We start from the raw sequence: 90,115 nt of genomic DNA, 5'->3' as shown, positions 1-90,115 counted from the left end.
CGGGTTGTGGCTCGGGCTCGGGTTGTGGTTGTGGTTGTGGTTGCCAGACAGAATCCGGTAGGGGTTCGGCTGCCTCGAACGGCTGGATCGGTGGCAGGCCGAAATATCGTGGGGTGTAGGGAATCTTCGACGTGGTGTCGGGGAATTCTCCCGTCGGGTTCGACGGGTTCGGTGTCTGTATGTCGGCAGCCTCGTGTGACTGCTCGCCGGAGGTGGAGTGCTCTGGTCGCGGCGTGGTGGCGGCATTCGGCACCCCGGCCCGGGTGTCGGTCGTCTCCGGCAGGTCGGCTCGGAGGTCTCGGCGCAGACCGAGGAACTCGTCGATCTGCTTCTGGAGTTCGATCCGGTGGGCGCGGAACTCGTCCGGCCGCAGGCCCGCTCCTTCCAGCGCGGCTGTCCGGTCCGCGAATTCGTCGGCCTTGCGTGCGAAGACGTCTTCCGCGGCTCGCCGCATCTGCCCGGGACTCATACCTTCCGGATCAAGCCCGAGCCGTCGCAACTTCGGCTCGGGTCCGGAGTTCTGCTCGGGCCGGGCTTCGGGCGTCGGGTTGGACGAGCCCGCGGCCGGTGTGGTTCCGGCGTTGTACTGCTGGAACACGGCGCGCAGGTCGCCGCGCAGGGCCAGCGTGTCGGCGATCTGCCGCTGGATGGCGTCGCGGTGGGCGAAGAATTCGGCCGGACGTAAGCCTTGATCGGCGAGATCGGCTGCGGCGGTCGTCAGTTCGTCGAGGCGGCGTATGACGGCGTCGGTAGAGGCGCGCTCCAGCTCGCGCGGGCTCATGCCGTCGGGATCGACGCCGAGAGAGCGGACGGTATCGCGGGCCGGAGTAAGCGGATCCGGAGCGTGGGGAGTCGGAGGCGGAGCATGCTCGCCCACGCCGTGAGGGGCGACGGAACCGTCACTGCCCGCCTGCACGGGAGTCGGTTCCGGTTGTGTGGCAGCCACTTCGGCTTCCCTATGACCGGCGGAGAGGTTCGATTCGCCAGCCGCTCTACCCGCGCTGGAGTCCGCCACGCCCGCGCGTGATTCGCCACCAAGCCGTGAGCCCTCACCCGCCGCGGCCCGGTTCTCCCCGACGACGCCGCGCGGCTCCGAAACGCCTGAGCGGCCATCGCTTCCCGCAGGCCGCCCGTCGGCTCCGACTGCAGCACGGTCACCACGACTCACCGCATGCGGTGCACTGCCGTCCATGGTTCTCACCGAATCAGAGCTTCGCCGCGCGGGACCGCCTTCGGTTGTGGGCGAATGGTTTCCGATCGGGCGTTCGGCGGAGACATGCGACGCCGCCAGGTCACCCGCACGCGGAGGATTGCTACTTTCGCCACCGCTTTGCGGCCGCGGCACGCTGCCGTCACCGGCACGAGCGGGCGCATGCACGCCGTCTGTCGCACCGCGCACGGCCGAGTTCGCCGCGTTGAACGGACGCCCACCCGGCCCGCCCGCGTTGGGGGAATGGCGGAATCCTTTACTGCCGCCGGTCAATACGCCGTAGGCTCCGCCGCTGGTCAGGATGCGAGGGTCCCAGGTCCAGCCGTTGGCGATGCCGCCGGCACCCCAGGCAGCGAGGCCACCGGCGATACCGGAGCCCGCGCCGACGACCGCGCCTTTGAAGGCGTCGCCGAAACGTCCGCCGGGCAGCGGAATTTTGCCTGCCGCTTTGCCGAGCAGGGAGCCCGCCGGGCCGCCGACGGCCCCTGCCGCAGCCGCGGTGTAGGCCGTGGTGCCGACTCGTTCCCAGTCGATGTCTTTTCGATGGCCCGCGCCTACCTGGTACGCCTGGATCGCCACGTCCTGTCCGGCGCCCAGCACGGTGCTGAATGCCACATGTTTTGCCGCGAATTTGGTGAGCGCCGCGATACCGGTCTTGGCCGCGAAACGCGCAATCGCGCTCACCGCACGTTCCCCGAGCAGCCGGACGGCGACCCGGGTGGCCGCGACCGCGAGCGTTTCGGCGAGCGGGGCGGTGGGCGGGAACAGCCAGGCGGCGGCGATTTCCACGGCCAGCATGCCGAGCGAGGAGATGATCAGGATCTTGGTGTATTCGATCTCGGTGGCCAGGCCGTCGGCGGATTCCGCGACGTAGTCGAGGATTTCGGCGAGGTGCTCCAGCGATTCCGGGCCGTATTCCAGTTTGTCGAGCGCCTTGGTCATGGCTTCGATGCCATCACCCCACGGATAGGCGCCGATCGTCGCTCGCTTCGCGGCGCGCAGATCGGGCAGGAGTTGGCGGAGTTCGGCCGCGGCGGTGCGCCAGTCGCCGCCGATCTCCCACATCTTGTCTTCGTCGCCGTCAGGCCAGTCCGAACCGGCGATCCAGCCGAGCCATTCCAGCTCGCCGGGAATATTGATCGACACCGTGCGGACGCGCTACCGGAAGTCGTTCGCGCTGCGTGTGTCGGTGTGCGCCAACAGGTTCGCGGCGAGGTATTGGCCGTCGGCGTAGGAACCGATCGTCTCGGCAGTGTTGCCGATGCCCTCGGAGAGATTCTTGTGCGCGGCCAGGTAGCCCTGATCGCCGTCGGCGAAGGTGCTGCCGTATCCGTCGCCGCCCCATGCGTTTCCCTTGGCGGACAGCGACTTCTCGAGGGTGCCGAGTATTCCGTCCACCCGGTCGCGCAGGTCCGCCATCCGCCCGGCCGCGCCACGCAGCTGTTCCGGCGTCACACCAACCTTCGGGGCCACCGTGCACCTCTTTCCGTCCTCGATCGGATCTCGACAGTGGCACACGAACAATCGCCGCGAGAACAGACGCGAGCGCGAATTGACATGTCCCTGATGGGGTTTACGTGGGCTCTTGACGAAATCTTTTCAGCGGCACCGGTCTCAGACGGCTCGCAGTTGCCGCGTCAGCAGCCAGAACAGGTCGAGATTGCCCACCAGCTCCGACGGATATGCCTGCAACAGAACTGTTCTCCCGCCTTTGACGCCCCACGCGGCAACCAGCCCCTCGTGCACCGTGATCTCCCGCACCTGGTGCCACAGCACCATCAACTCCCCACCCATCGCGGTACGGGAAAGCCGGAAAGGCCCGAAGTCCAGTCTGTCGCCTGCTTCGAGCCGCGCCCTGGCCCCCGGCAGTTGCGCGGCCACCACCGCGTGCAGCAACGCGGGCCCCCACTGTTCCCGGCCCGTCAGACCAACCGGGATAACCACGTCGTCGCCGTATTCGCTGCCGACTCTGTAACTCAACGACACCTGTTCCGGCACACCACCTTCGGCGATCGTCCCGACGCGTCGCCACACTCGCATGCTGTCGAACCGGAACGCGCGCACTCCGCGCCGGGAGCTGACCACGATGCCGTGCTCGTACCAGTCCAGTCGCGCCCCGTGATTCGACCTGAGCAGGCCCGCCAGCCACGGCACATCCCACAGCATCAGCCGACCACCCAGGACCATCGCCAGCACGGTTCCGAGCACACCCATCAACTCGATGCCCGCCGCGAAGCCGACCATGGCCATCAGCACGCCCATGGTCACCACGACTCCGGCCGTCAGGTATATCCGCGAATCCGGCTGGACCGCACCGTATCCCCGGAAATGCTGCCCGAGTCCCGCTCGTTCCGCGACTTGGCATGATCGCGCCGAGAACTCATTGTTGTCACGCACACCTACCGCAGTAATGCATCCAAGGACGCCGAGTCGAGTAGGCAGCCCGAAAGTGTTTCGTCAATTCGAGGGTTCGTCAGTTCGGTCCGGTGATCCCGCGCCGGACTTCACCGGGACTGTGGGTGACTTTGGACGGGTCCCGGAGGTGCGACGAGTGCAGTTGGTAGGGCACGCTGGTGACCATCACGCCGGGTTCGAACAACAAGCGCGCCTTGAGCCGTAGCGAACTCTGGTTGTGAAGCAGGTTCTCCCACCAATGGCCGACGACGTACTCCGGGATGTAGACGCTGACCACATCGCGTGGGCCGGTTTGGCGGACCCGGTTGATGTAGTCCAGAACGGGACGGGTGATCTCCCGGTAGGGCGATTCGACGACCTTCAGCGGGATGGGGATGCCTTGCCGTTCCCAGTCCCGGACCAGCATCCGGGTGTCCGTGTCGTCGACATTGACGGTGATCGCGGTGAGCGTGTCCGGGCGGGTGGCGCGGGCGAATTGCACAGCGCGCTGGGTGGCCTTGGTCCAGCCGGAGACCAGCACGATGGCATGTACTCGCCCTGGCAGAGTCGGGCTGTCTTCGGGGTCGACGGCCAGTTCGGCGCGCACCTTCGTGTAATGGCGGTGGATGAGGTACATCACTGCTACCAGCACCGGCATGGCGATCACGACCAGGTAAGCGCCGTGAGCGAACTTGGTGATCATGACGACGACCAGGACGACACCGGTGAAGCAGGCGCCAACCGCGTTGATCAGCCTGCTGCGATGGATGCGCAGACGCTCGACCGGGGTTGCCGCACCGCGTAGTTCGCGATTCCAATGCCGCACCATGCCGGCCTGGCACAGCGTGAACGAGGTGAACACTCCAACTATGTACAGCTGGATGAGCCGGGAAGTCTGCCCGTCGAAGGCGTAGATGAGCACGCTCGCGGCGACCGACAGCAGGATGATCCCATTGGAGTAGGCCAGCCGGTCACCGCGGGTGTGCAACTGGCGGGGCATGTACCGGCGTTGGGCCAGAATGGAATTCAGCAGCGGGAAACCGTTGTAAGCGGTATTGGCGGCCAGGATCAGAATGAGCGCCGTAGTGACCATCAGGTAGTAGAACGGGAGGCTGCTGCCGCCGAACACCGCCGCCGCGATCTGGGCGATCACCGTCTTCTGCGCGTCGACATGGCAGTCGCCGGGGAATCCGATGAGATCGCAGGTGTTCTCGGTGACCCGAGTGTGCGAGATCATTGCCAGCGCCGTCACGCCCGAGAACATGAAGATCGCGATCAATCCCATCGCGGTCATGGTGCGAGCCGCATTGAGCGCCTTCGGCTTCCGGAACGCAGGCACCCCATTGGAGATAGCCTCCGCACCCGTCAACGCGGTGCAACCCGACGAGAATGCGCGCAGCGCAAGGAAAGCCACCCCCGCCGAACTCAACCCGACATGTTCGGCATTGATTTCGTAGTGCGCGCTCTCGGCCACCGGCGCGTGTCCGAACACCGCCTGGCTCAAACCGATCGCGACCATCACCATGACGCCGACCACGAACCCGTAGGTCGGCACCGCGAAAGCGCGACCGGATTCACGCACACCGCGCAGATTCATCGCGGTCAACAACACGATGAACCCGATATCGACCAGCACCCGATGCGGATTCAGATCGGGAATCGCGGAGACGATATTGTCCACGCCCGCCGCGATCGACACCGCGACCGTCATCACGTAATCCACCAGCAGTGCCGCCGCGACCACCAAACCCGGTATCGCACCGAGGTTTTCGGCCACCACCTCATACGACCCGCCACCCGACGGATACGCCTGGACCACTTGGCGATACGACACCGCGACCACCGCGAGCAGCAACACCACTCCCCCGGCCACCCACGGTGTCAAATACAGATAGCTGAGCCCACCAAGAGTGAGGATGAGCAGAATCTCCTGGGTCGCGTAGGCGACGGAGGACAGCGGGTCGCTGGCGAAGATCGGAAGCGCCAGTCGTTTCGGAAGCAACGTCTCACCGAGCCGATCGCTACGAAACGGTCGCCCCAAAACCACGCGCTTGGCGATGTCGATCGGTGAAACCACGATAAGTCAGAGTAAGGCGGCCGAAAGCCTGCCGATACGCTCCCGGCCGTAGAGAAACCGTAAAGAATTGCCATATCACCGGCAAGAACCCATAAACCCACTGTGACCTGCGGTTTAACAGATTTAGCGTGGTTTGCTCACCGGCTCACTCCTCGCTCGACTCGGCCAGGATGTCCTTCGCATCCGAGTTGCCGCTCGCTGCCAGCCGCCGCAATTCCTCGACGTCACCACGCTCTTCCGCGAGCTGGACGAGTTCGTCGACCGCGTCCGAGCTGCCCCCAGCCGCAAGCCGCCGCAATTCATCCATATCGCCCCGCTCGACAGCAAGTTCGACGAGCTCGTCGATCGCATCGGAGTCACCGGCCGCGGCCCTGGAACGAAGTTCGGTCAGATCGGAATCAGACATGATATCGAGCCTATCCCCGGGTGAGCTCCCCACCGAGCCACCACACCAATCGCCAAACGTGTGGAGAAGGTTCCAAGCCCAGAGCCGAACCACCAGCGGCACCCGCTGTCGAAGCTGAACCCGAGAGGGCGGCATCGAACCAGATCCCACCGAATGTCGTAGTACTCGAGATTCGTCCATTTCGGAGGTCTGCTGTGCGAACACCGCCCGCGTCGGCACCCACCGCATTGCTGCCGCTGCTCGCGCTGACCATGCTGGGTTGCACTACGTCCGAGCATCCGGCAGTGCCGATAGCCACACTGCCGCTCACTTCGGTCGCCCCGAGCACATCGGACGCCTCCACGATTCCCTCGCCGACCACCAGCGCCACCACCGCCCCACCCGACTTCAGCCACCCCGGAACGGATCTCGCCGAGTGCTTCGACGGCACCTGCACGGTCGCCTTCACCGGAACAGCCACCCTCGCACTCGATATGGCCAAGCTCGGTTACTCGGGAATGGCGCTCACCATAAAATCCCCGGAAGTCATGCAGATCGCACTCTCTCCAGCTTCCGCAGGGCTCGACATGTCCATAGCCGCAGGCAGCACCGCGAAATTCAAGCGCTCCGACAATCCCACGATCACCGTGCAGTGGAAGTCAACCGGCGATACCAGCGGAATCGCCGACCTGTCCTTGTCTCGAGCTTGACCGACACGACGATCGTGCGCGGCGTGGTCACCGCGCACGATCGTTGTTCGCTACCGGAACCGCTACCGGGTGTAGGTGTGTTGTGGTGTCTGCCAAGTGGATTCGTCGTACCACTCGGCGTAGTCCGGGCGGTCATGATCCTTGCGGCCGGCTCGGCTCGGCCACCAGGCGCGGCGGCCTAGGAGGGCGGTCAGGGCCGGGGTGAAGAACATGGCCATGACGAAGGCTGAGATGGCGATGCCTACTGAGATGGCGAAACCCATTTGGGACATGACCGTGCTGCCTGCGAGCATCATCGAGGCGAAGGTGCCTGCGAGGATGACGCCGGCGGCCGCGATGGTGGGGCCGGTGTGGCGCAGGCTCAGCGCGGCGGCGGTGCGGGGGTCGTTGCCCTGCTTGGATTCCTCGCGTAGGCGGGCCACCATGAGGATGTTGTAGTCGGTGCCGAGGGCCACGACGAACATGTACATGATCACCGGCAGCGAGAAGATCAGGCCTGAATTGCCTTGGGCCTTTTGGAAAACCAGCACCGCAGCGCCGAGGGTGGCGGCGAAGCCGAGGCCGACCGACGCCATCAGGTACCAGGGCGCGACGACACTGCGCAATAGCAGCGCCAGCACTACGGCGATGAGGATGGCCGCGACCGGGAAGACCACCTTGTAGTCATGCTCCATGGCCGCCTTGAAGTCGACGAAGACCGAGGTCAAGCCGCCGACGTAGGCGACGGTGCCGGGCGGGGCGGCACGGTGCGCGGTGTCGCGCAGCGGGCCTCGGACAGTATTCAGGGCCGCGTCGGATTCGGGCTGATTCGTCAGTGTCACCTGGAATTCGGCCACCTCACCGCCGGTGGACAGACGCGGCTCGCCGACCTGGCCCACGCCCGGGGTGCCCGACAGCGCGGCGCGGAAAGCGCTCAGTTGCGCCGCATCGACCGGGGCGTCCGACCGCAGGTAGACCAGTGACGGCTGGGTAGCGCCCGCGGGCATGCCCTTGAGCAGTTCCTTACCGTAGATCGAGGATTCGGCCGTGTCGGAGGTGGAGCCGGAGCTCATGTCGAAGGTGGGGTGGAAGCCGAGTCCGGCGATGCTCAGGGCCACCAGTACCGCACCGGAGGCGACGGCGAAGAGGGCGGGTCGCTTCCCGAGACCGCGGCCGAGCGCGGCGAACAGCAGGCCCTTGGGCTCGCGCTGCCACGCCTTGGAAGGCCAGAACACCTTGGTGCCCAACTTGGAGACGATGGCCGGGACCAGGGTCAACCCCGCTAGCGCGGTCACCGCGACGGCAATGGCCAGGGCCGGACCCAGTGCCCGGAACATTCCGAGGGTGGACAGCGTGAGCGCCATGAACGCGATGATCACGGCCCCCGCGGCGGAGGCGATGGCCTCGCCGACCCGGGTCACCGCGCTGATCATGGCGGTCTTGGGATCCTCACCGGCGCGCAGGCGTTCCCGGTAGCGGAACATCAGGAACAGGATGTAATCGGTTCCGACGCCGAACAATACGACGGTCAGCAGCGAACTGACCGAGCTGTCGACCTTCAGGTCGAACGCCTTGGCGACCATGGCGATCAGGCCGCCGACGGTGCTGGAGACCGCGCCGATGGTGATGATCGGCAGCAGCGCGATGACCGGGCTGCGGAAGATGATCAGCAGCAGCACCAGGATCAGCGCGACCGTGGCCACACCGATGATGGCCATGCCCTTCTCGGCGGATTCGGTCTGGTCCAGGGTCTGCGCCGCGGTACCGGTGATACCGGCCTTCAGGTCGGTCCCGTCGACCCTCTTCTTCAGTTCGTCGCGCAGCGTCTTCACCGCGTCGGACTGGAGTTTGTCGCTGGGATCGGTCACCTTGGTCATCTGTACCGCGATGACCTGGATCAGGCGGTTCTCCGACGGCGGCGTGACCTGAATTCCGGTGATGCCCTTGATATTCAGGCTACTGAGGTCGCTGGCGACGGCGGCGAGGGTGGCCGTGTCCGTCGCGGCGAGCGGAGCGCCGTCGTTGCGCTCCAACACGATCAGCGCGGCGGGCGTCGAATCATCGGGAAAAGCTTGCTGTTGCAGCTCCATCGCCTGCACGGATTCGTAATGAGAAGGCAGGAAAGCAGATTGGTCGGTGGTGGGAGTGAGTTTCGGCGCGAGGCCCACCACCGCGATGGTGGCGAGCAGCCAGAGGGCTATCACCTTCCACGGGTGGTTGACGGCAATGCGCCCGAGTAGAGCGAACATTGGGGTTTTCCTTTCCTGGTCGCGGGCCACGGTCGCTGTGGCAGCCCGGGCGGAGTCGCGTGCTTCGTTTCGGGATCACTGTCACCGGTCGCGCTGCCATGGGGCTGACACGCGGCTGACACGGAGTCGGGCCGAGCGTCAGTGAGTGATCAACCGCCGGTGATTCGGGCGGCTACCCCTAGCCTTCGTGTTTCCGCAGGTGAGAACAATGCGAAAGATCGCAACATCGGTTAACCCAGATGTTTACGAACGACTTTCGGCGACAACCGCCCCGGGATCAGCCCTCTTGGGCGGCGGCTGGGCAGGTTGTGCGCGAGATCCGCTGCTACCGTGGCGATTCCACAACCTGCGGCGACCAGGTGGTACTTGGTCAGCCAGTCGCGTGCGGTGTGGCCGATGGTCGGGCGGCCCGGCAGGTCGGACCAGACGCCGAGGAGGGGCTCGCCGCCGGTGGACGGGCTGAGGGTGAGCGGCACATCGGAGTAAGGGTGGGTCTGTTCGGAATCCGGAGTGGTGGTCATCGAGGTTCTCCGTCGCACCCCTGTCCGCGGCGGAACGCGCGACTCTGCTCGATCTATTGCAACGCATAGGCAAGCAGCCCTGAAATCAAGGAGGCGCGCTCAATATCAGTGCGCGGACGAGATCCGGGTGGCTTGTAGGGCGAGGTAGAGTTCGGCGGCTTCGACGGGGTGGGAGAAGCGGCGGCCGGTGAGGTCGGTGATGCGGTTCAGCCTGAAGCGCACCGTGTTTCGATGGCAGTACAGCTGGGACGCCACCGCGGCGGCGTCGGCGCCCAAGGCGAACCAGAGTCGCATGGTCTCGAACAGGACCGAGCGGTCGTGCTCGGGGAGGTCCAGGAGGCGTCCCAGAATTCGTTGCACCAGGCCCGTGGCGACCTCCGGCTCTCCGGCCAGCAGGACCGGGATCAGGGCTTCGTCGTACCAAACGACCTCACCGGTCGCCGAACCGGAAGAGGCGCAAGCCAATTCGGCCTGTCGTACCGCGCGGTGGGCGTCGCCCAGGTGGGTGAAGGCCGAGCTGATGCCGGCGCGGCCATGCAGGCGCTGGGCGATGTGTTCGGCTAGCCGGTCCACGGTGAACCCGTCACGCAGTGCGACCAGTCCGATCTGGGTCCCCGAACGTATCCGCCAGGCCGAACGCACGTCGACGACTCCGAGTGCCTCCCCGATGCCGGGAATCGCCTCCCCGACCGCGGGTTCGAAGCATGCGCTCACGACCACGTAGGTGGCGGCTGCGGGCAGGCGGAGCACTTCGGCGTGGTCGTTGAGGAGTCGACTCGCGGCGTCCCCGCTGAGCAGCCCGTCGAGGGCGGCGTCCCGGGCTTGGGCGTCTCGACGGGTGCGGTCGAGCATCGCGTGCCGGTATCCGGTGGTGATGGCTTCGGAGTATTCGTCGAGCAGATGCCACACCGCGGAGGCTCGTTCCACCAGCGACTGCTGGGCAGACGCCTCGTCGATCACGAAGGTGGGCAGTCGTTCCCACAGCACCCGGGTACCGATCCGGTATGCCCGCAGGACCGCCGAGAGCGGGACGGCCTGGTCGGCGCGACGGCGTCCGATCTCCACCGCGACCGATGCGCCCGTGCCGCGACCGGCGGTGAGGTGCTCGATGATGGCGACCAGGTTCTCCCGGGTGTCCGCCCGCAGCCGTTCCGGTGCCATGGCGTGGGTGCCGTGGTACGCCGGTTCACATTGCTCGATCTCCCCGGCCACCGCATCAACGAGGCCATCGATGTCGTCGGACAACCATCGGGCGATGGCGATCGTGACGTCATCGGGCGGCACGGTGGCGCAGGGCTGCGCATCGGCGGTCATCCCGCGGACACCGGGACGAAGGGCTGCCCTGCGGCCGGTGCACCACGAGCCGGTACGAACAGCACCCGGGCCAGGACCGGGGGCAGATACCAGTTCCAGCGACCGAACAATGAGACCGTCGCGGGCAGCAGCAAGGAACGAATGATGGTGGCGTCCAAGAGGATTCCCAACCCGAGACCGGTGGCCATGATCTTCAGATCGGTGCCCGGACCGATCGACATGGCGGCGAAGGACAGGAACAGGATCAGCGCGGCGCAGGTGACCAGCCGTCCGGTGCGCCCCATGCCTTCGATGACCGCGGTATCGGTGTCGCCGGTGTGTTCGTACTCCTCACGAATGCGGGCCAGGATGAAAACCTCGTAGTCCATGGACAGTCCGAACAGGAACGCGAATACGAGAATCGGAATCCAGACGGTGATCGCCCCCGACCCGGGCAAGCCGTAGATCGGTTGCGAACCGATGCCCGTCTGCCACATCAACACCATGGAACCGATGGCCGCCCCCAGCGAGGCCAGGTTCATCAGCACCGCCTTGAGCGCCAGCAGCGGTGACCGGAAGGCCCGTGCCAGCAAGAGGAAGATCAGTACCGACAGCACCAGCAGCACCCAGCCGAAGTGGTCGTAGACCGCGTGTTGGAAATCGGCGCGCGCTTGGCCCAGCCCGGTCAGGCCCACCACACCGTCGAGCCCGCCGACCTCCTGTCGCACCCGATCCACCACCCGGGTGGTCGCTCCGCTGATGGTCTGCTCGCGTGGAATGGCCACGATCATCGTCACATTCGGCCCGCTCCCCTCCAGCGGACGATTGAGACGCCGATCAGTCGGCTTGGCCGTGACCACCTGCCGGATGCCGTCGACGCGCGCGAGATCGGCCGCGATCCGGTCGGCGGAATCGGTGCGGGCGAGCACTTCGATCGGAGTCAGTGCGCCCGACGGAATACCGTCGCCGGTCAGTCGCTGGTAGAGCGCGTGCTCGGGCCCGCTCCCGGCCAGCGATTCGGCCGAGGCGACACCGAAATCCGCGCGTGCGAACGGAATCGCCAGTCCGATGAGCGCGGCCAGGCCGACCGTCGCGGCCACCACTCGCCTGCGTACGACCAGCGTGGTCCAGCGTCGCCAGCCCGGCCCGGCCGCGCGTTCGTCGCGGCGGCGCGGCCAGTCCAGTCTCGGCCCGACGGTGATCAGGATGGCCGGTGTCAGGGTGAGGGTCGCGGCCACGGTGACCAGCGGGATCAGCGCCCCGCCCAGCCCGACACTGCGGATCCACGGCACCGGCAACACGATCAGCGACAGCAGGCCGATGGCGACGGTCACACCGCTCATGACCACCGCGCGTCCGGAGGTCCGCATTGCCGCGAGGACCGCCGCGCGATTGTCCTTCCCACGCTGTCGCTCCTCACGCCAGCGGGTGACGACGAGCAGGGAGTAATCGATGCCGATTCCCAGCCCCACCAGTGAGATCAGGTACTGCACCACGAAGGACACCTGCCCGACGTAGGTCATGGGCAGCAGGAGCAGCAATGCGGCCGGAATGGAGACCAGCGCGGTGATCAAGGGCAGCACCGCCAGGAAGGACCCGAAGACGAAGGCCAGCACCAGCATTGCCCCTAGGCCCGCGATGCCCAATTCGAGCAGCACCCCGAATCCGATGCCGCTGCCCTTGCTGACCGCGAGGGCGTCGCGGCCGGTGACGCCGAGTGTCCACCCGGCCGGAAGCATGTGCCGCAACGGGTCCAGTTGCTGATCCGGCGGTACTGGAACAGGGGTTCGCGTGGGTGGATAGAAGACGTAGGCCAAGGCGGTACGACCGTCGCCGGTGACGAAGGCATCGGCCGAGGCGGCGGTTGTATTGCCCGCGTGGAAGACCTGCAGCGGGGTGTCGTACATGGTTGCGGTGGACAGCATGTCGAAGACGGCCGAGACGCGCGGTGCGTCGGCGGCGACGGTCTGCCCCTCGGGCACGGTGAGAGTGACGATGAGCGGCGCACTGGCCTCCCCCGCCGTGCCGAACGTCGAGACCAGTGCCTTCCCTGCGGTGTCACCGGGTTGGCCGGGCAGCGCGAAGTCGACCGACAGCCGCCCGGTCGTCGTCTGAGCCAGCCCGCCGCCCACGGCCAGCACCACCAACCACATTCCGATGACGAGCCAAGGCCGCGCCACCACCGCCTCGGCTAACCTGCGCACCGGAGGTCCCCCGTACTCGTCATGAATTACCTTGTGTCCGTTTTCTTCTCAGCTCGTCGGCCACTGCGCGGGAGCGGCGCCGGGGACGTCGACGCCGGGCCGGTCGCTCACGCGCTGCCCGGTGACCGTCGCGATGCCCGGCATCATGCGCGGTTTGGCGGTGCCGACCATCTGGTCGCCGTCGATGCGCACCATGATCATGAGGTTCAGGCGCATGGGCTTTTTGATCAGCTGTCGCCACACGAGGGCGTCGCCGCTCTGTTCGACATCGGTGACCTGGAAGCCTTCGCCGGTCTTGTAGCTGCGGGCGGTGCCGGTGAGCGAACCGTCCGAATGCCGGGTGATCTCGACAATGCCGTCGGCGTTCCCGACGCTCGATTCCATGGCCAGACGCCAAGTGCCGACGGCGTTCATAATGGGGCGCTCCTTTGGTTCAGGACTGTGAGAACTGTTGTGGTTCACCGGAATTCTTCCGAGAAGCTCGACTCGATCTGATCGATCAGCGGCTCGAGGCCATTGCGTGCGGTGAGCCGGTCATCGGTGCGCGCGGTGAGCACCACGCAGTCGTAGCGCCCCTCGCCGTCCTTGTACCAGGCGGGCAGATATCCCCGAACGGTGAAGCGCCGCTTCGGATCTCCCGCAGCGGTGCACAGTTCGGCAATGAGCTCGAGCTTGTCGGCGAGCACATAGACCGTGGCGTGCTCGATCGGACCGGGTGCCATCGGGAACCCGTCGAGCACTTCCCACACCAGGGCGCGTGCGTCCGCAGCGATCGCGGCCTCGATATCGCTGATGAACGCGGTGCGGCTGGGAGCGAACACCGAATACCAGATGCGGCCGTGCTCCGAGCGGTGTGTGAAGGCGGCCGCCCCACCGGGCGTGAGCACCGCGGGATACTCGCCTTCCACCGATTCGGCTGCCAGCGCCTCGATTTCGCGCTCTACCAGGCTGGCGGGCCGCACGATCGAGGACGGCGGCAGCACGCGCGTGGCCGATCGGTCCGGGTTGACGCACACGCCGATGAGGTGCTCTTCGCGGTCGCCCAGGAACATGTGCTGCCCGCCGTCCGCGCCGACCCAGCTGATGCGATAGCTCACTCGCGAGAACAACTGCCGCGCCCGCTCGGAGCGGGCGTAGCCGTAGATCAGCTGGCAATCCGGGCGGGCCTTGGCGGCGTCGATGGTCATATCGAACATGACCGCGAAGTTGCCGCGGCCACTGTATTCGCGTCGCACCGCGGCGCGGCACAGTTCGTAGGTGTGGTTGGCCGGTTCGGGGCGCCCGACCGACGCGCCGACGACGAGGTCACCGTCGAGCGCGATCACCCAGATGTGCTCGTCGGCCGCCAGGATGCGCCGGATCAGCGTGGGATCGGTGCATTCGGCGATCGGGTAGGAGCCGAAGTACACATCGTCATAGAGCTGCGCGATACCCTCGGCGTCCGCCGGTATGGCGAGCCGGAATTCGATGGCGCCGGAACGTGATTCGTGTCCGAGCGTGCTATCGGCGGTCATGCCGGGACCTCACTCTCGGCGAGTTCGGGCAACACGGTCACATGCCAGCCCAGTGGGCGGCGCGGGCTGGGCGCTGTCGCGGGCTCGGTGACCCCGGCCACCACCCGGAACACCACGCCGATCAACGCCTGCGAGCCGCCGAGCAAGACAGTGCGCAAACCCTGCATACGCGTGCCGATCTCGGCGCGTTCGGCAGGGTCGAAGACGTCGGCGTCGGGTGTCAGCAGCAACTCGGACTCGCACAGGAGCGCGGTGGTCGGATGAATTCCGATCCCGGCCGCGGTGGCGGCCAGCCACAGGCGCTGGAAGGCGCGGCCCGCCTCTACAACATCGCGGCGGGACTCGCTCGCGCAGGTGATCGCACCGACCAGCGAGGCGTTTTCGGCCCAGTCACGGCTGAATTGGAGTAGCGCGTCACCTTCCTTGCGCTCGTGCAGGAACCGCGCGACGCGCGGGCGGCGCAGCAGCCGCAGGGCGGTGCGCTCGGGGAAGGTGAGGTCGAGGTTCTCCACCGGCACACCGTCGAGGCGCTCGGGATGGTCTGCGCGGAAATAGAATTCGTCGAAGGCCTCGGTGTGCATGCGGTCCACCAACATCCGGAGCCGATTGCCCACGGCCACACCCTCGCCGTATTCGCGTTTCACCACCGGATCGCCGCTGAGCCACAGGGTCGCGCCGAGGTCCTGGACAACCCGGGTCAAGGCGGCCTGCTCGGCCTCGGTCAATGGGCGACCGGTGTCGCGGCTGCGTTGCGCGAAACGCTTGTCCAGTGCGTCGGCGAGGGCCAGTTCGGTGGCGTCGGGTTCGCAGCCGCCCGGCTCGAGGGTGACGCGGGTGTACACCTCGCTGGAGGGCCCGTCGGGGTCGTATTCGACGCGCACGCCGAATCCGCGTGCGCGGGCCGCCACCACAATGCTCTCGGTGACCACGCCCATGACCACCCGGTGGGCATTGCCGCGGCTGTCCATCAGCGGGTGTGACGCAGTGCGCTCGGGCGCGTGGGCGACGTCGATCACCCTGCCGCACACCAGGAATCGCCATTCCTGGGAGTTGCCTCCCGAGGGTGAGAGCATGGCCGACTCCAGGATCGCGCGCATGTCCTCGTCGAGGTCGATCATCCGATCGGTTGCGGTGATCTCGGAGTGGTACTCGGCGGGCCGCGGGCGGGCCGGGGCGGGCGTGAGTCCGATCCCATGGGGGATCTCGACGCTGCGGCGACCGGATCGCACCTGATGTCCGAGCAGGATCGACCGCACCGCGGTGGCCACCACCGCGCCGCCGTGCATCACTTCCGAAGCCAGTTGCGGCCAGGTCGCCAGCGTCCGGTCCATCTCGATCACCGAGGCCGCGATGCGGTCGGAGATGCCGTCCACGCCGATCATGGTCGCCATGGCGGCCAGCTGCACGTCGAGATCGGCGTTCTCGAGATCTTCGGTGGTGAGCCCGCCGAGGAGTCCGTGCATGATCGGGCGGTCGGGTTCCAGATCGAAGCGCTCGATGTCGAGCACGCCGCGATCACTGGCCTCCATCACCACGGGAATGCCACGGTCCCTTGCTCTTTCGCGCACGAGTAGCTTGACGAAGGGCATATCGCATTCCTCGACGACCAGATCCAGTGCACGGTCACCGCCGAGGAAGAAGTCGATACTGAGGTCGTCGATCCCGTCGTCGTATACCCGCACGTCGAGGTAGGGGTCGAGTTCGGCGATCCGGCGGGCCGCCAGTACGGCCTTGTTCACCCCGAGGTCGGCGACCGGTGCGCCGAGCCGGTTCAGGTTCGACAGGTCGAGCTCGTCGAAGTCGGCCAATTTCAGTGTGCCGCAAGACCGTTCGAGCGCGAGGGTCAGCGCGACCGCGCTGCCCACCGACAGCCCGATGATCCCGACGGCCTTGCCCGCGAGCCGCTTCTGCTCACGGGTGGTGAGTTTGTTGCGGTTGGCGGAGGTTCGGACCTCGATGAACTCGGCCTCGTCGAGAATGTGCACGAGCTGCCTGGTCCAGGGGTAATACACCCACGCGCCGTACTCATCCCGTGGGGTGTCGCCGAGCAGTTCGGCCACCACATCCTCGCGCTCGGCGAGCCGTCCCCGCGCGGGCGTGCGGATCTTGGCGAGATTCTCGAGCTGCGACAGGATTTCGTCGTGGTGTTCGGCAATGGCCCCGCTGCCCTCGAGCACTGCCAGCGCGGCGGCGTCGACGGGATCGGAGAGCCGGAAGATCGTCGGACGGTAACTCACTGGGCCACCTCGTGTTTCGGGCGGGCCAGAATGATCCGGTGCATCGGTGCGTCGATCAACGCGGTGCGTGTCAGGCCCGCACCGGCCAGCCACGCGTCGTAGTCTCGCAGCTCGTAGGTCGTGCCACCGCCGGTGACCAGCATGGACAGCGCGAACAGGGAGGCGAATCTGTCCTGCGGAGAATCGGTTTCCAGGCCTCCGACGAGAATATTGTCGACGATGGCGATCACGCCGTCGGGGCCCACGGCAGCACGGGCCTTCTCCAGCAACGTCGCGGCGCCACTGGGATTCACCAGATGGAAGATATTGGCGAAGACCACCAGGTCCCGATCACGGCCCCAGTCCGCGCCCCAGAAATCCGCGGCCCGGGTGTCGAATCGCTCGGCCACCCCCAGGGTCCGCGCCTGGTCGGCCGCGATGCGCAGGATATTGTCCGCATCGAGGCCGATGGCCGTCGCGGCCTCGAATCGGCGCAGCAGTAACTGGCTGTATATGCCTGAGCCGCAACCGATGTCGAGAATCTCGCGGGGCTCCCCCGAGCCCCAGCCGTCCCGGGACAGCCGATCGGCGAGCTTGTCGACAATGGGCGGCGCCCAGAAGTTGATGCCGGTGACCAGATCCTCGTACTGCTCGGCGGAGATGGCATTGTTGTCGATCTCGCCGTTCCCGCCCGAGACGCCATTGCGCACACTGTGGTCCAGACCGCGCCAGGCCGTCGAGGACACCGCGCGGTTGTAGCCGACCTTGCCGAGCAGGCTGAACATCGAACCACCCGTCAGGCACGCGATGACAGCTTCCTCGGCCGCGTACCGCGATTCGCCTTTCCGCGATTCCGTGCGGGTCACCCAGCCGTAGGCCACCAGGGCCTCCAAGAGCAATCGGACGCTGCGCGGATCCCCCGAAATCGACTCCGCCACCTCATCACTCGACGCGGGACCGGTGCGCAGAGCCTCGAACACCCCCAGCGTGCTCGAGGACTCCAGAATCGCCGGTTCCCATTGTGCGATCAACGCCGAATAAAGCTGATGCGCCGCCTCCACGCACCCTTCACCCGATATCTCCCCCAGATCGACCAGATGCCCGGACGCTATTCGCCGGCGGCCTGGCGGGGCCTCCGTTACTTCAGTCATGCACAACTCCAAATGTCCGAACAAAGATCGCGTATACATTCGACGCACCGCGGGGCGAACGGTCAATGTTCCCTCGCACATCGAAACTCCGTTATTCATTGTTGTGCCGTACAGAATGGCGCGGAGATTATTGATCCTCGACGAGATATCTGATTCGCCCCCCCTGCGAAGTAAGTGACACCAACTGGTGTCACTTTGTGAGAGCACTCTTACATAGACGTGACCTGCATCGCAACACCTGCCGTGGATACGGAAAAGCTCACAACTTGGCAAGGCTCGGTTGTGAGGATGGCCCATCTACATGGAGGGCGCCGCGGAAAGCGGCGAGTAGGCCGCGAACGCCATCACGGCCGCCTGGTCGTCGAGCAGCCAACGCTGAATTCGGTGTCCGGTCTTGGTCGGCGGGATCGACGTATCGGTACGAGAGTTCGACGTCGAGGACGGGAGTCTGCCGATGACTACTACACGCTGGTTGCTGACGTGCGGGGTGGTGGCGGGGCCATTGTTCGTGTCGGCCGTTCTCGTTCAGGCCGCGGCACGGGACGGGTTTCGGATCGGTCATCATCCGCTGAGTTTGTTGAGTTTGGGTGGGCTCGGGTGGATACAGATTGCGAACTTCGGGATCGCGGGGGCGCTGTATGTGGTTGCGGCCGTGGGGGTTCGGCGGGCCGTGCCGGACGCGGGGTGGTTGGCGCGGGCGGTGGCGGGGATCGGGGTTGGGCTGATTGTGGCTGGGGTGTGTGTGACGGATGCGGGGGCGGGGTTTCCGCCTGGGACGCCTGATCGTGCGCCCGAGCGTGTGAGCTGGCATGGGGTGCTGCATGAGGTCGGGTTCGGGGTGACGATCCTGTCGTGGCTGGCGTTGTGTGTGATTTGCGCGCGGCGTGGCCGGGAGCGGCGGGAGTGGGGGATGGTCGGGGGTAGTGCTGGGACGCTGGCGGTGGTGTTGGTGGTGGTTGGGTGGCCGGATATGGGGAGTCTCAGCGTGCGGTTGCTGGTTGCTACCGCGATTCAGTTCGGTTTTGTCGCGGTGGTGCTGTTGCTGTGTCCGAGAATGGGGGTTGGCTTCGACGTCCCGCATGAGTCGCGAATCGATGCGGCACCCGGAAAGGAGTGGTCATGAAGTACATGATTTTGAGTTTTGCCTCGCAGCGGGATTACGACGGGATGGCGGGCGGATCGGAGGAGACGCCGGGGTGGGCGCCGGAGGATGTGGCGGCCATGGTCGGGTTCATGGAGGCGTTCAATAAGGAGTTGGCCGATTCGGGCGAGTTGGTCGAGACGCGGGGGCTGGATGCGCCGGTGCATACGCGGCGGGTCGGTGCGAAGAATGGCTCGGTGTTCGTGACCGATGGGCCCTATGCCGAGACGCAGGAGGTGCTCGCGGGCTATTGGATCGTCGAATGCGAAAGCTTCGACCGGGCCACGGAAATCGCTGGGCGACTGCAGAAGTGCCCGGTGTCCGAGGCTGTCGCGGCCAATGCGTACGCCGATATCCGGCCGATCGTCGGCGGCGCACCCGATCTCGGCTTCTGAGGTGACCGAGCCGGTGGAGGATCTGCTGCGCGAGTGCGCGCCGCAGGTCCTCGCCGCGCTCGTGCGCCGGTATGGACACTTCGATCTCGCCGAGGATGCCGTGCAGGAGGCGCTGCTCGCCGCCGCGACACAGTGGCCGGACGACGGACTTCCCGACAATCCCAAGGCCTGGCTGATCACCGTCGCCGCACGCAAACTCACCGATCTCCTGCGCGCCGAACAAGCCCGCCGCCACCGCGAGGACACCGTGGCCCGCTGGGCCCTGCCCGAGGATTGGCTCACCCCGCCCGCCGACCGCGGCACCGCGAACAGTGACGACACCCTGGTCCTGCTGTTCCTGTGCTGTCACCCGGCGCTGCCGCCGCAATCCCAGGTCGCGCTGACGCTGCGCGCGGTCGGCGGTCTCACCACCGCCGAAATCGCCCGCGCCTTCCTGGTTTCGGAGTCGACCATGACCCGGCGCATCACCCGCGCCAAGGCCACGATCAAACAGAGCGGCCTGCCATTCACCCTGCCCGCACCCGCCGAACGCGCCGACCGTCTCGCCGCGGTACTACACGTGCTGTACCTGATCTTCACCGAAGGCTATGCCGCCACCACCGGCCCGACCCTGTACCGCGTCGAGCTGTCCACCGAGTCGATCCGCTTGGCCCGCATCGTGTTTCACCTACTGCCCGGCGATCCGGAAGTGGCCGGGCTACTCGCACTGATGCTTCTCACCGACGCCCGCCGCCCCGCCCGCACGGCCCCCGACGGCAGCCTGATCCCCTTGGCGGACCAAGACCGCACCCGCTGGAACGCAGCACCGATCTCCGAAGGCATCGCCCTGATCACCGCCGCCTTGCCACACGGCCCCGTCGGCCCCTACCAACTCCAAGCGGCCATTGCCGCCCTGCACGATGAAGCCCCCGACACCGCCCACACCGACTGGCCCCAGATCACACTCCTCTACGAACGCCTCATGACTCTGGCCGACAACCCCATCATCGCCCTCAATCACGCTGTAGCCGTAGCCATGTCGCAAGGCCCCCGCAAAGGCCTCGACCTCGTCGACGACCTGTCCACCGACGACCGACTCACCAACGACCACCGCCTACACGCCGTCCGAGCCCACCTACTCGCCCTCACCGGCGACCACGAAGCAGCCCGCACCGCCTTCCGCACGGCAGCCACCCTCACCACAAGCCTCCCCCAACAGCGCTACCTCCGCGCCCGCGCAGACGACACACACCGCTGAATTCGGTGCGCGGCCTGGGCCTACAGGTAGCCGGAGACGGTCACCGGCCAGATGTGCAACGTTGTAGCGGCCAAGTGCGCAGCTCCTTGGCGGCCAGATGTTCAGCAGAATGGCGGCCAAGTGCGCATGGTCCAGGAACGACTCGGTGACCGCCTCCGCACACTCCCCATCGAAACACTCTGGCGCGCTGCACTATAGGCAATCGATTCGGTGATCGCCACGCGGCCAGAACTTTCATACTGCTCTGAAGTAGGCGGAATTATTGCCTCGGCGATCGCTGAGTGCAACAGTACGATTCCCGATGTCAGTCATCTATCGGTACGACGTCGATCGTGAACATCTCGGAAGGGATCTTCGACCGATAGAGGGTCTCGATTTCCTCGTATGTCATCAGGAGCGGATGCGAGAAACTGATTGCCTCGCTTTGCCGCGTCGAGCCCTGCGGCTCGCCCTCGACGATGAGGTAGACGGGTGAGTACTCGTTTTGCGGATCGACCGGCTGCAGGGTGACCCCGGGTGCGACGCCTTGCTCGTACCAGCGGTAGTACGGGGCCTGTGTGTAGTCGCCCTTATATGCCGCTTCTCCCATGAGGCAGAGCAAGAACTTCTCCATGTCGGGGAAGTTGCGCAACTCTACAACCGGTCGTCGGTCGTTTCTCTCGGCTTGGTCCAGTCGCCAGCCCTCCGCGGTCTCGATCACGTAGTGATGCATGCCTCCGATACCGAGGCGCAGCTCGCCGCGCTCCATGAAAGGAGGAGTGGCCAACCAGAAGCTGTATTCCGGAGTGGCCATCGGGATCGGTGGGCCACCGAGTTGCTTGCCCATCACGCGGACGTATGCCTCCTGCCAGCGGTACCAATCCAGCACGATGCGCCGCGCCGCCGAGGGGAACTTTCCCACGTCTACACGTACTTTCATTACCGTTCGACCCTTCCGCTAGTTCTAGGAGCCGGGCCTCAGGAACCCGCCGGGCTTGAGCAGCTCTTTGACATTGCCGGTGTTGCCAGTCTCGTCAAGGATCCGGTACTGGATTCCATAACCTGTCTCACCGAACCACGGACCAACTACCGACTGTTCGATCTTCCACCCCGGCGGAAGGGGGTTTCCGGTCGTCTCGTAAGCGAAATAGTCCTTGGTCGCGAGAGTGTCAGGTGGCAGGCCGCGGCCTGTCAGAGGAGTTCCCTCGGGCGACAGCCAACCTCCCCATTCCGATCCGTATCGGTCGATCTTCAGACCCGCGGGGAGGTCGACGATTTCCCGGGTGCCGGCAACGGCGTATTCGCCCGTTGCAAGATCTGGATACTTCCAGTTGTCGGGTACGCCGTACTTGGCGGCGTATTCCGCATCGGTCAGCTTCTCCCCGGACGGGTAGAGCTTCGGAGTTTGGGCCAGCGAAACGATCTTCGTGCGCGCGGCCTCAACCCAGGCCTTGATTTTCGCGAGCAATGGCTTGATTCGCTCGAGGAGCGGGCCGACTGTCTCGGTGGTGATTTTCGCGGCCTTGGTCGCGAGGGAACTGATGGCCGCAGCGATCCGGCGGGCCTTCGCGGCGGCGCGGACCGCCAGACCGGAGTTGCCGACTACCTCGGATAGGCCAGCGGTGACAGGGGCCAGCAGAGCGAACGCCGCCTCCCAAAGCAGAGTCTCTACGCCGAATTCGGCGAGTTCGTGGAGGATTGTGGAATGGGCTTCGTCGAGGTGGCCAGCGTATTCGCCGCAGGCTTCGCCGAGCGTTTGGCAGATATCCGCTAGGGCGGTGAGGTCGTCCTTGCGGTCGGTGAATGCTGCCAGCGCGGTGGGGATTTCTTGGGATTCCTGGTTGGCGAGGAGGGCGCTGGCTTCGCCTACCCGCGATGCGAGGAGGCGGAAATCGGTTGCGGCAGTGGTCCAAGCGGATTGGGCGGCGCGCAGCTCGTCCTGGTGCCCGTTGGGCCAGGCGGCGCCGACGGCATCTTCGACTATCGACCAGCCGAAAGGTTCCGGTAATCCGTCGCCCGCTGCCGAGAGCGCCTGGGATACCACGCAGGGGACCAGTCGTGCGGGCGGTCGCAGCGGTTCCGGGACGTCGCGGTAGTCGGCACCCGCTTCGGTGCGTTCGTGATTGTATGCTCCGCCGGTTATCAGGTCCGCGGTGCTGACACAGGCAGCCAGGAGGCGCTCGGAGGCTTGGAGGGCGAGCCCGGTGGCCTCATCGTAGGACTTGGCCCAAGCTTGGCCGATACTGTCACTGCCGGCCATCCCGGAATTAGCGTTGAGCACCCCGAGTAGACCGGTGTGGACATCGGTGGCGTCGGCGGCGATGGAAGCGAAAACCTCAGCGGCGCTGTGGTAGTCGCCTATCTGACACAGGATCAGCGGAACGGTTGGTGTGGGGCTCACGGCCACATCTCCGTATTCGCCGGGCCCACTTTTCCGTATGACTGCTGTGCGGTGTCCAACTTGGCCCGGAGTTCGGTCAGCGCGGTTCGCATCTCGTTGACGGCTCGGACACGCGCGTCGTGGACCTCACGGTGAGCGGTGGCGGACGCTCCGGTCCAGTTCACGTGCAAGTCGTCAACCGCGCGCTCGATCTCGGCGATCGCGTCCTCGATTGTCGACTCGAGAGCGGCGGTGGCATCGACCAGCCGACTCAATCCGACCAGGTCGACTCGGTATCCGGCCACTCACACCACATCCGGAAGGTCGAGGCTCGATCCCGCACCTTGGGTCGCCGCCACCCGGTTTTGGTCGATCACGGTGATCTCGTCGGCTACGCGACGCAGCAGACCGGCATCGGTGCGGAATGAACTGAGGATTTGCTGGGCTCCGTCCTCCCACTCGGCCCAGGGGCTCTCATGGGAGCCTGCCGCGGTACCGGTCCATTCGACGCCGACGAATGCGCGCACCGCACGCATGTGGCTGTCGAGTTTTTCGGTAAGTTCGGTCGCCAGTTGATCGAGGCCGTCGGCAGCGACCCGCAACTCGACCGGACCGGCCTTGATCTCTGCGCTCACGATCAGAAACCCTAGCGGCAATCATTCAGCATCTGCTATTGAGGTGGTTGGCGTCACCGTGAGCATGACTGTGCGCGAGGAGGCATTTCTATGGGCTGTGAGCAGGTGCGATGGAGTGCGGAGGCGAGCCGTCAGGTGCGGTGGTTCGCGGTGGGTGTGGTTGTGGTGGCGCTCGCAGGTGTAGTTGCGGGGTGTACGGGGGCTCCGGACCGGCGCGAGCAGGCGACAACACTGGTTCGGGAGATCGAGGCTATGCCGGGCGTCTCGAGTTTCAGCTCCGGATACAACAATGAGTTCGAACGTGGGGCCAATCTCGATCTACAGGTGTCGATGCCGGATGCCACCGCCGCGCAGATCGAAGCGGTGGTGACGCGGATCAATGACCTGAAAGGCACTGCGTTCGAAGACTTTCGGCAAACCGCCGACTTCCACGTGGGAATGCGACTCGACGTGAGGCGCGGCACGACGCTCGATCCCGCGCAGATCGCGGCGGACGCACAGCGAATCCGGGCCATCGCCGCCGCGGTGCCGAACGCACAGATCGATGCGAACCGCGGAGAGGGCAGACTCGCACTCGACATCCGCGAGGTCGACGACGCCCAGCCGGTACTGACCGCAACCCGCGACGCACTGGCAGCCGAACCCGCCAAGGTCGAGATCATCGCAAAGCAGCAGCCGAATATGTGGGGCGTGTCCTTCCCGTTCACCATCGAGCAGCAGAACCTGATCCTCGCGCAGCTATCCCAGCTGCCGCGCGGCGCGAACCCCTGGACCGTGGATGTCACCGGCGACTACCTCTCGGGACTTTCGGTGAATGTGGGAACCGGAGACTCCTATCGAGAGCTGATCGCGGTGATCGACGTCGCGCACCCCACCCCTGAACACCCACTCTGGCTGCGCTGGGCCGCCCGCGGCGCCGGTGAGATATTCAAGGGCAGTGCCGATATCGGCGGCTGCCGCGGCTACGGCGACTCCAACGGCGAAAAGCACCCCGAGCAGTACCTCACTCCGGATGCCGTCGCCCTGCAGCAGCGCATACGTGCCGAATACGACACCTGCGCACGGTAACTTCCGGGGGCTCGGATGCTCGAGCACGATCAACCAAATATTCGGTTTTCTAATCGGATACGTGCTGCTACCGTCAACTCAACGATTTCGAACGATACCGAGGAAGGGGACGGAATGACCTGGCAGCTACTTGCTCAGCGGCGACTCGACCGTGCCCGCACGCGGCGGGGCCTCGCGGTCGTATCGAACTTCCGGCAGCAGCGTATTCGCGGCGGCTTCCAAAGGGTCTGATAGCAGATCACTTTCAGGGCCGCATCCGCGAATTCGCGTCGGAGCGGCCCTTTTTCGTATGCCGATCCCTCGTAACCCAATTGGTAGAGGTAGCGGTCCCAGATGCCGTCGAGTGCGAGTTCGAATCTCGCCGAGGGAACCTACCCGAACACACCCCGCGCACCTCAGTGCCGAGTAGATGTCAATGGCGACATTCGCGCGGGGGCATATGCCCGTAGCTCAATGGATAGAGCACCTGGCTACGAACCAGGGGGTTGGGAGTTCGAATCTTCCCGGGCATACCAAACTTTCACGATGAGACGTGGTGTAACTGGCAGCATGGCGGGTTCTGATTCCGTCGGTTCAGGTTCGAATCCTGGCGTCTCAGCTCATTATTCGAGTTCGCCGAGCAGCTTCCAGGTACGGAGCTGATCTTTGGGGCCTGCCAGGTCGGTGGTCGTGAGTACGACTTCGGTGGCGCCCGCGTCGTAGTAGCGCTGGATTTCGGCGGCTACGGTCTCCTCGTCGCCGATGATCGCGAGATCGGCGGCTCGTTGCGCGCCTTCGAGTTCGATTACGCGACGGTAGGAGGGGACCTGTTCGTAGAACGCGAGCTGTTGCACCGCCTTGGCGCGCGTGCCCTCGACATCCGCGGTGACGACAGCCGGGACGAAGGCGACGATACGAGGAGCGGTCTCGGACGCCCGCGTGATCTCGGGAACGATGTGATTGCTCAAGGTTTTTGGGCCTGCCAGGTATGGCAGTGTGCCGTCGGCGAGTTCGCCGGATACTCGCAGGGCCTGCGGGCCCATCGCTGCGACCAGAACCGGGACTCGCGGTTGCGCCCCCGCCACGACCGTCGGAAGCGGTGGCGTGGCGGTGAACAGTTCGCCGCTGTAATCGGCGGTCCCGGTGTCCAGCAATTCCCGCAGCACGGTCAGAAACTCACGCAGGCGGGTGATCGGCCGATCGAATGGCACGCCGAAAGCGCTTGCGACAAGCTCCGATCCGACGGCCACACCGAGGTGGTACCGACCGTGCGTCGCCGCCTGCGCGGTCTGCGCCATCGACGAGATCAATAGCGGGTGACGTCCGAGCACCGGAATCGCGGAGGTGCCGACCTGCAGCTCGGGCACCTCCCGGCCGACGATCGCAGCCAGTGTCGGCGAGTCGTAATCCATTCGCTGCCCGAACCACACCGATCGCACGCCCAGCTCCGAGACGAGCCGGGACTGCTGCACGATCTCGTCGACGTAGTTGGTCGTATCCGCTCCGGCAAGGGCCAGTCCGAGTGTCATGTTCTGCGTAACGCCGCGACCTGCCATGTCCTTCCTGATGAGTCGGTATCAAATCACCACGATCACAACACTTTTCAAATCGTGATCGGGCGACCCTGGCTCTTCAGGTGTGCAGGGTGCGGCCGCCGTCCGCGAGGATGCGCTGGCCGGTAATGAAACTCGCATGTCGAGCCACTCCCCCTCGCAACGCTAACACCGAGGGGCACACCGGGAGCCCCAGAAATCGGGGGCATGGCAATCCTCGCCGGTCCAGCTGAGAATGATGCTCGAGGTGGAGGTTTGACCCATGTTCAGGAAGTCCGGCATCTACGCCGATCCGTCCGTTGAACTGACGACCGCCCAAATGCGTTCAGCGCTGATGGGAGCCAGGAAGGCTGCACGCGAAGCTCGCGGATCATTCCGAACGGCGGGCGGCCAATACCGGCGCTACCGAAAGACCGTGGGGGCAACCTACCTGGATTGGACTCGCTGGCACACGGAATACCTTCGCGAGTACCGCCGGGGTTCGGATTGGGTCTCGCCCGACAATCCCGGCGGCACCAGCGGAGCGGCCAGCCTCTCCAGCGGAGGGCTTTGATTCTGGTGGGGCTCAGCGCGTTTCGAGCGCCGTCGTACACGCCTGATCGGCGGCCGATAGGCGGATCTATCGGGACAGCGGCGTTCATCGTTATCATCGAACGGTGACCCTCGATGGTCGACAAATCGCCCAGTTCATCGAGGACGGATTCGTGTGCGTAGAGGCAGCGTTCTCTCGCTCGATCGCTCGACAGTGCCTCGAGATCATGTGGCCGGACACCGGGTGTGATCCGGACAATCCGACAACCTGGGCAAAGCCGATGGTGCGGTTGCCCGGATACGACGCCGAACCATTCCGTCGGGCGGCCCAGATGCCGGTCCTGGAGCAGGCTTTCGACCAGTTGGTCGGTCCCGGCCGGTGGGTGCGCAGGTCCGGGCTCGGCACCATCCCGGTCCGCTTTCCGCATGCCGATCCACCGGTCGACGACTACTGGCACTTCGAGGGCAGCTACATACCCGAGGGCTGGGCGGGCCACTCGTTCACCAACTACCGTTCCCGCGGTCGCGCCTTGCTCATGTTGTTTTTGTTCACCGACGTCACCGAGAGCGACGCACCCACCCGGATCCGAGTCGGCTCCCACTTGGCCGTGCCCGGCCACCTGCTTCCCTACGGCGAGGAAGGCATCGACGCCACCCGGATCGAGGAGACCGGAGTCCTGGAAGCCACCGCCGAATCGCCGCTCGCCTACGCCACCGGCCGCGCGGGCGATGTCTACCTGTGCCATCCGTTCCTGATTCACGCCGCCCAGGCGAACAGCGGTGACGCGCCCCGGTTCATGGCTCAACCCGCACTGGAGGCGACCGCTCCGCTGGAGATCGACCGCGCCGACGGTGCCTACTCGCCCGTCGAACGCGCCATCAGACTGGGGCTCGGCTACTCCGAATGATCCCGGACGAAGTGGGGAGTGCTGCGGATGTCGAGGCGGTAGGCGAGGGCGAGGCGGGCGGCGCCCCACGAGAGGGCCCCGATGAGGATCAGGGAACAGGCGAGGACGATCAGGCAGGCGCCGGTGTAGAGCCAGGCAGGGCGATCGAAGGTTCGTTCGCGTTGCAGCACGGTGATTTCGGCGAGGAACGGGCGGGTGAATTCGGCGGGGGCGGGGACAGCGCGGGCGTCGATCGCCGGATCGTCGGGGAGGCTGATCGGCAGGGCCGTGAGCGTGCGGCCGTCGTGCACGCGCAATACGGTTTTCCAGGTGCCGTAGACCGGGACCGGCACGGTGCTGACATAGTGGCCGGGAGCAACTTCGCGCAGGTGGTCGACCACCAGACCACGACCGGGACTGGCCGAGCCGGTGCCACCTTGCCAGCTCAATATCTGCACCCACTCCGGGTCCGACCCGACCGTGGTGGCGGGCGATATCGTGACGTCGGCGGTCACCATCCGGCCGCCGCTCACGGCGTCAGAATCGGTCAATTGCACTGCGGCCGTGGCATTTTGTGGTACTTCCGTGTGCAGGCCGTTGGCGGTGGCGGCGGCCGTGATCAGCACCGCGCCGACGACGATGCCGCGGCGCAGCGCCGGGCGAGGCAACGCCTCGCCGCGCAGCACCATGCCGAGCAGTACGCCGACGGCCCCGCCCGCCACGCCGACCGGGACCGCCATGGCGAGCGCTTCCGGCCACATTCCGGAGGGCCACGGATCGACGAACATCGCTGCTACCCATAGGTATTCGAGCCACAGCCCAATAGTGGCGACGGCCAGCCCGGTGACCGCACCCCACCACAGGGGTTTGGCGAGCAGCGGCAGCAACCCCATCAGCTCGACAACCACCGCCATGCCGAAGTACAGCGGGAACACATTGTGCGGGTCCCCGAGCACAGGGCCGACCAGGATGGCGATGACCCCGCGCACCAGCAATGCGAAGGTCGTCGCGACCAGTGCGCTGCCGCGGCCGAGGGTGTAGCGAGCCGCGATGAGGGCGACCGTGCCCGCGACCACCATGAGCATCGGGTGGAAGACGAGCCGGAACTGCGGCACCCCGAAATCGAATTCCACTTGGAACACCGAGAGCCCGATCAACAGACCACCGAACGCGAAGGCGCGGCCGAGCCACAGCCACACCCCGTCACTACGGTCCGGATCTGGACGGTCGAGACGGCCCTCGAATTCCAGGAGCAGCACGGCGACCAGCGACAACCCGGCACCGCCGATCAGCATGAGATGCGTCGGCCCCCACAGCGTGACGTCCTGCCCGAACAGCCGATGCCAAATGTCGTCGAGCGGAAACCCGATGAGCGCGTACAAGCCGGCGCCCGCCATCAGCACGCCGCCGACCGGTGCGTACCAATTCCGGGTGATGCGAATGGCGGCCGGGCCCGGCCTCTCCTCCAGTGGCAGCAGGATGGCCAGCATTCCCGCGACGAACAGGAAGAACAGTCCGACCATGATGAAGTAATGCGCCGGATTGGCCAGGGGCCCTGCGTCACGGCCATGTCCGATGTGCAGGCTCACATCCCAGATGAAACCCAGCATGGCCGTGAGGATCGTGGCGATGAAGACGGTCAGTGGCAGCGCCACCCACCCGGGCCGATTGGACCAGCGGCCGAGTCCGTCGGCGACATTCCCCAGCCAGCTGATCCGGTGGGTGCGGTGCAGATATCCGAGCGTGAGCACGGCTGCCGCGATCAGTATGGCCGAGCCGGTCAGCACCGCGACCTGGTCCAATGCGGCGCCGCCGCCCTCCGTGCCGTGCGCGGTCACCATGATGTCAGGGTTCATAGGTCGAACTTTCTCTGGAACTCGCAGTCTCAGTAACCGCGTGCCCAGAAGACCTCGAGGTATGCCTCGGTTCCGGATTTCGTCGGGGTGTCGACCGGCTCAGGTGTGCGGGGTGCGGGCTCGGGGAGTCAATCTGCCTGGGGTGCAGGGATACCCAGCTTGGTGGCGGAGACGTGGCGGTGGGCGATGAGGCGGGCGGCGCTCAGGGCCGCTTCACCGAGGACCGTGAGGACGACTACGCCGTCTACGACGTCCTCTCGGTCGGGGAAGCGCAGCACGTAGTCGACGTCCAGGTCGGCGACCTTTTCAGCGGCGTCGAGGTAGGTTGTCAGGGCCTCGGATACGAAACTCTCATAACCTAATTGGGACAGCCGGAGCGCCACCATGGTCAGGGTGTTCGCGGCGGGCGGCCAGAACGAGTCGTGGTCGATCCAGCCGCGACTCAGCAGCAAGGCTTCGACGGTGGCTCGGGCTCTGCGCCATTCCTCGTCGTCGGCGATGGTCTCGTGCTTCTGCAGGCTGTCCGAGACCACCCCGAGCAGTTTCCACATCGACAGGTCCGGTTCGTCGACCGCGGCGAGCACGTCGCGGATTGCGGCTACCGAGAGCCCGCCCACCTCGAGCAATGCGCGGATCAGGCGTAGGCGGCGCAGGTGAATCTCGTTGTAGCTGGCCTGGTTCGGGCTGGACAGCTCGCCGGCGGTGAGCAGTCCTTCCCGTAGGTAGTACTTGATCGTGGGCACGGGAACCCCACTGAGCTTGCTCAGCTCCGCGATCCGCATTGATCCTCCGTAGTTTTCGCGTACCTCTTGCCGCTCGAACATACTACGGATAGCATCACTATCCGATAGTAGATAGTAATGCTATCCGTTAGAGGAGGGGTCGCATGACCACCCATCAACTCGGCACACTCGCACGCAGAGCCATCCACTGGCACCGGCCGCTGATGATCTTCGCCGCCGCGAACGCGGTGCTCGCCGTGGTCGCGATCGTCGGCATGCTGGTCGGCCATCAGCACATCGCCGGTTCGCTCGCCTGGTTCAAACCGTTCAAATTCGCCATGTCGTTCGTGCTCTACTGCACCGCGTGGGCATGGCTTATTTCCTTGAGCACCAAGGGTTCTCGACTGCTGTGGTGGGCGGGAACGATCGCCGTGGCCACCGGCGCGATCGAGCAAGTGGTGATCGTCCTGCAAGTCGTGCGCGGCACCCGAAGTCACTTCAACAACACCACGCCGTTCAATTCGACGCTGTGGAGCGTCATGACGTTCTCCATCGTCGTGCTGTTCGTCGCCACATTGGCAGTCGGAGTGATGCTGGCATTTCAGCGCCTCGCCGACGCACCGACCACCTGGGCGATCCGGCTCGGTATCGCGTTATCACTCGTCGGCATGGGTGTGGCGTTTCTTATGCCCGGCAGACAATCCGGGGTCAAGGACGTTGCCGGGGCCCACACCGTGGGAGCACCCGACGGCACGCCCGGCATGCCGTTGACGGGATGGAGCACCACCGCGGGCGATCTGCGCATACCGCACTTCGTCGGCATGCATGCCCTGCAACTGCTGCCGCTGTTCGCAGCGGTTCTCACCCTCCTCGCCCCACGTATCCCCTTGCTGCGCAGTACGAGCACTCGATTGGGATTGGTGCTCACCGTCGCGGCCGGTTACGCGGGAACCCTCGCCGTGCTGACCTGGCAGGCCCTGCGCGGCCAGCCGCTGATCCATCCCGACGGCGCGACGCTCATCGCGTTCGCACTGCTGATCACCCTGGTCGCCGCCGGCACCGCCATCACCCTCGCGTCCACACCCGTCGCCACACCGGAGGTAGTTCGATGAGTCAGATATTCTCCCTCGCCTTCACGGTCACCACCCCGTTCTGGGCGCTGATGATCTTTGCCCCACACTGGAAATGGACCAAGCAAATCATCGGCTCGCCGTGGATCGTGCTGGCCCCGTTGACAATCTGGGCCATCCCGGCCCTACCGCACATCGGCCCGCTCTGGCGTGCCGTCACCGGCCCCTCACTGCAGGTACTCACCGATCTCGTCGCCGACCCGGCCGCCGTCACCTACCTGTGGACGCAGATCATCGCCTGGGACCTCTTCATCGGCCGCTGGATCTACCTGGACAGCCGCGAACGCAACATCCACCCGCTGCTCATGGCCCCCATCCTCATCTTCACAATCCTCTTGTCCCCCCTCGGTTTCCCCCTCTACCTCCTACTCCGCCCGATCCTCACCCGCCATCCGCAGAGCGCCGAATCACTGCAGACTGCCTGAGCGTCGGACAAGCGCCCGGCGGCGGGCCTTCGCCTCTGCGCACCAGGTTGTGAGCCTTACGCGTTGGCTGCCACGACGTAGTCGATGACGTGGTGCAGGTCCGGGTAGAGGCGGTGGGCCAGGGTTCGGGATTCGTCGGTGGGTTGCACCAGGTCGGGGATGAGGATGCAGCGCAGGCCCGCGGCGTGGGCGGCGCGCAGGCCGTTGGTGGAATCCTCCAGGGCCAGTGTGTCGTTCACTTCGTATCCGAGGGTCACGACTGCCTTCTGGTACGGCTCCGGGTCCGGTTTTCCGTTGACTACGTCTTGTCTGGTGATCACGGCCTCGAAGCGGTCGGCGAGACCGGCCAGTTGGAGGTGGTGGTCGGCCCGGACTCGGGAGGACGAGGTGGCGATGGCCTTCGGAATGCCTTGGCGCTCCAGTTCATCCAGGAGTGCGAGGGCACCGGGCTTGGTGGTCAGCTTCCCGTCGTCGACCAGTTGACGGAGGTGTATCTCGTGTAGTTCGAAGTACTCCTCCAGCGGGAAATCCGGGCCGTACGCGTCGGTGACCAGTTGGCGGCAGCGGTCCGCGGGAACGCCGATCATGGAGCGGCAGAGGGCTGGGGACATGGTGTAGCCGAATTCGGTACCCGCGCTGATCAGGGATTCCATGGCCAGGCGTTCGGAATCTATGAGGAGGCCGTCCATATCGAAGACGACCGCTCGCACCACCGTCATCGGTTGCTCCCTTCGAATTCCGGTGTCAGCCTGCGGCGAACCGTGGCATCGACGCCGTCACGCATGAGTTCGGCCAACGCGTCACCGACCTGCTGTTGCAGCCGGTCCAACTCCGGCAGCGTGCCGAAAATATCGGTGCGCTGCAAGAAACCGCGCGCGCACCGGTGCGGATCCCGGGAGTCGACCAGGGTCGCCAGCGAGTTCTCCCGCGGGTCGATCAGGTCCATGGCCGCCCCGGCGGGATGACCGAGGGTGAACCAGCGAATCCAGGCGGCGATCAGTAGCGCCGCACCCGGTGTGGGCCGACCGGCTTCGACGTTATCGCGCAGGGCGGCAACAACTCTGGGCACCATCTTGTCCGAGCCATTACGGCCGACCCTGGTCATGTCCTGGCAGATCGCCGGGTTGCGGAAGCGTGCCATCAACTCGTCCACGGTGCGGCGCAATTCGCTGGGCGGCAGGGACAGGGTCGGCCCCTGCTCGCGCAGCATGAATTGCCGGGCGAGCGCACCGAGCGCGGGATCTGTTGCCGCAGCGGCGATATCACGATATCCAGCCAGTGCGCCGAGGTAGGCGAGCAGCATGTGGGTGCCATTGAGCAGGCGGAGCTTGGCCAGTTCGTAGTCGGTGACGTCCTGGACGAAGCGCGCACCCGCCAGGTCCCAGCGCGGGCGTTCGCCGTCGAAGTCCTCGATGGTCCAGGTCATGAACGGTTCGGCGGAGACGGGTGCGCGATCTTCGATGCCGCCCAGCCAGTTTCGCGCGACGGCGGGATCGGCCGGGGTGGCGGGCTGCACGATGCGGTCGACGACACTATTGGGAAATTGGACATTGCGGGCGATCCAGTCGGCGAGGCCGCCGCCGCGCAGGGCCGCGAAGTCGATGACGGCCGCGCGCAGATTCCTGCCGTTCCCGGTCAGGTTGTCGCAACTGAGCACGACCGGCGGGGTGCCGCCGCGACGGCGCACCTCGTCCAACCCGTGCGCGAGCATGCCGATCGGTGAGATCGGTTGTCTCGGATGTTGCAGGTCGTGGCGGACCAGATCGCAGTCGGCATCGAGTCGTCCGGTGACCGGTGAGAGGCAGTAGCCGCTCGCGGTGACGGTCAAGGTGACGATCTTGATCCCCGGGTCGGCAATGCGATTGGGGACCCCGGTGCGATCCGAAGGCGCGTGCACGGCTTCGATAATGGTGCCGACCACCTCGACCCGCGCCCGCCCGGCATCATCGTGCAGGAGCGTGGTGTAGAGATTGTCCTGAGCCCGCAAGGCGTCGACCACCGCGGGACGAGCCATGGCCACCGAGGCGATTCCCCAGCGCCGATCCGACGTGGCGTCGATGGCATGCTGGGTCGCCAACGCCTGATGCGCCCGATGGAACGATCCGCAGCCGAGATGCAGGATCCCCGTCGTCAGGCTGCGCGGCGCGAACCCGGGTCTCGCCACCGAGTCGGGAAGGCGGCCGAGCACCGCCGAGGAGAGCCGTGGAACGGTCGGGGGTGGTGTCACTTCGAGTCGATTGTGCGGTGCGAGCGAAGAATTGGAGAGGACACGCATGCGAATGACTCCGTCTGTCCGAAATGTATTGTCGATCAGAAGCGTCGAATCGGCATTGAGTCAGGCGCACTTCGCACACTAAGCCCGCTCAGCGAGGTTTTGGTGAACAGCCGGTGCGGCAGCGTAAAGATCGACAATCCCCGGTCGAAGCCGGAAAACGTCAAGGAACCGTAAATTCGCACGTCAATCCGGAAGAATTCTCCGAGTAAATCGGACAACATTTTCCAGGAAACGTTAACCGGTGAGCTTGATCACGCGTTCGGATTACGCATTGTGCTCATTTGAATAGATTCTGCCCGATTAGATTCCACATTCACACGGACTGCCGCCGACGGTAGCCGACGACAGTCACTCAGCGTGAATTCACTACCGGCTGAGCAGGCCGGAACGGTCCCCCGAATATAGAACACGTTCTAGTGGAGATCGGACCGGCGGCCCCGGGTCGGCTCAGTGCTCGTGGTCGTCGTCTCCGTGCGGGTGGCCGTGGGCGAGCTCGTCCTCGCTGGCATCGCGAATATCGACGATCTTGACGGCGAAGTGCAGGCGCTGACCGGCCAGCGGATGGTTGGCGTCGATGGTCACCTCATCGCCGTCCACCCCGCGCACCGTGACGATCTGCGACTCCCCGTCCGGGGCCTCGGCATGGAATTCCATCCCGGCCTCGATCTCGTCGATCCCCTCGAACATCTCCCGGTCCACCGTGCTGACCAGCTCGGCCAGGTATTCGCCATACCCGTCCTCGGGCTCGATGACGACCTTCAGCTCGTCCCCGGCGACCTTGCCCTCCAGCGCCTGCTCCAGGCCCGGCACGATGTTGTCCGCGCCATGCAGGTAGACCAGCGGAGCCTCACCGACGGAGGTGTCCAGCACATCACCGTCGTCGTCGGTCAAGGTGTATTCGATGGAGACGACCTTGTCAGCGGCGATCGACATGGCGGTAACCCTTTCGCAGAGGAATGCGGACCGAGCAAATGTATCCGGCGGCCACTCGGGCCGCAGACACGGACTACTCGGAGTCACCGTCCGGGGGCGGTTCGTCGCCGCCGCCTCGGATGGTCCAGAGGAGGCCATCCAGTTCGTCGGGCTTGATGAGGACGTCTCGGGCCTTGGAGCCTTCACTGGGGCCCACCACGCCTCGGGTTTCCATGAGGTCCATGAGGCGGCCCGCCTTGGCGAAGCCGACTCGGAGCTTGCGTTGGAGCATGGAGGTCGAGCCGAATTGGGAGGTGACGACCAGTTCGGTGGCTTGGAGGAGGAGGTCGAGGTCGTCGCCGATATCGGCGTCGATGTCCTTCTTTTCGCCTGCCTTGGCGGCGGTGACGCCCTCTTGGTAGTCGGGTTCGGCTTGGGTCTTGGCGAATTCGACTACCGCGTGGATTTCCTCGTCGGAGATGAACGCGCCCTGCAGGCGGGTGGGCTTGTTCGCGCCCATGGGCAGGAACAGGCCGTCACCCATGCCGATCAGTTTTTCGGCGCCGGGCTGGTCGAGGATGACTCGGGAGTCGGTCAGCGAGGAGGTGGCGAAGGCCAGGCGGGACGGGACATTGGTCTTGATCAGGCCGGTGACGACGTCGACGGACGGGCGCTGGGTGGCCAGGACCAGGTGAATGCCTGCGGCGCGGGCCTTCTGGGTGATGCGGACGATGGCGTCCTCGACGTCGCGGGGGGCGGTCATCATGAGGTCGGCGAGCTCGTCCACGATGGCGAGGATGTAGGGGTACGGGCGGTAGATGCGCTCGCTGCCCAGCGGGGCGGTGATCTGGCCGGACTTCACCTTGCGGTTGAAGTCGTCGATGTGGCGGACCTTGTTGACCTGCATGTCCTGATAGCGCTGCTCCATCTCCTCGACCAGCCAGGCCAGCGCGGCGGCGGCCTTCTTGGGCTGGGTGATGATGGGCGTGATCAGGTGCGGAATGCCTTCGTAGGGCGTGAGTTCCACCATTTTGGGGTCGATGAGGATCATGCGAACCTCTTCGGGGGTGGCCCGGCCCAACAGGGACACCAGCATGGAGTTCACGAAACTCGACTTACCGGAACCGGTGGAACCGGCGACCAGCAAATGCGGCATCTTGGCGAGATTGGCGCAGACGAACTCGCCCTCGATGTTCTTGCCCAGGCCGATCAGCAGCGGGTGATGGTCGGCGCGGGTGGTGGGGGCCTTCAAAACATCGGCCAGGCGGACCAATTCGCGGTCGGCGTTCGGCACCTCGATACCGACGGCCGACTTGCCGGGAATCGGCGCGAGCAGGCGCACATTCTCGGTGGCGACCGCGTACGCGATATTGCGGGCCAGGGCGGTGATCTTCTCGACCTTCACGCCGGGGCCCAGCTCGACCTCGTAGCGGGTGACCGTCGGGCCACGCACGAATCCGGTGACCGCTGCGTCGATCTTGAACTGCACCAGCACCTCGGTGATGGCCTCGATCATGGATTCGTTTGCGGCGCTGCGCTTCTTCGGCGGATCGCCATCGGTGAGCAGGGTCAGCGGCGGCAGCTGGTAGTCGCCGTCCACCTCGCGGTCGGTGACGAACTCCAGTTGTTGCGGCTGCGGCGGCGGGGTCTGATCGACCGCGACGACCTTCGGGGCGACCTTGCGCGCCTTGGGTTTCGGCTTCTCTTCCTTGACGATGTCCTTGGCGTCCTGCAAGGGCGGCTCGCCGATGATCTCGGTGACCGCGTCGGAACCGCCGAACTCGTCGGGCGGATAGTTCTCCGACGGCGACTTGCCGCGCCGACGCCGGGTGCCGCCATTCGCATTGCGGTGCAGCGGGAAGCCGTCCGCGTCATAGTTGGACGGGTCGTAGAGGCCGGGTTCGTCGGAGTAGCTTTCGTATTCGTCGCCGCCGCTGTCGGTGCCGAAGATCTCGCGCAGCGCGTCCGGCACCTCCCGCACCGTGGTGCCGGTGAGCAGCAGAATGCCGAATCCGATGGCCAGCAGGAGCAATGGCACCGCGAGCCAGGCGCTGAGACCGTCGCGCAACGGCCCGCCGACCACATAGCCGACGAATCCGGCGGCATGCGCGCGACCGTGCGCATCGGCCGGAGCACCGGCGGCCAGATGCCACAGGCCCAGCACCGGCAGCCCGGCCAGCAGTCCGCCCAGCACCAGGCGGGGGCGGATCTCCGGCTGCGGTTCGGTGCGCATGAGAATCACCGCGATAGCCACCGCCACGAACGGCAGTGCCGCCGAAACGGATCCGGCCACCGCGCGCACGGCGGTATCCACCCAATGCCCGACCGGCCCGCCCGCCGATAGCCACACCGCAGCGGCGATCACGAACGCGAAACCGACCAGCCCCAGCGCGATTCCGTCACGCCGATGCCCATGCTCGATATCCCCCGCCCGACTGACCGCCCGCGTGGTGGCCCCCAGCCCGCGCGCCAACATATTCCAACCACTACTGACACCCCGCGTGACCACCGCCAGCGGCGCGGTATTAGACCGCCGCCGCGGAGCCGGGCGACGCCGGGCCGCAGCCGGTGCGGCCCGTCCCGCCCCCGCAGTGCGCTTTCGCGCAGCCGTGCGCGGAGCCGCACGCTTCTGGGACCGTGCCGGAGTCTGCCCCCGCGTCGATCCCGCTCGCGAACGTGACGTTGCGGTGGTGCGGGACTTACCTGCCATGATCCCCAGGCTAGCCGCAAACGCCCCATGCGGACCATCCGCAACACACGACCCAGGCATATCAGACATGAGGCGCTCACCACCCCGACCGGCCGAGACGCCCCGATCACGGCCACCGGCGAGAGCGGGTCAGCTGGCTGCGGATACGGGAATCTCGCGGTCGGGGGTGGGGTTTGGGGTGGGGCCGAACATGGCTGCCCATCTGGTCAGGGCGGCGTCGAAGTCGGGGATTTGGGTGGAGGCGGCTCGGTAGCATTCGGCGGCGTCGACATTGCGGCCGAGGCTGCGGAGGGCGGTGTAGCGGACCAGCCAGTTGTAGGTGTGGATGATGCCTACGTGGGCGCTTTCGCGGGTTGCTTCGGCGCGTTCGGCGTGTTCGGCGGCTTGGGCTAGGCGGCCGCCGGTCAGGTGTGCGAGGGCGGCTCGGGCGTGGACTACGGATTCGAAGCGGCCGCTGCCTGCACGGCGGGAGGCACGGAGGGCGGCGTCGAAGAGGCGGGTGCCCAGGTCGGCGTCGCCGTCGCTGATTACCCAGGCGGCCTCGGTGAGGGCCCACATGACGTTGCGGCGGGTGCCGGGATGGGAGTCGCCGACTACGGCGCGGGCGGCGGCGGCCAGGGAGTCGCGGTCGCGTCCGGCGGCTGAATATGCCCGGGCGAGCAGGGAATAGGCCACTCGGACGCATTCGGGGCTGGTGCCGTCGCGATAGTGGCGCAGCGCGGCCGCGAAGTGGGTGGCCGCGCGGACCGGGTCATTGCCGTGCAGGGCGAGGCTGCCCGCGCAGACGTGGCTGGAACCGGCGACCCACGGCTCGGTTTCGGGATCCACCTCGGCCAGTAGGCGTTCGACATTGCGGGCCGCGCGTTGCGGCTCACCGAATTCGGTGACCTGCGCGATGGCCAAGGCAAGGCGGGCGCGCTGGGCGGCCACCGCATTGCGGTCGGCCTCGGCGGCGGCGATGAGTTCTTCGAGGGCCTTCTCGATATCGACGGTGGCGTCGGTGGCCAGCATGGTCTCGGCGACCGTGAGCGCCAGATCGGCGGCCATGGCGCGATGATGCGGCCGTCCTCCGGCCGCCAGCCGGTAGAGCGTGACCAGATTGCGGCGCTCGACATTCAGGAATTCGCGGGTGGATTCCAGATCGGCCAGCCGGGTGCCCGGATGCCCCGTCGGGGCCAGTCGCAGTCGCAGGCCCGGATGCCGCACGCGCAGCACGGTTTTCATGGTGGCGAGGTAGTAGTCGAGCAGTCGGCCCAGGGCGTCCACCTGGGTGTCGACGCCGAATCCGACCGCGTACAGGCGCATCAGGTCGTGGTAGTGGTACCGGCCGCGACCGGTGGTTTCCAGCATGCCGCGATCCACGAGCTCCTCGCACAGATCCTCGGCGACGGGTTCCACCGTGTCCAGGACGGCGGCGGTCGCGGCCAGGGGCAGATCCGGCAGCGCGGCGGCGGCCAACAACCGGAAGGCGCGCGCGGCGGAGGCGGGCAGTTGCTCGTATCCGGCCCGGAATGCCGCGGCCAGCGCCAGGTCACCGACCCGGAAGCGGTCCAGGTCATGGCGTTCGGCGGCGAGCCGGTCCGCCTCGGACACGATGGTCCAGCGCGGCCGTGCCGCGACCCGGGCGGCCACGATCCGCACCGCCATGGGCAGCAGGCCGCACAGTTCGACAATGCGCCGCGTGGCCTCCGGTTCGAGGGCCACGCGCTGTGCGCCGACAATGCGGGCGAACAGTTCGACGGCCTCATCGGTTTCCAGCACGCGCAGGGCGGCCGGGCGCACCCCGGGTAGGGCGGTGAACGGCCGTCGCGCCGTCACCAGCACCGCGCAGCCGGAATCGCCGGGCAGCAGCGGCATGATCTGCGTTGCGTCGCAGGCATTGTCGAGCACCAGCAGCATGCGCAGCCCACTGACCGCCGTGCGGAACTGCGCCGCCCGCTCGGCCAGCCCGACCGGCACCTCGCGCGGCTGCACGCCGAGCGACCGCAGGAAGGCCCCGAGCACGTGTTCCGGCGCGGCGGGATCGGCCCCCGCGCACTGCAGATCGACATACAGCTGCCCGTCCGGGTATTGATCCCGAATCCGGTGTGCCACATGCAAAGCCAGCGCCGTCTTGCCGACCCCGCCCATACCGGAGATGGTGACGATCGGCGCGGGCGTGCCCGAGAGCACCGCGCACAGTTCCTTGACGAGTTCCTGGCGGCCGGTGAAATCGGAAGTGTCCGGCGGCAATTGGGCGGGCTTGGGCGCGATCACCGGAATGGGCGCGGTATCGGCGGCGAGCGCGGGCAGTTCGTCGGCCAGGATCTGCCGGTGCAATTCCAGCAGCGCCGGTCCGGGTTCGATGCCCTGCTCGGACACCAGCAGTCGCCGGATGCGCTGATATTCGTCGAGGGCCTCGGTCCGGCGCCCGGCCCGGTACATGGCGGTCATCATGAGCCCGCGCAGCCGCTCACTGTGCGGGTCCCCGGTGATCAGCGCCTCCAGATCGGCGATGGCGCGCGAATAGTCGCCGCGCTGCACGGTGATATCGATGAGGTCCTCGTGCAGCACCCGGTGCAGTCGCCGCAGCCGGGCCCGTTCGGCGGACGCCCAGGGGCCGGGCACACCGCTGAGCGGGTCGCCGCGCCATAGTCGCATGGCGTCGCGCAGCACCGCGTCGGCGCGATCGAGAACTCCTGCGGCGCGGGCCTCTTCGGCCTCGGCGCGGAGGCGGTCGGCGCGATCGATATCGATATCGATGGGTCCGTCCAGCCGATACCCGCGCGATTCCGAGGCCAGCTGGATCTCACCCGGCCGGGCGGACAGGTGCTTACGCAGCGCCCAGGCATAGTTGCGGAGCGCGCCGACCGCCGAAGCGGGCCGGTCGGTACCCCAGATGCCACCGATCATTTCCTCGACCGACAGGGTGCGTCCGCGCGCCCCGGCGAGCATGACCAGGGCCGCCTGCTGCTTGGGCGGCATGGAGGCAGCCGGAACCCCATCCCATATCAACTCGACCGGTCCGAGAACCGCCAGTTGCCAAGACATTGCGAACCACCTTCATCACACCACGGGTCGCTGCCGATCGCAGCGACTACCGTTCGTCGCACGAAAACTACCGTTCGTCGCGTGATCGTTTCATGATCGAGGTTTGATCTTCCACTCCACCTGGTACGACGGTCCCGGCTGGTGGGATCCTCACACGCTGCGGTCGAGTGCGTACACCGTGTGCACATCCTCCGGATCACCGGTGGCCTCGAGCCGGACCTCATTGCGGCCGAAGGCATGCAACAGCAGCTCGGAGGGCGGACCGGCAAGCACCACGGTGCGCTCCCCCGCCTTGTGCGCGACGGTCTGGCGGCCGTCCGGCGTGGCCAGCGCGACAGTAACCGGTGATTTGCGATATGCCATGCGCGCCAAACCGGTCAGCACCTTCCAGAGCCGGTCCTCATCGGCGGCGGGCAGCACCCGCGGCTCCCAGCCGGGCGTGCCGCGGCGCACGTCCTCGTGGTGGATGAACATCTCGGTGAGGTTCATGAGCGCGTCCACCGGGCGCAGATACCAGGGCGGGCCGCTTTTCACGGTGTCCAGCAGCTGCGGGAAGGGCCGCCGCGCCACCTTGCGCTGCACGTTCTCCAGGTAGGGCTCGAAGGGCTTCAGCATGATGCCGGGAGCGGCGTCGGGGCGGCGTTCGCGAACGATCAAGTGCGCGGCCAGGTCTCGCACGGTCCATTCCCCGCACAGGGTGGCGGCGTCCGGACCGGCGGCCGCCATTGCCTGGACCAGGGCCTGACGTTCCCTTTGCGCCATACTCATATGGGTACCCTAATCGGACATCAGGCCGGATGCATTACCCGAGTCTTAAGGGGAACACCCGGCTGGCGATAAGGCCTCCGATTGATCATGATTGCCATCGTGGTTTCGAAAGAACGAAGGGCAATCTCGTGAAGAAGATCCTCAGCGGCGCGGCCGTGCTGGTCGCGGTCGCCGGCACCCTGCTGGCCGGTACCGCGGCTCCGGCCAGTGCGGACGCTGTCTATAACGGCGCGATCGCCCTGTCCCCGTCCACCGGTCATTACGCCTATTCCACCGACTACGACAGCATGCCGGAGGCAAAGGCCGAGGCGATGCGCGTCTGCGGCTTCAACGACTGCCGAGTCGTCTCCTGGTTCTCCAATGGCTGTGGCGCGATCGCCTATTCGTCGCGCGCGGGCCTCTACACCTACGGCGCGGCCTACTCCCGGACGGAAGCGAAGAATCAGGCGCTGAACAAGAACCGGTCGGGCGCGACCATCATCCACTGGAGCTGCACCACCGGCTACCAGCTCTGATATCTGAATCACCAAGGGGAGACAGTCGTTGAAAACCAAGACGCCATTGCAGCACACCATCTTCCGCGCGGCCGCCGCGCTGGTACTCGCCGGTTCCGCAGTGAGCCTGGTCGCGTGCAGCTCCAGTGACACCAAGTCCGAGAGCGCCGCCACCACCTCGGCCGCGCCCGCGGGCAAATTCGAGGGCAGCATCGATCCGGACACCAATATGACCGGTGTGGCACCGTCCACCACGCCCGCGCCGAACCTGGCCAAGCCGACCGTGGCCGAGTTGAACGAGCGGATCACCAAGGCCTTCGATCCGTCGATCGACGCCAAGACCAAGGTGAGCTGGATCGAGAATGCCGGGCAGGACCCGGAATTGGTGGCCAAGCTGGTCGACGCCGCCAAGAAGAACAATGTCAAGATCGAGATCACCAATGTCCCGGATGCCACGGACGGCAAGATCAAGGCCGAGGCGAAGGTCACCATCGGCGGCACGCCGGTCGAGAATGCCACGGTCTCCTTCATCGCCGAGGGCACGGAGTGGAAGATCGACCACACCTACGCGTGCAGCATCGTGAAGACCGCGAAGCTGGATTCGGCTGCCTGCCAGGACAACTAGCGCCCGCGCGCAGCGAAAAAGAAATCCCCGGCAGCCAGGCTGCCGGGGATTTCTGGTCTGAGACGATCAGACGCCGATGACGGTCGGCACGATCATCGGGCGGCGGCGGTACTTCTCCGCCACCCAGCGACCGACCACGCGGCGCACGCTCTGCGCGATCCGGTGGGTGTCGCTGACGCCCTCGGTGGCCAGGCGCTGCAACTCGGATTCGACGAGTTCCTGGGCTCCGGCCAGCGCGTCCGGGTCGTCGGAGAAGCCGCGACCGACGACTTCCGGTGTGGTGACGGCCTTTCCGGTGGTGGAGTCGACGCCGACCACGATGGAGATGAAGCCGCCCTCGCCCAGGACCAGGCGGTCCGAGAGGGTGGATTCGCCGACATCGCCGACCGACAGGCCGTCCACGTACACCTGGCCGACCGGCACCCGGCCGGTGATCGAGGCAATGCCGTCGACCATATCGACCACGACGCCGTTCTCCGCCAGAATGACCCGCTCCTCCGGCACACCGGTCGCCGCGGCGAGCGCACCATTGGCCCGCAGGTGCCGCCATTCGCCGTGCACCGGCATGGCATTGGTGGGCCGCACCGCGTTGTACAGGTACAGCAGCTCACCGGCCGAAGCATGGCCGGACACATGGACTTTCGCGTTCTGCTGGGTGATGACCGTCGCGCCCACCCGGGCCAGCCCGTTCACCACGGTGAACACGGCGTTCTCATTGCCGGGGATGAGCGAGGAGGCCAACACCACGAGATCGTCCGGACGGATATTGATCTGGCGGTGATCCCCGCGCGCCATGCGCGAGAGCGCCGACAGCGGTTCGCCCTGCGAGCCGGTCGAGATGAGCACCAGCTTGTGCACCGGCAGATTCGCGGCCTGATCGATATCGACGACGAGATTGTCGGGCAGATCCAGGTAGCCGAGGTCCTGCGCGATCTGCATATTGCGGACCATGGACCGGCCGACGAAGCAGACCCGGCGGTCATACCGCTTGGCCACGTCGATGACCTGCTGAATGCGGTGCACATGCGAGGCGAACGACGCCACGATGACACGGCCCTTGGCCTTGCCGATCACATTGTCCAGGACCGGGCCGATCTCACGCTCGGGCGTGACGAAGCCGGGCACCTCGGCATTGGTGGAGTCGACCAGGAACAGGTCCACGCCCTCATCGCCGAGGCGGGAGAAACCGGCCAGGTCGGTGAGGCGGCCGTCGAGAGGCAGCTGGTCGAGCTTGATGTCACCGGTGTGCAGCACCATGCCGGCGGGCGTACGCACCGCGACCGCCAGGGCATCCGGGATGGAGTGGTTGACCGCGAAGTACTCGCAGTCGAACGGGCCGTGCTCCGTGCGGTCGCCCTCGATGACCTCGACCAGCTTGGGCTGCAGCCGGTGCTCGCGGCACTTCGCTGCGACCAGCGCGAGGGTGAACTTCGCACTGACGACCGGGATGTCGCGACGCAAGCGCAGCAGGAACGGCACCGCGCCGATGTGATCCTCGTGACCGTGGGTCAGGATGACGGCCTCGACATCGTCGATGCGATCCTCGATGGGACCGAAGTCCGGCAGGATCAGGTCGACGCCGGGCTGCTGGTCCTCGGGGAACAGCACGCCGCAGTCGATGATGAGCAGCTTGCCGTTGTACTCGAAAACGGTCATATTGCGGCCGATTTCGCCGATGCCGCCGAGCGCGAACACGCGCAGACCGCCCTTGGGGGCGGCGGGCGGGGCACTCAGCGCGAGCGGGTCGCGGCGGATCGGGGCGGAGTTCTCGGGACGGTCATTACGACCGCCGCCCTGACGGCCACGGCCGCCGCCACCACCGCTGCTGCCGCCACCGCGACGCGAACGATCCTGGCGCGAGCGCGCGGGGGCATCGTCCTGCCGGGACTTGGCGGGTTCGGCCTTGGCGGGTTCCGACTTGGGCGCGTCCTGCGCGGCCTTGGCCCGCTCGGCCGAGCCATTGCGGGCGCGAGTCGAGCGCTCGCGGACCGGGGCAGCCGATTCCGCCTGCGCCGCAACCGGTTCCGCCGCGGCCTTCGCTACAGCAGGCTTCTCGACGGCAGGCTTCTCGACGGCCGGGGCCTTCACCACGGGCTTCGGCTCGACGGGCGCACCCGCGGCGCGGCTCGCGGTCCGGCGCGGACGACGCTCCACGGGGCCGCTCACGCGAGCACCCCGGCAGCGCGCAAATCCACTGCCAGTTCGTCGAGTTGTTCGGTGGTCGGCATGAGTTGTGGCAAGCGTGGGTCTCCGGTTTCGATTCCGAGCAGGCGCAGTGCGCCCTTGGTCATGGCAACTCCGCCCAGGCGGGCCATGGCCCGGTTGAGCGGAATCATGCTTACATTGATTTCCCGGGCGCGTCGCACGTCCCCGGCGTTGTACGCCTGATGCAGGGCGCGCAGCCGGTCCGGCACCAGATGTCCGATGACACTGATGAATCCGACGGCCCCGACCGACAGCCAGGGCAGGTTGAGCACGTCGTCGCCGGAGTAGAAGGACAGTCCGGTTTCGGCGATCAGTTCCGCGCCGGCATTCAGGTCGCCCTTGGCGTCCTTGACCGCGACGATGCGCGGATGCTCGGCCAGGCGGCGAATGGTGTCGGTGGCGATCGGCACCACCGAGCGCGGCGGAATGTCGTACAAAGTCACCGGCAGATCGGTCGCATCGGCGATGGCGGTGAAGTGCGCGAGCAGACCGTCCTGTGTGGGACGCGAGTAGTACGGCGTGACCACGAGCAGGCCGTGCGCACCCGCACGCTGGGCATTGCGAGACAGTTCGATGCTGTGCGCGGTGTCGTAGGTGCCGGTACCCGCGATGACGGTGGCACGATCACCGACCGCATCCACGACGGCGCGCAGCAGGTCGAACTTCTCCGATTCGGTGGTGGTGGGCGATTCACCGGTGGTGCCGGAGATGGCGAGCAGGTCGACTCCGCCATCGATCAGGCGGGCGGCGAGAGCCACCCCGGCGTCGACGTCGAGCTTGCCTTCGGCGGTAAAGGGGGTCACCATCGCGACACCTACTGTGCCGGACGCGCGCAGCTCGATTCGCGTCGATTCACCGTTCGTCATAGTTGGAAAGGCTACCGCGTACCCGAAAAGGCATTTGCATCCTTATACCCGAACCGTTGCCCGGTCGATGGCGATTCGGTGCGGATGGCCGATCTTGACGGCAAAACTGTCCTTGAATGACATCACCGGTGACGTCACACTGGTGTCATGGATCTGAACAAGTACACCGCTCAACTGCGGGAAGACCTCATCGCGGCCGCCGCGCTCGGCGATGAGAAGACGCAGGCCACCGCCGCCGCGCTGGCGGCAGCCACCGAGAACTCGGCGCGGCTCGTGTTGCTGGCCGCCCTCTCCGAACTCGCCACCGAAGTGAGCGCCGCCGTCGGCGACCGCACCGTGCACGTCTCCGTCGACGGCACCGATGCGCGTGTGGACGTCCGTAAGACCGCGGGTGTCGAGGACGAGCACCCGACCTTCGAGGAGATGACCGGCGATATCAGCCGCGTCACACTGCGCCTGGTCGAACAGCTCAAGTCCCGCGCGGAGAGTGCGGCCGCCCAGAGCGGCCAGTCACTCAACTCCTGGCTGTCGACCACGGTGCAGGACGCCCTGCGCGACCAGATGAAGCGCGGCGGCCCGGGCCGCTGCGACACCCCCTGAAGTTTGCGGCACCCCCGAAGTTCGCAGCACCCCGGCGGCCCGGGGAGCTTTTTGGCCGGAACCCACACTGTGCGAGCGGATTCCGGCCAAGAGGACGCTGGAGTGACGGGGTCAGTCCGAACGGCGGGGAAGTCAGTCGGTGACGCTGACTTTGCCGTCCGTATCGATTTCCGTGCGGCGGTCGTGATCCGGAGCGTGGGCGAGCACGGTCGCGAGGACGTGGCGGCCGATCGGGAGCACACGGACCGTGACCGATCCGGCATTCGCGGCATCCAATTCCTTTGTGGCCGCGTCGATCACGCGCTTGCGGACCCATTCGGGCACGCCCCCGAAACCGCCGTCGTCGAGTAGCACCACCTCGACTCCGCGGAATCGCGCGCCGCGCGCCGCACCGCTGAGTTCATCGGTGACCAGCTGCGGAGCCCGGAGGCCGTCGCGCAGTTCGGCCTCCAGCAGGCGACATTCCTCACGCTCGAGTGCGCTGAGTTCCGCGCCCTCGGCAATGCGTTCCAGGATCGGCCGGGCGACCCGGTCCAAACGTGCCAGCTGACGGCCTCGTTCGCTTTCGGCGGCGGCCATGGTGGCATCGGCGGCGGCGCGGACCATGGCGTCCTCGCGCAGCAGGCGCAGGGAACGCTGCATGGGACGCATGACGGCTTGGAACACCGAGATGGCGGCCACCGTGCCGACCGGCACCAGCGAGCCGATCACCGTGCGAGCCTGCAAGTGGTCCTCGAGTCCGGCGAGCAGCAGTACGCCCGCGACCCCGGCCACGCCCGCCCAGGCGGTCCGAATTCGCCCGCGCAGCACCAGGACCGCGAAGACATAGGAGGACGCGAAGGCCGACCACACCGATTGCTGGGTGCTCGAATCCGCGGGGCTCATGACCGTCAGCGCCGTCGCCACCGGTGTGGCGACCGCGGCGAACACCGCCACCGGGATCGGCAGCGGATCGACCGGCACGGCCAGCACCACCGCGCCCGCGCTGAGCATGAGACCCATGCTCAAAATGGCTGCCCAGTACGGTGACTCGCCGAAATTGCGGGCCATATAGAGGGCGATGGTCGCCTCGAGAATCAGCAGGAACAGCCAGGCGGCATGGCCGCGCAGGCCGAGGAGATCGCGCAGGCCGAACCGGGAATCCAGTTCCGACATGCGGGTGTCAACGCGTACCATCGCCACCCCAGACCAGCGTGACGGTGGTGCCCTCGCCCGGCAGCGATTCCACGAAGGCGGAACCGCCGGCCAGTTGCCGCATGCGGCCGAGAATGCTCATGGAGATGCCGAGCCGGTCCGCGGACACGGCGGCCAGGTCGAATCCCGCTCCGTCATCGGTGAATACGATGCGGATGCTGCCCGCGCTGACGGTGGCGGTGACGGTGCGGCGCACCTCGCGACCGGGTACGGCGGCATGGCGCAGGCTGTTCTTCACGGCCTCGCCCAGGGCGGCGGCAATCGTGCTCGCCGAGTGCACGGGCATGCGCAGATCGTCGAAGCCGGGCCAGGTGCGGGTCGCGAACCGAATGCTCGGATTGATCTCCTGCACGGAAGCGCGCAGGAACAGCACCGCCGAGCGGGCGTCGAGCAGATCGGGATCGCGGTCGCTGCCGCGGCATTCGTCGAGCTGCTCCAGGGTGCGTTCGGCCTGGCGTTGCAGCACATCCGATTGCGCCCCGGCGCGCGAGGCCTCCAGCAGGGTGGACAGCACGGCATCGTGAATGAGCGCCGCGAATCGGGCGCGTTCCCGATCGCGGGCCTGTGCGGCGGCGGCCGCACCGGCCCGGCGGCTGGCGATGGCCGATTCCCGGTCCACTCTGGCCGCGGCCCCGGTGGCGGCGGTACCGCACCACACGAACAGTGCGGACAAACCCACTGCGCGCAGGAAGTTTTCGGTGATCGTGGCCGGTGAGAACTCGGCCACCGTGTACACGACGGCCAGCGCCGCCGAGGAGGTCGCCACCATGAGATAGGCGACGATCAGCCGGGTCGACCAGGCCAGCACGGCCGCCGTCACCGCCAGCGGCGTCACCCGATACGGCCACACCGTGGTGGCGTCCACGGTGTGCAGCTCCAGCGCAAACGGAATGGTGGCCAGCGCGCCCAGGAAAAGCAGTGCGGCACAACCGGATACCACCCGGATGGCGCGCGTCCCGGCCACCGCCGACACCACCGCCAGCACCGGATAACCGCCGAACGCCAGCAGCGGCGCCAGGATCACCCACCAGGTGGGGGCGAGCTTGGACTGTTCGGCGATCTCCGGCAGTTCGGCGCAGCCGACCAGCACCCCGGCGATACCGACCGAAATGCCGAGCCTGCGCATGATCCGGTCGTAGGCGGCCGTCGCCGGATCCTCCGACGCCACCGCCAGCCCGCCGCGCAGCCGTTGCACGAACTGGCTGACGGCTGGCATGGCACGCTCGGCGCGAGGAGCTGAATCGAGAGCGCTGGACGCGGTCATGCGCGCGGATGCCGCTCGGGAACGGGCAGCCACCCGTCCTCGACAGCCCGCTTGTAGAGATCGGTCTTGGTGGGGGCGGGACGTCCGGCGTCGGCGTACTTCTGCCGGATGCGGCCCAGATAGTCATTGACGGTCTGCTCCGACAGGCCGGTCATGCGCGCCACCCGGGACGCCTTCTCACCAGAGGCGTAGAGCTGCAACACCTGCTGCTGACGCGGGCTGAGCCCGACATTCGACAGTTGCGGATCACCGTCGATGGCGGCCGCCCAATCGGTGGTCACCACCTGTTCGCCCTGCGCGGCCCGCCGCACCGCGGCAACCACGGTGGACGCGTCCTCCGATTTACGAACCACACCCAGCACACCCGCGCGGGCCGCGGCCCGCACCATGAACGGATTGTCCGCGCCGGTGAACACCAGCACCTCGATCCCGCGCTCCCGCAGCGTGTGCACATTGTCTTCCGGTGAGGATCCGTCCGCGAGCCGCAGATCCAACACCACCAAATCCAATTTCGGCCCTGCGGCCAGCAATTCCGCCACCGTGCCCGCGGTGATCACCAACTCCAGATCGGCTTGCGGGGCCAACATGGCCGCAAGTCCGATCGCCACAGATTCGTGGTCTTCGACCAGTCCGATCCGGCGTATCCCCGAGTCAATCGCCTCCACGGCGGCCTTCACCTCTTCCCACTCCCGACACAATTCTCATGCAGTATGACGGTCGGAATGGCTGATATGTCAGCCACCAGAATTCGGGGGGAAAGCGGCTGCTCACATCCGAGGCCCTCGGCGCACCCTCTCAACTGCGGTGATAACCATCGCCGACGCAATGGCCGCAGCCGTGATCAGAGCCGTAATCCCCCACCCGAACCAACCCACCGCAGCCGCACCGAACGCCGTACCCGCACTGCCACCAATGAAGTAGACCAACATGTAAGCGCCATTGAACCGAGCCGGAGCGGCCGAATCGATCGCCAGCACCGTGCTCTGATTCGCAACCTGCGCTGCGAACAGCCCGGCATCGAACAGAGCGAGCGCGACGACCGTCGCGACCACACTCGGCAACGCGACCGCAAGCACCAGTGCGGCAGATCCGGCCAACGCCAGCCCGACGAGAATCACCCGCCGAGCCCCGACCCGATCGGTCCATGCCCCGGCGATCCGAGTCGCGACGATCCCGAGCAACCCGGCCGCCGCATACCAACCGATCCGCTCGGCCGAATACGAGAACGGCGGCTCCGACAGCGCGACCGCCACCCCGGCCCACACCGCACAGAACGCGAAGAACCACAACGCACCTCGCACGGCAGCGAGCCGCAGCGCGGGAAACCGGCGAAACAGGCCGGGCATGGACCGCAGCGTGGCCAGATATCCATTGGCCGATCCCGGCGACACAGCCGGAATCACCAGTGCCGAGGCCACGGCGATCACCGCGCATCCGGCCGCGAGCAACACCACCATCCCCCGCCAGCCGACTGCATCGGTGAGCCAGCCACCGGCAATCCGCCCAGCCAGGATTCCCGCCGAAATCCCCGCGGTCACCACACCCAATACCGTTGCGCGCCGCTGTGGATCGGCCAATCGCCCGGCAAGTGAACTGAGCGCCGCCCCAACCGAAGACGCGGCCCCGACCACCACCATGGCAACCCCCAACAGCCACACCGACCCGCTGGCCGCGCTCGTCACCAGCGCTCCCGCCAACACACCGAACTGCGCGAGCAGCAGCCGCCGCGGCGCGATCCGATCAACGAGCGGAACCAGCAACGCCAGCCCGAGCATGTACCCGAGCGGCCCGCACGCCAACGCGAAACCGACCGCCGACACCGAAGTCCCCAAAGACTCGGCCACGGTAGCGATCCCGGGCTGCAATGGATAAATCGTGGAAGTCCCGAACCCGGCCGCCACCGCCATGAACAAAACCACCGGCGCACCGACTACCGCGTGCGCTCTGACCTGCCTCGTATCAATTGCCATGGTTCCGACGCTATGCACCGAAACCCACTGACACCGGCGGCTTTCCGCCCTGAATAGGAACCCGGCAGCTACCCCATGAGCTGAGCGGCAACCGTCGCCCCGAGCTCCCAGCAACGCTCGATATCAGCCTTGCTCGGCGGCCCTGAAACGATCACCGGTGCCGCGGCCTTCTCCCAACCCAGCCCGGTGCTGATGCTCTCGACACCGCGTTCCGCACCTTCGGTTCCCTGATTCCCGTGCATGTAATACCCGTATGGGCGGCCTTTGGTCGAGTCCAGGCATGGGTAATAGAAGGTGTCGAATGCATGCTTCAAAGCGCCGGACATGTAGCCCAAATTGGCTGGCGTTCCGAGCAAATAGCCATCGGCCTCGAGTACATCGCTCGCGGTCACGCCCAAGGCAGCCCGCCGGACCACCTCGACCCCTTCGATCTCCGGATCAGTAGCCCCGGCCACCACCGCTTCGAACATCTCCTGCATATGGGGTGACGGCGTGTGATGAATGATCAGCAGCTTCGGCACGCAATCGAGGGTAGCGCGCGCATCTCGTCCGGCTCGGCCTTCGGCCATCGCTTTCATTAACCGCACCGGTCAGAAACACGACTCGGGACGCTCGTGCCCGAAGCGCACGGCAGGACGGATATTGCGTGGTGGCGTCGCCTGCCGTACCCGACTGTGGCTCCCCCATCGGGTGCCGTTACCTCTCGTCCCGGCCTGGCTGGAAGGTTGTGGTCCCGTTCCGGGACCAACAACCAAAAACCGAGAGATACAAGCCAAAAGACAAGGGCGCCCGGACGAGAAAGAGATGAAAAACCTCGAGCACAAGACTCGAGACGCCCAACCGGGGCCCCAAGGGCCGGGCAGCGGCGTGTCGCAGCGTGTCGGCCCGGCCTGTTCATCGAGGGGGGACATGAGCCGGGGTTTTGTCCGTTTACACCAGCCTCATGTCCCCCCTCGATGAGTTCCACCCCGCGCGCCGGGCGTGTCGGGCGGACGGTGGGGATATGCCGGGCATTTCGGGCCGCTCGTTGGGGTTGGTCTTTGTTCTTATCTCTATCTTGTCCAGGCGTCCTTGTCTTTTGTCTTGTATCTCTTGTCTTTTCGTCCTTGCCCTTGGTGCCAGCCCCAGCTCACGCCGGGTGCAGGACCAGGACCGTGATCTCACTCGGAGCGAAGACTCGGAGTTGCGGCCCCCAGAAGCCGGTGCCTCGGCTGGTGTAGAGCTGCGTGCGGTCGCCATGCCGGGACAGCCCCGCTACGACGGGCTGCTCCAGGCGGACCAGGTAGTGGAAGGGCCAGATTTGGCCGCCGTGGGTGTGGCCGGAGATTTGGAGGGCCACTCCTGCGGCTACCGCATCGGTGATTTGGCGTGGCTGGTGGGCCAGGAGGATTACGGGGAGGGCTGAATCGACGCCCTCGAGGGCTCCGGAGAGGTTGGGGCCGTGGCCTTCCATGCCTACGCCGGTGGGGTCGTCGATTCCGGCCATGATCAACTGCTCGCCATTGTGGGTGATCAGCTCATGCTGGTTATGCAACGGCTGCCAGCCGATGGACTGCATGTGGTCGATCCAGCCGGGGGCGTCGCCGAAGTATTCGTGGTTGCCGGTGATGTAGAAGCGGCCGAGGGTGGCTTCCACCTTGCCGAGGGGGTCTACCTGGGCGCGGCGTTTGATGACCGAGCCGTCGGCGAGATCGCCTGCGTGGCAGGCGATGTCGGGGTGTTGGGCGTTGACGACGTCGACTACTCGCTCCGACCAGCGGAGGCGGTCGAGGGCGGCGTAGTGGGTGTCGGTGATGACCACCATGCGGAGGCCGTCGAGTCCGGCTCCGAGACCCGGAATCGCCACATCGACTGTGCGGACTCGGGGTACGCGGCGGGCTTCGTAGATGCCCCATGCCACCAGGACGGCCGTGACCGCGAGGACGGTGATCGCGACTGTGTGGGAGCGGGTCGGATTGTCAACGCCCGCAATGATCAAGGCCGATCGGAGGATGACATTGCCCAGGGCGGACCAGCTGAACAGGACCCACATGACGCCGAGTGCGGTGTCTCCCACCATGGATGCGATATCCGACTGCTTCGGGCCGTGGCCGAGGAACATGGCGGCGGGCAGGCCCACGTAGCCCAGGACGGTGATCGCGGTTCCTAGCCAGAAGAGGGTGCTCGTGCCCTCGGTGGGGGCCGCCACCAAGGTCCACCAGGGGAGCAGGAACAGCACGGCCGGGATCGCCAGGGCCAGGAGCAGGCGGGGAACGTATTTCAAGGGGTCATCCTCGCTGACGCGTAGGTGGCGCACGGTGCAGTGCTTCTGAATGAAGAACCGGCGATCTGTCGACGATAGTCCCGGCTGCGGAAGGGGGCGATCCGAGCGGGTGTGGGCGGCGTCCTGGTAGGTTCCCGGCATGCCTCGCGGAGATGAGAAAGCTATCGGACTCGTTCTCGTCACCTATCAGAGCGCGGAGGATCTGCCGCCGTTCCTGGCGACCTTGCCGGGCGCGGTGGAGCCGTACACGGTCGAGGTGGTCGGCGTCGACAATGTCTCGCACGACGGGAGTGCGGACATTGTCGAGGAGTTCGGCGGGCGGGTTATTCGCAATCCCAGGAATGTCGGGCTGTCCGCGGCGATCAACCAGGGTGCGGCCACCACGAACACCGAATGGATTCTGGTCGCCAACCCGGATACCCAGCTCGAGCCGGGGGCGATCGCGGCCCTCGTGGATACCGCGAAAACGGATGATCGGATCGGCATGATCGGTCCGCAGATCCTGCGCTTGGACGGCACTCCGTATCCCACCGGCCGCCATTTCCCCTCCCTCGCGGTCGGCATCGCGCATGCCCTGCTCGGCGGCATCTGGCCCGGAAACCCCGCGACCCGAAGGTATTTCGGCAAAACGGTCACCACGGTCAGCGATGTCGACTGGATCTCCGGCTGCTGCATGCTGTTCCGCCGCGAGGCGTTCGATGCGGTGGGCGGGTTCGACGACCGCTACTTCCTCTACTTCGAGGAAACCAAGATGGCCCTCGACATGCATCGGGCGGGTTACCGGGTAGTCCTCGACCCGACCGTGGAAATCCGCCACCGCGAGGGCGGCAGCATGCGTTCGGCCCCGTACCGCAAGGTCCGCGCCCATCATCGCAGCGCGCTCCGCTTCTACTGCGACTACCACAAGGGTTCGCCGTGGCTGTTGCTCGCGCCCGTGGTCGCGGTCGGACTGGCGGTTCGGGGGCTTCTCGCGGTGGCTCGCACTGCCGTACTGCAGCGCGTGTCCCGTCGCTCCTGAACCGTGTGCGCGGCACGGTGATTCGCTAGGCTCGGGCGCGTGTTCGACTTGCGTTGCTCCCGCTGCGGTATCGATACGGGTGACTTCGTCGGGGGCATGGATCCCGGCGAATGGTATTGCTCGACCTGCCGGGATAACATTCCCGATATCGCATTGAGCACCAGTCGGATCGGCGGGTCGGTGTCGGCCGTTCTCGCGGGCAGTACCGATGAGCCCGACGTGCCGCCACCGCTGTTCCCCCAGTTCGACCACTTGCGGCAGGTCGTCGCGGTCGGTCACCGCGCGGTCGTGAATCACCTTGCCGTGACGGTGTTCTCGGCTGAATTGTTCGACGACGGGTTCCGCGTCCAGCTGCGCATCCAGGTGGAACCGCCACACCCCCAACATGTTCCAGGCGGGTTGACCCCCGACTACGACGACCCCGACGCGCCTCACGGCCGAATGCTTCAACTTCAATCGGGCTTCACCATCGTCGACGACCTCGGCGGCGAATACCAATGCCGCCCCATGCTCGGCGGCACCGTCAACCGCCAGGAGGGCGCACTGCACTGTGCCCCCGCCGTCGACCCCTTCGCGAGGGAACTGCTGATCCACGCCGACAGCCTGCTCTGGCACGACGTATTCCGCCCCGCCCGTGGATTTTTCATCGACAATGGCCCCTGGTTTTTCCGAGTCCCGCTGAACCGGTATTGATCCCCGCCCCGCATGGACCGCGCTACCCTCGAGCAAGGAACAAGGGGAGGTAGCCGGTGTCGCTGAGCCCAACTTCTGATGAAGTGATCGCGATCGGGGGCTGGCATCCCGCCCATGCGTGCGTACTCGCGGTGGGCGGCAATGGAATCTGGGCCGTAGCACTGGTCGACACCAACGGCGACGGCCGCGAAATCGACATCGACTACCTGCTCCGAGACGGTGACGGCCGCTGGCACTCCGGCACCAGCGTCGGCGCGATCTCCGACCAGCCCGGCGCGAACATAGGCGGCAGCCTGGACCTGGAAGGCCCCATCTACTGCTACGGCCGCGCCCAACGCCCCGGCCCCACCGAAGTCGAATTCGACGGCGAACAAATCCAAGTCACCGCCGCCAGCAATGGCTGGTGGGTTTGGGTCCGGCCCGCAGAGGGGTGATCCAAGATCAAGGAGCGATGGTGGTGGGATTTGTCCGAATTTCCCACCACCATCGCTCCCTCGGCGATCAGCTGCGCTGGTGGCGGCGCAGGATTGTGGAGGCTGTGGACGCTGTCAGGGACAGGGCGGCTGTTGCGGCGAAGGCCAGGTGGTAGCCCGAGAGCAGGGACCAGCCGGATTGGGTTGCGCGGGAGAGGATTACCGCGATGACTGCGACGCCGATGGCTCCGCCTACGCGTTGGAGGATGTTCACGAAGGCGGCAGCGTCGGGGAGTTGGTCGGGGCGGACTGCGGCGTAGGCGGCCGAGACCAGAGGCATGCCGGCCAGCGCGGTGGCGACACCGGCCGCGAAGAGGAGCAGTTGCACGAGAACGATATTGGCGTCCGTGCCGAGGAAGGCGAAGGGCAGTACGGCCAGCGCTACTGCCAGATTGCCGCCCACCGCGATGATTCCACCACCGAAGCGGTCGGTGAGTCGGCCGCCCAGCGGGAGGGTGATCGCGCCGCCCGCGCCGTAGGCGATGAGGGAGACGCCGGTGCGGATCAGGCTGTCACCGTGTAGGACCTGGAAGTACAGGGGTAGCAACAGCATCAGGCTGAACATGGAGGCACCGCTGAAGAAGCTCGCCGAATTGGCTGCCGCGAATACCCGGTTGGAGAACATCCGGATATCCAGGAGAGGGCGGGTGCGGGTTCGGCTGCGTGCGATGAATCCTGCCAGTGCGGCCAGGCCGAGCAGGACCGGCAGCCAGACCGTCGGTGCGGTGAACGAGCCGTCGATGCCGATCTCGGACAGGCCGTAGACCACGGCCGATACGCCGCCGCCCGCGAGGATCAGGCTCGGCAGGTCGAGGCCGCCGGTGGCCGCGCCGCCTTGCATGGGCAGATACCGCAAGCCCAGGCCGAAGCCGATCAGGCCGAACGGGATATTGATCAGGAACAGCCACTGCCAGCTCCAATTCGCCAGCATGAGACCGCCGATGGTCGGGCCGAGGGCCGGGGCGCCGACGACGGCGATGCCGACCACGCCCATGACGCGGCCCATGCGTTTAGGTCCGGCGGCTTGGCCGAGGATGGTCTGCCCGGCGGGGATCATCAGTCCGGCGGCCAGGCCTTGCAGGATGCGCATGGCGATCAGCCACCCGGCGGTCGGTGCGAACGCGCACGCCACCGAAGTGATGGTGAATGCCGCCAGCGCGCCGAGCCACACCCGCCCGACGCCGAAGCGGCGGCCGAGCCAGCCGCAGATGGTGAGCGAAACCCCAAGGGCGAGTAGGTATCCGCTGGCCACCCATTGAATCGTGGCGAGCGAGGCATCGAGGTCGGCCCCGATGGTGTGCAGGCCGATATTGACCAGCGAGGTGTCGAGCATCCCCATGATCGCGCCGAAGACCACCACGGCCGCGGTGCGCCAGACATGGGCGGGGATCTTGTCGGATTCGGCGGGGGCGGCAGTTCCCAACTCAGAAACAGTGCTGCCCGCGCCAGGAACGGTGCTGCCCGAACCGGGAGCAATGGTGTCCGTGCGCGCTTGCGTCATCGGACCCCTCCTTCAGTTGTACGTTGAGCTTCTCAATAGTGGACTCTAACAATGATTGAGTCACTCAACAATAGATATAATCCACAGGTGACCGAAGACCGCGAGTACCACCCCAAGGGCCTGCTGCGTTACCCGACCTACGCGCTCGGCAAGCTGCACAAGGCCATGCACGTGCAGCTGGACACGTCGCTGCGCGAACACTGGGTGCTCACCTACCTCGCGGAGAACGGCGACATCACCCAGCAGGAGATGGCCGACGCGCTGGCCATCGACCGCAGCGAGGTGGTCCGGCTGATCGACAGCGTGGAAAAGGCGGGCCTGGTCACCCGCAATCGCGACCCACAGGACCGGCGCAAATACCGGCTGGCCATCACCGCCGCGGGCAATCGACTGCGCGAAGAGACGAACGCCCGTATCCAAGAAGCGACAGAGGCGCTACTCTTCCGGCTCACCCCCGAAGAACAAGCCACGCTGCATCGGCTCTCGCTGAAGGCGCTCGGCTACGACGAGAAGGAACTCTGATGGCGGCCCGGCCGCGACTACCGCGGTTACCCCAGCTCACCCCGCCCGCACACGCTCGGCGAGGCTATTCGCAGCAGGAAATCCTGAACGAACTGCGCCGGCTGATCCTGGAAGGCAATCTGCCGCCGGGCACCGGCATGCCGCTCGGCGAGCTCGCCCGCCAATTCGAGGTCAGCGCGATTCCGGTCCGCGAGTCCCTGCAAACCCTGATCGGCGAGGGCCTGGTCGAACACCGCCCGAACTTCGGCTATCAGGTGACGCTGCTGACCACGGCCGAACTCCGTGAGCTGTACGTGGTGCGCGAACGCCTGGAATCCGCGGCCATGGCGGCGGCCGTGCACAATGCCACCAAGTGGGATCACGATCTCGCCAAGGAGTCGCACGCACGCCTGGAGAAGGCGGTGCTCGAGGAGGACGCGGTCGCCTATCACCGCGAGACTCGCAATTTCCATCTCGCCCTGGTCCGCGCCTCCGGCATGCCGCGCGTGGTGCACATGCTCGAATACGCCTGGAACATCACCGAACCGGTGCAGCCGATGGTGCACGTGACGACCTTGGATCGGGTCGTCCTGCATGCCGATCACAGCAAGCAGCTCGCGGCCTTCCTGGCCCGTGATGCCGAGACGCTATTGGCGGTCTCCGAGCAGCACAGCGCCCGTTTGAACGGCGTACTGTCACACCTGCCGACCGATATCGGCCTGTTCGCGGAGCCCGTGCCCGAGCTGAACGAGCCGGTGCAAGACGCAAATACCGGCGAGTAACAACATATATAGTTTCAGCAATACACGGGCAATACCCGCTCGATAGCGTCTCGCACACCTTGTGTTCCCAATGACGAGAACCCTACGAGATCGGATGTGCGACATGCCCGACACTGTTGCGCCACCGGGCGGTGTGCACACCGCGCCGGTGAGAACCATGCGAATTCGAGTCATCAATCCCAATACGACGGCCTCCATGACCGCCGCCATCGAGGAGGCCGCGCGCGCGGTCGCCGCGCCCGGGACCCTCGTCGAGGGCATCACGCCGACCATGGGCCCGGCTTCCATCGAAAGCCATTACGACGAGGCACTTTCGGTGCCCGGCGTGCTGGCCGAGATCGCGCGCGGTGAGGCCGAGGGCGTGGACGGCTACGTCATCGCCTGCTTCGGTGACCCCGGCCTGGATGCCGCGCGGGAGCTGGCACGCGGGCCGGTGCTCGGTATCGCCGAGGCCGCGATGCATTCCGCCAGTCACCTGGGACGCGGCTTCTCCGTCGTCACCACCCTGTCCCGCACCGCCGGGCGCGCCGCCGATCTGGCGGAGCGCTATGGCATGGATCGCTTCTGCCTCGGCATTCACGCGTGCGAGATTCCGGTGCTGGAACTGGAGGACCCCAAGGCGCGCACGGTGATCGCCGATGCCTGCCGGGACGCCATCCACGCCGACAATTCCGACGCCATCGTGCTCGGCTGCGCGGGCATGGCGGATCTGTGCGAATGGCTGACCGAGGAGATCGGCGTACCGGTCGTCGACGGTGTCGCCGCCGCCACGCTGACCGTGCAATCCCTGATCACCATGGGGCTGCGCAAGTCCGGCCGCGGCGAGTTCGCGGCCCCGCCGCCCAAGCACTACACCGGCCTGCTCGCAGAATTCTCGACCGATGGACAGGAGGCGCATTCGTGACCTTGCCACCCGATGTGTTGGCTGGTATCGAATCCCGTTTGAATGCAGTGGATTCGGAGTTGGCGCGGAACTACCCGGGTGACCGGGCCGGACAGCCGATTCACACCGCATATATCTCCGCCGCGGAGGCCACCGCGGACCTGCCGCACGAATGGGGTGCGGCGGCGGCCGAACTGGCGGAGTTGCACGGCGATCTGCTGACCGGGCTGGCCGGTTCGGAGGTCTTCGACCTGGCTCTGAATACGCTGCGGCAGCGGCCGATTCAGGATCTGCGCCTGGATTTCGAGGACGGTTACGGCACCCGCGGCGATGAGGTCGAGGATCGCGATGCCACCCACGCCGGTGAAGTGCTGGCCAAGCTGCCCGCCGAGGTGATCTCGCGGGGCATTCGCATGAAGGGCCTCACCACCGCCGAATGGCCGCGCGCGGTGCGCACCCTGGAGCGGGTGCTGGAGGGCGCGGGCGGGGTGCCCGCCGGTTTCGTGTTCACGATTCCGAAGATTCGCGCGGCCGAGCAGGCCGATATCGCCGTACTGCTGTGCGAGGCAATCGAATCCGCGCACGGCCTGGCCGCCGGATCGCTGAAGTTCGAATTGCAGATCGAGAGTCCCCAGGCCGTGATCGCCGCCGACGGCACCGCCACCGTCGCGCAGGCCATCCACCGCTCGGCCGGACGCTGCACCGGATTGCATTACGGCACTTACGACTACAGCGCCGCCTGCGGCATTTCCCCGCAGTTCCAGTCGCTGGAACACCCGGTGGCCGATCACGCCAAGGCGGTCATGCAGGCCGCCGCCGCGCAGACCGGCGTCTGGGTGTGCGACGGCTCCACCCAGGTGCTGCCCATCGGCACCGATGTGGAGGTGCGGACCGCGCTGGACCGCCATTTCCGCCTGGTCAGCCGCTCGCTGGAGCGCGGCTACTACCAGGGCTGGGATATGGGCGCGGGCCATCTGGCCACGCGCTGGCTGGCCACCTTCGCCTTCTATCGCGGCGCGCTCGGTGCGGCCGCGCCGCGCATCGGCCGCTACCTGGACCGTCAGGGCAGCGCCGTCGTGGACGAACCGGCCACCGCCCAGGCGCTGGCCACCGTGGTGCTGCGCGGATTGGCGTGCGGCGCTTTCCAGCCGGACGACGTGACCGCGCTGGTTCCCCAGGCCACCGTCGAGGTGCTGCACCAACTGCGTGAACGAAGGATCCCGGCGCTGTGATCCGCCCCCGCAAGTAATAGTTCCAAACCTCCCGGTATTCGCGGGAAGTCGAAAGGAGTCCGATGAGCGCCGATTCAACCGATTTCACCTTGTTGCCCGACCTGGCCGTTCGTTCCCTGGGCGGCGCGGTGATCTGGGCCAATGATGAATCCTTCGCGGAGCGGGAGAATCTCATACGCCCGGAGGAATCGACGTATCAGCCCGCGACTTTCGGCCATAAAGGTCAGGTGTACGACGGCTGGGAGACCCGGCGGCGGCGCGGCGACGAGGGTGCGCACCCGGAGTCGGATGACTGCGATACCGCCATCGTGCGGCTGGGTGTTCCCGGCGTGATCCACGGCGTCGTGGTCGACACCGCCTGGTTCAAGGGCAATTACCCGCCGGAGGTTTCGGTGGAAGCCATTGCGGTGGAGGGGTATCCGTCCGCCGAGGAGATTGCCGAGCTGGACGGCTGGGTCACCCTGGTCGAGCGCGCCAAGGTCGGCGGCGACAGCAAGAACCCCTTCCCGGTGGATTCCGCACGCCGCTTCACCCATGTGCGACTGCGCATGTTCCCGGACGGGGGCGTCGCTCGGCTGCGCGTGCACGGTGTCGCGAAACCCGATCTGCGCTGGCTGGATTCGGGCCCGTTCGATCTGGCGGCCCTGGAGAACGGCGGCCTGGTGGCGGACTGCTCCAACCGCTTCTACTCGCATCCGCAGAACATCCTGCTGCCCGGGCGGGCGCAGAGCATGGGCGACGGCTGGGAGACCGCGCGTCGCCGCAATCGCGACAATGACTGGGTTCAGGTGCAGCTCGCCGGTGAGGGCGTGCTGACCATGGTCGAGATCGACACCTCGTACTTCCTGTTCAATAGCCCGGGTGCGGGCGCGCTCACCGGAATTCGCGCCGACGGCACCGAGGTGGAGCTGCTCCCCCGCACCGTGCTGCGACCCGATACCCGGCACAAGTTCGCCATCGAATCCGACGAGGCGGTCACCCAGGTGCGCCTGGACGCCTTCCCGGACGGCGGTCTGGCGCGGCTGCGGGTGTACGGCACGCTCACCGCCGACGCGCGAGCACGCCTGCTAGCCGAGCGGGAAGGGGAAGTGGCATGAGCGATTTCGACCTCGACTACCCTCGGGACATGGTCGGCTACGGGCCGACCCCGCCGAACGCGCAGTGGCCCGGGGACGCCAATATCGCCGTGCAGTTCGTCCTGAATTACGAGGAGGGCGGCGAGAACAGCGTCCTGGACGGCGATGAGGGCTCGGAGACGTTCCTCTCGGATATCGTTCCCGCACAGGCATTCCCGGCTCGCCATCAGAGCATGGAAACCATGTACGAGTACGGCTCCCGCGCCGGACTCTGGCGGGTGCTGCGCCTGTTCGAGCAGCGCGATATTCCGCTCACCATTTTCGCGGTAGCCCGTGCGCTGGAACGCAATCCGGAAGCGGTGGCGGCGTTCAAGCGGCTCGGCCATGAGATCGCCTGCCACGGCCTGCGCTGGATCTCCTACCAGAATGTCGACGCGGACACCGAACGCGCGCATATGGATGAGGCCGTGCGCATCATCACCCGCCTCTTCGGTGAGGCGCCGAAGGGCTGGTATACCGGCCGCGATTCGCCGCAGACCCGCGAGTTGGTGGCGGCGCACGGCGGTTTCGTCTACGACTCGGACTCCTACGCCGACGACCTGCCGTACTGGGTCAAGGTGGGCGAGCAGGATCAGCTGGTGCTGCCGTACACCCTCGAGTCCAATGACATGCGCTTCTCCTCTCCCGCCGGTTTCGCCAATGGTGACGAGTTCTTCTCGTACCTGAAGGACGCCTTCGACATCCTCTACGCCGAGGGCGAAGCGGGCTCCCCGAAGATGCTGTCGGTCGGCCTGCACTGCCGCATCATCGGCCGCCCGGCCCGCGCCAAGTCCCTGGAACGCTTCCTGGATTACGTCCAGTCGCACGACAAGGTCTGGCTGGCCCGCCGCATCGATATCGCCGAACACTGGCGCAAGGTGCACCCGGCGAGCTGAAAATCCTCGCGAAAGCGGCCCGGAACCCGTGGGTTCCGGGCCGCTTCGCATGGTCGGGACTTTCGCGTCGACCTACGCCTCGGCGTTTCGCTCGGCGCGTTCCAAATCGACTGCCCGGCGCATGACTTCGCGGGCGCGTGTGCGGTCACCGGCGTAGTCGTAGGCGCGGGCGGCGCGGTAGTTGCTGCGCCAGTTGTCCGGGTCGGCTTCCCACTCCTTTTTCACCTGCTCGAAGAGTTGGTCGGCGGCCTCGCGTTCGAGGCGGCCGGAGGGGCGGCGGGGAAGATCGGAGGTGTCGAGTTCGAGGCCCTCGTCGTGGATGCGCCGCGCCAGGTGCTGATGCGCGAAGGCCGCCCGCACGCTGGTGGCGACCACCCACACGCCGAGCAGCGGGAGGATCAGGACGCCGATCCCGATGGCCAGGGCGGGGATCGAACCGTTCCGGATGAGGCTGAGCGCGATCCGGCCCAGCAGCACGAAATAGAAGCCGAGCGCCAGGATCAGGAAGGCGATGAGGCCGACCTTCTTGGCGACCTCCCGGCCGTTGTTCTCCCCGCCCGCGCTCATGCCTGCACCTCGCTGGCGCTTGGCTCCGGCATGCGCGTGGCGCACTGTCTCGTGGTTCGCTCGCTGCGCTCGCTCACAGGTCCAGCAGCGGGTCGATGCCCACGGTCAGGCCCGGACGCAGCGGCGTCTTGCGGACACCGAGCAGCACGCCGGGCACGAACGACGTCCGGTCGATGGAGTCGTGGCGGATGGTGAGCGTCTCGCCCTGGGTGCCGAACAGGACTTCCTGATGCGCGACCAGTCCGGCCAGTCGCACCGAGTGCACCCGCACGCCGTCCACATCCGCGCCGCGCGCGCCCTCGAGCTCGTCCTGGGTGGCGTCGGGGCTGCGGCCCACACCGGCCTTCTCGCGGGCCGCGGCAATGACCCCGGCGGTGCGGTAGGCGGTGCCGGAGGGGGCGTCCAGCTTGTTCGGGTGATGCAACTCGATGACCTCGACCGATTCGAACCAGCGGGCGGCCTGCTCGGCGAACCGCATGGACAGCACCGCGCCGATGGCGAAGTTGGGGGCGATCAGCACACCGGTCTGCGGGCTCTGCGCCAGCCAGCCGCGCACCTGATCGAGCCGCTCGGCATCGAATCCGGTGGTGCCGACGACGGCGTGAATACCGTTCTCCACCAGCCACTTCAGATTCGGCATGACCACGGCGGGACTGGTGAAGTCCACCACCACCTGCGCCCCGGCCTCGGTGAACGCCTCGAGCGCGTCGCCCTTGTCGACCTGGGCGACCAGCTCCAGATCGGCAGCCGCCTCGACGCCCGCGCAGATCGCCTGCCCGACCTTGCCGCGCGCCCCGAGCACACCCACCCGGATCCGGTTCGTGGTCACCTGAGTCTCCTCACATACTTCACATCGACGCCGTTCACGTACGGGTCGAGCCTAGTAGGTCGGCGATTCGACACTCGGAACACCCGTGACCCGGCCAATTCGCACGGTCATCGCGTAGGCCCGCGCGTCATTCCGGCGCGCCTTCGGCCGCAATCCCTCGGAATCCGGTCGAGAAGACATCGCCTCGGCAACCTCGGTAGCTGCGATTGTTCAGACCCCGGCCAACTTGCCGTCGGATAGGCGAGGTAGGCATCGCCTGTGAGAATTCGCCGTAGTACCCGAAGCGCGCTCGCCGCTGTCGCCGTGTGCGCCTCAGCCGTGGCCGCCGTCTCCTGTTCGTCCGATCCGTCGGCCGACTTCACCGCGACCATGGACCAGCCGCTGGTCATCAGCCTCGACGAGCTGCTGGCCAAGACCGGCGGCAGCGCGGCGGTGGCCATCGCCGATCCGCAGCACGGCAGCATCACCCGCCGCCAGGACGGTGCCATGGTGTACACGCCCGCCAAGGGCTACATGGGTTCGGACAATCTCACCGTCACCACCACCGACGCCGTGAAGCTGTACACCACCGATATCAAGCCGCTCGGCGATATCGGCGGAGTCGCCATCCAGGGCAGCGGATTCGGGTCGGCGTTCACGCCGGTGCCGGGTTCCAAGGATGAGTTCTACGGGCTCACCGACCGCGGTCCGAACGTGGACGGCAAGGGTAAGAACGAGAAGGTCGCGGCCGTACCGGATTTCACGCCGACCATCGCGAAGTTCAAGCTGAACGGCACCCAGGCCGTGGTGGAATCCACCATCCCGCTGAAGAATCCGGCCGGGCAGCCGTTCAACGGCCTGGTCGACCTCTCGGCCAATACCGGTGAGACCATGCGCGACCTGAACGGAAACGTGCTGGCCCCCACCGATCACGGCATCGACAGCGAGGGCCTGGTCGCACTGGCCGACGGCACCTTCTGGGTCTCCGACGAATACGGCCCGTTCCTGGTGCATTTCGACGCCAAGGGTTCCGAGCTCGAGCGGCTCGCGCCGGGACGCGGTCTGCCCAAGGAACTTTCGCTGCGCACCCCCAACCAGGGCATGGAGGGCCTGACCGTCACCCCTGACGGCAGCACCCTGGTCGGCATCATCCAGAGCGGCCTGAACGCGCCCGGCGTCACCTCGGCGCGTGAGGTGCCGATGACCCGCATCGTGACCGTGGATCTCAAGACCCGCGCGGTCAAGGAATTCGTGTACCCCTTGGAAAACCCGAAGGAGAAGCTCGCCGTCTCCGAGATCACCGCGCTGAGCAACACCACCTTCGTGGTCGACGAGCGCGACGGCAACAAGGCCCCCAAGGCCAATAAGAAGCTGTGGACCATCGACATCTCGAGTGCCACCGATATCGGCCCGCAGGCGAAAATCAATGGCGCACAATACGACCCGGACAAGGGCCTGCTGATCGACGGTAAGCCCGTCGAGGCCTACGTCGGCACGGTGCCCACCGCCGACGGCGTCGCCGCGCTCCAGAAGGCAGGCATCACCGCCGTCGCCAAGAAGTCCAACCTGGACCTGGAAGGCCTGCTCGACTCGCTGAACGCCGACGGTAAGTTCTTCGGCCACGACAAGATCGAAGGCGTCGCCACCACCGACGGCGGCAAGACCCTCTACATCTCCAATGACAGCGACTTCGGCATCGACGCCATCACCGGCGACCAGCCGCCGTACACCCTGAAGGCCAAGATGCTCCCGAACGGCCTGCAGGACTCCGGCGAAATCCTCATGGTCGACACCGCCAAGCTGCCCGCCAAGACGCAGACCAAGACGATCTCACTCACCGTGAAGTGACGCTCGCCCGGGTCTGAACACACTGCCCCGCCACGCCTCAGCGTGGCGGGGCAGTGCCCGTTCCGGACCCGAATGCCGTCAGTCGAACATGATCACCTGACGCAGCGCGTGACCCGCCGCCAGCTCGTCCATGCCGGTATTGATGTCCTCCAAGCGAATTCGCGAGGACACGAGACGCTCCACCGGCAGCTTGCCCGCCCGCCACATGCGAACGTATTCGGGGATATCGCGGGCGGGAACCGCGCCGCCGAGGTAACTCCCGACAATGGATCGCCCCTGAGCCACCAGCCCGAGCGGGGAGATGCTTGCCCGCGCGTCGGGGGCGGGCAGCCCGACGGTGACCGTGGTGCCGCCCGGGGCGGTCGCCGCGACCGCGGTCTCGAAGGCCCGGACATTGCCCGCGGCCTCGACCACGATCTCGGCCTGAATATTCTGCTCCGCGACTTCCGCGGGCGTGTACGCGGAGGTGGCGCCGAGTTCCATTGCGGCCTTGAGCTTGTCAGGCACGGTATCCACGGCGATGACCTCATGCCCGGTCCCCTGCCGCAGCGCGGCCGCCACCAGCACCGCCGCCATGCCGACGCCACCGAGTCCGACCACCATGATGCGATCGGCGGGCCCGGGTTTCGCCGAATTCAGCAGGGCCCCACCGCCGGTCAGCACCGCGCATCCGAGCACGGCGGCCACATCCGGCGGCACATCATCGTCCACGGGCACCACCGAGCGCCGATCCACCACCGCATGCGTGGCGAAGGCCGACACCCCGAGATGGTGGTGCACCTCTTGCCCGTCGCGCAACAGCCGCCGCCCACCGGCCAGCAGTTCCCCCACATTATTGGCCAGGCTCCCCGGCAGGCACGGCGTCCGCCCGTCGGTCGCGCAGCCCGAGCATTGCCCGCAGCGCGGCAGGAAGGTCATGACAACCCGCTGCCCGACCGCGATATCGCTCTCCCCCGCGCCCACGGCCTCGACCCGTCCGGCCGCCTCATGCCCGAGCAGCATGGGCACCGGCCGCACCCGATTGCCATCCACCACCGACAGATCCGAGTGGCACAGCCCCGCCGCCTCGATCTTCACCAACAACTCCCCCGGCCCCGGTTCGCCCAGGTCGAGCTCGCTCACGACGATCGGCTCGGAGTCCGCGAACGGCGCGGACGCCCCGATTCGCTCCAGTACGGCACCACGAATCCTCATGCGCCCGACGCTACCCCAAGGCACCTACCCAGACAGATGGATATCTGCTTCGATGAGTATCAGATAGGAGCACCATCGAGTGTTCATTGGTGCAGGCATTTCGCGAGTAACCGCCTGCACCAATGAACACTCGTTCTGCTTCAGCGGCCTGGGTTGTCCGAACCCCGGAAGCAGACTGTCATGTGGCGTTTGTCCCAGGTGACCCATACCGCACCATTGCCATCTCGGGGGCATCTCGCGCCGTCGGTGGTGTCTTCCAGGACTCCGGTCACCTGGACTATGTGCTGGCCCGAGGTGGTGCAATCCACCTTGGAGGGTTCATCCATAGTGGCTGTGTCGTAACAGAATCCGACTCGCCAGTCGAAGGCCAGGCATAGGTGGTAGATGAGTTTTCCGGCCTTGTCGTGGCGGCTGGTCTCGAGTTTGTACAGGTTTCCGGTGCAGGCTTCCGGACTGTTTTGCAGGACACGGTAATTCGCGTCGAGGGAGTTGCAGTCGGCGGGAGAGGGCGAGCCGGGCTTCGAGGTGGGTTTGCCGTCGGGGCCGGTGGCCTGTTCCATGGGGACTTCGACGCAGTCGCCGACCTTGAGCAGTGACATCGGGTCGGGCGCAGCGGTTTTGGTGGTGGTCGGGGTGGTCGGCACACCGGCTTGCACCAGGCCGGGGGCGGCGGCCACGGGGGTTCCGGCGATGGTGTCGCCGGTCATCGGTGATATCGAGGAGAGCAGGCCCGCCACCAGGGTTATCCAGCCCAGGATGGCAGCGGCGGGGATCAGCACCTTGGTGGTCCAAGTCCGTCGTCGCCGGGCTATGGCTACGCCGCCGAACAACGCGGACCAGGAAAGCAGTGCCACCGCCACACCGATAACGGCCCATTCGACGTCGTGCGTCCCCACCACATTCCCCTGCCTCGATCCCACTGCAAGTTATCGCACCGTGCGATATGGGACCAATCCGACAGAGTTCGGAGGGCCGTCGGGCCAAGATGGGGAGTATGCGGAACCTATGGCTGCGCACCGCACCGGTCCTGTGCCTGGCGCTGAGCTTGGCGGCGGGCTGCGACAGCGATACCGGATCGCCTCCCACACCGCGAGTCGTGGTGACGGCGACGGCTCCCAGCTCACCGAATGGCGTACCGGACCTCGGGACGGCCGAGGAGATCGCGCAAGGCCTGGATGTGCCCTGGGGGCTGGTTTTCCTGCCCGATGGCAGCGCGCTGGTCGCCCAGCGGGATTCGGGGGTGATTCTGCGGATCACGCCGGGAGCCGAACCCGAGCAGGTGTACCGGGTCCCCGGGGTGTCGGCGGCAGGTGAGGGCGGGCTGCTCGGGATCGCGATCTCACCGACGTACACCGACGACCACTATGTGTACGCCTACTTCACCGCCGCGTCCGACAACCGGATCGTGCGATTCAAGTTCGACGGTGATCCCGAGGTGATCTACTCCGGCATCGCGAAGGCCTCCACCCACGACGGCGGGCGCATCGCCTTCGGACCCGACGGGATGCTTTACGCCGGGACCGGCGATGCGGGGCAGGGCGCGCGGTCTCAGGATCCGGCGAGTCCCAATGGCAAGATCCTGCGACTGACTCCGGAGGGCGCGCCCGCGCCGGGCAATCCCACCCCCGGATCGCCCGTCTACAGCCTCGGCCACCGCAATGTGCAAGGGCTGGCCTGGGATCGGGCGGGCCGATTGTTCGCGGCCGAGTTCGGGCGCAATGACTTCGACGAGATCAATCGAATCGAACCGGGACACGACTACGGCTGGCCCGACGTGGAGGGGATGGGCGATACGAAGGGCGGGCAGTACACCAATCCCGTGGTGGTGTGGAAACCAGCGGACGCCTCGCCCTCCGCGATCGCCATTGCGGGTGACACGCTCTATGTCGCGGCGCTGCGCGGGACCAAGCTGTGGACCGTGCCGCTGCACGACGGCGCGACCGGGGAACCTCGAGCGGCACTGGTGAACACGTACGGTCGGCTGCGGACGGTGGTCACCGCGCCGGACGGGGCGTTGTGGGTGACCACCTCCAATACCGACGGCCGCGGCGATCCGCGCCCCAATGACGACCGGATCATCCGGTTCCCGGCCCGCTGAGGTTCAGACCGTCAGTTCGGGCGGGGCCTCGGCGGGCACCGGCGGCCATTGCGCGGGACTCACATTCGCCGGTTTGGTGTTCGGCGAACCGTCCCAATCGAAGTGCAGTCCGACCCAGGCCTTGGGCCGTTCGAAGGTGACCTCGCGGGCATCGAAGGCGACCCTGCGGAAGGAAATATTGCCGAAGAAGTCACCGCCGGTGAAGGCCACCGAGCGACCGCCGAAGATGGCGTCCGCGAAGGACACCTTGCCGTGGTATTCGGCGCGGGCGAAGGTGACCTCCTGGGTGAGCCCATTGCGCCATCGAGTGTGCGAGCCGAGCCGGGCGCAATCGAACACGCTGGCTTCGGCGTAGAAGCGGGAGGCGGTGAAAACCACTTTGCCGCCGACGAATTCGGCCGAGGTGAAGGTGACCCGTTCGCCGTCGAAGATGCAGCGTTCGAAGGAGGTCAGGCCCGCCGCGAACCGTGCGTTGGCGAAACTGCTGCGATCACCGGCGAAGCTGGAGCGGGTGAACCCGGTCCGCGCACCGGCGAAGCGCGCGCCTTCGAAGCTCACCGATCCGCCGAAGGTGACGTCTACGAATACGGTTCCGGCGGAGTCTCTTTCGGTCCGATGCACCGAGGTGTGCGCGAAGACCGCGTGATCGAATTCGGTGGGGCTGCGGAACATGGCCCCGCGGAAGGAGACTCGCTTGCCGAGGAACCGGGCTTGCTCGAAGCTGGTGGACCGGCCGGTGAAGCTGGCATTGGTGAAGCGGGTGTTATGCCCGGCGAAGATGACATGCCGGAAGTCGAGGTCTTCCAGCACCGCGTCGGAGAAGTCGAAATCGCAGGTGGACCAGGATGTTCCAGTGGCGGTCGGGCGGAGGTGTTCGGCGATCACCCGCACAATGGTGTCGCGGACTTGGCGGTCGTTCTGCCGGTAGTTGTAGACCCGCTCCACCGCGGTGCCGGAATCCTCCACCCGCTGGGATTTGGAGACCAGGTGGCTGCCGCCCTCATCCGGCACATAGGGCAGTCGCAGGTATCCGCACAGCACGTCCACGCACTGCTGCCGCCGGGCGGGGGCGGAGAACTCGTCGGCGACCCCGGCCAGGGCGTAGACGCCCGCAATCCGCACGGCCACATCGGTATTGCCGAGCTGGCTGGCGGCCGCACCGAACAATTCCGCGAATCGGCCGCGCTCATTGTCGCGCTGGCGCCGGTAGGCGATCACGAGTGCGACCGCCGCACCGACCCCGGCGGTCACCCATAGCGCGATCTTGGTGAGATCCAGCCGATTCGGCGTCTCCGCCTGCGCTCCCCAGGAGCGCCACAACAACCACCAGGTGAGCGCCGCAATGGCAAACCCACCGACCACAGCGATCAGCCCCGAGAGCATCAGTGCCGATCGGTGTGCCGTCCGGTTCAGCGTATTGCCGAACCTTCCCCACCGCCGCATAGCGGAAGGATAGCGATCACGGTCGCCGCGCGCACCGTATGGCCGGACTTCCGCTACCGCCAACACCTTTCGACCGAATGGGAATGGCCCGGGCCTGCGGCGTTGCGCCGCAGGCCCGGGCCGTATCGCTTTGTGAACTCAGGCTTCCTGCTTGTTTCGCACACCCAGGCCCGCGGCGCCGAGGCACGCCAGCGCCACCACGACCACGAACCACGGGAACACGGTGCTCAGCCCCCAGGTGGTGGCCGCCCAGCCCGCGATCACGGTCGGCAGCGCCATGGCCGTGTAGGCGAGCAGGTAGTAGGCCGACATGGTCTCGCCCCGCTTGTGTTGCGGCACAACATTGGACAGGTGCCGCAACGAGCCGCCGAAGCCGAGGCCGAAGGTGCCGCCGAGCGCGAATCCGGCCACCAGCACCAGCACCCAATTGCCGGTGTGCAGCGCCGGGATGGTGAGCAGCAGGGTCACCGCCATGCCGACATCGCCGATCACGGCCGCCCGGCGCGCCGGAATCCCACCGGCGAACAGCTGTGCCGTGGCACCGGCCAGTGCGGTCGAGGCCACCACCGCGCCACCGAACACCAGATTGTGGATGCCGGTTTCGGCCGAGGCCAGCGACGGGTACAGCGACAGCAGCACGCCCAGCACCGACCAGGCCGCCATCACGCCCAGTGCCGAGAACCAGAAGTCACTGCGGATTTCCTGCGGCACAGCCGGTTTGGCGATCCGGATCCGGCCCGCGGTGCGTGCGGTGTGCGGCTCGCGCAGCACCAGAATGCCGCCCGCGATGAGCAGGCAGAGCACGGTGATCACCACATACGGCGTGCGCAGCGGATGCGGCGCGTACTGGGCCAGCAGCGCCGAACCCAGAATCGCCACGGCCATACCGACATTGAAGGCCACGCCCGACAGCTGCCCGGTGCGCGCACCGTGCTTGGGCCGGAGATCCAGCAGCGCCGCCGCGCCCGCCACCACGGTCGCGCCCACGGCCAGGCCGTGCAGGGCCCGCGCCAGCAGCAGCATGGCCACATTGTCGGCAAGCAGGAAGACGACCAGACCGGCGATCATGATGCCGAATGCGCCCAGCAGCACCGGCTTTCGGCCCACCACATCGGAGATGCGGCCGGAGACCAGCACCGCGACCAGTGCGGCAATGGCGTAGACGGCGAAGACGAAGGTCGTGGTGAGCGGCGAGAAGTGCCACGACTGCTGATAAATCCCGTACAGCGGTGCGGGCGCGCCCGAGACCCCGAGCGCCACGCCGCTGGCGGCGAGCACCAATGCGTAGGCCCAGGTCTGGGTGCCCTGTTCGGCTCGGGTCGCGACCGCGGTTGCCGATGCCATCGACGCCTCCATCAGGTAAGTTTGATTAAGATCGAACCTGACCCTACCCCTAGTTCGATAATGGTCAAACTACTTACGGAGTGAGGTAGCTCATGCCCGACACCGAAGCGCGCGCCGTGGAGACCCCGCCGCAGGCCGTCACGGAGGCCTCCGCGTACCCGCTGCCGCGGTTCGCCCCGGTGGCCCCGCTACCCGCCGTGCTCGGCGCGCTGCAGGATCCGGTGCGCCTGGAAATGGTCCGCCGCCTCGGCAATGCGGGTGAGGCACTGCGTTGCAGCGCCCTCTACGAGACGGTCAGCAAGTCCACGGCCGCGCACCATTTCAAGATCCTGCGCGAGGCCGGTCTCACCGAACGCGTCATCATCGACGGCAATGCCTGTCAGCTCCTGCGCACCGCCGAGGTCGAGGCCGCGCTCCCGGGCCTGCTACCGGCCGTGCTCGACGCGGCCAATCACACATCGGAATGAGCGCGCGCCGGAGTCCGGATACGCGCTACCGTCACACGATGCGTATTCGTGCCGCCCGGCCCGACGAACTTCACCTTTTGCAAGGAATCGAAGACGCCACAGGCGAACCCTTCCGTGAGATCGGCATGCTCGAGATTGCCGACGATGCCCCGCCCTCGCTCGAAGCCCTGGAAGAGCATCGACGCTCCGGGCGCGCCTGGGTCGCCGTCGACGACAACGATTCCCCGATCGCCTACCTGATCAGCGAACCGGTCGACGACACCGAGCACATCGCCCAGGTCTCGGTGCACCCCGACGCCGCCCATCAGCGCATCGGCCGCGCCCTCATCGACCATCTCGCGGCGCTGGCCCGCCGCTCGGGCGTCGCCGCCCTGAGCCTCACCACCTTCACCGAAGTCCCTTGGAACGCACCGTATTACGAGCGTCTCGGCTTCCGCGTGGTCGAGGAGAAGGACCTCACCGCCGGCCTGCGCAAGGTCCGCGCCCACGAGGCCGAACTCGGCCTGGACCGCTGGCCCCGCACCGTCATGCGCCTCGATCTGCAACCCGTCCCGAGCGAGCATCCCGTACCGATGCACTAGGTGACCCGAGGGCCCGCGCCGCTCACTTCGCGGCGGCGCGAACGGCCTCCAATTGCGCCCGCAGCGCGTCGTTCTCGCCGCGCAACTCCTCCAAGGCGGCCTCGAGCCGCTGCCGGTCCGCGGCCGCGGTTCGCCGTTCCAGCGCAATCGCTTCGTCGAGGCGCTCTTTGGTGAACCGCGGCCGAATGTATTTCACGCAGTTCCAGTTGTAGGCCTCGACGGTGATGAGCACGGCGCGCTCGGCGATCTTCTGAATAGCCCCCGAGTAGACGCTCGAAAGCCGATCCACCAACTCCGCGTCCTCGGCCCGCTCCACCACCCGCGCGGTCCCATAGACCTTCAACCGCTCCCGCAGCGGATAGTCGATGAAAAACAGTGCCACACGGTCATTCTCGGCAAGATTGCCCACCGTCACGTATTGCTGATTCCCCGACAAGTCGACGAACCCCAACGTGTGCCCATCCAGCACCTGCACAAAACCCTTGGGCCCGCCCCGATGCTGAATGTAGGGCCACCCGTCCGGCGTAGCAGTCCCCAGAAAGAACGAATCCTGCCCTCGAATGAACCCCATCTCCCGCATTTCCAGCGCTTGCGGCCCCTCCGCCGCACCCCCCAATTGCGCCCCGTAATCCCGGAAACTCCCCGACGCCCGCTGCCGCTCCACCGCGGCGTCCGAGAAGGCGATCTGCGCATACCGATTCGACACGGCACTCCCTTCGACAACCCGCCTCGACGTTAACGCGCGACATCCCCGAACCCCGACAAGCGCGAGGTGTGATTAGCAACGTCACACCCGCCGCGGCCCGTACGCTGGAGTGATGACTGGTCCGCGCCGTCGATTCGTCAGCCGGGAGCAGTTCGCTCTCAGCTCACGCGACGCTCCGACCATCGACCTCGAGGCATTCCGCGTCGACCAGGACGCCGCCCTGGATAACGAGGCGGGCGGCCCTCAGTGCAGGATGCCCGCGCGGGAAGCGGCTTTGATCCAGGAGGGGAATTCCGAGAGGATGCGGTCGTAGAGTTCGGGGTCGCCGATCTGGTCGATGTCGTCCACGGCGAAGAAGCCGACATTGTCGACGCGGCGACCGGCCATGGTGTCGAGTTGTTCCAGGACGCCGTAGCCATTGCGGCTGCCGAGGCCGACGAACTGCCAGAAGATGGGTTCCTCGACCGCGGCGCGGAGTTCCTGTTCGATTTCGCGGTTCTTGTGGACGCCGCCGTCGGAGAAGAACAGGACCAGGGTGGGCACCGGCTGGGGTTCGCTCCGCACATAATGGCGGATCTGCGCGATGACCTTCTGCTCCTCGTTCTGAATGCCGATCTGGCGCATATCGACCTGTCCGGGTTGCAGGCGACCCAATCCGCGCCCCGGCAACATTCTCACCTGCCCGACCCGCACATGCAGTGAAATCCATTGCGGCAGTTGCGCGATGACAAGATCCGGCAATCTCGCGGCATTACTGGCGAAGGTCCACGCCTGCATCCACCCGTTCTCATTGAGCTGTGCCGCCACCGCCGCCATGCGCTCGACCACCCGGTGCACGACCTGCTTCTGATAGAGCAGGGACATCGACCCGGAGGCGTCCAGCACCAGGATCACCCGCGCCGTCAACCCCTGCGCGCCATGCTTGGCGAGACTGACCGCAATCTGTTCCTTACGCAGCGATAAGCGCTTTCGCATATCGATAGGCAGCTCCTCCTCCCCCTTGGTAAGCCGCGCGCCCGGAGCGCCGGAGACCGGCTGCGCGGGCTGGGCGTACGAGGCAGGGGGCGGAGGCGGCGCATACTGCGCGGGCGGGGGCGCATACTGCGCGGGCGGTGCCGGGAATTGCGGAGGCGGCGGGGCATATTGCGCAGGCGGCGCAGAGAATTGTGTGGCAGGCGGCGGGGCAAATTGCTGCGGCGCGGGCGGGGGCGGCGCTGAGAATTGCTGCGGCGCGGGCGGAGGCGGCGGCATGTGTGACCGCGCGGCTTGTTGCCCCGGGTCATCCACGGTGATCCCGAAATCCGTTGCCAGTCCGGCCAATCCGCTCGACCATCCCTGCCCGACGGCCCGGAACTTCCAGCCCCCGCCGCGCCGGTACAACTCCCCGCACAGCATGGCCGTCTCGCCCCCGGCGGCAATATCGAATCGGGCGATCTCGAACCCGCCGGACGCATCCAGCAGTCGCAGATTCAGTCCCGGCACCTGCCCGAACGTCCCGCTGCCCGCCGAGGCGCACAGCGCGATCCGATCGATATCCCCTTCCACCCCTGCGAGATTCACCTCGACCCCGTCGAGGCTCCCCTGCTTTCCGGCATAGCGCACCGCCCCGCTGGCATGCCCGGGCTGGTTGTAGAACACGAAATCGGCATCGGTCCGCACCCGCCCGGCCGAGGTGAGCAAGAGCGCCGACGCATCCAGATCCGGCACGCCGGGCCCTCCCGACCACCCCAGTACGGCACGGACAGCGGCAGCGGCGACGGGGACATTGGCCCCTTTGCTCAGACTCGTCACCCTCATGAGTGTGCCTCCATATCGCCCGCCGCGATACCGGGCCGATCCGCCAACCTGGCCGAATACGTCCGTGCACCAGCGAAAACGGCTCCGATACAGCACTCGAATGACGTGTCTGATTTCCGCCGGTGCCGGGCGCGCGGCTCGGGCAGATTGGTTGATGGAACACGAAGAGACAAGCGAAAGGACTTTCGATGAGCGTGTACACGAAGATCGACAGCCCGCTCGGCGAGCTGCTGTTGATCGGCGAAACCGACGCCGGGAACACCGTCCTCACCACTCTGGTCATGGCGGGCCACAAGGACTTCGCGGTGCGGGAGGAGTGGGTCGAGGACGCCGAGGCGTTCGCGAAGCACATCGCCCAGCTGCGCGCCTACTTCGCGGGTGAGCTCACCCGATTCGACTTCGACTACGCCAGCCGCGGCAGCGAATTCCAGCTGCGGGTCTGGCAGGCATTGGACGAGATCCCGTACGGCACCACCGTCACCTATGGCGAGATCGCTTCCCGTATCGGTGCATCGCGGGCAGCCGTCCGGGCGGTGGGCGCGGCCATCGGCCTGAACCCCCTGCTGATCATTCGCCCGTGCCACCGCGTGATCGGCGCGAACGGCTCCCTCACCGGTTACGCGGGTGGCCTGGAGCGCAAGCAGCAACTCCTGGAGCTCGAACATGCCGGGTAAATCGGCAGTCGTCAAGTCCGGCACCGGGTTTCGCACCGAATGCGAAACCCGGGTCGCCGGGCAGGATTGGGCAGCGCTGGCCCGTGAGCTCGACGAGCACGGGCACGCGCTCACCGGCCCGCTACTGAGCCCCGAGGAGTGCCGGGCCATCGCCGAGCTGTACGACCACGAACAGCTCTTCCGCTCCACGATCGATATGTCCCGCCACCGCTTCGGCTCCGGTCAATACCGCTACTTCACCCACGACCTCCCCGAAACGGTCCGCGACCTCCGAGCAGCCTTCTACCCGAATCTGCTTCCCATAGCCCGAGACTGGGCAACCAAGCTGGGCCGCCCCGGCACCTGGCCCGACCAGCTCGACGACTGGATAGCCCAATGCCACCGGGCAGGCCAATCCAAATCCGCCCAAATCCTGCTCCGCTACGGCCCCGGCGACTGGAATGCCCTACACCGAGACCTGTTCGGCGACATGATCTTCCCGCTCCAGGTGGTCATCGGCCTGGATGTCCCCGGCACCGACTACACCGGCGGCGAATTCCTCATGGTCGAACAACGCCCCCGCGCACAATCCCGAGGCGCGGCCATGCCCCTGCCCCAGGGCCACGGCCTCATTTTCACCACCCGGGACCGCCCGGTCCGCAGCACCCGAGGCTGGTCCGCCGCCCCCATGCGTCACGGCGTCAGCACCATCCGCTCTGGCCACCGCAGAACTCTCGGCCTCGTCTTCCACGACGCGTGATGTCGTGATGTACACCCTGCTCGGCCCGGACGGAATCCCTTACAGCAGTCCAACTCCCGGCATCCTCGGCGGCCACCGCCGCCTCAAAATCTACGGCCGCCTGGATTGCCCGTCCGCCCTACGAGCCCTCCCCCGAGGCCGCTACGCCACCCACCGCGTCTTCTTCCCAGACGAGCCCACCGCCCTATCCGCAGGCTACCGACCCTGCGCCACCTGCCTCCGCCCAAAATACTTGGAGTGGAAGGCAACCCACCCCAGATAGCACTTCACCCACATCCCCCGCACTTCACCCACCGAATTGCTTGCAATTTCGAAGGTGAAGAGAGGGAAATGTGGGTGAAGTCGATCAGTCCTCAGTCGACCAGGCGGCGGACCGTCGCGGGGAGATCCTTATTGCGACGGTAGGGACCCGCCACAGCCGCGCCGTAAGGGCGCGAAAGCAGCTTGGCCGCAATACGAGAGACCTCGTCCGTGGTCACCTCGTCGATGCGAGCCAGGGTTTCCGAAACGCTGCGGTGGTTGCCGTAGCTGAGTTCGCTGCGGCCGATCCGGTTCATGCGGGAGCCGGAGTCTTCCAGGCCCAGCACGAGACCGCCGCGCAGGGACCCCTTGGCGCGGGCGCATTCGGCGTCGGTGATGCCATTGGCCGCCACCTCTTCCAGGACGCCCCGGGCCAATCCGGCTACCGTGCCGAGGTTTTCGGGCTGGCAGCCGAGGTAGACCGAGAAAGCTCCGGTGTCGGCGAAGGTGTCGACGCTGGAGTACACCGAGTACGCCAATCCGCGTTCTTCCCGAATGCGCTGGAACAGGCGGGAACTCAGCCCGCCGCCCAGCACGGTGTTCAGGATCGACAGCGGCCAGCGCTTCTCGCCCTCATGCCGCCCGAAGGCCCGGGTGCCGAAGACCAGATGCGCCTGTTCGCTATCGCGGTGCATGCGAATCAGTTCCGGTCCGGTGCGCGGACGGAATTTGCCCTCGCGGCGGGGCGCGGGTTCGCGGCCGGGCTCCAAGCGATTCGCGAAGGCCCGGTGCACCAGTTCGACGGTGTGCTCATGCTCGATATTGCCCGCGACCGCGACCACCATGCGGTCGGGGCGGTACCTGCGCTGGTGGAACGAACGCAGTTGCGGGGCTTGCATTTCCTCGATGGTTTCGACGCTGCCGATCACCGGTCGCCCGATGGGGTGGTCGCCGAACAGGGCGGTGAGGAAGGCGTCGCCGACCATGTCCTCGGCATCGTCGTCGCGCATCGAGATCTCCTCGAGCACGACCTGCCGTTCGACGGCGACATCCTCGGCACGGCACAGACCGTTCAACACCACATCGGAGACGAGGTCGACCGCCATGGTCAGATCCTCGTCGATGACGTGCGCGTAGTAGCAGGTCTGTTCCTTGGCGGTGAACGCATTCAGTTCGCCGCCAACGGCATCCATGGCTTGCGCGATGTCCAGGGCGGAACGCGTGGGCGTCGCCTTGAACAGCAGGTGCTCCAGGAAGTGTGCGGCTCCGGCCACGGTCGGGCCTTCATCGCGCGAACCGACCCCCACCCAGACGCCGATGGATGCGGAGCGCACGCCGGGCACATGCTCGGTCACCACCCGCAGCCCGCCGGGCAGCACGGTTCGCCGCACACCGGTATCGGCAAGCGGGGCATCGGTCACGGGGCTCTGGCTCACGACCAGAGAAGAACCCCCTTGCTCCGCGATCGGGAGCAAGGGGGATTCCGACTTCTTCTTCGTCACACAGACAGTTTCTACTCGGCGCTGGCCTCGACCGCAGCAGAGGTCTCGGAGTTGTCCGCATCCTCGTCCACGGGCACCAGCGAGATCTTGCCGCGGTTGTCGATATCGGCGATCTCGACGCGCAGCTTGTCACCGACGTTGACCACGTCCTCGACCTTGGCGACGCGCTTGCCGTTGCCCAGCTTCGAGATGTGGACCAGACCGTCGCGGCCCGGCAGCAGGGAAACGAACGCACCGAAGGCGGTGGTCTTGACGACCGTGCCCAGGAAGCGCTCGCCGACCTTCGGCAGCTGCGGGTTGGCAATGGCGTTGATCATGTCGATCGCGGCCTGGGCCGACGGGCCGTCCGTCGCACCGACGAACACGGTGCCATCATCTTCGATCGAGATGTTGGCGCCGGTCTCCTCGGTGATCTGGTTGATCACCTTGCCCTTGGGTCCGATGACCTCGCCGATCTTGTCGACCGGGATCTTGATGGCGGTGACGCGCGGAGCGTAGGGGCTCATCTCGTCCGGGATGTTGATGGCCTCGGCCATGACATCCAGGATGGTGAGACGGGCGTCCTTGGCCTGGTTCAGCGCACCGGCCAGCACCTGCGACGGGATGCCGTCGAGCTTGGTGTCCAGCTGGAGAGCGGTCACGAACTCGGGGGTACCGGCGACCTTGAAGTCCATGTCACCGAAGGCGTCTTCGGCGCCCAGGATGTCGGTCAGCGCGACGTAGCGGACCTCGTCCTCACCCTTGTCGTTCTTGACGGTGTCGGACACCAGGCCCATGGCGATACCGGCGACGGGGGCCTTGAGCGGCACACCGGCGTTCAGCAGCGACAGGGTCGAGGCGCAGACCGAGCCCATCGAGGTGGAACCGTTGGAGGACAACGCCTCCGACACCTGACGGATGGCGTACGGGAACTCTTCCTGCGACGGCAGCACCGGCATCAGGGCACGCTCGGCGAGCGCGCCGTGGCCGATCTCGCGGCGCTTCGGCGAACCGACGCGGCCGGTCTCACCGGTGGAGTACGGCGGGAAGTTGTAGTGGTGCATGTAGCGCTTGGACTTCTCCGGGCCGAGCGAGTCGACCTGCTGCGCCATCTTCACCATGTCGAGAGTGGTGACACCCATGATCTGGGTCTCGCCACGCTCGAACAGCGCCGAACCGTGGGCGCGCGGAACCACCGCGACCTCGGCCGACAGCGCACGGATGTCCGCCAGGCCACGGCCGTCGATGCGGAAGCTGTCGGTCAGGATGCGCTGGCGCACAAGCTTCTTGGTGACCGAGCGGAACGCCGCGCCGATCTCCTTCTCGCGACCCTCGAAGGTCTCCGACAGGCTGGACAGCACGGCGAGCTTGATCTCGTCGATCTTCTCTTCGCGCTCATGCTTGCCCGCGATGGACAGCGCCTCGTTCAGCTCCGACTTGGCGGTGCCGAGCACGGCCTCGAACACGTCGGACTGGTACGGCAGGAAGACCGGGAAATCGCCGGTCGGCTTGGCAGCCAGGGCGGCCAGATCCGACTGCGCCTTGCACAGGCGGGCGATGAACGGCTTGGCGGCCTCGAGGCCCTCGGCCACAACGGCTTCGGTCGGCGCCTGGGCGCCCGCCTCGATGAGCGACAGCACGTGGGTCGGCGCCTCGGCCTCGACCATCATGATGGCGACGTCACCCTCGACCACGCGGCCGGCGACGACCATGTCGAACACGGCGCCTTCCAGCTGCTCGACGGTCGGGAAGGCGACCCACTGGCCCTCGATCAGCGCGACACGCACGCCGCCGACGGGACCGGAGAACGGCAGGCCCGCGATCTGGGTGGACGCCGACGCCGCGTTGATCGCGACCACGTCGTACAGATCCTTCGGATCCAGCGACATGACGGTCACGACGACCTGGATCTCATTGCGCAGACCGTCGACGAAGGACGGGCGCAGCGGCCGGTCGATCAGGCGGCAGGTCAGGATCGCGTCGGTGGAGGGGCGGCCCTCACGACGGAAGAACGAGCCCGGGATGCGACCCGCGGCGTACATGCGCTCCTCGACGTCCACCGTCAGCGGGAAGAAGTCGAACTGATCCTTGGGGTGCTTGGAGGCCGTGGTGGCCGACAGCAGCATGGTCTCGTCATCGAGGTAGGCGACCACGGAACCCGCGGCCTGCTTGGCCAGACGGCCGGTCTCGAAACGGATGGTGCGAGTGCCGTAGCTGCCGTTGTCGATAAGGGCGACGGACTCGATCACGCCGGGTTCGACCTCGACGGCCGAACTGGTAGTGGTATCGGACATTTTTCTCTTCTCAACCTCTCGTCTTCGCCGGATCGTGCGCGTACGTTGTGCGCGCGATTCGGCTGTCGTCAGCCGTACCCTGCATGGACGTGCAGCAACCCTCCTGGCTACTGCATGCACACCCGGTCCGATCCCCCTTGGAATGCGGCGACGCAGAGGCGGTCATCGATCGAAGCTCTCCGGCTGCGCTGGTTTCCTCTTTTACTGCTGCGCATCGAAAAGCCACTACCGAAGACCGACGCCACGCGACGGATGCATACGGCTTGTTTGTAGCAAACGTGCACGCTGCCAAGTCTCCCCATTAGGAAACTTCCGCTGCATGCACGAAAGGCCAACGAGGAGATTCTATGCCTCCCCGTTGGCCGGTTCGTCAACTACCTCGGGTAGTCGGGTTGTGTCGCTGAAATCAGCGACGCAGGCCGAGACGCTCGATCAGCGAGCGGTAACGGTTGATGTCCTTGTTCTGCAGGTACTTCGAGAGCCGGCGACGGCGACCGATCAGCGCGAGCAGACCGTGACGCGTGTGGTGGTCGTGCTTGTGCGTCTTGAGGTGCTCGGTGAGATCGGAAATCCGCTTGGACAGCATCGCGATCTGAGCCTCCGGAGAACCGGTGTCAGTCGGGTGCAGGCCGTACTCGGCCAGAATGGCCGACTTCTGCTCGGTGGTCAGAGCCACAGAATCACTCCTGATTTTTCAGTCCGCGCTCGAATTCCGGACTGTATGACGAACCAGCCTGGTTGGGCGCCGCCGCGAACCACAGCAAACCCGACGAACCAGGTTACCGGACCGCTGAGCAGGAGCGTTAATCGGCCCCGGCCAGGGCGGGCTACTCGTCGACGGATGCCGCGGTGAGCACCTTGCGGGCCTGCTCGACATCGCGGCCGATGGCCTCCACCAGATCCTCGATGGAGTCGAACTTGCGCATGCCCCGCAGTTGCTCGACGAAGTCCACCGCGCCGTGCTTGTCGTACAGATCGCCGTCGAAATCGAGAATGTGCGGTTCGACCGTGCGATTGCGGCCGTCGAAGGTGGGATTGGTGCCGACCGAGATGGCGGCCATGCGGCGCTCGTGATCGCCGTCCTCGTCCAGGACGGTGAACCAGCCCGCGTACACGCCATCGGCCGGAATCGCGGCATGCATGGTCGGGGCGACATTCGCGGTCGGGAAGCCGAGCCCCTTGCCGCGGCCGTCGCCGTGCACGACCACGCCCTCGATGCGATGCGGACGGCCCAGCGCCTCCGCGGCCGCGGACATATCACCTTCGGCGACGCACCTGCGGATATAGGAAGAGGAGAAGGTGACGGCATGCTCGCCGAGCAACTGCACCCCGTCCACATCGAAACCGAGACGCCCACCCAGCTCCCGCATGGTGTCCACGGTACCCGCGGCCTGCTTGCCGAAGGTGAAGTTGTCCCCCACCACGACCTCGGCCACATGCAGCCGGTTCACGAGCAGCTCCTCGACGTACTGCTCGGGCGTCAGCTTCATGAATTCTCGGGTGAAGGGCATCACCACGAACACGTCGATCCCGAGTTCGGCCACCAGTTCCGCGCGCCGGTTCATGGTCGACAGCTGCGCCGGATGCGACCCGGGCCGGACCACCTCGACGGGATGCGGATCGAACGTCATGAGCACCGACGGAACGCCTCGCGCCGCAGCGGATTTCACCGCACGGTTGATGAGCTGGGTGTGACCGCGGTGCACGCCGTCGAACACACCGATGGTGAGAACACACCGGCCCCACTCCGCGGGCATCTCATCGAGACTTCGCCATCTCTGCACACCGGAAGCCTACGCAAAGCGCGTCACAGACAGTATTCGGCGGTGTGGATCTTCACGGGAGGAAGCATCCTGGTCACCCAGTGTTCACCGAGTTCCAGCAGGAAGTGCACGGATACGACGGAGGCCGAGCATCGGCTCGGAGACCCCGAGGCGGGGCGAAACCGAGCAGAGGATGTCGGTGCCTTCTGTGACACTGACCACCGTGCCACGACAGACGTCGTTCCGGTTTTGTCTCGACCCAACGGTCGAGCAGCAAACGATGCTGGCACGACACGCGGGCGCAGCCCGATTCGCGTTCAATCACTCATTGGCAGTCGTGAAGACGGCCCTCGCTCGCCGCCGCCGGGATCCGAACAGTGCAGTGCCTTGGACCGGATTCGATCTGCTCGATCATTTCAACAAATGGAAGAAGACCGCCGATGCGGGCCGCTTATGGGCCGTCGACTCGGCCGGTGTCGCGGAATTGGCCGAGATCGGTCTCATCTGGCGCGGCGAAGTCGTCCAGCAGGTATTCGAGGAAGCCGCGAAGGACTGCGCCGCCGCATTGGATGGGTGGTCGGCGTCGCGTCGAGGCACCCGTCGTGGGAAGAGGGTGGGTTTTCCAAAGTTCAAGAAGAAGGCGACAGCGGCACCCTCGTTCCGATTGCGCAACAAGCATTCCAAGAACGGGATCGCGCGGATCCGGATCGGGGAACAGCATCCGCGTTCGGTAACCCTGCCGCAGATCGGGGTGCTCCGGGTGCACGATGACACCCGCCGCCTGTGCAGGCTGCTTGACAAGGGGCGCGCCCGGATCTTGTTCGCCACCATCACTTTCCGGGCGCACCGCTGGTGGATCAGCATCAACGTGGAAGCAGCCGACCTGCATCCGGCACAGCAGCATCCCGCCCGTCCGACCGATGACCACACCGGTTGGGTGGGTGTGGATGTCGGCCTGTCAGCTTTTGTGGTCGTGGCGACCGTCGATGGGCATGAGGTCGCCCGTGAATCAAACCCGCCGAAGGCCCTGGCAGCCGGGGTGCCCCGGCTGCGCATCCTGTCGAAGAAGCTGTCCCGCAAGCAGAAAGGATCGAAGAACCGCCGCGAGGCCGCCACTCAGCTTGCGCGCCATCATCACCATATTGCGAATGTGCGCAAGCACTACCTGCACAAGGTCACCAACGGGCTGGTCAAGACCCACGACCGGATCGTCATCGAGATCTTGAACATCGCGGGCATGCTGCGCAATCGGTACCTGTCCCGCGCGATCGGCGACGCCGGCTGGGGCGAATTCGCCCGCCAGCTCCGATACAAGGCCAACTGGCGCGGCGCACAAATCGCATCCGCACCACGCTGGTTCCCTTCCAGCAAGACTTGTTCGAACTGTGGGCGAGTAGATCCTGATTTATCGCTGGCCGATCGAGTCTATCGATGCCGACGGTGCGGGCTTGCCATCGATCGCGACCTCAACGCAGCGATCAATCTCGCTCGCTGGGGCACGCGCCAGAACGAAAACCAGATTCGAACCCCGGACCCCCAAGTAGGAGGCCGGGTTACCAACGCCCACCGACGGCCCGACTTGCCTCGTCACCCTGCGCGTGACACGGCAACCGGTTCGAATGACGTGGGAACCGACAGTCCACCCGCATCCGCAGGTAGGACCCGACGAAGCCCGAGAAGGGCCGTATCCGCGCAACACCAGTTGTCGGACACGCTTTAAGCTCGGAGACGTGCCCGGAAAACGAGACATCGCCACGCGCCGAGAGCTGGCCGATACGTCTGCACCTTCCGAACTGAATGGAACCGTCGCCACGGCGACGAGCATCGCTCCGGAACTGTCGTCGGTCGCCCAGGATTATTTGAAGGTGATCTGGACGGCGCAGGAGTGGTCGCAGGAAAAGGTGACCACCAAGCTGCTCGCCGAGCGGATCGGGGTGTCCGCGTCGACGGTGTCCGAGGCCGTGCGCAAGCTGGCGGATCAGGGGCTGGTCGAGCATGCGCGGTATGGGGCGATCACGCTCACCGTGCAGGGCCGCCGGGCCGCGATCGCCATGGTGCGCCGGCATCGGCTGATCGAGACCTTCCTCGTCAATGAGCTCGGGTACGGGTGGGACGAGGTGCATGACGAGGCCGAGGTGCTCGAGCATGCGGTCTCGGAGACGCTCATGACGCGCATAGACGCCAAGCTCGGGCATCCGGATCGGGATCCGCACGGGGATCCGATTCCCTCCGTGGATGGTGCGGTGCCGACGCCGCCCGCGCGGCAGTTGAGTGATTTCGGGGCGGGTGAATCCGGCACGGTGGCACGGATTTCCGATTCGGATCCGGCCATGCTGCGGTATTTCGATTCGCTCGGCATTGCCTTGGACACGCCGATCGCGGTGGTGGAGCGGCGGGATTTCGCGGGGACCATCGCGGTGCTCGTGGAGGACCGGACCATCGACCTCGGCAGTATTGCCGCCGAGGCCATCTGGCTGACCACGTAATACCGTCCGGGCTTTTAGATAACACGTTGGGTGATATTGCCCGGCTATAACAAACCGCTGGGTACAGTTTTCGCCATGACAGCCCTCATCGTGGTGTTGGTGCTGGTGGTTCTTCTCGCGGGTTACGCGATCCTCACATACAACGGACTCGTCGGCGCGCGGAACAAGGTCGACAATGCCTGGGCGCAGATCGATGTCCAGCTGAAGCGGCGGCACGATCTGATTCCCAATCTGGTGGAGACCGTCAAGGGTTATGCGACGCATGAGAAGGAAACCCTGGAACGGGTCGTCCAGGCGCGCAATGCCACTCTTTCCGCGACCGGTCCCGCCGAACAGGCCCAGGCCGAGAACATGCTGTCGGGCGCGCTGAAGTCCCTGTTCGCGCTGGCCGAGGCATACCCGGATCTGAAGGCGAACCAGAACTTCCTCAACCTGCAGGAAGAACTGACCGGCACCGAAGGGCGGATCGCCTACGCCCGGCAGTTCTACAACGACTCGGTCTACAAGTACAACACCAAGATTCAGAGCTTTCCCGCCAATGTCATCGCGGGCCGATTCGGATTCGCGCCGCGCGAATTCTTCAATACCGACGATGCCGAGCGCGGCCCCGTCACCGTGCAGTTCTGATGTTCGATGAGGTCGTATCCAATAAGCGCCGCAGTTGGGTACTGACAATCGGATTCGCGCTCTTCGTCGCGCTCGTGGCCGCGGCGGCGATCTATCTGGTGGGTTATGGCGGGCCGTATGTGGTGATCGCGGCGGTCGTGATTTCGATCGGGTCGAGCGTCGTCGCCTATTGGACCTCGGACAAGGTCGCGCTGCGGGTGAGCCGGGCCCGGCCCGCCTCGGTGGAGGAATTCCCGCAGCTGCACAACATTGTCGAGGGGCTATGCCTGGCCGCCGGAATGCCCAAGCCCCGGCTCTATGTGGTCGACGATCCGGCACCGAATGCCTTCGCCACGGGCCGCAATCCGGAGCACGCCGCCGTCGCGGCCACCACCGGACTGCTGGAGAAGATGAATCGCGATGAGCTGGAAGGCGTGCTGGCGCACGAGCTTTCGCATGTGCGGAACTACGACATCCTGGTGTCGACACTCGCGGTGACCATGGTCGGCGTGGTCGTGGTGCTGGCCGATCTCGCGGTGCGCATGCAGTGGTGGGGCATGGGGCGCAATACGCATCGGGATTACGACCAGAACCGGGGCGGCAATGATGGCGGGCTGGGCATCATCATCGCCATCCTCGGTTTCCTGCTGCTGGCGCTCGCGCCGTTGATCGCGCAGCTCTTGCAATTCGCGGTCGGCCGTCGCCGCGAAACCCTGGCCGATGTCTCCGGAGTCGAATTGACCCGCTATCCGCAGGGTTTGATCTCGGCCCTGGAAAAGCTGCGCGACGATTCGACCGTGGTGCACGCGACTACCCACGCCACCGCGCACCTGTGGATCGAGGAGCCCGCCGCGCAAACACCGGCGGCGGGCAAGATCTCCTGGATCAACCGCATGTTCTCCACTCACCCGCCGATCGACGAGCGCATCGCTCTGCTGCGCGGTATGTAGCTCAGACCAGGCGGTGACCGCCGTCCACGTGCAGGACGGTGCCGGTGATGAACTGGCTGCGCAGCAGCGAGAGCACGGCTGCCGCAATGTCTTCCGGCTGCCCGAGTCGTCCGGCCGGAAGGCGGTCGGCCATGGCGCGCAGGCGCTCGGCCTTGTCCTCCCAGGCCACCTTGTCCCAGGCCGTGGTCTGGACCCAGCCCGGCGAAACCACATTGACCCGAATGGGGCCGAGTTCGACGGCGAGGGCGCGGGCCAGACCCTCGAGAGCGGCATTCACCGAGGCGACCATCGCGCCGCCTGCCGACGGGCGGTAGGCGGCAATGCCGGAGGTGAAGGTGAGCGAGCCGCCCGGGGCGATCCTGGCGTGCTTGGCCAGCAGCATGGAGCCGATGAGCTTGCTCTCGACGATGCCGCGGCCGTTCGCGAAGTCGAAGTCGCGAATCGGGCCGTAGCTGCCGACCAGGTTGGCGGCGGTGCTGATCACGTGGTCGACCTCGCCGACCGTGTCGAACAGGCGGGCCACCTGCTCCTCCTCGGCGACATCGGCGGCAATGGCATTGAGCTTGCCATCGCCGAGTTCGCGCACGGCATCGGCCAGGCGTTCGGGCGAGCGGCCGACAATGGTCACCTCACTGCCCGCCGCCAGCAGTGCGTCGGCGATGGCCTGGCCCATTCCGGAGCCGCCGCCCACTACCACCGTGCGGCCGAAGTTCTCGAATTCGTTGTGTGTCATGCCTTTCAGCAAACCGGCAGCGGGCGTGCCGGTCCACGACGCGCTGTCGAATCCGCGTGAGCCGCGGGCTAACACCGCAGGTGGGGCTATCGGGCGGCCAGGAAGGTTCCCGCATGCAGGGTGGTGCCGAAACCTTCAGCGAATTCACCGTATTCGTAGAGGAGGTGCCCGCCCACAATGGTGGCGGCAACCGCGCGGTCATTGCGATTGACCATGCGATCCAGGCCCGGAATGCCGGGGAACGGGGCTTCGGCGTAGGCGCTGCTGGAGCCGTCGAAGCCGGTGGGGTCGATGACGGCGATATCGGCGCGAGCGCCCTCGGCCAGTCGGCCCGCGTCCAGGCCGTACCAGTCGGCGAGCTCACCGGTGAGCCGGTGAATCGCGGCCTCGAGGCTCATGAAGCCGCGCTGATGCACGCGTTCGAGCATGCGCAGCCCGAAGTTGTAGAAGGCCATATTGCGCAGGTGCGCACCGGAATCGGCGAAGCCGACCTGGAGCATTGGCGAGGTCTGCAACCGGTCCAGCACGTCCTCGCGATCATTGGCGATGACCGTGCGCCAGCGCAGCTTGGCACCGTAAACGACGGTGAGATCGAGCAGCGCGTCGGCGGGATGGATGCCGCGCTCGTCGGCCACCTGACCGAAGGATTTGCCGACCACCTTCACATCCGGGCAGGACACGATCTGCGCGTCGTACAGGTCCCGATTCCACACGCGCGGCCCATATTTCTTGGTGAGGTCCTGGCGGAACTGCCGACGATAGGACTCGTCGGCGAGCAGTTCGCCGCGCTTCATGACATCGCGAATATTGAGTGCCGCGACGCCGGAACCGAATTCCTCGAACACCACCAGGTCGACCCCGTCGGCGTACACCTCGAACGGCACCGGTAGATGCTGCCAGCGGAAGGCCGCGCCGCCCACGGTATTCGCGATCCAGGCCGCCCCGGTGGCCGCGCGAGCGGTCGTGCGATCGGCCTTGACGTCCATGCCCGCGATGAGCGTGGTCTTGAGCGGCTTGCGGAATCGGCCCGCGCTCTCGGCGAAATAGCGGGCGATCTCGGCGCGGGCGGTCAGGTTCGGGGTGCTCTGATGAATCCGATCACGCTGGCGCAGAATCTCATTGAGGGCGCGGTACTCACCCCAGGTGGCATAGGTCGAGGGCAGCTGGCGGGTCGGGAATCGCGTGCCCTCCAGTTTGGAGAACGAGCTGCGAATCGTGGACAGACCCAGGAATCCCGCGTCCAGAGCCTCGGTGAGCATGGCGCGCATGCGATTCAGCTCGGTATCGGTGGGCCGGGCCTCGGCATCGACCGCGCGGCCCAGGCCCATGACCGCCACCCGCATATCCGAATGTCCGAGGAACGCGGCCACATTCGCGCCGAGCGGGCGTGCTGCGAGGGCCTTCGTATAGGCGTGCGGCCCGTCCCAATCCTTATGCTCCTTGACCGCCGAATGCACCGCGTCCCAGGGCAATGCCTCCACTCGCGCGAACATGTCCGCGCAATCCTCGGCCTCGGAGTACACCGTGGACAGCGAGCAATTACCGAACACCACGGAGGTGACGCCGTGCCGGACGGACTCCCCCAGCCCGGGATTCCCGAGCACCTCGGCGTCGTAATGCGTGTGCACGTCGAGCATTCCGGGCATGACCCATTTGCCCGCGGCCTCGATGGTCCGGACTCCTTCGGGCAGCAGCTCGGCGCTGATCGCGGCGACTTTCCCGTCGGTGATCCCGACATCCGCTCGCCGTGGCGGTTTCCCGGTCCCGTCGAAGACCGATCCCCCGCGAATCACCAAGTCGCACCGTGTCATCGCAACCACCTTGCCGGTCAGGTATCTGGTACTGCCTGTACTCATTAGATGGTCGCATGCGATGACCGCTACGGCGAGAGTCGAGAGCCACCCGCGAGCGCATCGGTGACACTGTGCAGCACCGGGTTTCGGGCCGCCGCCCGACAGGCCGCCACATAGGTGATGACCAGCGGGCGCGGCAGCAATGGCCGCCACACCAGACCCGGCATCTCGGCCGTGCGCGTAGACCCCAGTCCGACCGCGTCGGGCCGCAGCGGCAGCAGGGACAGCATCTGCGCATGGCTCATGGCGCTGTCGCTGAGCGCCACGGTGGCCCCGCGATCCCGCAGCTGCGCCAGCATCGAGTCATGCAGTTCCGGCGCGGAATCGCGGGCGAACAGAATGAGCTCCCGGCCACGCAGATGCGCCGCTTCGATGGCTTCCAGCCCCGCGAGATCGTTCTTGCGGGACATGACAATCCCGAGTTCCTCCTCGGCGACCGGAGTCAGCGAGAGATGGTCGGGTAGTCGCACCGGCATGCGCAAGACGGCCAGATCCACCTCCTCGCGATCGAGCAGCCGCACCTGATCGGCGCTCGGCCCACCCATCAGCACCACCCGTGCGCCCGGCTGCCGGGCCCGCAACATGCCCTCGATCCGCGCGGGCAGCCAGCTCGGTGCCCCATTCACCACCCCCAGCCGAAAGACAGCGGTCTCCGGCTGCGCGATCGCGCGCGTATCCCGCAACGCCGTATCCGCGGCCTCCAGCACCCCGCGAGCCGCCTTCAGCAGAACCTCACCGGCAGCGGTCAATTCGACGCCCTGATTCCCGCGAATCAACAGCGGCCCGCCGACCTCCCGCTCGACCGCCCGAATCTGCTGACTCAATGTCGGAGTCGAAATGAAGAGCCGCTCCGCCGCGCGCCGGAAGTGCAACTCCTCCGCCACCGCCACGAAGTACCGCAATTGCCGCAATTCCACTCTCGCACTCTAGGCGGCTTGCCTGAGAGTGCGGAGACGACCGGTCAGAGGTTGGAGGGGCGGACGACCATGACGGAGGCGGCGCGTTTGCCGCTTTCCTGGAGCAGCGCGATGGCGTGGCCGGCGGGGTCGATGGCCGCGTAGACGCCGAGCTGGCCGATCGGGTCGAGCCAGCGGCCATTGCGGAGGTTGTCGGCCTCGGCCTCGGTGATGTCGCGGGTCGGGAAGGCGGTGCGGGCGGCCTCGTCGATATCGAGGCTGAGCATGGGTTCACCGGCCTCGGCGGCTACCGCCAGCTGGTCCAGGGTGCGGGCATGCTCGAGAGTGAACGGGCCGACCCGGGTGCGGCGCAGCGCGGTGAGATGGCCGCCGACGCCGAGCTTTTCGCCGAGGTCGCGGGCCAGGGCGCGAATGTAGGTGCCGGAGGAGCATTCG

81 protein-coding genes, 3 tRNA genes and 1 pseudogene (1 of these 85 only partly in view) are annotated in these 90,115 nt (G+C 66.5%); 34 read left to right on the top strand and 51 right to left on the bottom strand.

All coding sequences use genetic code 11. The features are described from left to right. The 5 genes and pseudogenes from AB0N05_RS07010 to AB0N05_RS06990 form a co-directional block, all read right to left on the bottom strand. Positions 1-2,356: pseudogene (locus tag AB0N05_RS07010) on the bottom strand (hypothetical protein); the annotation flags it as partial. Positions 2,357-2,368: 12 nt separating this feature from the next. After that, the gene (locus tag AB0N05_RS07005; RefSeq protein WP_364688459.1) at positions 2,369-2,683 is read right to left on the bottom strand and encodes a hypothetical protein; all 315 of its coding nucleotides are present in this window, start codon (positions 2,681-2,683) and stop codon (positions 2,369-2,371) included. A gap of 141 nt (positions 2,684-2,824) precedes the next feature. Continuing rightward, positions 2,825-3,607 (bottom strand): DUF6585 family protein, encoded by a 783-nt coding sequence (locus AB0N05_RS07000; protein WP_364688457.1) that lies wholly within the window; start codon positions 3,605-3,607, stop codon positions 2,825-2,827. Between the two features lie 76 nt (positions 3,608-3,683). Then, entirely contained in the window at positions 3,684-5,681 is a 1,998-nt protein-coding gene (locus tag AB0N05_RS06995) for an APC family permease (RefSeq protein ID WP_364688455.1), read from the bottom strand. Positions 5,682-5,826: 145 nt separating this feature from the next. Continuing rightward, positions 5,827-6,087 carry a hypothetical protein gene (locus tag AB0N05_RS06990; RefSeq protein WP_364688453.1) on the bottom strand — a complete coding sequence of 87 codons (261 nt, stop codon included), beginning with the start codon at positions 6,085-6,087 and terminating at the stop codon, positions 5,827-5,829. Positions 6,088-6,281: 194 nt separating this feature from the next. Between AB0N05_RS06990 and AB0N05_RS06985 the strand changes: the two genes are divergently transcribed. After that, the gene (locus tag AB0N05_RS06985; RefSeq protein ID WP_364688451.1) at positions 6,282-6,776 is read left to right on the top strand and encodes a hypothetical protein; all 495 of its coding nucleotides are present in this window, start codon (positions 6,282-6,284) and stop codon (positions 6,774-6,776) included. A gap of 62 nt (positions 6,777-6,838) precedes the next feature. Here AB0N05_RS06985 and AB0N05_RS06980 read toward each other — a convergent pair whose 3' ends face one another. From AB0N05_RS06980 to AB0N05_RS06945, 8 genes are all read right to left on the bottom strand, one after another. Beyond that, positions 6,839-9,004: an MMPL family transporter gene (locus AB0N05_RS06980; protein ID WP_364688449.1), complete on the bottom strand. Its 2,166-nt coding sequence runs from the start codon at positions 9,002-9,004 to the stop codon at positions 6,839-6,841. A 230-nt stretch (positions 9,005-9,234) separates the two neighbouring features. After that, positions 9,235-9,525: a hypothetical protein gene (locus tag AB0N05_RS06975; RefSeq protein ID WP_364688447.1), complete on the bottom strand. Its 291-nt coding sequence runs from the start codon at positions 9,523-9,525 to the stop codon at positions 9,235-9,237. Positions 9,526-9,630: 105 nt separating this feature from the next. Continuing rightward, positions 9,631-10,839, bottom strand: coding sequence for a helix-turn-helix domain-containing protein (locus tag AB0N05_RS06970; RefSeq protein ID WP_364688445.1), 1,209 nt, complete (start codon positions 10,837-10,839; stop codon positions 9,631-9,633). Then, positions 10,836-13,022, bottom strand: a complete 2,187-nt coding sequence (locus AB0N05_RS06965) for an MMPL family transporter (RefSeq protein ID WP_364688443.1) — start codon at positions 13,020-13,022, stop codon at positions 10,836-10,838. The genes AB0N05_RS06970 and AB0N05_RS06965 overlap by 4 nt, the downstream gene beginning before the upstream one ends. Before the next feature lie 48 nt (positions 13,023-13,070). Continuing rightward, complete coding sequence (locus AB0N05_RS06960; protein WP_364688441.1) at positions 13,071-13,436, bottom strand: hypothetical protein; 366 nt, start codon at positions 13,434-13,436, stop codon at positions 13,071-13,073. Positions 13,437-13,480: 44 nt separating this feature from the next. Beyond that, complete coding sequence (locus AB0N05_RS06955) at positions 13,481-14,536, bottom strand: GNAT family N-acetyltransferase (RefSeq protein WP_364688439.1); 1,056 nt, start codon at positions 14,534-14,536, stop codon at positions 13,481-13,483. Then, positions 14,533-16,773, bottom strand: coding sequence for an Rv1355c family protein (locus AB0N05_RS06950; protein WP_364688438.1), 2,241 nt, complete (start codon positions 16,771-16,773; stop codon positions 14,533-14,535). Before AB0N05_RS06950 ends, AB0N05_RS06955 begins: the two co-directional genes overlap by 4 nt. After that, entirely contained in the window at positions 16,770-17,903 is a 1,134-nt protein-coding gene (locus AB0N05_RS06945; protein ID WP_364688436.1) for a class I SAM-dependent methyltransferase, read from the bottom strand. The genes AB0N05_RS06950 and AB0N05_RS06945 overlap by 4 nt, the downstream gene beginning before the upstream one ends. A gap of 454 nt (positions 17,904-18,357) precedes the next feature. Between AB0N05_RS06945 and AB0N05_RS06940 the strand changes: the two genes are divergently transcribed. Genes AB0N05_RS06940 through AB0N05_RS06930 form a run of 3 tightly spaced genes read left to right on the top strand, consistent with a single transcriptional unit; the run spans position 18,358 to position 20,676 of the window. Further along, positions 18,358-19,026, top strand: coding sequence for a DUF998 domain-containing protein (locus AB0N05_RS06940; RefSeq protein ID WP_364688434.1), 669 nt, complete (start codon positions 18,358-18,360; stop codon positions 19,024-19,026). Beyond that, complete coding sequence (locus tag AB0N05_RS06935) at positions 19,023-19,439, top strand: YciI family protein (protein ID WP_364688432.1); 417 nt, start codon at positions 19,023-19,025, stop codon at positions 19,437-19,439. The genes AB0N05_RS06940 and AB0N05_RS06935 overlap by 4 nt, the downstream gene beginning before the upstream one ends. Before the next feature lies 1 nt (position 19,440). Further along, positions 19,441-20,676 carry a sigma-70 family RNA polymerase sigma factor gene (locus AB0N05_RS06930; RefSeq protein ID WP_364688430.1) on the top strand — a complete coding sequence of 412 codons (1,236 nt, stop codon included), beginning with the start codon at positions 19,441-19,443 and terminating at the stop codon, positions 20,674-20,676. Between the two features lie 304 nt (positions 20,677-20,980). Here AB0N05_RS06930 and AB0N05_RS06925 read toward each other — a convergent pair whose 3' ends face one another. Genes AB0N05_RS06925 through AB0N05_RS06910 form a run of 4 tightly spaced genes read right to left on the bottom strand, consistent with a single transcriptional unit; the run spans position 20,981 to position 23,670 of the window. Then, the gene (locus AB0N05_RS06925) at positions 20,981-21,595 is read right to left on the bottom strand and encodes a hypothetical protein (protein ID WP_364688428.1); all 615 of its coding nucleotides are present in this window, start codon (positions 21,593-21,595) and stop codon (positions 20,981-20,983) included. 24 nt (positions 21,596-21,619) lie between these two features. Then, positions 21,620-23,056, bottom strand: coding sequence for a TNT domain-containing protein (locus AB0N05_RS06920; RefSeq protein WP_364688426.1), 1,437 nt, complete (start codon positions 23,054-23,056; stop codon positions 21,620-21,622). Continuing rightward, complete coding sequence (locus AB0N05_RS06915) at positions 23,053-23,340, bottom strand: WXG100 family type VII secretion target (RefSeq protein ID WP_364688424.1); 288 nt, start codon at positions 23,338-23,340, stop codon at positions 23,053-23,055. The genes AB0N05_RS06920 and AB0N05_RS06915 overlap by 4 nt, the downstream gene beginning before the upstream one ends. Continuing rightward, positions 23,341-23,670 carry a WXG100 family type VII secretion target gene (locus AB0N05_RS06910; RefSeq protein WP_364688422.1) on the bottom strand — a complete coding sequence of 110 codons (330 nt, stop codon included), beginning with the start codon at positions 23,668-23,670 and terminating at the stop codon, positions 23,341-23,343. 90 nt (positions 23,671-23,760) lie between these two features. Between AB0N05_RS06910 and AB0N05_RS06905 the strand changes: the two genes are divergently transcribed. From AB0N05_RS06905 to AB0N05_RS06890, 4 genes are all read left to right on the top strand, one after another. Next, the gene (locus tag AB0N05_RS06905) at positions 23,761-24,738 is read left to right on the top strand and encodes a hypothetical protein (protein WP_364688420.1); all 978 of its coding nucleotides are present in this window, start codon (positions 23,761-23,763) and stop codon (positions 24,736-24,738) included. Between the two features lie 296 nt (positions 24,739-25,034). After that, positions 25,035-25,108 (top strand) — tRNA-Leu (locus AB0N05_RS06900). A gap of 69 nt (positions 25,109-25,177) precedes the next feature. Beyond that, positions 25,178-25,253, top strand: a tRNA-Arg gene (locus tag AB0N05_RS06895). Positions 25,254-25,264: 11 nt separating this feature from the next. After that, positions 25,265-25,336 (top strand) — tRNA-Gln (locus AB0N05_RS06890). 4 nt (positions 25,337-25,340) lie between these two features. On the opposite strand, the gene AB0N05_RS06885 is transcribed toward AB0N05_RS06890, so the two are convergent. Next, positions 25,341-26,246 carry an LLM class F420-dependent oxidoreductase gene (locus AB0N05_RS06885; protein WP_364688418.1) on the bottom strand — a complete coding sequence of 302 codons (906 nt, stop codon included), beginning with the start codon at positions 26,244-26,246 and terminating at the stop codon, positions 25,341-25,343. 680 nt (positions 26,247-26,926) lie between these two features. On the opposite strand from AB0N05_RS06885, the gene AB0N05_RS06880 reads away from it, so the two are divergent. Continuing rightward, positions 26,927-27,709, top strand: coding sequence for a phytanoyl-CoA dioxygenase family protein (locus AB0N05_RS06880; protein WP_364688416.1), 783 nt, complete (start codon positions 26,927-26,929; stop codon positions 27,707-27,709). Here AB0N05_RS06880 and AB0N05_RS06875 read toward each other — a convergent pair. Next, positions 27,697-29,544 (bottom strand): hypothetical protein, encoded by a 1,848-nt coding sequence (locus AB0N05_RS06875; protein ID WP_364688414.1) that lies wholly within the window; start codon positions 29,542-29,544, stop codon positions 27,697-27,699. The genes AB0N05_RS06880 and AB0N05_RS06875 overlap by 13 nt on opposite strands. A 128-nt stretch (positions 29,545-29,672) precedes the next feature. Next, entirely contained in the window at positions 29,673-30,326 is a 654-nt protein-coding gene (locus AB0N05_RS06870) for a MerR family transcriptional regulator (protein ID WP_364688412.1), read from the bottom strand. Positions 30,327-30,430: 104 nt separating this feature from the next. Between AB0N05_RS06870 and AB0N05_RS06865 the strand changes: the two genes are divergently transcribed. After that, positions 30,431-31,378 (top strand): hypothetical protein, encoded by a 948-nt coding sequence (locus AB0N05_RS06865; protein WP_364688410.1) that lies wholly within the window; start codon positions 30,431-30,433, stop codon positions 31,376-31,378. Beyond that, on the top strand, positions 31,375-31,821 hold the full coding sequence (locus AB0N05_RS06860; protein WP_364688408.1) for an ABA4-like family protein: 447 nt from the start codon (positions 31,375-31,377) through the stop codon (positions 31,819-31,821). Before AB0N05_RS06865 ends, AB0N05_RS06860 begins: the two co-directional genes overlap by 4 nt. Positions 31,822-31,877: 56 nt before the next feature. On the opposite strand, the gene AB0N05_RS06855 is transcribed toward AB0N05_RS06860, so the two are convergent. The 6 genes from AB0N05_RS06855 to AB0N05_RS06830 all read right to left on the bottom strand — a co-directional run bounded on the left by AB0N05_RS06855 (position 31,878) and on the right by AB0N05_RS06830 (position 41,516). Continuing rightward, the gene (locus tag AB0N05_RS06855) at positions 31,878-32,540 is read right to left on the bottom strand and encodes an HAD family phosphatase (RefSeq protein WP_364688406.1); all 663 of its coding nucleotides are present in this window, start codon (positions 32,538-32,540) and stop codon (positions 31,878-31,880) included. Beyond that, positions 32,537-34,048, bottom strand: coding sequence for a mannitol dehydrogenase family protein (locus tag AB0N05_RS06850; RefSeq protein ID WP_364688404.1), 1,512 nt, complete (start codon positions 34,046-34,048; stop codon positions 32,537-32,539). Before AB0N05_RS06850 ends, AB0N05_RS06855 begins: the two co-directional genes overlap by 4 nt. Before the next feature lie 495 nt (positions 34,049-34,543). After that, the gene (locus AB0N05_RS06845) at positions 34,544-35,029 is read right to left on the bottom strand and encodes a peptidylprolyl isomerase (RefSeq protein WP_364688401.1); all 486 of its coding nucleotides are present in this window, start codon (positions 35,027-35,029) and stop codon (positions 34,544-34,546) included. Between the two features lie 73 nt (positions 35,030-35,102). After that, on the bottom strand, positions 35,103-37,718 hold the full coding sequence (locus AB0N05_RS06840) for a DNA translocase FtsK (protein WP_364688399.1): 2,616 nt from the start codon (positions 37,716-37,718) through the stop codon (positions 35,103-35,105). Positions 37,719-37,847: 129 nt separating this feature from the next. Further along, a complete protein-coding gene (locus AB0N05_RS06835; protein WP_364688397.1) occupies positions 37,848-40,748 on the bottom strand; it encodes a BTAD domain-containing putative transcriptional regulator in 2,901 nt (966 codons plus the stop codon). A 150-nt stretch (positions 40,749-40,898) separates the two neighbouring features. Further along, positions 40,899-41,516 carry a TIGR03085 family metal-binding protein gene (locus tag AB0N05_RS06830; RefSeq protein WP_364688395.1) on the bottom strand — a complete coding sequence of 206 codons (618 nt, stop codon included), beginning with the start codon at positions 41,514-41,516 and terminating at the stop codon, positions 40,899-40,901. A 128-nt stretch (positions 41,517-41,644) separates the two neighbouring features. On the opposite strand from AB0N05_RS06830, the gene AB0N05_RS06825 reads away from it, so the two are divergent. Together AB0N05_RS06825 and AB0N05_RS06820 are read left to right on the top strand one after the other, a co-directional pair. Then, on the top strand, positions 41,645-42,031 hold the full coding sequence (locus AB0N05_RS06825) for a DUF4189 domain-containing protein (RefSeq protein ID WP_364688393.1): 387 nt from the start codon (positions 41,645-41,647) through the stop codon (positions 42,029-42,031). Positions 42,032-42,059: 28 nt separating this feature from the next. Continuing rightward, the gene (locus AB0N05_RS06820) at positions 42,060-42,635 is read left to right on the top strand and encodes a hypothetical protein (RefSeq protein WP_364688391.1); all 576 of its coding nucleotides are present in this window, start codon (positions 42,060-42,062) and stop codon (positions 42,633-42,635) included. A 66-nt stretch (positions 42,636-42,701) separates the two neighbouring features. Here the strand turns inward: AB0N05_RS06820 and AB0N05_RS06815 are convergent, their stop codons facing one another. Together AB0N05_RS06815 and dapA are read right to left on the bottom strand one after the other, a co-directional pair. Continuing rightward, positions 42,702-44,789: an RNase J family beta-CASP ribonuclease gene (locus tag AB0N05_RS06815; protein ID WP_364689570.1), complete on the bottom strand. Its 2,088-nt coding sequence runs from the start codon at positions 44,787-44,789 to the stop codon at positions 42,702-42,704. 8 nt (positions 44,790-44,797) lie between these two features. After that, positions 44,798-45,706: a 4-hydroxy-tetrahydrodipicolinate synthase gene (dapA, locus tag AB0N05_RS06810; RefSeq protein ID WP_364688389.1), complete on the bottom strand. Its 909-nt coding sequence runs from the start codon at positions 45,704-45,706 to the stop codon at positions 44,798-44,800. A 147-nt stretch (positions 45,707-45,853) separates the two neighbouring features. On the opposite strand from dapA, the gene AB0N05_RS06805 reads away from it, so the two are divergent. Further along, entirely contained in the window at positions 45,854-46,306 is a 453-nt protein-coding gene (locus AB0N05_RS06805; RefSeq protein WP_364688387.1) for a hypothetical protein, read from the top strand. A gap of 132 nt (positions 46,307-46,438) precedes the next feature. Here the strand turns inward: AB0N05_RS06805 and AB0N05_RS06800 are convergent, their stop codons facing one another. The 6 genes from AB0N05_RS06800 to AB0N05_RS06775 all read right to left on the bottom strand — a co-directional run bounded on the left by AB0N05_RS06800 (position 46,439) and on the right by AB0N05_RS06775 (position 52,997). After that, positions 46,439-47,482: a hypothetical protein gene (locus AB0N05_RS06800; RefSeq protein WP_364689567.1), complete on the bottom strand. Its 1,044-nt coding sequence runs from the start codon at positions 47,480-47,482 to the stop codon at positions 46,439-46,441. Beyond that, positions 47,469-48,716 carry an ATP-binding protein gene (locus AB0N05_RS06795; protein ID WP_364688385.1) on the bottom strand — a complete coding sequence of 416 codons (1,248 nt, stop codon included), beginning with the start codon at positions 48,714-48,716 and terminating at the stop codon, positions 47,469-47,471. The genes AB0N05_RS06800 and AB0N05_RS06795 overlap by 14 nt, the downstream gene beginning before the upstream one ends. Positions 48,717-48,760: 44 nt before the next feature. Beyond that, the gene (locus AB0N05_RS06790; RefSeq protein WP_364688383.1) at positions 48,761-49,429 is read right to left on the bottom strand and encodes a response regulator transcription factor; all 669 of its coding nucleotides are present in this window, start codon (positions 49,427-49,429) and stop codon (positions 48,761-48,763) included. 102 nt (positions 49,430-49,531) lie between these two features. Next, on the bottom strand, positions 49,532-50,734 hold the full coding sequence (locus AB0N05_RS06785; protein ID WP_364688381.1) for an MFS transporter: 1,203 nt from the start codon (positions 50,732-50,734) through the stop codon (positions 49,532-49,534). Positions 50,735-50,802: 68 nt separating this feature from the next. Beyond that, positions 50,803-51,255 carry a flavodoxin family protein gene (locus AB0N05_RS06780; protein WP_364688379.1) on the bottom strand — a complete coding sequence of 151 codons (453 nt, stop codon included), beginning with the start codon at positions 51,253-51,255 and terminating at the stop codon, positions 50,803-50,805. A gap of 608 nt (positions 51,256-51,863) precedes the next feature. Further along, positions 51,864-52,997, bottom strand: a complete 1,134-nt coding sequence (locus AB0N05_RS06775) for a metallophosphoesterase (protein ID WP_364688377.1) — start codon at positions 52,995-52,997, stop codon at positions 51,864-51,866. Positions 52,998-53,136: 139 nt separating this feature from the next. On the opposite strand from AB0N05_RS06775, the gene AB0N05_RS06770 reads away from it, so the two are divergent. The 3 genes from AB0N05_RS06770 to AB0N05_RS06760 all read left to right on the top strand — a co-directional run bounded on the left by AB0N05_RS06770 (position 53,137) and on the right by AB0N05_RS06760 (position 55,142). Further along, positions 53,137-54,015 (top strand): glycosyltransferase family 2 protein, encoded by an 879-nt coding sequence (locus AB0N05_RS06770; protein WP_364688375.1) that lies wholly within the window; start codon positions 53,137-53,139, stop codon positions 54,013-54,015. A gap of 39 nt (positions 54,016-54,054) precedes the next feature. Next, the gene (locus AB0N05_RS06765) at positions 54,055-54,708 is read left to right on the top strand and encodes a hypothetical protein (RefSeq protein ID WP_364688373.1); all 654 of its coding nucleotides are present in this window, start codon (positions 54,055-54,057) and stop codon (positions 54,706-54,708) included. 83 nt (positions 54,709-54,791) lie between these two features. Further along, positions 54,792-55,142 carry a hypothetical protein gene (locus tag AB0N05_RS06760; protein WP_364688371.1) on the top strand — a complete coding sequence of 117 codons (351 nt, stop codon included), beginning with the start codon at positions 54,792-54,794 and terminating at the stop codon, positions 55,140-55,142. 67 nt (positions 55,143-55,209) lie between these two features. Here AB0N05_RS06760 and AB0N05_RS06755 read toward each other — a convergent pair whose 3' ends face one another. After that, positions 55,210-56,682, bottom strand: a complete 1,473-nt coding sequence (locus AB0N05_RS06755; protein ID WP_364688369.1) for an MDR family MFS transporter — start codon at positions 56,680-56,682, stop codon at positions 55,210-55,212. A gap of 87 nt (positions 56,683-56,769) precedes the next feature. Between AB0N05_RS06755 and AB0N05_RS06750 the strand changes: the two genes are divergently transcribed. From AB0N05_RS06750 to puuE, 6 genes are all read left to right on the top strand, one after another. Beyond that, on the top strand, positions 56,770-57,204 hold the full coding sequence (locus AB0N05_RS06750; protein WP_364688367.1) for a MarR family transcriptional regulator: 435 nt from the start codon (positions 56,770-56,772) through the stop codon (positions 57,202-57,204). Beyond that, positions 57,204-57,965 (top strand): GntR family transcriptional regulator, encoded by a 762-nt coding sequence (locus AB0N05_RS06745; RefSeq protein ID WP_364688365.1) that lies wholly within the window; start codon positions 57,204-57,206, stop codon positions 57,963-57,965. Before AB0N05_RS06750 ends, AB0N05_RS06745 begins: the two co-directional genes overlap by 1 nt. 157 nt (positions 57,966-58,122) lie before the next feature. After that, positions 58,123-58,869 (top strand): aspartate/glutamate racemase family protein, encoded by a 747-nt coding sequence (locus tag AB0N05_RS06740; RefSeq protein WP_364689564.1) that lies wholly within the window; start codon positions 58,123-58,125, stop codon positions 58,867-58,869. Continuing rightward, complete coding sequence (locus AB0N05_RS06735; protein WP_364688363.1) at positions 58,866-60,080, top strand: aldolase/citrate lyase family protein; 1,215 nt, start codon at positions 58,866-58,868, stop codon at positions 60,078-60,080. Before AB0N05_RS06740 ends, AB0N05_RS06735 begins: the two co-directional genes overlap by 4 nt. A gap of 62 nt (positions 60,081-60,142) precedes the next feature. Continuing rightward, positions 60,143-61,177: an allantoicase gene (gene alc, locus AB0N05_RS06730; RefSeq protein WP_364688361.1), complete on the top strand. Its 1,035-nt coding sequence runs from the start codon at positions 60,143-60,145 to the stop codon at positions 61,175-61,177. Next, complete coding sequence (gene puuE, locus AB0N05_RS06725) at positions 61,174-62,091, top strand: allantoinase PuuE (protein WP_364688359.1); 918 nt, start codon at positions 61,174-61,176, stop codon at positions 62,089-62,091. The genes alc and puuE overlap by 4 nt, the downstream gene beginning before the upstream one ends. A gap of 72 nt (positions 62,092-62,163) precedes the next feature. On the opposite strand, the gene AB0N05_RS06720 is transcribed toward puuE, so the two are convergent. Continuing rightward, positions 62,164-62,658 (bottom strand): hypothetical protein, encoded by a 495-nt coding sequence (locus tag AB0N05_RS06720; protein ID WP_364688357.1) that lies wholly within the window; start codon positions 62,656-62,658, stop codon positions 62,164-62,166. Positions 62,659-62,731: 73 nt separating this feature from the next. Beyond that, positions 62,732-63,472, bottom strand: coding sequence for a 4-hydroxy-tetrahydrodipicolinate reductase (gene dapB / locus AB0N05_RS06715; RefSeq protein WP_364689561.1), 741 nt, complete (start codon positions 63,470-63,472; stop codon positions 62,732-62,734). A gap of 273 nt (positions 63,473-63,745) precedes the next feature. On the opposite strand from dapB, the gene AB0N05_RS06710 reads away from it, so the two are divergent. Then, positions 63,746-65,314 carry an esterase-like activity of phytase family protein gene (locus tag AB0N05_RS06710; protein WP_364688355.1) on the top strand — a complete coding sequence of 523 codons (1,569 nt, stop codon included), beginning with the start codon at positions 63,746-63,748 and terminating at the stop codon, positions 65,312-65,314. Positions 65,315-65,392: 78 nt separating this feature from the next. Here AB0N05_RS06710 and AB0N05_RS06705 read toward each other — a convergent pair whose 3' ends face one another. Further along, positions 65,393-66,508, bottom strand: coding sequence for an alcohol dehydrogenase catalytic domain-containing protein (locus AB0N05_RS06705; RefSeq protein WP_364688353.1), 1,116 nt, complete (start codon positions 66,506-66,508; stop codon positions 65,393-65,395). A 140-nt stretch (positions 66,509-66,648) separates the two neighbouring features. Continuing rightward, entirely contained in the window at positions 66,649-67,428 is a 780-nt protein-coding gene (locus AB0N05_RS06700; RefSeq protein ID WP_364688351.1) for a hypothetical protein, read from the bottom strand. A gap of 65 nt (positions 67,429-67,493) precedes the next feature. On the opposite strand from AB0N05_RS06700, the gene AB0N05_RS06695 reads away from it, so the two are divergent. Then, positions 67,494-68,606, top strand: a complete 1,113-nt coding sequence (locus AB0N05_RS06695; protein ID WP_364688349.1) for a PQQ-dependent sugar dehydrogenase — start codon at positions 67,494-67,496, stop codon at positions 68,604-68,606. A gap of 3 nt (positions 68,607-68,609) precedes the next feature. Here the strand turns inward: AB0N05_RS06695 and AB0N05_RS06690 are convergent, their stop codons facing one another. Both AB0N05_RS06690 and AB0N05_RS06685 read right to left on the bottom strand, forming a co-directional pair. After that, a complete protein-coding gene (locus AB0N05_RS06690; RefSeq protein ID WP_364688347.1) occupies positions 68,610-70,049 on the bottom strand; it encodes a pentapeptide repeat-containing protein in 1,440 nt (479 codons plus the stop codon). Positions 70,050-70,187: 138 nt separating this feature from the next. Further along, a complete protein-coding gene (locus AB0N05_RS06685; RefSeq protein WP_364688345.1) occupies positions 70,188-71,393 on the bottom strand; it encodes an MFS transporter in 1,206 nt (401 codons plus the stop codon). Positions 71,394-71,485: 92 nt separating this feature from the next. On the opposite strand from AB0N05_RS06685, the gene AB0N05_RS06680 reads away from it, so the two are divergent. Then, positions 71,486-71,860: a helix-turn-helix domain-containing protein gene (locus tag AB0N05_RS06680; protein WP_364688343.1), complete on the top strand. Its 375-nt coding sequence runs from the start codon at positions 71,486-71,488 to the stop codon at positions 71,858-71,860. Between the two features lie 38 nt (positions 71,861-71,898). Beyond that, positions 71,899-72,441, top strand: a complete 543-nt coding sequence (locus AB0N05_RS06675) for a GNAT family N-acetyltransferase (RefSeq protein WP_364688341.1) — start codon at positions 71,899-71,901, stop codon at positions 72,439-72,441. 22 nt (positions 72,442-72,463) lie between these two features. On the opposite strand, the gene AB0N05_RS06670 is transcribed toward AB0N05_RS06675, so the two are convergent. Beyond that, the gene (locus AB0N05_RS06670; RefSeq protein WP_364688339.1) at positions 72,464-73,147 is read right to left on the bottom strand and encodes a pyridoxamine 5'-phosphate oxidase family protein; all 684 of its coding nucleotides are present in this window, start codon (positions 73,145-73,147) and stop codon (positions 72,464-72,466) included. A gap of 243 nt (positions 73,148-73,390) precedes the next feature. Continuing rightward, positions 73,391-74,944 (bottom strand): VWA domain-containing protein, encoded by a 1,554-nt coding sequence (locus AB0N05_RS06665; RefSeq protein ID WP_364688337.1) that lies wholly within the window; start codon positions 74,942-74,944, stop codon positions 73,391-73,393. A 188-nt stretch (positions 74,945-75,132) separates the two neighbouring features. Between AB0N05_RS06665 and AB0N05_RS06660 the strand changes: the two genes are divergently transcribed. The 3 genes from AB0N05_RS06660 to AB0N05_RS06650 are packed head-to-tail and all read left to right on the top strand — an operon-like array spanning position 75,133 to position 76,619. Beyond that, positions 75,133-75,618, top strand: a complete 486-nt coding sequence (locus AB0N05_RS06660; protein WP_364688335.1) for a methylated-DNA--[protein]-cysteine S-methyltransferase — start codon at positions 75,133-75,135, stop codon at positions 75,616-75,618. After that, a complete protein-coding gene (locus AB0N05_RS06655; RefSeq protein ID WP_364688333.1) occupies positions 75,608-76,357 on the top strand; it encodes a 2OG-Fe(II) oxygenase in 750 nt (249 codons plus the stop codon). Before AB0N05_RS06660 ends, AB0N05_RS06655 begins: the two co-directional genes overlap by 11 nt. Before the next feature lie 7 nt (positions 76,358-76,364). Then, complete coding sequence (locus AB0N05_RS06650; protein ID WP_364689558.1) at positions 76,365-76,619, top strand: Ada metal-binding domain-containing protein; 255 nt, start codon at positions 76,365-76,367, stop codon at positions 76,617-76,619. Between the two features lie 91 nt (positions 76,620-76,710). Here the strand turns inward: AB0N05_RS06650 and AB0N05_RS06645 are convergent, their stop codons facing one another. The 4 genes from AB0N05_RS06645 to AB0N05_RS06630 all read right to left on the bottom strand — a co-directional run bounded on the left by AB0N05_RS06645 (position 76,711) and on the right by AB0N05_RS06630 (position 82,156). Beyond that, positions 76,711-78,039, bottom strand: a complete 1,329-nt coding sequence (locus AB0N05_RS06645; protein WP_364689555.1) for a pitrilysin family protein — start codon at positions 78,037-78,039, stop codon at positions 76,711-76,713. A gap of 71 nt (positions 78,040-78,110) precedes the next feature. Then, complete coding sequence (locus tag AB0N05_RS06640) at positions 78,111-80,372, bottom strand: polyribonucleotide nucleotidyltransferase (protein ID WP_364688331.1); 2,262 nt, start codon at positions 80,370-80,372, stop codon at positions 78,111-78,113. Between the two features lie 406 nt (positions 80,373-80,778). After that, a complete protein-coding gene (rpsO, locus tag AB0N05_RS06635) occupies positions 80,779-81,048 on the bottom strand; it encodes a 30S ribosomal protein S15 (RefSeq protein ID WP_364688329.1) in 270 nt (89 codons plus the stop codon). Between the two features lie 151 nt (positions 81,049-81,199). Continuing rightward, complete coding sequence (locus tag AB0N05_RS06630) at positions 81,200-82,156, bottom strand: bifunctional riboflavin kinase/FAD synthetase (RefSeq protein WP_364688327.1); 957 nt, start codon at positions 82,154-82,156, stop codon at positions 81,200-81,202. Between the two features lie 187 nt (positions 82,157-82,343). Between AB0N05_RS06630 and tnpB the strand changes: the two genes are divergently transcribed. The 4 genes from tnpB (at position 82,344) to AB0N05_RS06610 (ending at position 86,177) form a co-directional block, all read left to right on the top strand. After that, entirely contained in the window at positions 82,344-83,855 is a 1,512-nt protein-coding gene (gene tnpB, locus AB0N05_RS06625; RefSeq protein ID WP_364688325.1) for an IS607 family element RNA-guided endonuclease TnpB, read from the top strand. Positions 83,856-83,958: 103 nt separating this feature from the next. After that, a complete protein-coding gene (locus AB0N05_RS06620) occupies positions 83,959-84,621 on the top strand; it encodes a metal-dependent transcriptional regulator (RefSeq protein WP_364689553.1) in 663 nt (220 codons plus the stop codon). Positions 84,622-84,696: 75 nt separating this feature from the next. Next, positions 84,697-85,248: a LemA family protein gene (locus tag AB0N05_RS06615; RefSeq protein ID WP_364688323.1), complete on the top strand. Its 552-nt coding sequence runs from the start codon at positions 84,697-84,699 to the stop codon at positions 85,246-85,248. Beyond that, complete coding sequence (locus AB0N05_RS06610; protein ID WP_364688321.1) at positions 85,248-86,177, top strand: M48 family metallopeptidase; 930 nt, start codon at positions 85,248-85,250, stop codon at positions 86,175-86,177. The genes AB0N05_RS06615 and AB0N05_RS06610 overlap by 1 nt, the downstream gene beginning before the upstream one ends. A gap of 1 nt (position 86,178) precedes the next feature. On the opposite strand, the gene AB0N05_RS06605 is transcribed toward AB0N05_RS06610, so the two are convergent. From AB0N05_RS06605 to truB, 4 genes are all read right to left on the bottom strand, one after another. After that, positions 86,179-86,910 carry an SDR family oxidoreductase gene (locus AB0N05_RS06605; protein WP_364688319.1) on the bottom strand — a complete coding sequence of 244 codons (732 nt, stop codon included), beginning with the start codon at positions 86,908-86,910 and terminating at the stop codon, positions 86,179-86,181. Positions 86,911-86,996: 86 nt separating this feature from the next. Then, positions 86,997-88,721 carry a hypothetical protein gene (locus tag AB0N05_RS06600; protein WP_364688317.1) on the bottom strand — a complete coding sequence of 575 codons (1,725 nt, stop codon included), beginning with the start codon at positions 88,719-88,721 and terminating at the stop codon, positions 86,997-86,999. Between the two features lie 68 nt (positions 88,722-88,789). After that, complete coding sequence (locus tag AB0N05_RS06595; protein ID WP_364688315.1) at positions 88,790-89,680, bottom strand: LysR family transcriptional regulator; 891 nt, start codon at positions 89,678-89,680, stop codon at positions 88,790-88,792. A 44-nt stretch (positions 89,681-89,724) separates the two neighbouring features. Continuing rightward, positions 89,725-90,115 carry the 3' end of a tRNA pseudouridine(55) synthase TruB gene (gene truB, locus AB0N05_RS06590; protein ID WP_364688313.1) on the bottom strand. The gene runs 545 nt beyond the window's last position, so the window shows 391 of its 936 coding nt (coding positions 546-936); the start codon falls outside the window, past its right edge; the stop codon is at positions 89,725-89,727.

The organism is Nocardia sp. NPDC051030 (genome assembly GCF_040683015.1).
Classification (GTDB): Bacteria; Actinomycetota; Actinomycetes; order Mycobacteriales; family Mycobacteriaceae; genus Nocardia.
The sequence above is the reverse complement of the archived record's forward strand: the minus strand, read 5'-3'. Positions and strand labels throughout refer to the sequence as shown.

What these genes read in the sequence shown, in the direction of transcription:
- AB0N05_RS06990 (WP_364688453.1), bottom strand. Translation starts at nt 6,087, where the DNA reads ATGTCTGATTCCGATCTGACCGAACTTCGTTCCAGGGCCGCGGCCGGT.
- AB0N05_RS06980 (WP_364688449.1), bottom strand. Translation starts at nt 9,004, where the DNA reads ATGTTCGCTCTACTCGGGCGCATTGCCGTCAACCACCCGTGGAAGGTG.
- AB0N05_RS06975 (WP_364688447.1), bottom strand. Translation starts at nt 9,525, where the DNA reads ATGACCACCACTCCGGATTCCGAACAGACCCACCCTTACTCCGATGTG.
- AB0N05_RS06970 (WP_364688445.1), bottom strand. Translation starts at nt 10,839, where the DNA reads ATGACCGCCGATGCGCAGCCCTGCGCCACCGTGCCGCCCGATGACGTC.
- AB0N05_RS06960 (WP_364688441.1), bottom strand. Translation starts at nt 13,436, where the DNA reads ATGAACGCCGTCGGCACTTGGCGTCTGGCCATGGAATCGAGCGTCGGG.
- AB0N05_RS06955 (WP_364688439.1), bottom strand. Translation starts at nt 14,536, where the DNA reads ATGACCGCCGATAGCACGCTCGGACACGAATCACGTTCCGGCGCCATC.
- AB0N05_RS06945 (WP_364688436.1), bottom strand. Translation starts at nt 17,903, where the DNA reads ATGACTGAAGTAACGGAGGCCCCGCCAGGCCGCCGGCGAATAGCGTCC.
- AB0N05_RS06940 (WP_364688434.1), top strand. Translation starts at nt 18,358, where the DNA reads ATGACTACTACACGCTGGTTGCTGACGTGCGGGGTGGTGGCGGGGCCA.
- AB0N05_RS06935 (WP_364688432.1), top strand. Translation starts at nt 19,023, where the DNA reads ATGAAGTACATGATTTTGAGTTTTGCCTCGCAGCGGGATTACGACGGG.
- AB0N05_RS06925 (WP_364688428.1), bottom strand. Translation starts at nt 21,595, where the DNA reads ATGAAAGTACGTGTAGACGTGGGAAAGTTCCCCTCGGCGGCGCGGCGC.
- AB0N05_RS06905 (WP_364688420.1), top strand. Translation starts at nt 23,761, where the DNA reads ATGGGCTGTGAGCAGGTGCGATGGAGTGCGGAGGCGAGCCGTCAGGTG.
- AB0N05_RS06885 (WP_364688418.1), bottom strand. Translation starts at nt 26,246, where the DNA reads ATGACACTCGGACTGGCCCTTGCCGGAGCGGATACGACCAACTACGTC.
- AB0N05_RS06875 (WP_364688414.1), bottom strand. Translation starts at nt 29,544, where the DNA reads ATGAACCCTGACATCATGGTGACCGCGCACGGCACGGAGGGCGGCGGC.
- AB0N05_RS06870 (WP_364688412.1), bottom strand. Translation starts at nt 30,326, where the DNA reads ATGCGGATCGCGGAGCTGAGCAAGCTCAGTGGGGTTCCCGTGCCCACG.
- AB0N05_RS06865 (WP_364688410.1), top strand. Translation starts at nt 30,431, where the DNA reads ATGACCACCCATCAACTCGGCACACTCGCACGCAGAGCCATCCACTGG.
- AB0N05_RS06860 (WP_364688408.1), top strand. Translation starts at nt 31,375, where the DNA reads ATGAGTCAGATATTCTCCCTCGCCTTCACGGTCACCACCCCGTTCTGG.
- AB0N05_RS06855 (WP_364688406.1), bottom strand. Translation starts at nt 32,540, where the DNA reads ATGACGGTGGTGCGAGCGGTCGTCTTCGATATGGACGGCCTCCTCATA.
- AB0N05_RS06845 (WP_364688401.1), bottom strand. Translation starts at nt 35,029, where the DNA reads ATGTCGATCGCCGCTGACAAGGTCGTCTCCATCGAATACACCTTGACC.
- AB0N05_RS06840 (WP_364688399.1), bottom strand. Translation starts at nt 37,718, where the DNA reads ATGGCAGGTAAGTCCCGCACCACCGCAACGTCACGTTCGCGAGCGGGA.
- AB0N05_RS06835 (WP_364688397.1), bottom strand. Translation starts at nt 40,748, where the DNA reads ATGTCTTGGCAACTGGCGGTTCTCGGACCGGTCGAGTTGATATGGGAT.
- AB0N05_RS06830 (WP_364688395.1), bottom strand. Translation starts at nt 41,516, where the DNA reads ATGAGTATGGCGCAAAGGGAACGTCAGGCCCTGGTCCAGGCAATGGCG.
- dapA (WP_364688389.1), bottom strand. Translation starts at nt 45,706, where the DNA reads ATGACGAACGGTGAATCGACGCGAATCGAGCTGCGCGCGTCCGGCACA.
- AB0N05_RS06805 (WP_364688387.1), top strand. Translation starts at nt 45,854, where the DNA reads ATGGATCTGAACAAGTACACCGCTCAACTGCGGGAAGACCTCATCGCG.
- AB0N05_RS06800 (WP_364689567.1), bottom strand. Translation starts at nt 47,482, where the DNA reads ATGGTACGCGTTGACACCCGCATGTCGGAACTGGATTCCCGGTTCGGC.
- AB0N05_RS06795 (WP_364688385.1), bottom strand. Translation starts at nt 48,716, where the DNA reads ATGCCAGCCGTCAGCCAGTTCGTGCAACGGCTGCGCGGCGGGCTGGCG.
- AB0N05_RS06785 (WP_364688381.1), bottom strand. Translation starts at nt 50,734, where the DNA reads ATGGCAATTGATACGAGGCAGGTCAGAGCGCACGCGGTAGTCGGTGCG.
- AB0N05_RS06770 (WP_364688375.1), top strand. Translation starts at nt 53,137, where the DNA reads ATGCCTCGCGGAGATGAGAAAGCTATCGGACTCGTTCTCGTCACCTAT.
- AB0N05_RS06755 (WP_364688369.1), bottom strand. Translation starts at nt 56,682, where the DNA reads ATGACGCAAGCGCGCACGGACACCATTGCTCCCGGTTCGGGCAGCACC.
- AB0N05_RS06745 (WP_364688365.1), top strand. Translation starts at nt 57,204, where the DNA reads ATGGCGGCCCGGCCGCGACTACCGCGGTTACCCCAGCTCACCCCGCCC.
- AB0N05_RS06740 (WP_364689564.1), top strand. Translation starts at nt 58,123, where the DNA reads ATGCGAATTCGAGTCATCAATCCCAATACGACGGCCTCCATGACCGCC.
- alc (WP_364688361.1), top strand. Translation starts at nt 60,143, where the DNA reads ATGAGCGCCGATTCAACCGATTTCACCTTGTTGCCCGACCTGGCCGTT.
- puuE (WP_364688359.1), top strand. Translation starts at nt 61,174, where the DNA reads ATGAGCGATTTCGACCTCGACTACCCTCGGGACATGGTCGGCTACGGG.
- AB0N05_RS06720 (WP_364688357.1), bottom strand. Translation starts at nt 62,658, where the DNA reads ATGAGCGCGGGCGGGGAGAACAACGGCCGGGAGGTCGCCAAGAAGGTC.
- AB0N05_RS06705 (WP_364688353.1), bottom strand. Translation starts at nt 66,508, where the DNA reads ATGAGGATTCGTGGTGCCGTACTGGAGCGAATCGGGGCGTCCGCGCCG.
- AB0N05_RS06695 (WP_364688349.1), top strand. Translation starts at nt 67,494, where the DNA reads ATGGGGAGTATGCGGAACCTATGGCTGCGCACCGCACCGGTCCTGTGC.
- AB0N05_RS06690 (WP_364688347.1), bottom strand. Translation starts at nt 70,049, where the DNA reads ATGCGGCGGTGGGGAAGGTTCGGCAATACGCTGAACCGGACGGCACAC.
- AB0N05_RS06685 (WP_364688345.1), bottom strand. Translation starts at nt 71,393, where the DNA reads ATGGCATCGGCAACCGCGGTCGCGACCCGAGCCGAACAGGGCACCCAG.
- AB0N05_RS06680 (WP_364688343.1), top strand. Translation starts at nt 71,486, where the DNA reads ATGCCCGACACCGAAGCGCGCGCCGTGGAGACCCCGCCGCAGGCCGTC.
- AB0N05_RS06675 (WP_364688341.1), top strand. Translation starts at nt 71,899, where the DNA reads ATGCGTATTCGTGCCGCCCGGCCCGACGAACTTCACCTTTTGCAAGGA.
- AB0N05_RS06665 (WP_364688337.1), bottom strand. Translation starts at nt 74,944, where the DNA reads ATGAGGGTGACGAGTCTGAGCAAAGGGGCCAATGTCCCCGTCGCCGCT.
- AB0N05_RS06660 (WP_364688335.1), top strand. Translation starts at nt 75,133, where the DNA reads ATGAGCGTGTACACGAAGATCGACAGCCCGCTCGGCGAGCTGCTGTTG.
- AB0N05_RS06655 (WP_364688333.1), top strand. Translation starts at nt 75,608, where the DNA reads ATGCCGGGTAAATCGGCAGTCGTCAAGTCCGGCACCGGGTTTCGCACC.
- AB0N05_RS06650 (WP_364689558.1), top strand. Translation starts at nt 76,365, where the DNA reads ATGTACACCCTGCTCGGCCCGGACGGAATCCCTTACAGCAGTCCAACT.
- AB0N05_RS06640 (WP_364688331.1), bottom strand. Translation starts at nt 80,372, where the DNA reads ATGTCCGATACCACTACCAGTTCGGCCGTCGAGGTCGAACCCGGCGTG.
- AB0N05_RS06615 (WP_364688323.1), top strand. Translation starts at nt 84,697, where the DNA reads ATGACAGCCCTCATCGTGGTGTTGGTGCTGGTGGTTCTTCTCGCGGGT.
- AB0N05_RS06610 (WP_364688321.1), top strand. Translation starts at nt 85,248, where the DNA reads ATGTTCGATGAGGTCGTATCCAATAAGCGCCGCAGTTGGGTACTGACA.
- AB0N05_RS06605 (WP_364688319.1), bottom strand. Translation starts at nt 86,910, where the DNA reads ATGACACACAACGAATTCGAGAACTTCGGCCGCACGGTGGTAGTGGGC.
- AB0N05_RS06600 (WP_364688317.1), bottom strand. Translation starts at nt 88,721, where the DNA reads ATGACACGGTGCGACTTGGTGATTCGCGGGGGATCGGTCTTCGACGGG.